At 60.4% G+C, this 115,343-nt stretch carries 91 protein-coding genes, 1 pseudogene and 2 riboswitches (2 of these 94 cut by a window edge); of the genes and pseudogenes, 52 read left to right on the top strand and 40 right to left on the bottom strand.

What is annotated here, in order from left to right; translation table 11 throughout:
• Both FH061_RS12970 and FH061_RS12965 read right to left on the bottom strand, forming a co-directional pair.
• Window positions 1–119, bottom strand: the 5' portion of a protein-coding gene (locus tag FH061_RS12970; RefSeq protein WP_151636242.1) for a cupin domain-containing protein. 340 nt of this gene lie to the left of the window's left edge; only the first 119 of its 459 coding nucleotides appear in the window; it begins with the start codon at window positions 117–119; its stop codon lies off the left edge, out of view.
• On the bottom strand, window positions 109–705 hold the full coding sequence (locus FH061_RS12965; protein ID WP_151636241.1) for an RNA polymerase sigma factor: 597 nt from the start codon (window positions 703–705) through the stop codon (window positions 109–111). Before FH061_RS12965 ends, FH061_RS12970 begins: the two co-directional genes overlap by 11 nt.
• A gap of 386 nt (window positions 706–1,091) precedes the next feature.
• Between FH061_RS12965 and FH061_RS12960 the strand changes: the two genes are divergently transcribed.
• Entirely contained in the window at window positions 1,092–2,600 is a 1,509-nt protein-coding gene (locus FH061_RS12960) for a DUF4331 domain-containing protein (RefSeq protein ID WP_225984641.1), read from the top strand.
• 480 nt (window positions 2,601–3,080) lie between these two features.
• On the opposite strand, the gene FH061_RS12955 is transcribed toward FH061_RS12960, so the two are convergent.
• The 3 genes from FH061_RS12955 to FH061_RS12945 all read right to left on the bottom strand — a co-directional run bounded on the left by FH061_RS12955 (window position 3,081) and on the right by FH061_RS12945 (window position 7,843).
• Complete coding sequence (locus FH061_RS12955; RefSeq protein WP_192805051.1) at window positions 3,081–3,584, bottom strand: DUF2062 domain-containing protein; 504 nt, start codon at window positions 3,582–3,584, stop codon at window positions 3,081–3,083.
• Window positions 3,585–3,610: 26 nt separating this feature from the next.
• Entirely contained in the window at window positions 3,611–3,967 is a 357-nt protein-coding gene (locus FH061_RS12950) for an HPF/RaiA family ribosome-associated protein (protein WP_192805050.1), read from the bottom strand.
• A 252-nt stretch (window positions 3,968–4,219) separates the two neighbouring features.
• A complete protein-coding gene (locus tag FH061_RS12945) occupies window positions 4,220–7,843 on the bottom strand; it encodes an indolepyruvate ferredoxin oxidoreductase family protein (RefSeq protein ID WP_151636238.1) in 3,624 nt (1,207 codons plus the stop codon).
• A 100-nt stretch (window positions 7,844–7,943) separates the two neighbouring features.
• Between FH061_RS12945 and FH061_RS12940 the strand changes: the two genes are divergently transcribed.
• The 3 genes from FH061_RS12940 (at window position 7,944) to FH061_RS12930 (ending at window position 12,417) form a co-directional block, all read left to right on the top strand.
• Window positions 7,944–8,849, top strand: a complete 906-nt coding sequence (locus tag FH061_RS12940) for a LysR substrate-binding domain-containing protein (RefSeq protein ID WP_151636237.1) — start codon at window positions 7,944–7,946, stop codon at window positions 8,847–8,849.
• A 260-nt stretch (window positions 8,850–9,109) separates the two neighbouring features.
• The gene (locus FH061_RS12935; protein ID WP_192805049.1) at window positions 9,110–9,448 is read left to right on the top strand and encodes a four-helix bundle copper-binding protein; all 339 of its coding nucleotides are present in this window, start codon (window positions 9,110–9,112) and stop codon (window positions 9,446–9,448) included.
• Between the two features lie 173 nt (window positions 9,449–9,621).
• Window positions 9,622–12,417, top strand: a complete 2,796-nt coding sequence (locus FH061_RS12930) for a bifunctional diguanylate cyclase/phosphodiesterase (RefSeq protein WP_225984640.1) — start codon at window positions 9,622–9,624, stop codon at window positions 12,415–12,417.
• Window positions 12,418–12,574: 157 nt separating this feature from the next.
• Here FH061_RS12930 and FH061_RS12925 read toward each other — a convergent pair whose 3' ends face one another.
• Window positions 12,575–13,279, bottom strand: coding sequence for a GntR family transcriptional regulator (locus FH061_RS12925; protein ID WP_151636236.1), 705 nt, complete (start codon window positions 13,277–13,279; stop codon window positions 12,575–12,577).
• Window positions 13,280–13,552: 273 nt separating this feature from the next.
• Here FH061_RS12925 and FH061_RS12920 point away from each other — a divergent pair, with 273 nt between their 5' ends.
• The 7 genes from FH061_RS12920 to FH061_RS12895 all read left to right on the top strand — a co-directional run bounded on the left by FH061_RS12920 (window position 13,553) and on the right by FH061_RS12895 (window position 19,993).
• On the top strand, window positions 13,553–14,797 hold the full coding sequence (locus FH061_RS12920; RefSeq protein WP_151636235.1) for an allantoate amidohydrolase: 1,245 nt from the start codon (window positions 13,553–13,555) through the stop codon (window positions 14,795–14,797).
• Window positions 14,798–14,922: 125 nt separating this feature from the next.
• Window positions 14,923–16,548, top strand: coding sequence for an HAL/PAL/TAL family ammonia-lyase (locus tag FH061_RS12915; RefSeq protein WP_151636234.1), 1,626 nt, complete (start codon window positions 14,923–14,925; stop codon window positions 16,546–16,548).
• 271 nt (window positions 16,549–16,819) lie between these two features.
• Complete coding sequence (locus tag FH061_RS12910) at window positions 16,820–17,542, top strand: Crp/Fnr family transcriptional regulator (protein ID WP_151636233.1); 723 nt, start codon at window positions 16,820–16,822, stop codon at window positions 17,540–17,542.
• Between the two features lie 25 nt (window positions 17,543–17,567).
• Complete coding sequence (locus FH061_RS12905; RefSeq protein WP_151636232.1) at window positions 17,568–18,005, top strand: AAA family ATPase; 438 nt, start codon at window positions 17,568–17,570, stop codon at window positions 18,003–18,005.
• 119 nt (window positions 18,006–18,124) lie between these two features.
• Entirely contained in the window at window positions 18,125–18,283 is a 159-nt protein-coding gene (locus FH061_RS30455) for a hypothetical protein (protein ID WP_192805048.1), read from the top strand.
• 73 nt (window positions 18,284–18,356) lie between these two features.
• Window positions 18,357–19,280, top strand: a complete 924-nt coding sequence (locus FH061_RS12900) for an alpha/beta fold hydrolase (RefSeq protein WP_151636231.1) — start codon at window positions 18,357–18,359, stop codon at window positions 19,278–19,280.
• A 14-nt stretch (window positions 19,281–19,294) separates the two neighbouring features.
• A complete protein-coding gene (locus tag FH061_RS12895; RefSeq protein ID WP_151636230.1) occupies window positions 19,295–19,993 on the top strand; it encodes a methyltransferase family protein in 699 nt (232 codons plus the stop codon).
• Here FH061_RS12895 and FH061_RS12890 read toward each other — a convergent pair.
• From FH061_RS12890 to FH061_RS12840, 11 genes are all read right to left on the bottom strand, one after another.
• Window positions 19,943–20,749: a hypothetical protein gene (locus FH061_RS12890; protein ID WP_225984639.1), complete on the bottom strand. Its 807-nt coding sequence runs from the start codon at window positions 20,747–20,749 to the stop codon at window positions 19,943–19,945. The two genes, FH061_RS12895 and FH061_RS12890, sit on opposite strands and share 51 nt — an antisense overlap.
• A 150-nt stretch (window positions 20,750–20,899) precedes the next feature.
• Window positions 20,900–21,559 carry a hypothetical protein gene (locus FH061_RS12885; RefSeq protein ID WP_151636229.1) on the bottom strand — a complete coding sequence of 220 codons (660 nt, stop codon included), beginning with the start codon at window positions 21,557–21,559 and terminating at the stop codon, window positions 20,900–20,902.
• Complete coding sequence (locus FH061_RS12880) at window positions 21,556–22,752, bottom strand: sialidase family protein (RefSeq protein ID WP_225984638.1); 1,197 nt, start codon at window positions 22,750–22,752, stop codon at window positions 21,556–21,558. Before FH061_RS12880 ends, FH061_RS12885 begins: the two co-directional genes overlap by 4 nt.
• A gap of 173 nt (window positions 22,753–22,925) precedes the next feature.
• A complete protein-coding gene (locus FH061_RS12875) occupies window positions 22,926–23,678 on the bottom strand; it encodes a DUF2894 domain-containing protein (protein ID WP_151636228.1) in 753 nt (250 codons plus the stop codon).
• Window positions 23,675–24,373, bottom strand: coding sequence for an OmpA family protein (locus FH061_RS12870; RefSeq protein ID WP_151636227.1), 699 nt, complete (start codon window positions 24,371–24,373; stop codon window positions 23,675–23,677). The genes FH061_RS12875 and FH061_RS12870 overlap by 4 nt, the downstream gene beginning before the upstream one ends.
• Complete coding sequence (locus FH061_RS12865; RefSeq protein ID WP_151636226.1) at window positions 24,373–26,550, bottom strand: DUF802 domain-containing protein; 2,178 nt, start codon at window positions 26,548–26,550, stop codon at window positions 24,373–24,375. Before FH061_RS12865 ends, FH061_RS12870 begins: the two co-directional genes overlap by 1 nt.
• The gene (locus FH061_RS12860; RefSeq protein ID WP_192805047.1) at window positions 26,547–27,311 is read right to left on the bottom strand and encodes a DUF3348 domain-containing protein; all 765 of its coding nucleotides are present in this window, start codon (window positions 27,309–27,311) and stop codon (window positions 26,547–26,549) included. Before FH061_RS12860 ends, FH061_RS12865 begins: the two co-directional genes overlap by 4 nt.
• Window positions 27,312–27,778: 467 nt before the next feature.
• Window positions 27,779–29,467: a YbaL family putative K(+) efflux transporter gene (ybaL, locus tag FH061_RS12855; RefSeq protein ID WP_151636224.1), complete on the bottom strand. Its 1,689-nt coding sequence runs from the start codon at window positions 29,465–29,467 to the stop codon at window positions 27,779–27,781.
• 130 nt (window positions 29,468–29,597) lie between these two features.
• Window positions 29,598–30,035, bottom strand: a complete 438-nt coding sequence (locus tag FH061_RS12850) for a universal stress protein (RefSeq protein WP_151636223.1) — start codon at window positions 30,033–30,035, stop codon at window positions 29,598–29,600.
• A 165-nt stretch (window positions 30,036–30,200) separates the two neighbouring features.
• The gene (locus FH061_RS12845) at window positions 30,201–30,530 is read right to left on the bottom strand and encodes a hypothetical protein (protein WP_151636222.1); all 330 of its coding nucleotides are present in this window, start codon (window positions 30,528–30,530) and stop codon (window positions 30,201–30,203) included.
• A 299-nt stretch (window positions 30,531–30,829) separates the two neighbouring features.
• Entirely contained in the window at window positions 30,830–32,392 is a 1,563-nt protein-coding gene (locus FH061_RS12840; RefSeq protein ID WP_151636221.1) for a methyl-accepting chemotaxis protein, read from the bottom strand.
• A gap of 167 nt (window positions 32,393–32,559) precedes the next feature.
• On the opposite strand from FH061_RS12840, the gene FH061_RS12835 reads away from it, so the two are divergent.
• Both FH061_RS12835 and FH061_RS12830 read left to right on the top strand, forming a co-directional pair.
• The gene (locus FH061_RS12835; RefSeq protein WP_192805046.1) at window positions 32,560–34,059 is read left to right on the top strand and encodes a sensor histidine kinase; all 1,500 of its coding nucleotides are present in this window, start codon (window positions 32,560–32,562) and stop codon (window positions 34,057–34,059) included.
• Window positions 34,056–34,670, top strand: a complete 615-nt coding sequence (locus FH061_RS12830) for a response regulator transcription factor (RefSeq protein ID WP_151636219.1) — start codon at window positions 34,056–34,058, stop codon at window positions 34,668–34,670. The genes FH061_RS12835 and FH061_RS12830 overlap by 4 nt, the downstream gene beginning before the upstream one ends.
• A gap of 123 nt (window positions 34,671–34,793) precedes the next feature.
• Here the strand turns inward: FH061_RS12830 and FH061_RS30450 are convergent, their stop codons facing one another.
• Window positions 34,794–34,937 (bottom strand): hypothetical protein, encoded by a 144-nt coding sequence (locus tag FH061_RS30450; protein ID WP_192805045.1) that lies wholly within the window; start codon window positions 34,935–34,937, stop codon window positions 34,794–34,796.
• Window positions 34,938–35,150: 213 nt separating this feature from the next.
• Between FH061_RS30450 and FH061_RS12825 the strand changes: the two genes are divergently transcribed.
• The 3 genes from FH061_RS12825 (at window position 35,151) to FH061_RS12815 (ending at window position 38,212) form a co-directional block, all read left to right on the top strand.
• A complete protein-coding gene (locus tag FH061_RS12825) occupies window positions 35,151–36,437 on the top strand; it encodes an extracellular solute-binding protein (protein ID WP_225984637.1) in 1,287 nt (428 codons plus the stop codon).
• Window positions 36,438–36,500: 63 nt separating this feature from the next.
• Window positions 36,501–37,379: a carbohydrate ABC transporter permease gene (locus tag FH061_RS12820; protein WP_151636218.1), complete on the top strand. Its 879-nt coding sequence runs from the start codon at window positions 36,501–36,503 to the stop codon at window positions 37,377–37,379.
• Window positions 37,379–38,212 (top strand): carbohydrate ABC transporter permease, encoded by an 834-nt coding sequence (locus tag FH061_RS12815; RefSeq protein WP_151636217.1) that lies wholly within the window; start codon window positions 37,379–37,381, stop codon window positions 38,210–38,212. Before FH061_RS12820 ends, FH061_RS12815 begins: the two co-directional genes overlap by 1 nt.
• Before the next feature lie 230 nt (window positions 38,213–38,442).
• Here the strand turns inward: FH061_RS12815 and FH061_RS12810 are convergent, their stop codons facing one another.
• Both FH061_RS12810 and FH061_RS31615 read right to left on the bottom strand, forming a co-directional pair.
• Window positions 38,443–39,237, bottom strand: a complete 795-nt coding sequence (locus FH061_RS12810) for a hypothetical protein (RefSeq protein ID WP_151636216.1) — start codon at window positions 39,235–39,237, stop codon at window positions 38,443–38,445.
• Between the two features lie 258 nt (window positions 39,238–39,495).
• Window positions 39,496–41,217: a methyl-accepting chemotaxis protein gene (locus tag FH061_RS31615; RefSeq protein WP_151636215.1), complete on the bottom strand. Its 1,722-nt coding sequence runs from the start codon at window positions 41,215–41,217 to the stop codon at window positions 39,496–39,498.
• Window positions 41,218–41,889: 672 nt separating this feature from the next.
• Here FH061_RS31615 and FH061_RS12800 point away from each other — a divergent pair.
• Window positions 41,890–42,381 (top strand): GlcG/HbpS family heme-binding protein, encoded by a 492-nt coding sequence (locus FH061_RS12800; protein ID WP_151636214.1) that lies wholly within the window; start codon window positions 41,890–41,892, stop codon window positions 42,379–42,381.
• A 74-nt stretch (window positions 42,382–42,455) separates the two neighbouring features.
• On the opposite strand, the gene FH061_RS12795 is transcribed toward FH061_RS12800, so the two are convergent.
• Complete coding sequence (locus FH061_RS12795; RefSeq protein WP_151636213.1) at window positions 42,456–43,547, bottom strand: porin; 1,092 nt, start codon at window positions 43,545–43,547, stop codon at window positions 42,456–42,458.
• 22 nt (window positions 43,548–43,569) lie between these two features.
• On the opposite strand from FH061_RS12795, the gene FH061_RS30445 reads away from it, so the two are divergent.
• Window positions 43,570–43,722 carry a hypothetical protein gene (locus FH061_RS30445; RefSeq protein ID WP_192805044.1) on the top strand — a complete coding sequence of 51 codons (153 nt, stop codon included), beginning with the start codon at window positions 43,570–43,572 and terminating at the stop codon, window positions 43,720–43,722.
• 144 nt (window positions 43,723–43,866) lie between these two features.
• Here FH061_RS30445 and uraD read toward each other — a convergent pair whose 3' ends face one another.
• The 4 genes from uraD to FH061_RS12775 all read right to left on the bottom strand — a co-directional run bounded on the left by uraD (window position 43,867) and on the right by FH061_RS12775 (window position 47,737).
• On the bottom strand, window positions 43,867–44,388 hold the full coding sequence (gene uraD, locus FH061_RS12790) for a 2-oxo-4-hydroxy-4-carboxy-5-ureidoimidazoline decarboxylase (protein ID WP_151636212.1): 522 nt from the start codon (window positions 44,386–44,388) through the stop codon (window positions 43,867–43,869).
• Complete coding sequence (gene puuE / locus FH061_RS12785; protein ID WP_151636211.1) at window positions 44,385–45,329, bottom strand: allantoinase PuuE; 945 nt, start codon at window positions 45,327–45,329, stop codon at window positions 44,385–44,387. The genes uraD and puuE overlap by 4 nt, the downstream gene beginning before the upstream one ends.
• A gap of 21 nt (window positions 45,330–45,350) precedes the next feature.
• Entirely contained in the window at window positions 45,351–46,868 is a 1,518-nt protein-coding gene (locus FH061_RS12780; RefSeq protein ID WP_151636210.1) for a nucleobase:cation symporter-2 family protein, read from the bottom strand.
• 137 nt (window positions 46,869–47,005) lie between these two features.
• Window positions 47,006–47,737 carry a GntR family transcriptional regulator gene (locus FH061_RS12775; RefSeq protein ID WP_151636209.1) on the bottom strand — a complete coding sequence of 244 codons (732 nt, stop codon included), beginning with the start codon at window positions 47,735–47,737 and terminating at the stop codon, window positions 47,006–47,008.
• Between the two features lie 329 nt (window positions 47,738–48,066).
• On the opposite strand from FH061_RS12775, the gene uraH reads away from it, so the two are divergent.
• The 3 genes from uraH (at window position 48,067) to FH061_RS12760 (ending at window position 50,709) form a co-directional block, all read left to right on the top strand.
• Window positions 48,067–48,420 (top strand): hydroxyisourate hydrolase, encoded by a 354-nt coding sequence (gene uraH / locus FH061_RS12770; RefSeq protein WP_151636208.1) that lies wholly within the window; start codon window positions 48,067–48,069, stop codon window positions 48,418–48,420.
• 66 nt (window positions 48,421–48,486) lie between these two features.
• Entirely contained in the window at window positions 48,487–49,719 is a 1,233-nt protein-coding gene (locus FH061_RS12765) for a urate hydroxylase PuuD (RefSeq protein ID WP_151636207.1), read from the top strand.
• Between the two features lie 170 nt (window positions 49,720–49,889).
• Window positions 49,890–50,053: riboswitch (FMN riboswitch) on the top strand.
• Between the two features lie 152 nt (window positions 50,054–50,205).
• Complete coding sequence (locus FH061_RS12760; protein ID WP_151636206.1) at window positions 50,206–50,709, top strand: 6,7-dimethyl-8-ribityllumazine synthase; 504 nt, start codon at window positions 50,206–50,208, stop codon at window positions 50,707–50,709.
• Window positions 50,710–50,723: 14 nt separating this feature from the next.
• Here the strand turns inward: FH061_RS12760 and FH061_RS12755 are convergent, their stop codons facing one another.
• Window positions 50,724–50,942, bottom strand: coding sequence for a DUF3565 domain-containing protein (locus FH061_RS12755; RefSeq protein WP_151636205.1), 219 nt, complete (start codon window positions 50,940–50,942; stop codon window positions 50,724–50,726).
• Between the two features lie 151 nt (window positions 50,943–51,093).
• Here FH061_RS12755 and FH061_RS12750 point away from each other — a divergent pair, with 151 nt between their 5' ends.
• The 3 genes from FH061_RS12750 (at window position 51,094) to FH061_RS12740 (ending at window position 53,877) form a co-directional block, all read left to right on the top strand.
• Window positions 51,094–51,903, top strand: a complete 810-nt coding sequence (locus FH061_RS12750; protein ID WP_151636204.1) for a M48 family metallopeptidase — start codon at window positions 51,094–51,096, stop codon at window positions 51,901–51,903.
• Window positions 51,904–52,221: 318 nt separating this feature from the next.
• Window positions 52,222–53,280 (top strand): AI-2E family transporter, encoded by a 1,059-nt coding sequence (locus FH061_RS12745; protein WP_151636203.1) that lies wholly within the window; start codon window positions 52,222–52,224, stop codon window positions 53,278–53,280.
• A gap of 144 nt (window positions 53,281–53,424) precedes the next feature.
• On the top strand, window positions 53,425–53,877 hold the full coding sequence (locus FH061_RS12740) for an Hsp20 family protein (RefSeq protein WP_151636202.1): 453 nt from the start codon (window positions 53,425–53,427) through the stop codon (window positions 53,875–53,877).
• A gap of 159 nt (window positions 53,878–54,036) precedes the next feature.
• Here the strand turns inward: FH061_RS12740 and FH061_RS12735 are convergent, their stop codons facing one another.
• The 4 genes from FH061_RS12735 to FH061_RS12720 form a co-directional block, all read right to left on the bottom strand.
• Window positions 54,037–54,462, bottom strand: coding sequence for an OsmC family protein (locus tag FH061_RS12735; protein WP_151636201.1), 426 nt, complete (start codon window positions 54,460–54,462; stop codon window positions 54,037–54,039).
• 83 nt (window positions 54,463–54,545) lie between these two features.
• Window positions 54,546–54,728, bottom strand: a complete 183-nt coding sequence (locus tag FH061_RS12730; RefSeq protein WP_318841006.1) for a hypothetical protein — start codon at window positions 54,726–54,728, stop codon at window positions 54,546–54,548.
• A gap of 154 nt (window positions 54,729–54,882) precedes the next feature.
• On the bottom strand, window positions 54,883–55,692 hold the full coding sequence (locus tag FH061_RS12725; RefSeq protein WP_151636199.1) for an alpha/beta hydrolase family protein: 810 nt from the start codon (window positions 55,690–55,692) through the stop codon (window positions 54,883–54,885).
• The gene (locus FH061_RS12720; RefSeq protein ID WP_151636198.1) at window positions 55,679–56,845 is read right to left on the bottom strand and encodes a DUF3182 family protein; all 1,167 of its coding nucleotides are present in this window, start codon (window positions 56,843–56,845) and stop codon (window positions 55,679–55,681) included. Before FH061_RS12720 ends, FH061_RS12725 begins: the two co-directional genes overlap by 14 nt.
• 262 nt (window positions 56,846–57,107) lie before the next feature.
• Between FH061_RS12720 and FH061_RS12715 the strand changes: the two genes are divergently transcribed.
• The 4 genes from FH061_RS12715 to FH061_RS12705 all read left to right on the top strand — a co-directional run bounded on the left by FH061_RS12715 (window position 57,108) and on the right by FH061_RS12705 (window position 60,863).
• Window positions 57,108–57,773 carry a biliverdin-producing heme oxygenase gene (locus tag FH061_RS12715; protein ID WP_151636197.1) on the top strand — a complete coding sequence of 222 codons (666 nt, stop codon included), beginning with the start codon at window positions 57,108–57,110 and terminating at the stop codon, window positions 57,771–57,773.
• Complete coding sequence (locus tag FH061_RS30440; RefSeq protein WP_192805043.1) at window positions 57,770–57,937, top strand: hypothetical protein; 168 nt, start codon at window positions 57,770–57,772, stop codon at window positions 57,935–57,937. Before FH061_RS12715 ends, FH061_RS30440 begins: the two co-directional genes overlap by 4 nt.
• Before the next feature lie 16 nt (window positions 57,938–57,953).
• A complete protein-coding gene (locus FH061_RS12710) occupies window positions 57,954–60,206 on the top strand; it encodes an ATP-binding protein (RefSeq protein WP_151636196.1) in 2,253 nt (750 codons plus the stop codon).
• A 201-nt stretch (window positions 60,207–60,407) separates the two neighbouring features.
• Window positions 60,408–60,863 (top strand): response regulator, encoded by a 456-nt coding sequence (locus tag FH061_RS12705; protein ID WP_151636195.1) that lies wholly within the window; start codon window positions 60,408–60,410, stop codon window positions 60,861–60,863.
• Between the two features lie 117 nt (window positions 60,864–60,980).
• Here FH061_RS12705 and FH061_RS12700 read toward each other — a convergent pair whose 3' ends face one another.
• The gene (locus tag FH061_RS12700; protein ID WP_225984636.1) at window positions 60,981–62,636 is read right to left on the bottom strand and encodes a response regulator; all 1,656 of its coding nucleotides are present in this window, start codon (window positions 62,634–62,636) and stop codon (window positions 60,981–60,983) included.
• A gap of 74 nt (window positions 62,637–62,710) precedes the next feature.
• Window positions 62,711–63,145 (bottom strand): response regulator, encoded by a 435-nt coding sequence (locus FH061_RS12695; RefSeq protein ID WP_151636194.1) that lies wholly within the window; start codon window positions 63,143–63,145, stop codon window positions 62,711–62,713.
• A gap of 359 nt (window positions 63,146–63,504) precedes the next feature.
• On the opposite strand from FH061_RS12695, the gene FH061_RS31485 reads away from it, so the two are divergent.
• Window positions 63,505–63,627 (top strand): hypothetical protein, encoded by a 123-nt coding sequence (locus FH061_RS31485; RefSeq protein ID WP_264158740.1) that lies wholly within the window; start codon window positions 63,505–63,507, stop codon window positions 63,625–63,627.
• A gap of 711 nt (window positions 63,628–64,338) precedes the next feature.
• On the opposite strand, the gene FH061_RS12685 is transcribed toward FH061_RS31485, so the two are convergent.
• Window positions 64,339–67,047, bottom strand: a complete 2,709-nt coding sequence (locus FH061_RS12685) for a hybrid sensor histidine kinase/response regulator (protein ID WP_192805042.1) — start codon at window positions 67,045–67,047, stop codon at window positions 64,339–64,341.
• 298 nt (window positions 67,048–67,345) lie between these two features.
• Between FH061_RS12685 and pnuC the strand changes: the two genes are divergently transcribed.
• Both pnuC and FH061_RS12675 read left to right on the top strand, forming a co-directional pair.
• Window positions 67,346–67,972, top strand: coding sequence for a nicotinamide riboside transporter PnuC (gene pnuC, locus FH061_RS12680; protein ID WP_151636277.1), 627 nt, complete (start codon window positions 67,346–67,348; stop codon window positions 67,970–67,972).
• Window positions 67,962–68,492: an AAA family ATPase gene (locus FH061_RS12675; RefSeq protein ID WP_151636192.1), complete on the top strand. Its 531-nt coding sequence runs from the start codon at window positions 67,962–67,964 to the stop codon at window positions 68,490–68,492. Before pnuC ends, FH061_RS12675 begins: the two co-directional genes overlap by 11 nt.
• Window positions 68,493–68,604: 112 nt before the next feature.
• On the opposite strand, the gene FH061_RS12670 is transcribed toward FH061_RS12675, so the two are convergent.
• Window positions 68,605–70,773: a TonB-dependent siderophore receptor gene (locus tag FH061_RS12670; RefSeq protein WP_151636191.1), complete on the bottom strand. Its 2,169-nt coding sequence runs from the start codon at window positions 70,771–70,773 to the stop codon at window positions 68,605–68,607.
• A gap of 53 nt (window positions 70,774–70,826) precedes the next feature.
• A riboswitch (TPP riboswitch) is annotated at window positions 70,827–70,930 on the bottom strand.
• Between the two features lie 384 nt (window positions 70,931–71,314).
• Here FH061_RS12670 and FH061_RS12665 point away from each other — a divergent pair.
• A complete protein-coding gene (locus FH061_RS12665; protein WP_151636190.1) occupies window positions 71,315–71,809 on the top strand; it encodes a hypothetical protein in 495 nt (164 codons plus the stop codon).
• Window positions 71,810–71,821: 12 nt separating this feature from the next.
• Here the strand turns inward: FH061_RS12665 and FH061_RS12660 are convergent, their stop codons facing one another.
• Entirely contained in the window at window positions 71,822–73,225 is a 1,404-nt protein-coding gene (locus FH061_RS12660) for a replication initiation protein (RefSeq protein WP_151636189.1), read from the bottom strand.
• Window positions 73,226–73,759: 534 nt separating this feature from the next.
• Between FH061_RS12660 and FH061_RS12655 the strand changes: the two genes are divergently transcribed.
• The 4 genes from FH061_RS12655 to FH061_RS12640 all read left to right on the top strand — a co-directional run bounded on the left by FH061_RS12655 (window position 73,760) and on the right by FH061_RS12640 (window position 84,374).
• On the top strand, window positions 73,760–74,941 hold the full coding sequence (locus FH061_RS12655) for an AAA family ATPase (RefSeq protein WP_151636188.1): 1,182 nt from the start codon (window positions 73,760–73,762) through the stop codon (window positions 74,939–74,941).
• Between the two features lie 8 nt (window positions 74,942–74,949).
• Window positions 74,950–75,927, top strand: coding sequence for a ParB/RepB/Spo0J family partition protein (locus FH061_RS12650; protein WP_192805041.1), 978 nt, complete (start codon window positions 74,950–74,952; stop codon window positions 75,925–75,927).
• 3,313 nt (window positions 75,928–79,240) lie between these two features.
• A complete protein-coding gene (locus FH061_RS12645; RefSeq protein ID WP_151636186.1) occupies window positions 79,241–81,121 on the top strand; it encodes a phage integrase family protein in 1,881 nt (626 codons plus the stop codon).
• 391 nt (window positions 81,122–81,512) lie between these two features.
• The gene (locus FH061_RS12640) at window positions 81,513–84,374 is read left to right on the top strand and encodes an insulinase family protein (RefSeq protein ID WP_151636185.1); all 2,862 of its coding nucleotides are present in this window, start codon (window positions 81,513–81,515) and stop codon (window positions 84,372–84,374) included.
• A 247-nt stretch (window positions 84,375–84,621) separates the two neighbouring features.
• Here FH061_RS12640 and gloA read toward each other — a convergent pair whose 3' ends face one another.
• Window positions 84,622–85,158: a lactoylglutathione lyase gene (gene gloA / locus FH061_RS12635; RefSeq protein WP_151636184.1), complete on the bottom strand. Its 537-nt coding sequence runs from the start codon at window positions 85,156–85,158 to the stop codon at window positions 84,622–84,624.
• Between the two features lie 180 nt (window positions 85,159–85,338).
• On the opposite strand from gloA, the gene FH061_RS12630 reads away from it, so the two are divergent.
• Window positions 85,339–87,387, top strand: a complete 2,049-nt coding sequence (locus FH061_RS12630; protein WP_404822460.1) for a helicase-related protein — start codon at window positions 85,339–85,341, stop codon at window positions 87,385–87,387.
• A gap of 237 nt (window positions 87,388–87,624) precedes the next feature.
• Here the strand turns inward: FH061_RS12630 and FH061_RS12625 are convergent, their stop codons facing one another.
• Window positions 87,625–87,993: a hypothetical protein gene (locus FH061_RS12625; RefSeq protein WP_192805040.1), complete on the bottom strand. Its 369-nt coding sequence runs from the start codon at window positions 87,991–87,993 to the stop codon at window positions 87,625–87,627.
• A 208-nt stretch (window positions 87,994–88,201) separates the two neighbouring features.
• Between FH061_RS12625 and FH061_RS12620 the strand changes: the two genes are divergently transcribed.
• Both FH061_RS12620 and FH061_RS12615 read left to right on the top strand, forming a co-directional pair.
• Window positions 88,202–89,125 (top strand): transglutaminase-like domain-containing protein, encoded by a 924-nt coding sequence (locus FH061_RS12620; RefSeq protein WP_151636183.1) that lies wholly within the window; start codon window positions 88,202–88,204, stop codon window positions 89,123–89,125.
• 577 nt (window positions 89,126–89,702) lie between these two features.
• Window positions 89,703–90,488, top strand: a complete 786-nt coding sequence (locus FH061_RS12615; RefSeq protein ID WP_225984635.1) for a hypothetical protein — start codon at window positions 89,703–89,705, stop codon at window positions 90,486–90,488.
• Window positions 90,489–90,597: 109 nt separating this feature from the next.
• On the opposite strand, the gene FH061_RS12610 is transcribed toward FH061_RS12615, so the two are convergent.
• Both FH061_RS12610 and FH061_RS12605 read right to left on the bottom strand, forming a co-directional pair.
• Entirely contained in the window at window positions 90,598–90,963 is a 366-nt protein-coding gene (locus FH061_RS12610; protein ID WP_151636181.1) for a translation initiation factor Sui1, read from the bottom strand.
• A 210-nt stretch (window positions 90,964–91,173) separates the two neighbouring features.
• The gene (locus FH061_RS12605) at window positions 91,174–92,250 is read right to left on the bottom strand and encodes a zinc-binding metallopeptidase family protein (RefSeq protein ID WP_151636180.1); all 1,077 of its coding nucleotides are present in this window, start codon (window positions 92,248–92,250) and stop codon (window positions 91,174–91,176) included.
• A 360-nt stretch (window positions 92,251–92,610) separates the two neighbouring features.
• Between FH061_RS12605 and FH061_RS12600 the strand changes: the two genes are divergently transcribed.
• The 13 genes and pseudogenes from FH061_RS12600 (at window position 92,611) to FH061_RS12540 (ending at window position 114,441) form a co-directional block, all read left to right on the top strand.
• Window positions 92,611–94,392 (top strand): N-acetylglutaminylglutamine amidotransferase, encoded by a 1,782-nt coding sequence (locus FH061_RS12600; RefSeq protein ID WP_151636179.1) that lies wholly within the window; start codon window positions 92,611–92,613, stop codon window positions 94,390–94,392.
• Between the two features lie 91 nt (window positions 94,393–94,483).
• The gene (ngg, locus tag FH061_RS12595; protein ID WP_151636178.1) at window positions 94,484–96,244 is read left to right on the top strand and encodes an N-acetylglutaminylglutamine synthetase; all 1,761 of its coding nucleotides are present in this window, start codon (window positions 94,484–94,486) and stop codon (window positions 96,242–96,244) included.
• A 5-nt stretch (window positions 96,245–96,249) separates the two neighbouring features.
• A complete protein-coding gene (locus FH061_RS12590; RefSeq protein WP_151636177.1) occupies window positions 96,250–97,467 on the top strand; it encodes an osmoprotectant NAGGN system M42 family peptidase in 1,218 nt (405 codons plus the stop codon).
• A 137-nt stretch (window positions 97,468–97,604) separates the two neighbouring features.
• Window positions 97,605–98,111 (top strand): hypothetical protein, encoded by a 507-nt coding sequence (locus FH061_RS12585; protein ID WP_151636176.1) that lies wholly within the window; start codon window positions 97,605–97,607, stop codon window positions 98,109–98,111.
• 903 nt (window positions 98,112–99,014) lie between these two features.
• Window positions 99,015–101,474 (top strand): NEL-type E3 ubiquitin ligase domain-containing protein, encoded by a 2,460-nt coding sequence (locus FH061_RS12580; protein WP_192805039.1) that lies wholly within the window; start codon window positions 99,015–99,017, stop codon window positions 101,472–101,474.
• A 675-nt stretch (window positions 101,475–102,149) separates the two neighbouring features.
• Window positions 102,150–104,195, top strand: coding sequence for an NEL-type E3 ubiquitin ligase domain-containing protein (locus FH061_RS12575; protein WP_151636174.1), 2,046 nt, complete (start codon window positions 102,150–102,152; stop codon window positions 104,193–104,195).
• A gap of 1,267 nt (window positions 104,196–105,462) precedes the next feature.
• On the top strand, window positions 105,463–107,868 hold the full coding sequence (locus tag FH061_RS12570) for a leucine-rich repeat domain-containing protein (RefSeq protein WP_151636173.1): 2,406 nt from the start codon (window positions 105,463–105,465) through the stop codon (window positions 107,866–107,868).
• 750 nt (window positions 107,869–108,618) lie between these two features.
• Window positions 108,619–108,771 (top strand): annotated as a pseudogene (locus FH061_RS12565) (transposase); the annotation flags it as partial.
• 260 nt (window positions 108,772–109,031) lie between these two features.
• Window positions 109,032–109,370 (top strand): hypothetical protein, encoded by a 339-nt coding sequence (locus FH061_RS12560; protein WP_151636172.1) that lies wholly within the window; start codon window positions 109,032–109,034, stop codon window positions 109,368–109,370.
• 1,214 nt (window positions 109,371–110,584) lie between these two features.
• Window positions 110,585–111,478 carry a TauD/TfdA dioxygenase family protein gene (locus FH061_RS12555; protein ID WP_151636171.1) on the top strand — a complete coding sequence of 298 codons (894 nt, stop codon included), beginning with the start codon at window positions 110,585–110,587 and terminating at the stop codon, window positions 111,476–111,478.
• A gap of 89 nt (window positions 111,479–111,567) precedes the next feature.
• Entirely contained in the window at window positions 111,568–112,605 is a 1,038-nt protein-coding gene (locus FH061_RS12550; protein ID WP_151636170.1) for an ABC transporter substrate-binding protein, read from the top strand.
• Between the two features lie 45 nt (window positions 112,606–112,650).
• On the top strand, window positions 112,651–113,568 hold the full coding sequence (locus tag FH061_RS12545; protein ID WP_151636169.1) for an ABC transporter ATP-binding protein: 918 nt from the start codon (window positions 112,651–112,653) through the stop codon (window positions 113,566–113,568).
• A 3-nt stretch (window positions 113,569–113,571) separates the two neighbouring features.
• Window positions 113,572–114,441: an ABC transporter permease gene (locus tag FH061_RS12540; protein ID WP_151636168.1), complete on the top strand. Its 870-nt coding sequence runs from the start codon at window positions 113,572–113,574 to the stop codon at window positions 114,439–114,441.
• A gap of 246 nt (window positions 114,442–114,687) precedes the next feature.
• On the opposite strand, the gene FH061_RS12535 is transcribed toward FH061_RS12540, so the two are convergent.
• A protein-coding gene (locus FH061_RS12535; protein WP_151636167.1) for a class I SAM-dependent methyltransferase crosses the window boundary here: on the bottom strand, window positions 114,688–115,343 show its end. It continues 892 nt past the right edge of the window; the window shows 656 of its 1,548 coding nt (coding positions 893–1,548); its start codon lies off the right edge, out of view; its stop codon occupies window positions 114,688–114,690.

The following is a 115,343-nucleotide window of genomic DNA, read 5'->3' as shown; positions in this document are numbered from 1 at the left end:
CCAAGCATTCGAACATGAGCAGCGTCGCTCAGTGGTACAGGCTTGAGTTCGGAAAACATCGATGCCTGGATGTCGTCGTCTATAGGCACTTCGCCGGATATCTTCTTTTCATCGGACATTGCTGCACCTCAGCGTTTTGAGCTTCTCGCGCAAGAAGACCATCGTATACCGCATTTTGGTTTTTACCGTGCCAAGCGGCATGTCTAACTGCGAACTGATTTCCGAATAGGTGAGACCACGAAAGAACGCCAGCGTCAGGATTTGCCTGCTATCGGCGTCCAAGGCTTTGAGCGCGGCATGCAATGCGCTTTTTTCCTCTATCGCGCATAGAAGAAGTTGCGGGTCCGCCTCGGCTTCAGCCTCGTCGGCATAGGAATCATCATCCGTATAGACCACAGTGTTGGTGTCACGGGAACGAAGTAGCATCAGTGCCTGGCTTCGGCATATCACCATCATCCATTTAATCGGTGTGCCTCGCAGGACATTAAATTTCTGAGCGTTTTGCCATACATAAAAATAGGCATTCTCGACGGCTTCCTCGGCCATCTCATTTGACCGGGTAATGCGATATGCGAGGCCGTACAACAGGTTGACTGTCGCCGCGTAAAGCAATGAGAAAGCGCTCTCGTCACCTTTCGTTGTTGCCCATATCCATCGGGAAAGTTGAAGGTCGGCCTCTGCCTGTGAATATTCTTGCTTTTGCATGTTCAGGTTCGGCTGCCCATTTTTGTATAGCAGACAGTACTTCTGTCAATGATCGCCGTACTTGATATGCGCCAATCGATGCGCGTGGAAGCCACCGGTTTTAGCGACGGTTCTTGCGCAGGCGAAAAATTCCATTTACGTAACCGTGAGATTTATCAAACCAGACGCTAATCCTTTATGAAAATGGAATCCAAAAAACAAAAGCGAACATACAAGGATTGTTAGATCGCCGTTGCCTGCGTCAGCAGTGCAAGTTCTTTAAGAGATGCAAAGCTGCAGCGTTGCGTAAATCTATACCGGGTGCATGGGCAGAACGTCAAAGGATCGACTTCCTGCAAACCACCAGAACATTTTGTTCTACCTTCTCACATCGTTTGGAGACAAGCATGCCTGCAGTCAATTTTAAAATCCGATCGGCGATAGCACTTTCCATTGGAGCCATGAGTGCAGTGAGCTCTCCAGGCTTCGCTTCCAGCCACCGCGAAGCCCCCTTTATCTCCCAGAACCCAAGCGTCGATGCAACAGACTTCTACATGTTTCGCAGCTATGAGCCAGGGCGCGAAAACTACACCACCATGGTCGCAGACTATATTCCCCTGCAAGACCCGCCCGGCGGCCCGATTTTTTTCCCGATGAACCAGAACGGGCTCTATGAAATTCATGTCGACAACAACGGGGATGGCAAGGAAGACCTGACCTTCCAGTTTCAGTTCAAGAATGAATTGAAAGATATCGCACTGCCGGTTGGGGACAAGCAGGTCTCTATTCCTGTCATCAATGGCAGCAGGATCGAATCACCAAAGTCTCCCAATCTGCAGATGCAGGAGACCTATACGGTGAACATCGTCAGGGGCGACCGTCGCTCCGGCCAACGACAAGCTGTTACGAACGCCGCTGGAGGCGGTACGACATTTGACAAGCCGGTCGATAACATCGGCAAGAAAAGCATTCCCGATTATGCCGCTTATGCAGGACAACACCTATATAACGTCAACATTCCCGGATGCGACTCGCCTGGACGCATGTTCGTCGGCCAGCGCAAGGACCCGTTTGTCGTGAACGTGGGTGAAGCGCTCGACCTCCTCAACATCAAAACACCGGCCGTCGAACTCAATCCGGATGCGGAGCGTTCCGCCCGGGACGACCTCGCGCGCAAAAATGTGACTGCCATTGCGATCGAGGTGCCGACATCTTGCCTGCGTACCGCAAATGAACCGGTAATCGGGGCATGGACAACAGCAAGTCTTCGTCAGGGCCGGGTGATCAATCCAGCGCCTGACAGCGGACTATTCACCACCACCAAGGAGGGTGGCGCCTGGGCACAGGTATCACGCCTGGCTATGCCGCTGGTGAATGAAGTGGTCATTGGCCTGAAGGACAAGGATAAATTCAACGCCAGCAAGCCTAGCGGCGATGCGCAATTCCTGACGTATATCACCAACCCCACCCTGGCGGCCGTTATCGAGTCGCAGTTCTCAAGTGCCGGCGTGAAGGCTCCCACAAAGCTGCCACGGAATGATCTCGTGACTGCTTTCCTGACAGGTGTCCCGGGTCTTAACAAACCAGCCAACGTAGTGCCTTCTGAAATGATGCGCCTGAATACCGAGATCGCCCCGAAAGCCAAGGGTGCTCAGAATCGACTGGGGGTGATTGGCGGTGATACCGCAGGCTTTCCGAATGGTCGCCGCCCCGGCGATGATGTCGTCGATGTGGAGTTGCGGGTATTGATGGGCAAGCTGTGCACCCTTAACGACCCGGCCACCTTTGGATGCGCACCCGCTGATGCACCGTCGGGCACGCTGCAGTTCACGGATGGAGCTTATACCGACGACAGTAACTACGATGCCGCCTTCCCCTATTTGAGGACACCTCTGGCAGGCTCGCCGCAAGAGTAATCGAGGCCGCCACGTAGATCTCTCACTCATATCCGGAGCAACCTATGAAATATCTCTTGGCAATCGTATTCGCAACGGTGGCGCTTGCCGCATGTGGCGGAGGCAGCAGCAATAGTCCCGCAGTGGCGAACAACACCGGGAATAGCGGTAATGCGAGTCAACCCGGCTCCCCTGCGGGAGGAAGCGGAGCGAACACCGGCAACGCTTTCCTCGCGCTGGTCATGAGCATCATATCGAACAACTCGGACACCGCGGAACCAGTTGCCGTGGACGCCGGTCCTGTGTCTTCGCCTGACAACGAGGAGGCAGCACCCGTTAGTTGAAGGGTTGGTTGAAGGGCTTGATGCCCTTCATGTGGCCCGATGAATACGGCTGACCCAGAATATCGTTGGGTCGGCCGTCATTCTTCGCCGGGAAATCGACTATCAGCAAAGCCGGCTTTTTACGCAACTGGGATATTGCTCCATCACCGCCGTACTTTCATCCTCCGCTGATTGACGCATCCGTCCGCCGCCTTCGCCACCGATACAAGACCGCCCCCCTCCACCCTGCAATCGCAATGCCGAAGGCCAGCAAGCCCGACAGGATCGCCAGCAAGGGAACGCCAAGCAGCAGCGGCAATCCCGCGTCTTGCACGAGACCGTTCCAGTCCATGTTGACGGAAAACGTCGCCGTCTCCGGCCAGGCCAGCGGCTGACCGAGGCAGAATGCGCCCAGCATCCAGGCTGCGCCAAGTATGGGCAGCATGGTGAACGGATTGCCGATGAAGGTCAGCACCACCGCAGTCGGCAAATGGGCATTGAAGCGAATGGCGGCGAATGCGGCCAGCAGCGCCTGCGCCGGGATGGGCAGCACGCTGATCGCCGCGCCGATGGCGGCACCAAGGGCCACAGAACGCCGCCGGGGTATCCACAACAGCGGCTTGCCGCTGCCGAGCAGGCGGCCGATCTGCGGATGATTCTTCAACAGCTCTGATGCGTTCATCCATGAACGCCGCGTCTTCGGCATGCTTATTCCTTATGCACCGCGGCGGGATCGTGCGGCAAGGCTTCACGCCCGGGCTTCTTGCGCATCGTCATCGTCATCCGTTTCGTGCGATGCGCAGCGCGGCGCACTGCATAGTCGATCGCGGTGTACATGTTCTCCTGCACCTCATGCACCACCACGGTCGGCCGGTCGGGCAGCGTGACGCTCACTTCGCAGCGGTTTTCCCGCCCGCCGCGCGCGGCGCTGACTTCGCGCAGTTGCACGGCGACCTGCCTCACATAGTCATGCGTATGGGTGAAGGCGGAACGCACGCTGCGCTCCAGGTATTCCTGCAGGAAGGGAGTGAAGCAGTATTCACGGGCAACTATCTGCACGTCCATCGGCGCCTCCATTGACGGGTTCGGTAAATGAGATCGATGGAGCACAGTGTTGCCGATTATCCCGGCTTGAAAAACCTAAGAAACAGGGAGACAGTCTTCCTAAAACCAGAATTGTTTTTTAGAAATTGATGAAACGATCCGTGCAGGCACGGAGGCCTGCACGGCCGGTCGTGCGCGACTTGATGATCAACCCGAACGGCGGGACGCAAAGCCCGTGCAAACCTGCCCGTGCGCCCGCCGCCGATTGATCAATTACGCCGCGTGCGCGGTCGTCGTTCCCTTTGCCGCCGGCGCGTCGAACTCCTTCAGCAGCGCCGCTTCCTTTTCCCGCGCCGCCTTCAGATGCCTTTCCTTCACATGGCCGAAGCCGCGAATGGCGTCCGGAATGCTGGCGATCGCGGTTGCCGTCGCCAGGTTGTCCGGCGTCAGTTTCGGCAGCAATGCCGCGACCGTCTGCCTGTACTGGCCGATCAGCGCACGCTCGGTCTTGCGTTCCTCGGTATAGCCGAACACATCGAGCGCCGTGCCGCGCAAGACCTTCATCTTCGCAAGCATGCCGAAGGCCTTCAGCATCCACGGGCCGTATTCCTTCTTGATCAGGTGGCCTTCGGCGTCGCGCTTGGCCAGCAGGGGCGGGGCGAGATGGAACTTGATCTTGTAATCGCCTTCGAACATGCCGTCGATCTTGGCCTTGAATGCGGTGTCGGCATGCAGGCGCGCGACTTCGTACTCGTCCTTGTAGGCCATCAGCTTGTACAGGTAATGGGCGACCGCGCTGGTCAGCTTGTGCGACTTGTCGCCGGCGGCATTGCGCTCCGCCGTCCGCACCTGCTCGACGAACTCCCGATACTGCTGGGCGTAGGCGGCATTCTGGTACTTGGTCAGGTAATCGACGCGCGCGGCGATCACATCGTCGAGCGAAGGCGAACGCTTGAATTCGATCACCTGCGCCGCCGTGTCGTCGACCTTGGCAAGACGCGCGACCGCGGCCCAATCATGCGCCGCATTGCGGCCCCAGATGAAGGCTTGCTTGTTGAAGTCCACCGAGACGCCGTTGAGTTCGATCGCCCTGATCACGGCGGCTTCGGACAGCGGCACCCAACCCTTCTGCCAGACATAGCCGAGCATGAACATGTTGGTGGCGATGCTGTCGCCCATCAGTGCGGTGGCCACCTTGCCGGCATCGACGAAATCGACGTTGTCGCTGCCGCAGGCATTGCGGATGTCGGCTTCGACCGCCTGCCCCGGGAATTTCCAGTCGGGGTTCTTGACGAAGGCGGCGGTCGGGCTGCCGGTACCGTTGACCGCGGCATGGGTGCGTCCTTCGCCCATGCGCGACAAGGCATCGCGGCTGCCGGTGACGATCATGTCGCAGCCGATCACGAGGTCGGCCGCGCCGGTGCCGACGCGGGTCGAATGGATCTTGTCCGGACTGTCGGCCAGGCGCACATGCGACATCACCGGGCCGCCCTTCTGCGCCAGGCCGCTCATGTCGAGCACCGAGCAGCCCTTGCCTTCGACGTGCGCCGCCATCGCCAGGATCTGGCCGACGGTGACGACGCCGGTGCCGCCGATGCCGGTGACGAGAATGCCGAACGGCTCGGCCGTGGTCGGCAGCGCTGGATACGGCAGGTTGCTGCCGTCGAGGATCGGCAGCTTCTTCGCGCCGGCATCCTGGGCAACGGCGGCTTTCTTCGGCTTCTTCAGCTGGCCGCCTTCGACGGTGACGAAGCTCGGGCAAAAACCCTTGACGCAGGAAAAATCCTTGTTGCAGGACGACTGGTTGATCTGGCGCTTGCGGCCGAACTCGGTTTCCAGCGGCTCGATCGACAGGCAGTTCGACTGCACGCTGCAGTCGCCGCAGCCTTCGCACACGGCTTCATTGATGACGGCGCGCTTGGCCGGATCGGGATAGCCGGGCTTGCCGTCCTTGCCGATTTTTTTCCGGCGGCGGCGTTTCTCCGAAGCGCAGGTCTGGTCGTAGATCATGGCGGATACGCCCTTGACCTCGCGCAGTTCCTTCTGCACCGCATCGAGTTCGTCGCGATGGCGGATGGTCACGCCCGGCGCCCAGTTGACGCCGGCCGGATACTTCTCCGGCTCGTCGGTGACGACGATGATGGGATGCACGCCTTCGGCCGCGATCTGGCGCGAGATGGTGGCCGGATCGAGCGGGCCGTCGAAGGTTTGGCCGCCGGTCATGGCGACCGCGTCGTTGAACAGGATCTTGTAGGTCATGTTGACCTTGGCCGAGACCGCGGCGCGGATCGCCAGCAGGCCGGAATGGAAATAGGTGCCGTCGCCGAGGTTGGCGAAGACATGCTTTTCGCTGGTGAACGGCGCATGGCCGACCCAGGTCACGCCTTCGGCGCCCATGTGGGTGAAGGTGGAAGTCTGGCGGTCCATCCACAGCACCATGTAATGGCAGCCGATGCCGGCCAGCGCGCGGCTGCCTTCCGGCACCTTGGTCGATGTGTTGTGCGGGCAACCCGAGCAGAAATGCGGGATGCGGTCCTTGTTCGGATCGGGCTTGCCGCTGCCGACCTTGAGCACTGCCTCTTTCGCTTCGAGGTAGGCGATGCGCTCCTTGACGCGCTGCTCGATCGGATGGCCGGAGAAATATTTCGAGATGCGCGCCGCGATGGCGCGCGCGATCTGCGCCGGGTTCAGTTCATAGGTCGCCGGCAGCAGCCAGTTGCCATGGCCTTCGCGGTGGTTGCCGCTCCATTCGCCGGTGTCGTCGAACTTGCCGACCACGCGCGGGCGCACGTCGTCGCGCCAGTTGTAGAGCTCTTCCTTGAGCTGGTATTCCAGGATCTGCCGCTTTTCCTCGACCACCAGGATTTCCTCCAGGCCCTGCGCGAAGTGGCGTACGCCTTCGGCTTCGAGCGGCCAAGTCATGCCGATCTTGTAGAGGCGGATGCCGATCTCGCGGGCGACGCCTTCATCAATGCCGAGGTCGTCGAGCGCCTGGCGGGTGTCGAGATAGGACTTGCCGGCGGTAACGATGCCGATGCGGGCGCGCGGGCTGTCCCAGATGATCTGGTTGAGCTTGTTGGCGCGCACATAGGCCAGCGCCGCATACCACTTGTAATTGTTCATCCGCGCTTCCTGGTCGAGCACGGCATCCGGATAGCGGATGTTGAGCCCGCCGGGAGGCAGTTCGAAGTCTTCGGGAATGACGATGTTGACGCGCTCCGGCGCGAGGTCGACCGAGGCGCCGGATTCGACGATGTCGGTCACGCATTTCATCGAGACCCACAGGCCGGTATAGCGCGACAGCGCCCAGCCGTGCAGGCCGTAATCGAGATATTCCTGCACGGAAGACGGATAGAGCACCGGGATGCCGCAAGCCTTGAGTATGTGCTCGCTCTGGTGGGCGGTGGTGGAGGATTTGGCCGCATGGTCGTCGCCGGCCAGCACCAGCACGCCGCCATGCTTGTCGGTGCCCGCCATGTTGGCATGCTTGAAGACGTCGCCGCAGCGGTCCACGCCGGGGCCCTTGCCGTACCACATGGAGAATACGCCGTCGTACTTGGCGTCGGGGAAGAGATTGACCTGCTGCGTGCCCCAGACCGCCGTGGCCGCGAGATCCTCGTTCATTCCCGGATGAAACTGCACATGATGCTGCTCAAGATACTTCTTCGCCTTCATGGCGGTCATGTCGACGTTGCCGAGCGGCGAACCGCGGTAGCCGGTGATATAGCCGGCGGTGTTCAGGCCGGCCGCCACGTCGCGCTGGCGCTGCATCATCGGCAGGCGGATCAGCGCCTGCGTGCCGGTGATGAAGGCGCGTCCGCGCTCCAGCGTGAATTTGTCGTCCAGGGAAATGTTGTCGAGCAGCTTGCGCTGATCCGATGTCAGGGGTGCGTTCATCGCTAATGTCTCCATCCTTTTTGGGGCTGTAAGTTCAGTATAGTAATCCCGCAAGCTATCGTAAAATCACAAATACACAACTCTGGTATTCGAAATTCACATGGCGGAAAATGTCACTCTCAGGCAGCTGCGTTATTTCGTCGCCGCGGCGCGCACCGGGCAGTTCTCGATGGCGGCAAGCAATGAACATGTCTCCCAGTCAGCCATCACCAATGCCGTCCTCGCGCTGGAACAGCAGCTCGGCGTGCGCCTGTTCGACCGGCTGCCGCAGGGCGTCGCGCTGACCGCCGACGGCGAGGATTTCTTCCATCACGCGCGCCATATCCTTGATTCGGTGCGTGATGCAATGCACAAGCCGCGCTTCCGCGCCAACAACCTGCGCGGCACGGTCCGCGTCGCCGCGTCGTACACGGTGCTCGGCTATTTCCTGCCGGAGCTGCTGGCGCGCTTTCGAGCCAGTTATCCCGATGTGGAAATCGATCTGCGCGACATGGACAGGCCGGGCATCGAGGAGGCGGTGAGCAAGGGCGAAGTGGAGCTGGGCGTGGCGATCCTGTCCAACGTGCAGAAACTCAACCGTTTCGGACATGCCATCCTGGTTCGTTCGAGACGCCAGTTGTGGATGGCGCCGGAACATCCGCTCGCGCAACTCGCCTCTCCTTCGCTCAAGGATATCGCGCAGCACCCTTACATCCTGGTGACTGCCGACGAAGCCGAGGCCTCCACCTTCGCCTACTGGAAATCCAAGCGCCTGAAACCGAACATCGTGTTCCGCACCAGTTCCATCGAGGCGGTGCGCGGACTTGTGGCCCACGGTTTCGGCGTAACGGTATTGTCGGACATGGTATTCCGCCCCTGGTCGCTGGAAGGCAAGCGCATCGAGGCGCGGCCGATTTTCGACGTGGTGCCGCACATGGAAGCCGGCGTCCTGTGGCGGCAAGGCGTCGCGCTGAGTGCGCCGGCCGAAGCGCTGCAGCAATTCTTGCTGCATGCCTACGGCTCCTGAAGCCGGAATGCTGTCTTCACCGGTTCGCGATTGCCGATGACGATTGCGAAATGCACATTGCGAAGTGCATGCGGAGGGTCTCGCAGCAATGCGGCGGTGCAAACAATTTTGAAGTGAGCGCAGCCGTGAAGCTGGCCGTGAACCTTTTACGGTGAAAAGTACCTATCAACTTGTTAACTCTTTCATGCCGCGGCCTTGCAGACATTTGCGAAGCATGTGTACTGCCCGGCCGGCATTGTCACGTGATAAGGAGAATGAGCATGGCCCAAGCAATGAGTCCCGAAATGAAGCAGTGCCTTGACAACTGTCTGGCATGTCACCGCCTCTGCACCGAAACCGCGGCCCATGTCCTGCATGGCGGCCATGTGCACAGCGAGGCAAAGCATCTGGTGGCGCTGCTTGACTGCGCGCAAATCTGCCTGGTGCATGCCGACTTCATGACGCGCCGCTCGCCGCATCACATGCACCTTGCCAAGGAATGCGCGGAAATCTGCAATGCCTGCGCCGCCCTTTGCGAAGAGCATGCCGATCCCGATGGCGAGATGGCCCGTTGCGCGGAAGCCTGCCGAACCTGTGCCGCCAGCTGCTCGGCAATGTGACATCTTTGCAACCGTTTCCTTTCGCTCAAGCAATTTCGCAGAAGAAAGCGCAAGGCTTGTTGCGCAAACTCCATGCCATGGCGCGCAAGTGCGCCAACATCGAAGCGCATCCAGTATGATGGCAAAAAAACAAGCACCGCTTCAGGGAGCATTGCAAGGGATACGCAGCATTCATGTCGCATCAAAACCGCATGCGCTCGCCTGGTCTGGCCGCGGCAGCCACCTTCATCCTCGGCCTCATCACGACAATCGCGCTATTTGTCTTTACCTTCGAACTCGAGAGCGACAAGGCGAATCTGGATTTCCGCAGGCGAGCGGAAAGTTATATTGCCGACGTGCAGCAAGGAGTCGGCGATGCCATTGCCAGCCTGCAGGCAGTCAACCAACTGTTTGCGGCGGTAGGCGAAGTCACGCGCGAAGAATTCCAGACCTTCACCCTTCCGCTACTCGAGCGGCAGCCCTATATTGAAGGCTTCACCTATCACCGCTTTGTAACGGCAGCGGAACGCAGGCGTTTCGAATCCTCGATGCGCCGCGTCTTTCCGGGATATCAGATCACCGAATTCAAGGATCGCGGTTTCGTCCCGGCCGGCACGCGCGACATCTACCTGCCGACCGTCTATATCGCACCGCAGGAAAACAATGACATCCGCATCGGCAACGATGCACTGTTCAACCCGCAGCGCGCCGCCGCTACCTGGCGCGCTGTGGAAAGCGGCAAGCCGTCGGCCACGGGCATCGTGCAGCTGCTCATGGCGGATTCCCGCGAACCCACATTTTTCGTGATCATGCCGCTGTATCGCAGGGACATGCCGCTAGGCTCGGCGGAGGACCGCCGGCGCGCCATGTTCGGCGTGACGCAGGCGGTCTTCAATTCGAAGAGCCTGGTGGGCAAGATTCTCGGCAAGGAAGCGCTGTCGATGCCGGGGATAGACATCAGCATCTCGGCGGCAGTATCGCCGCAGGACAAGCATCTCGCCTTCCAGCATCATGCTGCCGAGGAAGGGCCGGATGAACCGCAGGCGGGCCTCCTGCGCAGGGTGCTGGAGCCGCCGATGCTGGTCAGCGAATCCTTCGACGTGGGCGGCACGGCCTGGCATGTGCAGGTGTCGGGCAACTCGTCGACCTTCATCTACAGCCATCGCGGTTCGCTGCTGGTGCTGCTGTTCGGCATGCTGATAACCCTGTTCGCGGCGAACAATCGCCGGGCCGCGGCCAACCGGGAACGGAAAATCGAACGCCTCGTGGAGCAGCGCACCGCGGAGCTGCGGCTCGCAAGCGAGGACCTGCAGCTGCGCCAGAGCGCGATCGAAGCCAGTGCCAATGCGATCATCATCGTTTCGGCGCGCCGCCCGCATTTTTCAATCGAGTATGTCAATCCTGCGTTTGAACGGATCTCCGGCTACGACGCCGATGATGTCGTCGGCAAACCGTTCGCGCTATTGGCCCGCACGGGCGAGGACCAGCCCGGCCTCGCCGACCTGCGTGCCGCGCTGCATGCGGGCACGCAGTCCCATGCCATCGTGTCGCAGCACCGGCGCGACGGCTCGCAATTCTGGAGCGACGTGTATGTGGCACCGGTAGCCATCGATAACGGCAGCGTCAGCCACTTCGTGATCACGCAGTACGACATCACCGAGATGCGGCGTTATCAGGATGAGCTGGAGTTCCAGGCCAATTACGACCTGCTGACCGGCATCGCCAACCGCAACCTGCTGCGCGACCGGGTCACGCAGGCGCTGACGATGGCGGCGCGCCATGGCGAACTGGTGTGCGTGGCCTTCATGGATATCGACCGCTTCAAGTTCGTCAACGACAGCATGGGCCACCGCGCCGGCGACCTGGTGCTCAAGACCATCGCCTCCCGCCTCAAGCGCGCGGTGCGCGATACCGATACCGTGGCACGCTACGGCGGCGACGAGTTCGTGCTGGTGCTGCCCGAGTCCGAAGACGTGGCCGAATCGGCCAAGGTGGTGCAGCGGGTGATGCAGGCGCTGGCCCGTCCGGTGCCGGTGGACGGCAAGGATTTCTTCCCGACCTGCAGCGTCGGCATTGCGGTGTATCCAACCGACGGCGAGGATTTCGAAACCCTGCTCACGCACGCCGACATCGCGATGTACAGCGCCAAGGAAAAGGGACGCAACAATTTCCAGTTCTACGCGCCGCGCATGCATGAACGCGCCGCCAAGCGCCTGCGGCTGGAAGGCGACCTGCGGCGCGCGCTGGAGCGGCAGGAACTGCTGCTGTACTACCAGCCTCAGGTGGACGTCAACACCGGGCGCGTGGTCGGCGCCGAGACGCTGATCCGCTGGCAGCATCCGGAACTCGGCCTGATTCCGCCATCCGACTTCGTGGCGCTGGCCGAGGAAACCGGACTGATCGGCGCCATCGGCGAGTGGGTGTTGCGCACCGCCTGCAGCCAGGCAAGGAAATGGGAGCAGGCCGGACTGGGACAACTGCGCATCGCGATCAATCTGTCGGCGCGCCAGTTCAGCCAGCCTAACCTGGTACGCACGATCCAGAACACGCTGGCCGAAAGCGGGCTCGATCCGAGCAACCTGGAACTGGAAATTACCGAAAGCACGGTGATGGTGGATGTGCAGCACACCATCCGCACATTGCACGAGCTGAAGAACATCGATGTCCACCTGTCGATCGACGATTTCGGCACGGGCTTTTCCAGCCTGTCGTATCTGAAGCAGTTCCCCATAGACGTGCTCAAGGTCGACCAGTCCTTCGTGCGGGATCTCACCACCGACCCGGACAATGCGATGATCGTGATGTCAGTCATCTCGCTTGCGCACAACCTGCGCCTGCAAGTCATCGCGGAAGGCGTGGAAACCGTGGAACAGCTCAACTACCTGAAGGAAAACAAGTGCGACCAGGTGCAGGGCTATTACTTCAGCAAGCCGCTGCCGGCCGACAAGTTCGAACGCTTCCTGCAGCAGGATCTGCCCGCGGAGGCATGAAGAGACCGGCTTGCGGGCTGACTATCGGCGCGATGTTCACGCGACGTCCGCGAATGGCAGGGCACTTTCTCTCGACAGCATCACTGCCCACTGCCTGAATTCAATTCTGTAAAGCGCGGTGGCGTATGGCCGTGATTTCGCGCAGGCTTGGCAGATCTCAGGCCAGCAGCACCGAGACCAGATCCTTCCTGCTGTCTTCCACGCTCTTGTCGAAATGCAGGGCGGACTCGACATGATCGAGATGTTCAAGGATCAGCTTGACGGCGCGGTCCACCTTTCCGGCCTTGGCCGCCTCGAGGAATTCCATGTGTTCGTCCGATGAGCAGACCGCGTCGAGATCGGACTGGTAGAGCATGGTGATGAGCGAACTGCGCGCCACCAGTTCCTTGAGAATTTCGGTCAGGACCTGGTTGCCGACCACTTCGGCCAGCAGCACATGGAAGTCGCCCAGCAGCTGCGAGCGGGCTTTCGAATCCCTGCCGCTGATGGCGGCGCGTTCCGCCTTGAGATGCTTTTCCAGCATCCGGTAATCGGCCGGCTTCGCCTTGGCGATGAATTCCCTGGCCATCGCCGCCTCAAGAATGCGGCGTGTGGCGAAGATCTCGCGCGCCTCGGTCTCGGTAGGCTGGCTGACGAAGGCGCCACGGTCGGGAATGATGTTGATCAGCTTGTCCTTGGACAAGGTCAGGAGCGCTGCCCGAATCTTGGTGCGGCTGACGGAATACAGGCGCGACAGCGCTTCCTCGCGCAGCTTGGTGCCGGGCGGCAGCTGGCGCGCGGCGATGGCGGCGGCGATGTCTTCGGCGATTTCATTGGCGCTTTTCGCTGCGGCCGGTTCTTCTTCTGTACGTGGCTTAACCATAAAGGGACGAAAACAAGTCAATCAGGCGACGCGAGCTTAACATGAAAGCAACATTGCGCCGCTTCAGGCAACCCGCCGCATACCCTGGATGCACTGTATTAGAGCATTACCCGGGCGACCGGCAATATGCCGTCGCTTATAGATAATATAGCAGTCGGCAGTCCAGGCACACCGATTTTGCGCAAAGTTTTTGTATACAATGTTTGAATACGATATTATACTTTTCAACAGTTGGAGACGGGGCATGTACCCGGCAGCGCACAAGGAGAAACCATGAATCATGCAGGCAGTACCGGAGCAATCATCATGCGCTGGGCCGACGAGCTGGCGGGCCATAGCGAGGCGGAAGGCATGCTCACCCGCACCTACCTTACCGCCGCCCATGCCGGGGCCGCCGAACAGCTGTCGCAGTGGATGCGCGAGGCCGGCATGAGCGTGCGGCGCGATGCCGCCGGCAATGTGATCGGCCGCTACGAGGGCACGGCTCCCGGAGCGCCGGCATTGCTGACCGGTTCCCACTTCGATACGGTGCGCGACGCCGGCAAATACGACGGCAATCTCGGCATCCTGCTGCCGATCGCGTGCATCGCGGAATGGAACAAGGCCGGCAGGCGCTTTCCGTTTGCGATCGAGGTGATCGGCTTCGCCGAGGAAGAAGGCGTGCGCTTCAAGGCGACCCTGCTGGGCAGCCGCGCGATCGCCGGCAGCTTCGACTACGGCGTGCTCGACAAGCGCGACGGCAACGACCAGACCATGCGCCAGGTGATGCATGCGGCCGGCTTTAATCCCGACGAGCTTCCGCGCGCCGCCTACCAGCGCGAGAAGGTGCTCGGCTTCATGGAAGTGCATATCGAACAGGGGCCGGTGCTGCTCGACGAAAACCTCCCGGTCGGCGTGGTGACCGCGATTTCCGGCGCCAGCCGCTTCCTGGTGCAGGCCACCGGCCTTGCCGGGCATGCCGGCACGGTGCCGATGAGCCTGCGCCGCGACGCGGCGATGACGGCCGCTGAAATCGGCTTGTATATCGAGAAGCGCTGCTCCGGCATTGCGGGCCTGGTCGGCACCGTCGGCCAGCTGGAAGTGCCGAACGGCGCCGCCAACGTGGTGCCGGGCAAGGCCGTGTTCACCATAGATATCCGCGCCGAGACCGACGCGGTGCGCGAGGCGGCGGTGAGCGATGTGATCAATGAAATGCAGGCCATCGGCGCGCGCCGCAAGGTCAGCCTGGACATCAACCGCACCCATGAGGCGAAGAGCGTGCCCTGCGCCGGCTGGCTGCAGGAACAATTGGGCGCCGCGATTACCCAGGCCGGCCTGCCGGTGCGCCACCTGCCTTCCGGCGCCGGCCATGATGCAATGGCCATCGCCAGCCTGACCGATGTGGCGATGCTGTTCGTCCGCTGCGGCAATGGCGGCATCAGCCACCATCCGGATGAAATCATGACGGCCGAAGATGCGGACATCGCGGCCCGGGTATTCGCCGGCTTCGTCGAAAACTTCAAGGTTCGCAACCGCTAGAGCGTTCTCGCCCTGACCGGCCTGGCTGAGCCGAAGGCTGAGGCGGAAGCAGGCCAGGGTGAAACCGTTCTCATCCAATTCCGGCGCAATGCGCCTCACAAACCCAACGTTACACGGTGACCATCATGACAACAATTCTTATCGACGGTTTCAATCTCACAGCGGAACAGGTGGTTGCCATTGCACGCGATCCGAGCGTGAAGGTCGATCTCGCCCAGTCTTCCCGCGCCGCGCTCAAGGAGAGCCGCGACTATATCGAAGCGACCTGGATGCACGATGAAGCGCCGATGATGTACAGCTTCAACACCGGCGTCGGCCTGCTCAAGGACACCCGCATCAAGGTCGAGCACATCGAACTGTTCCAGACCCAGCTGATCAAGGCGCATGCCGCCGGCATGGGCGAGCCCTTCTCCGAGGAAGTCAGCCGCGCCACCATGCTGCTGCGCGCCAACGCCTTCGCCAGCAACTATTCGGCGCCGCGCGTGGAAGTGGTGGACCGCCTGCTGGCCTTCATCAATGCCGGCATCCATCCGCTGATGCCGCAGAAGGGCTCGGTCGGCGCCTCCGGCGACCTGGCGCCGCTGGCCTATCTCGGCGCCGCCATTGCCGGCTTCGAGGAAGCGGAAGTCATGTACAAGGGCAAGCGCATGAGCGCGCCGCAGGCGATTACCGAGTCCGGCGTCGGTCCGGTCAAGTTCGACCTCAAGGCCAAGGATGCATCGGCGCTGATCAACGGCTGCACGGTATCGCTCGCCGTCGCCGTGCTGGCCGCGCATGATTCGCGCAACCTGCTGTCGGATGCCTGCCTGTCGCTCGGCCTGACGCTGGAAGCGATGCGCGCCGAAATGTCGGCCTTCGACGACCGCATCCACCAGGCCCGCCCGCATGTCGGCCAGATCAAGACCGCGGCCATCATGCGCAACCTGCTCAAGGGCTCCACCCGTACCACGCATGAAGCGCGCGCCGTGCAGTTCCCGGAAGAGCTGCGCCGCACCGACATTCCCTACACGCCGCGCATCCAGGATGTGTACTCGCTGCGCTGCGCGCCGCAGGTCTACGGCCCGGTCTTCGATGCGCTCGACTATATCGACACCATCGTATCGCGCGAGATCAATTCCGCGACCGACAATCCGCTGATCTTCTCGAAGGACGGCGGCGGCTTCGAGATCATTTCCGGCGGCAACTTCCACGGCCAGTATCTGGCGCAGGCCATGGACCTGCTGGCGATGGCCGTCACCGATCTCGGCAGCATCGTCGAGCGCCGCGTCAACCGCCTGATCGATCCGACCCTGTCGTGGGGCCTGCCGCGCAACCTGATGACCGGCATTCGCGGCGTCAATACCGGCTATCCGGTGGTGCAGTGCTCGATGAGCGCGCTGGTGATGGAGAACCGCACGCTGTGCATGCCGGGCAGCGTCGACAGCATCCCGGCCAAGGGAAACAGCGAAGACCATATCTCCAATTCGACCTGGTGCGCACGCAAGGCGGCGACCGTGATCGAGAACACCCAGTACATCGTCGGCGTAGAGATGCTGTTTGCGGCGCAGGGCCTGACCATGACCGAGCCGCTGCTGCCCGGCTTCGTGCTCGGCCAGGGCACGCAGGCCGCGTATGACGAGATTCGCCGCCAGATCCCGGCCTGCCTGGAAGGCGACCGCTGGTTCCACAACGATATCCAGATCGCGCGCTCCTTCATTACCACCGGTTCGGTACGGGCTGCGGTCGAGAAGAAGCTGGGCAAGTTCGTCTGAGCCTGTCAGATTCAGACAGTCAGGGAAACAGTCAAGGCGTAAAGAGTACCTGCGTTTGACGGGCGGGCCGCAAGGTTCGCCCTTTTTTATTTGGCGTCGTTCTTCATCCTACCTGTCGGCAAGACAGGCATGTCATGCATGGCCATATGCTTTGCCTTGCCTTGGCCCAACTTCATCCGTTCCACTCCGGCAGCCTGGCAAACTTTGCGGCGGTTGACTTGTCGTAGCCAGTGAAACCTTGTCAACCTTTCACTTTTGCCCGGAGGCTTTCATGACGCATGTTCCGCAGTCGAGGCAGGAGTGCCGGAATTCATTGCTGGCCATGCTGCCCGACGAAGCGTATCAGCAGCTTGTCGCCGACCTCGAATACATACCAACCCCCTTGCATTTCAGGCTGTTCGAACGGGACGGCCCTATCCGGCATGCCTATTTCCCGCTGACCGGCGAGCACTCCATCCTGACCACCATGGCCAACGGCTCCACGATTGAAGTCGGCACCGTCGGCCACGAGGGGTTTTCCTCCATTGACCTGCTTGCAGGCAACGGCACCGCCGTCACCTCTACCGTCTGCCAGATTCCGGGAGAGGCCCTGCGCATGAGCTCGGAACGATTTCTCGCATTGACGGCGGGCGACACGCCCTTGCGCAGGCTGTGCCTGCGTTACCTGCAAGCCTATCTTGCGCAAGTCTCGCAATCGGTGGCTTGCAACGCGTTGCATTCGGTCGAACAGCGGTTTGCGCGCTGGGTACTGATGAGCCATGACCGCATGCACCATGCCTCTTTCCAGCTCACGCATGAATATCTCGCTTCCATGCTCGGCGTTCACCGTCCCAGCGTCACGCTGGTTGCCGGCAAGTTGCAGGACCAGGGATTGATCGAATACAAGCGCGGCGTCATCACCGTGCTCGACCGGCCCGGGCTTGAACAGGCAAGCTGCGAATGCTACGACATCGTCAGGCAACAATTCCTGCGCCTGCTCGGCGAGGCGAAATGAAGTCATCTGCAGCGGCACGGCATCCATGGAAATGCTCCTGTTCATCGGCATCCAGGCCAGCGGCAAGAGCACGTTTTACCGGCAGCATTTCTTCGATACGCATGTGCGCATCAGCCTCGATCTGCTGAAGACCCGGCACCGCGAGGCACTGTTCCTGCAAGCCTGCCTGTCCAGCCGGCAGCGCTTCGTCGTCGACAATACCAATCCCGCACGCGAAGACAGGACCCGTTATATCGAAGCGGCAAGGAAAGCCCGCTTTCGCGTGATCGGCTACTTCTTCGAACCCGATCCCGCCGCCTCCGAGAAGCGCAATGCGCAGCGGGATGGAAAGCATGTCGTTCCCCCGGCGGGCCTGTTCGGCACGCTCAAGCGCCTGCAGCGGCCGATGATGGATGAAGGCTTCGACGAGCTTTACCTGGTGCGCATGCTGGAGGGGAGCTTCGAGGTCGAGCGGCAGGCGTAGCGGAACTCGCCCGCCTTCCGATTGCCTACTGAATGCACTTGCGCTCGCCGGGCGGACCTTGATGACCTGCCTTGCGGAATGCTGCGCGATTGCAACCATTGAATCAGGAGGATGCCGACATGAAAATGAGAAAGCGCAAACGCATGATTTACATGCGACTGTTCATCGGACTGCAAGTCGCGGCCCTGATCGCGGAACTGGAAAACATGGCCGAAGACTTGCGCGACGCCCTGAAGGAAAGCGATCCGCACTATACAAAGGCGGAAGTCGAGGTATGAGGCTGCGCGCTCCGGGCAAGCTGCGTGGCGAACCGCGGCGGCGCGCGGCTTTTCCTGCAAGGCATCGCCGGTGATGCGAACCCCGATCCGCCACGAACGCATAGACTGCGCTGGCGTTTTCCTGCACGCGGAGGTGAGCGGAGACGGTCCGCCGGTCATCCTGCTGCACGGCTTTCCGGAAAACCGCCATGTCTGGCGATTCCAGATCGAGCCCCTGGTCGCCGCCGGCTTTTCGGTCTGGGCGCCCAACCTGCGCGGCTATCCGCCTTCCGACGTCCCGCCCCGGCGCGAGGACTATCATCTGCGTTTTCTGGCGCAAGATGTCGCCTGCATCGTCAAGGCTACCGGCCATCCGCGTGCCGTGGTGGCGGGACACGACTGGGGCGGCGTCATTGCCTGGGCTTTCGCCGGCGCCTATCCCGAGCTGCTCGACCGGCTGATCATCCTGAACGCACCCCACATGCAGATCTATGCGGAAAAAGCCTGGCGGACATCGCAAGCGGTGCGCAGCCTGTACGCCGCCTTCTTTCAATTGCCATTCCTGCCGGAGCGCCTGCTGGCCGCGCGCGACTTTCTGGCGGTGAGGCGCATGTTCAAGACCATGCCTTACCGCAAGCCTGCCTTCGATGACGACGAGATCGACGGCTTCGTGCACACGCTGTCGCAGCCGGGGGCATTGAAGGCGGCACTGGATTACTACCGGATCAATGCCCGCCCCGGAGCGATGGCGCTCGCCAGGCATGCGCGCACCGATGCGCCGGTGCTGGTCATCTGGGGCGAGAAGGATCCGTCGCTGGGCGCTTTCCTGCTCGAAGGCTTGCAGCGTTTCGCGCCGCGGGTTCGCATCCATCGGCTGCGCGATGCGGGCCACTGGGCGCCGAACGAAGCGCCGGACGAGGTCAACCGGGCACTGCTCAAGTTCCTGAGCGAAGCCCGGCGCGGCACCGCTCCGGTTTTGGCGCCTTCACCGTCTTCACCGCCCTCGCCAGCCGGATGACGGGAGAGCTTGCCATGCGTACCGTTACCCGGATGGGACTAGCCGCTCTTGCCTTTGCCGCCGTGCACAGCATGCTCGCCACCCGCAGCGCAAAGCGGATCGCCGCCCGATGGCTGGGCGAGCAACGGCGCGATGCGACTTACCGGGTATTCTTCGTCGTCCAGTCGCTCGCCGGCTTCGGCGCACTGCTGGCCTATGGCTCGCGCCTGCCGTCGGATACGCTGTATCGGGTGGAAGGGCCGGGCGCGCTGGCGCTGCGCATCGGCCAGGCGGCGGGCGTGGCCTATCTTCTGGTGGGATTGAAGGAGGTCGGCGTCGCGCAATGGTCAGGCTATGCCAACCTGCAGGCGTGGCGGCAGGGCTTGCCGATACCCCCGGGCCCCGCCGCACAGGGCCCGGAACTGAAGCAGGATGGCGAACTCGGCATCGGCGGCCCTTTCCTGCATAGCCGGCATCCATTGAATTTCGCCGGCATTCCCATCTTCTGGCTGACGCCCCGCATGACAACGCGGCGGCTGGCATTCAACTTGGTCGGCACGCTGTACCTCGTGCTCGGATCGAAGCATGAGGAACTACGGCTGCGGGAGGCTTATGGCGAACCGTACCGGCGCTACATCGAACGGGATGTGCCGTTCTTCTGGCCGGCGATCGATTCGCCCGGCTCAGCCCTGGCCCGGCGCATAGGCCGCGCCCAGCAGCCAGGATACGAATAGCAGGAACACCATCAGCATCGCAAACAGGATGGATACGCGCCGGCCGTCCGCCTTGTTCTCCAGGACCGCGGGGCTGCCGTAGCCCATGCCGATGAGATAGGCCGCGAAGACCGTGGACAGATAATGCACGGCGCCGAACATCTCGCCCAGTTCGCCCTTGCGCGGATGCTCGATCAGCAGATGCGAGAGCAGGACAAGCAGGAGGTAGGCGAACGCCGCCGACAGCGGCGGGAGATACAGGCCGAACGATTCCACCCAGCGCTTGAGGGCCGGCCTGGAACGGGCGAGCAGCGGCAAGATGACGTTATGGGTGATCCCGACAAGGAAGATGAGCTTCACCAGGATGGTTTTGTGAAGGCTGGCACTGCCCAGTGCCAGGTTATGCAGGTTCGTTTCGAACTGCCGGTTGTTCTGGCGGAAGAATTCGGGCGACTCGATCCCCAGCACGCGCTGGAACCAGCTGATTTCCTCCAGCGCGGCCAGTGCGACCAGCAGGCTCAATCCTGCTATGCCGATCACTTCCAGGCGCATCCAGGATGAGCGGGCGGCGCGGTCCACCGCAACGAATCCGAGCAGCAGCGCCAGCACGGAGAAGCACAGGAACTGCATCCACTCGACGAGGCCATCCTCTCCCAGCAGGCGCCACAATGGCGCGGGGTCGGAGCCGGATCCGAGCAGCGCCAGCGCCAGCACCCCGCTATTGATAACGATGGCTGTCGCAATTACCGGATGAAGATAAGGACTAGAACGTTCCACAACACTGCTCCCTTTGAACTTGATTGATATATTGATTGATCCTGAACCCGCTCACTCCAATCCCGGGTCATACCGTACAGAACGGGATCGATATCTTGCGCCTGGCAAGGCGGAAAAGGCGCTCTCTCATGGCATGGCTTGGGATTGGCATCAGGTCTTCGCCTGCGGCGCCGGGACTTCCGCTTCCGCGAGGCTGCGTAATTTCCGCGCCTGCCAATTCCGGCATTGGCGGAGCAGCGCCAGGATGGCCCAGCCCCACAGGATCGGGTCGAGCAGGGCATCCCAAAGATTACCGGTGGGCAGGCGCAAGACCGAGAAAGTCACCAATGCGAAAAGCAGCGCGAGCGCCTGCGGCCGCGCACGGCCACGGATCGCGGCCACCGCACAGGCAAAGCCGAAGAACAGGGCAAGCGCGGGCGCGCCGTTCGGACCGAAGCCCCAGAAATAGAAGCCCTGGGAAATCCAGCCGATGGCGTCGATGTAAAGGGCGGCGCCCGCAAGCGCCAGCACCCAGGCCAGGCCGGAGGTCATGGCCGCGCCGGTCCGGCCTTGCCATGCGAAGTGCAGCTTGACCAGGCAAAGCCCCACCAGCGCCGCGCTCGGCCACTGAAAGGCCAGGCCCAGCCAGTAAGCCGGCGAGGCGTCATCCGGCAGCGCCTTCAGCGCGGCGGCGCCGGCCAGGATGATCAATATGCCGATGCGCGAAAGTTTCCATGCGCGCGGCCAGAGGGAGACGGCCAATGCCGCGGTAACGATGGCCCAGGCGCATCTGCCATAGATGATCTGCCACTCAAGCTCGGGTAGGGTCATTGCGGTTCCTCGTCATACGCGATCCGGTAGACATGATGCGCGATCGCCGTGCGCTGCGATGTATAGGTCACATGCAGTTCATCGCCGACCTGCTGCAGGGTGGGATAGGAGAATTCCTCGCCCGCGTCCCCGTGCGCCACGTCGAAGAGGTACTCCCAGGACCGGGCATCCCGCGAATACGACAGACGCAGCATGTTGCGGGAAGACCCGCCCTCCATGACATGGTTGTGCAACAGCACAAAGCCTCCCCCGGCGAGCCGCAGGGCCGCCACGGACGTACTGTGGTTGGGCAGGTCCAGCGCGGGAAGGTCTTCCCAGCTGACTCCGCCGTCGCGGCTGATGGCCTGTTGCAGACGCTGCTCGTCGCTGGCGTCCCGCATCCAGGCATATGCTTCGAAATCCGATATCGGCACGATGGCCGGCTGCAGGGTGGTGGTGCGTTTGCCGATGCGTGCAATCCACTCGGGGCTGCCGTCGTCGTCGAAGGCCATGATCATCGGATACTTGATGCCAAGCTCGAAGTAGGCTGGCAGCCACCAGCCCCCGTCAGCCATGCCGACGGGCGTGGTCCGGACCAGCACGCTGGTGTTGAACAGGGGCGACATCGGGAGCATCCTGTCGACCTTGAAATCTTCTCCATGATTGTCTGACACAAGATGCACGATGCGGGATGCGGCCCAGCCGCCCAGTCCCGTGGCCACGACGAAAAGATGGATCGTGCCGTCGCGGGCCGCCCATGCGACCGGGTTGCCGATGCGGCGGATGCCGAATCCAAGTTCCTCGCCCAATGATTCCCGGCTGGCGACTTCGCGCGGCGCGCCCCAGCTGCCGCCCTGCCAGCGTGATGAATAAATTTTCACATCGGGGCCGCTCTCGCGGCTGCCTGCCCACCAGAAGGCAAGCATTTCATCGCCTACCGCGGGCGCCAGGGAACTGGCATGCGCCGATGGCACACCCTGCGGCATGGGGATGAGCGAATCGGACAGCTTGGCAATCCGGACTTGCCGATGCCCGGCCGCTTCGGTCAGGTGAAGTGCGTTGCTCTCTTCCGAATTGTCGGACCAGCGCCTGATTTCCGCCGCCAGGGCGGCCAGAACGGCAGCACAGCACAACAATGCCATGAGCACGGCGGACCATCGCGGGCCATGTCGCCGGCCGGGGAGGGGAAGCCCGGCATTGCCATTCCTTGTCATTTCGGCGCCTCCTTTCCCGCTCGATGGGTTTTCGTCGTTCCGCATAGCTAGCATGAAACCTGCATTCCTTTCGTTTTCAACAAGACCGGCCTGATTGCAGCCTGGCAGATTGTCCCTGAATTCGCGTGACTTTGCCTTCTCCGCCGGCTCAGCCGAATCGGCTTGGGGCTTTGCTATTTCTTCGCTGTCTTCGCCGCCTGGGACTTTTTGGCTGGAGCCAGCCTGTCCTTCTCGCCCTGGTCCAGGCAGAGCAAGGTATCCGCGTAGGAAATGAAGCGGTTGAGATAGTCCGGGGAAATATCGCGCATCAGGGCCAGCGAGCGCAGCACCAGCATGTGGGAATTGATTGGTCCGGCATTCTTCGGCGCCTGCTCGATCGCCTGGGCCACCTGCTTGTGCACGCTCAGTCTTGCCAGGGTTTTCTGGAAGCTCCGTATGGTCTTCAGTTCGGGACGCATTGCCGCATGTTTTCGCACGCCGCCTTCGGCATCATCGGGGGAATGCTGTTCCAGCCGGCGCACCAGCGTTCCCAGGGAAGCGGTCGGCTGCGGCGTTTTCAGGTCGAGAACAAGCTTGCGCATGCCTTTGAAATCACCGGCGGCATGCAGCCGCTTCAGCTCTCCCGCCGCCTGCGGATATTGCTGCAGGCTTTGTTCCAGCATGTCGACGGCATCGGCCTGCGCAAGGGCGAAGCGTTCCCTGAACGTCGCCAGCGCCTGCGCCAGCCTGGCGTCAAGCAGGCGCCTGACGCTTCCCTCCTGGGCCGATGCGCGCCGGGCAAGCGCTTCGAGATAGTGCAGTCCAATAGGGTCGAAGCGGTCGGCGCCGGCCGCGCGCAGGGAAGCGATCGACGCATTGAAATCCGGGATGGCGTTCAGGGAGGCCGCCGGCGCATCCCCGCTGTGTCGCTGGTCGGGCGCACTCATGGAACGGGATTGCCGGTGCTGGTAGTGCTGGCGGTGCTGGTAGTGCTGGCGGTGCTGGCGGTGCTGGCGGTGCTGGCGGTGCTGGCGGTTTTGGGCACCGGCGCCATTTCCACCCGCCGGTTCTGCGCGCGCGCGGCGGCATCGGTATTGGGCACCACCGGCTGCTCGGCGCCGAAGGCCGCCGCGAACACCATCGAGGACGGCATGCCCTCGTCGATCAGGGTGCGCGTCACCGTCAGCGCGCGCTGGGCCGACAATTCCCAGTTGTCGGCAAAACGACCGCCGCGTATGGATTTGTCATCGGTGAATCCGCTCACCATCAGCATCTCGCTGCGCGCTCCGAGATAAGCCGAGAGCGGCGTCACCAGGCTCTTCAGCAATTGCCGGCCTTCGGGCTGCAGCTGATCGGAATTGACTTCGAACAGCACCTGCCCGCTGATGCCGATGCGGCCGTTGTTGAGGGTGATGCGTCCGCTGGCCAGCGGAATTGCCAGCGCCTTTTCCAGGCTCATGCGGCGCTGCTCCTCGACCTGGCGCTTCTTCACCTCGTCCTGCAGGTGCGATGTCAGTTCCATCTGCACGGCGACCACGCCCACCAGCACCAGCACGAATGCGCCCAGCAGGCTGGCCATCAGGTCGCCGAAGGCGGCCCAGACCGGTGCGCCATGATCGACGCTTGCGTCAGTCTCGTCCATTACCGGACCTCTTCGGCAGCCATGGCCTGTTTAGCCGGCAACTGGCGCAGTTCTTCAAAAATCTCCTTCTGCGACATCATGCTCAGATCAATGATTTCACGCGCCTGTGCGACGTAATAGGCAAGCTGCTCATCGCTTCGCGACATGGACTTGTCCATCGCGCTTTCAATGCGCTGCAGGCTGGCGATCAGCTTTTCATTGGCGTCATTGAAGGTGTTGACGGCAAAGCCCAGGGTTTCGCCGAGGCTCGACACGTCGACGGCGCTGCTGGTGACATGCGCGGAAATGTCGGCGAGCTTGGCCGTTTCGGCGGTGACCTTATCCGAGAACGCGCCGGCGGTTGCATTGAGCGCCGCCGCGGAAGACGCCACCAGGGAATCGATCACGCCGCGCTGTTCAAGGGATGCATGATTGATCGCTTCCAGCAATCCGTTCAGTGTTTCCAGGATGCGGCTGCGCTCCTCGAGCAGCTCGTTGTCGCGAGCGACGCTGCCCGAAATCTGTTGGCGCAGTTGCGCAATCACTTCCGCCGCGGCGCGCGGTGCTTCCGAGGCCGTGTGAATCAGGCGCGTGATCGGGTCTTCGAGTGCGGTGCCCAGCGTGGTCAGATGCGCCGTCACCGCTGTCTGCAGCTGCCCCAGCCTTTCCACCGCCGCATCGCTGCGGGCGGCTTCCTCGTTCCTGAGCGCGCCAAGTTCGTCGCGCAGCAGGCTCGCCAGCTGCTCCATGCGCTCGCGGTGCTGTTCCATCCATTGCGCTTCGGAGGCAATGCGGGAGCGCATCAATTCTTCGGCGCCGGCAAGCAGGCGCGTCGTTTCGGCCAGCGTACCGGCGGCGCCTGCCTGCACCTGTCCGGCCACGTCCCCGGCCATCCGGGCCAAGGTGTCGCAGACAGCCTGCTGCTGGGCCAGGGTTTGCGCGCCCGTTTGCCGCAATTCCCCGGCGAGCGCCGCCGCCGTGGCTTCCAGCGATTGCGTCCATGCCTGCTGCCGCTGCGCGTCGCGCTCCGCCTGGCCGGCCTGCAGGCTGGTATAGGACTGCCCCACCGTGGCGACGAGGGCAGCCGCGCGCTGTTCGAAAGTGTCGTTGAACGCCTGCAGCGAGCGGCCCACATCGGCAACGACGGCTGCGCTCGCCTGCTCTTGGTTCCTGAGCGCCTCGGTCCAGGTGTGGGCGACGGTGGCGGCGGTATCGCTGAAGCGTGCGGAAAGTCCGTCGAGCTGCATCTGCACCGTACCGGCCATGCGTTCATGCATCGCCTTCGCTTCGCGTGCGACGCCGCTCATCGCGATTTCCACCACCGGCTTGATGCTTTCGCCGGCGGCATGCGCACTCTGGCTCAGGCTGTCGCGCAGGGATTTATCCACTGCGCGCGCCAGATCGGTATAGACATCCTTGACGTTGCGGTGGAACTCTTCCTGGTTGCTGAGCAGCCGCTGGTTCAGCTGCTGGCTCATGCTGTCCATCTGCGTCATCATCGCCTGCAGCTTGCCGACCACCTGGGGCAGCGCCTCGGACTGCAGCTGCAGCGCCTTGAAGGTTTCCTGGCGCTGATGCGTCAGGGAAAAACGGCGCAGTACGGTGGCGATCCTGGTGTCCAGCACTTGCGCCGCCTGCATTCTTTCGCGCCGGCTGAGCGCCGACATCAGGCCCAGCATCGCGGAGGCGGCAACGCCGGCCACCGAGGTGCCGAAGGCCAGTCCGAGTCCGGAGACCGGCACCGACAGCGCGGAGCGGATGGCCTCGAGATCGGTCGTTTTCTCGAGCGCGAAGACGGCGCCCTTGAGCGTGACGACCATGCCGAGGAAGGTGCCGAGCATGCCCAGCATCACCAGCAGTCCTACCAGGTAGGGGGCAAGGGCAGGACCGGGCAAGGCGACGCGTTCGCCTTCAATGCGCAGGCGGACCGCATTCTGCAGGGAAGCGGGAACGCTCGCCAGCCAGGCATCAAGGTCGGAAAGCGTGTCGGGAATCGCCGCCAGCGCAGCCGACAATGCGGTTGTCGCCTGGCGGAACCGGTGCAGTTCGAGCGCACCATACGCGTAGACCGCGCCGATGACGGCCGTCATCAGCAGCGCCAGGAAACTGGAGCCGAAGAACCCCGCGCCAACCCACACGACCGCAGCCGCGCCGAGGATGAAGACGACCGTGAATAAATGTTGTTTCAGTCTTTTCATTGCGTATCTTGTTTGAATGCTTCAATGAGTCCCATTGCCGGCTGCAGGCGGAATTCCAGTTCGGCCAGCAGCAGCACCTGCATGTCGTTGCAGAAGCGCGCCAGCCAGCTTCCCGGCTGCATCCAGGCGGCGGGATCGTCCGCCTGCCCTGTTTCAGCAAGCTTCTGCTGGTGTTCCTTGAATAATTGCTCGAAACGCTTCTTGAGCAATACCGGCACTTTCGAGAGCAGTTTCGTCTCGCGATCGCGCAATATCTTTTCCAGCGTCGCATCCAGCTCGGCAAGCTTCCTGAGCGCTGGCGAAGCCTTGGCGACGGCATTGCGGACATTGACCCTCAGGGGCTGGATGTTCGATTCCATGTCGCGCTGATGCGCTTCGTAGAAGCGGCGGTACGGCGGGTAGGCCGTCGCGGGATTGAGCGGCAGTTCGGTTTCCGGTTCGGGCAGGCTGATGAAGGCCTTTCCCTGGCCGGGCGAGCAGCTCCTTGTGATCGAATTGATCAGGAATGTCTGGATGCGCTCGAATTCGGCAGCGGCGGCGTCGCGAACGGTGGAATGCGCGGCATGCGCACCGGAGTGCGCTTTTGGCAAGGCCGCGATGCCCTCGCCGTGCACGGCGGACAGGGTGATCGCGTCGGCAAAGTGAATCCACTGGCCCAGCTTTTCCGCGAACGCCGTCCCGGGATCGACCGCATCGACCAGGGTCAGATCGGCGAGGCAGCGAATGAGCTCGGAACTGTGGAAGTTGGTACGCGTTGGCATTCGCGTCATAGGCAGGTACCGTCAAAATCGAAAAAGCGGGAACTGTGCTTGCCTGACAAGCGTCACGGGCGTTTCGGTATCGCCCGTTCACGCCGCCATCTGCATGAACACTCGTTTCGGTCCTGCTTTAGCGAATCTGAGCCACTTTCGGCGACCATTCCGTGACATACAAGGAGCCGGGATTATATCGCGGCAAGGGAGGGAACTCAAACGAGTAAGAAATACATGTCTCATTGCCAGCGGCTTGCAATCAGGCCTTGTCCTCCATGCTGCGATGACAACAAGCCCTGGCAGACCGCGCCAAACCGGTGGTCAACCGATGATCAAGCGATGAGCGACGCAAGCGCATGCGGTTTGTCGGAACCTGCCTGCGTTGGCAAAAAGCCACGTGCCTTGCCCGATTCCGGGCTGATGGATACGGCCCGAACACAGGTGGGGCTGGAGTTCCCCGCATGATGAGCGCAGGATCAGTTTTTCGACAGCCGCTCGAGGATATAGTGCGTCATGCCCTTGGCAAGCTCCTGCTCGCCTATGAAGACACGGCATGCGCTTTCCCGGCGCAGCAGCCTCGCCTCCTCATCGTTATGGCTGCGCACGATAGTCTCGATCGAGGGATTCAGCGCGAGCGCGATTTCCATCATCGTGCGCACATGGAAGGTATCCGGCGTGGCGATGACCAGCACGCTGGCCCTTGCAATATGGGCTTGTATCAGCACCGCCGGTTCGGCGGCATTGCCTGCGACCGCGGGAATGTCCTTCTCGCGCAGCGATTGCACGATCTCGCGGTTTTCCTCGACCACGACATAGTTCACGTCTCTTGCGGCCAGTGCGGCGCCGATGCGCCGTCCGACACGCCCGTAGCCGACCAGCACCACCTGCCCGCTCAGTTTTTCCTGCGGCACCGCCATCGGCAGTTCCGCCAGCGGGTCCACCCGCCGGTCGAACTTCCTGGCCAGGTCGGAATTCGACCTGAGCCATCGCTGCACCGGCTCGATGGCCTTGAAGGTGAAAGGATTGAGTGCGATGGACAGGATGGCGCCGGCCAGTACCAGGCTCTGCGCTTCCGGCGGCAGGAGTTCCAGCGAAAGACCAAGGGCGACGAGAATGAAGGAAAACTCGCCGATCTGGGCCAGGCTGGCAGACACCGTCAGCGCCGTGTTCAGCGGGTAGCGCAATGCCAGCACCAGCAGGAAGGCGGCAGCCGATTTCCCCAGCACGATGATCAGCACCACCACAAGCACCTGCAGCGGCTGCTGGATGATGACCTGCGGATCGAACAGCATGCCGACCGAGACGAAGAACAGCACGGAAAACGCTTCCTGAAGCGGCAGCGATTCTTCGGCGGCCCGATGGCTGAGCTCGGATTCCCGCAAGACCATGCCGGCGAAGAAGGCGCCCAGCGCGAACGACACGCCGAACAGCTTCGCCGAACCATAGGCGATGCCGACGGCCGCGGCAATGACGCACAAGGTGAACAGCTCGCGCGAATTGGTGCGCGCCACCTGCCAGAGCAGCCAGGGAAACAGCTTTCTTCCGACAGCCAGCATGAACACGATGAAAATGGCGACCTGGCCCAGCGTGAATACCAGCGTGGTCCAGAGAGAATCGGCTGGCTGGGGCGTCTTCCCTCCCAGCCAGCCGGACAGGGCCGGCAACAGCACCAGTACCAGCACCATGACCAGGTCCTCGACGACCAGCCATCCCACCGCGATGCGCCCATTGACGGAGTCGAGGATGCCGCGCTCCTCGAGCGCGCGCAACAGGACCACGGTGCTCGCCACCGACAGGCACAGTCCGAATACCACGCCGGCGCCGATGCTCCAGCCCATGACCATGGCCAGTCCCACGCCGAGCATGGTGGCGACCGCGATCTGAAGGACGGCGCCGGGCAGCGCGATCTTCTTCACCTCCATCAAGTCGTCGAGGGAAAAATGCAGGCCGACGCCGAACATGAGAAGCATGACCCCGATTTCGGCAAGCTGGGTAGCAAGGTCGACATCGGCAATGAAACCGGGCGTATGCGGGCCGATGAGGATGCCCGCGAGAAGATATCCCACCAGGGCGGGCAGTTTCAGCTTCACGGCGATGAAGCCGATGACGAGGGCGAGGCCCAGAGCGGCCGCAATGGTGGCGATCAGGCTGACGTTATGATGCATGAAGAATTTTTCCCAAGACTTGAAGAAGGGCGGGCCGCGCCGCCCCGCATGGCGCCCATGATGCCGTAGAGGCGGTCGGGGCGGTAGGGGCGGTAGGGGCGGTAGGGGCGGCTAATGTTGAATGCGGCGCCTATGGAAAGACTAGCACCGGAATCGAGGATTTCCTCAGCAATTCCTGCGTTGTGCTTTCACCGAAGAGCGTATCGATCACTCCCATTTTTCCTCGGGTGGCGATCGCGATTGCATCGCACTGCAGGCGGTCGGCCGTGTCGAGGATTTCGTCGCATGGCAGGCGCGACAGGGCAACCACCGCTTCGCAAGGCACATTGGCGCTCCTGGCCGATGCCAGTGCCCTGCCTATGTTTTGCTGAGCGGTGTGAAGATTGGCGGTTTCGACTGCTTCGCCGGTGCGTACGGCATCGGCATCCGATGCGTTGAAGAGCCGAGGCTCCGCAATCGACAGGAAAACGAGCTTGGCCTTCAGTTGTACTGCGAGAGTGATGACAGCGGGAAGAGGCTTGAAGGAAAGCGACGAGCCATCGATGGGCATGAGTATGGATTTGAACACGGTCTTGCTCCCGGCGATCCGCGAACACCGGCACGCCCCCGCCGAATCAGGCAGCAGTGGCGGCGGCGTGCGAAGTAATGGAAATCTGCAGCATGCGACGAGGCTCGCGAGGCCCGAGGCCCGAGGCCCTGGTCCTGTGCTGCAGGCATGACAGGAAGAGCGTTCTCAGACTCTGGGAGGCGGCAATGCGCGGGGAAGATCGATGGAAGAGAGTACGAGTGCAATCACCGGCGGGCTGAGCACGGGTTCGCGCGGCTGCTTCAGCGCCATATCCGGAGGAACATAATCGGACATTTCCTCGATGGAGGACGATACCTGCAGATCGTCCAGATCATTCAGAGCAACATCCGGGCCGACGTTGTCTGATGACATTGTCGATAGCGTTTGCTCCATGCCGAGCCAGTCCCCTGCAACGGCACATCCGCCGCCCGATGCCACGACGGCACCCTGGGCGGAGAAAATGAAAAGCAGCAGGATGACCAGAACCTTTTTCATCAGGACGACGACGCCATGCTTTGTATAGATGTCACGACTATAACAGACAGGGGCTGATTCGATCCAGATCGAAGCGGCCGGGGGCGGCGCTTGGCGTCGTCATCGACCGCCGGCGGCGTACGCGGCGGCGATGGCCATTCACTGCGGCAATCATCTTCCTGCATCGGGCGTCGAACGCAACAAGGAACATGCTGATTGTGCAACGCCGGCGGATGCGCCTTCAGCACGGCTCCCCGAAGATTTTCCAGTATTCAAGAAACATGGTGCGCCGCACCGGCGTCATCCGCACCCTGCCCGTACTACGTCCGCAGCATGGCCGACGGCAGACGGAATTGCGCCACCGCATCATTAAGCAGGCGCGCCTGCTCTTCCAGCGCCTCCGCGGCGGCGGCGGCTTCCTCCACCAGTGCCGCATTCTGCTGGGTTACCGTATCCATCTGCGAAACCGCGATGCTGACCTGGTCGATGCCGCTGCTCTGCTCGACCGAGGCGTGGCTGATTTCAGTCATGATGCTCTCCACGCGTCCCACCGCGCCGACGATCTTTTCCATGGTCTTGCCCGCCCGGTCGACCATCACCGCGCCTTCACTGACCTGGCGCGCCGAGTTGTCGATGAGTGCCTTGATTTCCTTCGCCGCCGCGGCCGAACGCTGCGCCAGGTTGCGCACTTCGCTCGCCACCACCGCGAAGCCGCGCCCTTCCTCGCCGGCGCGCGCCGCTTCCACCGCGGCATTGAGCGCGAGAATGTTGGTCTGGAAGGCGATGCCTTCGATGACGCCGATGATGTCGACGATGCGCGCGGAAGAGGCGCTGATGCCGCTCATCGTGACGACCACATGACTGACGACTTCGCCGCCTTCCTGCGCGATCTGCAGCGCATCGCCCGACAGGCCGCTGGCCTGCTTCGCATTGTTGGCGTTGCGCTTGACGGTATCGGCCAGGTTTTCCATGCTGCTTGCCGTCTCCTGCAGCGAGGCCGCCTGCTCCTCGGTGCGCTGCGATAGGTCGGCATTGCCCGAGGCGATTTCCTGGCTGGCGGTGGCGATGAGTTCGGCACCGGCGCGCAGCTTGCCGACCATGGCCGACAGGCTTGACTGCATGCGGACCAGGCCATCCATCAGGCGCCCGATCTCGTTGCGGCCGCAGGACTCGATGCGCGCACTCAGGTCGCCGGCCGCGATCCGGTCGAACTGTTCCATCATTTCGCCCAGCGGCCGCACGATGGATCTGCGGATCAGCCATGCAACCCAGGCGCCCAACAGCACGCCGAACACGATGACCGCGAGCGCGATGCGCGTAAAGAGCCTGAATTCCTGCTGGCCCTGCTCATACTCGCTTCGTGCGCTTTCCAGCTGCTGCCGCGCCAGTTCCGTGCCGCGGGCATTGAGCTCCCGATCCAGCGCCGGCAGCACTTCCATCACGTTGCGCAGGATCGCGTCGCGGTCGAGCGCCTGCAGCGACTTGATCAGCGGTGTGACGCCATTGCTGAAGAAAGCTTCGCGCCTGGCGGCCACATCGGCCGCGAGCGCCTGTTCCCCGGCATTGCGCGGCAGCGCGGAATACGCGGCCCACGCCTCCTGCGATTTCTGCCGGAAGGCCTCGGCTCCCGCGACGCGCTTGGCAGCATCGGGGGACTCGGGCGCGAACGCCGCCTGATCCAGCAACACCCGCACCAGCATCTGGTTGGATCGCGCATCGGCGAGATGGATGCTGGCCGCCAGCTGGTTCTCATACAGATGGCGGGTGGCCTCGTTGCTCTTGTAAAGCGATGCCAGCGCCGCGGCGCCGGAAAGAATCAGCAGCAGGCTGTTGAATGCGATCAGCCAGACAAGGCGCATTCCGACACTGGTATTACGAAACATGCAAGCCCCCTACGGCAAGAACAAGGAATTCGGCGTCGGCGCGAAGCCAGCCGTACATGCCGCGAAGCTTAGCTTACGATACAATTTTTGTATACAATATATGCGCCACGGATAGCCGGTGTTGTGTCGACGCCATGCATCTCGGGCCTTATCAGGAAGCCATGCCGATGACAATGCGTCAGCTGTTCACCAACCGGACCCGACTCCTTGCCTGGCTGGCGGGGTGGCTGCTCTTCCTGGCCGGCGGCGTCGGCCTGATCTGCCGTTTCGAATTCGATCAGCAGCGCCGCCTGTTCGAAACCGACAGCCGGATTGCGCACCGGCTGCTGACGCAGCGCACCGTGCAGCACGACACCATTCTTGCCACGCTCTCAGCAGGCGGGCCCAACGATGCCGGTTGCGCGCCATCGGTCCGGACGCAGGTCATGCGCATCTACCCTCAGCTCGTCGCGGTGCTGTGCAGCCGGATGGAGGGCCTGTGGGACGACAGCCTGCGCAAGGCGGAAGCGGCTTCCCGGCGCAGCGGCCATGCCGAAGTCGCCGGCGCGGAATTTTCCCGTGGCCGCTACTGGCTGGTGCAGGCCGGAGAACACGGCGGCTGGGCCTTGCAGATCGACATGCGGCAGATGATTCCACGCGCCGAATGGCCGGGCGCTCCGCTGCAGGTGCAGCTTCGCCACGAAAGCGATGCGGCCGCTGCGGATGGCCTGATGCTGCTGCAGCCCGGCCCGCTGGCGGATGCGGCGTGGCAGCTGGATTTCAGCAAGCATCTGTCTTCCGACAGCCAGCCGTTCAGTCTGATCATCCGCCGCGGCTTTGCATGGTCGGATCTGCCTTTGGCGGCAATGGCTTCCTGGGCAGTGATATCGGGACTGATCATGACGGCGGCTTACATGCTGCGGCGGCAGCTGGTGGAACGCCGGCGCGCGGAAAGCCTGCTGCGCCTGCGCCGCGTTGAGCGGCTCAACACCCTTGGTGAGCTGTCCGCCGGCGTGGCGCATGAATTGAACCAGCCTCTGACCGCGATACTCGCCAATTGCCAGGCGGCGCGGCGACTGCTCGGGAAGGAACGCTCGGATGCGCAGGCGGCCGCACTCGACCAGGCGCTCGGCCACGCGATTGCCCAGGCCAAGCGGGCCAGCGCCGTCATCAGCCGCCTGCGCAGCCTGGTGGAACAGCGGCAGCAGGAACAGGCCGTGCAAACGGTGGCGCTGGGCGATGCGGTGCGGCGCGCGCTGCATCTGCTGGAACCGGAGCTGCAGCGGCGGCACACGGCCCCGGTGCAGGTGGACGAAGCCAGGCCGGTGAGCGTGCCGGCCGACCCGGTGGCGCTGGACCAGATCCTGCACAACCTGCTGCTCAATGCCCTGCAGGCCATGGACGGCATGCCGGTGGCAGCGCGCCGCCTGCGCATTCATATCGAAAGCGGACCGCGGGACGACGTGCTGCGCATTGCCGACAACGGTCCCGGGATTCCGGCGCAGGCGCTGCCACGCCTGTTCGAACCGTTTTACACCACCAGGGAAAACGGGCTGGGCCTGGGACTGACGCTGTGCGAAACCCTCGCCGGCAACATGAACTGTGCCATCAGCGCCGCCAACGGCGCGACGGGCGGCGCGGAGTTTTCTCTGCGCTTTACAAGAACGGAGCAGGAGATCGCAACATGAATTCGGTATTGCCGGTGATTTATCTGATTGACGATGATGATGCGGTGCGCCAGAGCCTGGCGCTGCTGCTGTCGACCGTAGGCATGCAGGTGCAGGCGCATGCGAGCGCCGAGGCCTTCCTGCTGCGCTTCGATCCGGAACAGCCGGGCGCCATCCTGCTCGACGTGCGCATGCCGGGCGGCAGCGGCATGAGCCTGCTCGACCGACTGATGGCGATGAACGTGACGCAGCCGGTCATCATCCTCACCGGGCACGCGACGGTGGATCTGTGCCGGCGCGCATTCAAGTCCGGCGCGGCGGAATTTCTGGAAAAGCCGGTGGATGATGAATTGCTGATCGATACGCTGCAGAAAGCGCTCAGGACGCACCTGCTGCAGAAAAGCCGCAAGCAAGCCGAGCGTGTCGCACGGCAGCGCTTTGCCCGCCTGTCCGCGCGCGAACGCGAGGTGCTCGAATTGCTGGTTGCCGGCCTGACCAACCGCGAGATCGGCCGCGCCCTGGATCTTTCGCCGCGCACGGTGGAAGTGCATCGCGCGCATCTCGCGGAAAAACTGGAGGCCGAGACGCTGGCGCAGCTGGTGAGGCAGTATGCGCCGCTGGTGGAGCAATGACGTCGCGGCGCCGATGGCTTCATCCGTTTGCCGAGCTTCTTTGGCGTCAGGGTTCCGTTACTGTAGGCACGTTGAACAACCCGATCGATAGATGCAGATTGGTGCAAACTCCGTCAGGCTGCGTCAGATAAGCTGCTGCGCGGCCCGCGCCGGGCAGCGAGACTGCATCATGTCGAGAAAGTTTTTCGCGTGCAATGATTTTGCCGCAGCGGCATCCAGCGCTGCTTCGAGCGAACTGCGGGTACCATCGACGGCCAACACTGCCATGCGCCGAGGCCAGCCCGGGGCGTCCGTACGCGGATTCGCAATCCGCTTCATTCTTTGGCAATGCGTCAAATGCCCGCGTCGAATTGACGCTGCGCCTTCCTATACACTCATGCAAGGATCGCGCTAGGGCATGCTCCCATGCGCTGGAGCAAGACAAACATCGATCGGAATGGCCGCGACATTTCCCGGAGACGACATGCAAAGGACATGGCAATGCGACTGATCAAGATGCTCGCCATCCTGATGCTGGCTGCGGCCGGCAACGCCCCGGCGTTCGCACAGACCGAAGTGAGGCTCTGGACCCTGCTCGGGGGCGGAGACGGCGCGCGCATGCGCAGCATGATCAAGGATTTCAACGCCAGCCAGCGGGAGGTGAAGGTGGTCGAAACCGTCCTCAAGTGGGGCGAACCCTTCTATACCAAGCTCATTACGGCTTCGGTGGTCGGCGCCGGACCCGACCTCGCCACGATTCATCTGTCGCGCATCGGCAATCTGGCCGGCGGGGGCGTGCTGCGTCCCATCAGCGATGAGGAGCTGAAAGGCGCCGGCCTGAAGCAGGAGGATTTTTATCCGCGCCAGTGGAGCGGCGCACAGTACCGGAACCAGACTTATGCGGTGCCGCTCGATCTTCACATGCTGGTGCTGTATTACAACAAGACGCTCGCGCGCCGTGCCCGCCTGCTCGATGAAGAAGGCCGGCTCAGACCGATCGAAGACATCGGCGCACTGACGCAAGCCTTCAGGGCGGTCAGGCAACATACCGGCGAGCATGGCATGACCATGGAGAGCGGCCCCAATTCATTCGCGGTCTGGCGGCTCTGGCTCTCCATGCTGGCGCAGAGGAATGCCACCCTGATCAACGGCAGCGGTTTTGCCTACGGCAAGGCGGGGGAAGAATCGCTGGCCGTCATCAGCGACTGGTTCGCACAAGGGTATGCAAGCCGCGGCCTGGATTATCCGGCATCGACCAGCCAGTTCACGAGCGGCAAGGCGGGATTCATGATCAATGGGGTATGGGAAGTGCCCGAGCTCGTCGCCGCGCGGAAAGCGGGCATTCTGGGCTTCGATTTCGGCATCGTCCCGTTTCCCCGCCTGTACGGCAATCGCAGCGTCTGGGGAGATTCGCATGGCTTTGCGATTCCCGCCAATGCCGGCCGCCCCTTGTCCGGCGAAAAGGTGCGGGCAGTGCTGAGCTTTGTTGCCTATGTCAGCAGGCATTCGCTGGAGTGGGCGCAGGGCGGCCATGTGCCCGCCTACCGGCCGGTGGCCGAATCGGCGGCGGCCCGCGCGCTCATGCCCAATGCGATGTATGCGGGCAGCGTCGAACATGTCATCGACGAAGCGGCGGGCTGGTATGCGGGCGCGGCCGGCCCCCTGCAGTCGATTGCTTCCAAATATCTGCCGGCGGCCCTGTCGGGACAGCTGACCGCGCCGCAGGCGCTGCACAGGTTCGAGACCGAATCCGCCCGCCTGCTCAGGAAACCGCCGCCGCAATACTGATACCCATTCCCGCGCCCACCCCGCCACCGCATGCAACCCTCATCCGACCAAGGCCTTGCGTTGATGTCCGACCCACCTGACAGCGGCACGCCCTCCCGCAGCGGGGCCGGCTACCTGATGCTTGCGCCCTTCCTCTTCGTATTCCTGCTGTTCTTTCTTATCCCGGCGCTGCAGACCTTTTACATCAGCCTCACCGAGAGCAGCCTGACGCGCACCAGCGCCTTTGTCGGCACCGCCAATTATGCGGCGCTCCTGCAAGACCCCGCCTTCCTCGATTCCTTGCGCCATACGCTCTATTTCGCGGCGCTGACGGTCGTGCCGCTTGCAACGCTGGGCTTGCTGATGGCGCTGCTGGTCGAGCGCGCCGGGCGCGCAAGCGGTCTGCTGCAGGCGGCATTTTTCCTGCCGTATGTCCTGCCGATCTCGGTGATGACGCTGATCGCCGGCTGGATCCTGCATCCCACGCTGGGTCTCGTCAACCGCCTTGCCGGCGGCGAGCGCGCCTGGCTGGCGGATCTCGACTGGGCCATGCCCGCCGTGGCCATCGGCACCATCTGGTGGACGGTGGGCTTCAACATGCTGTTGTTCGTGGCGGCCCTGAGGAATATCCCGCGGGAATTGTATGAAGCCGCCGCGCTCGACGGCGCGGGCGGCTTTCATGCGTTTCGCGACATCACCTGGCCGGAGCTGCGGCCGACCTTTGCGATGGCGATGATCCTGCAGCTGATCGCCTCGTTCAAGATTTTCGGGCAAACCTATATCCTCACCGCAGGCGGACCATTCAACACCACTCGCGTAACCCTGCACTACATGTACGAAACTGCGTTCGTCCAGAGCGATGCCGGCTATGCCGCCGCGATTGCGATCGCCTTCGTCGTCATCGTCGCCGTGCTGTCGCTGCTGCAGGCCGGCTTCATCCGCTGGCTGGGAAGGAGAGGGTAATGGTGCGCAAGCCTTCGCTGTTCTGGGGACTGGCCGCGGTCGCGGCTTCCGCGGCGCTCGCCCTGCTGTGGAGCGCGCCGTTGCTGTGGGCGTTGAGCACCGCGCTGCGGCCGGAGCATGAGACGGTCTCGGCAAGCCTGCACTGGTTGCCGCAGACCTGGACCGCCGCCGCCTTCGCCAAGGTGCTTGCAGCCGGCAGCCTGCCGCGCTGGCTGTTCAACAGCGCGCTGGTTGCCGTGCTGGTGACGATACTGACCATGGCCATCAGCATCGCGGCGGCCTACGCGTTTTCGCAGCTGAAGTTTCGCGGGAGGGGAGTGCTGTTCGCCATGACGATGCTGGCCTTCATGCTGCCGTTCGAAGCGCTGATCGTGCCGCTGTTCCGGCTGATGAACCAGCTGCGACTGGTCGATACCTATGCCGGCGTCATTCTTCCGCAGCTGGTGTCGCCGATGGCCATTTATGTGTTCAAGCAGTTCTTCGATGCCGTTCCGTCCGACTTCCGCGATGCGGCCGCCATCGACGGCGCATCGCACTGGCAGGTGCTGCGGCATGTCTATCTTCCGGTGAGCGCCAATATCGTCTGGGCCATGGCCATCATCGCCTTCATCGGCGCCTGGAACAATTTCCTGTGGCCGTTCATCATCATCACCTCTTCCGACATGATGACGATTCCGCTCGGCCTGACGCAAACCCAGGACGCCTTCGGCGTCCGCTATGCGCAAGCCATGGCGGCCGCGCTGCTGGGCGGGCTGCCGGTGGCCGTGGCGTATCTCGTTTTCCAACGGCGCGTGACCGCCGGACTGCTGGCCGCCACCGGGCTCAAGGGCTAGGCTGTGTTTGATAAGCGTTGCGAGCGGTTCGGATTGACGCCAGCGGACGATGGCAACCCAGTCCGAAGTCATCACGCGCCAACGGAGTTCGCGGGATGTTTTCGACTGGGACTGGCGGGGCCGAGGCGGCAGATCGGGAATCCATGGCGGGGCCATGACCAATGGATGGCAAGCGCAACGCGGGCACGCGGAAAAACACGCGGCCTCATCCCATGGAACGGCTTGGAATATCAGACGTCCAGCAGTTTGTTGAGCTCTTTCTGTGACAGGGTTCCGACGCTGTTTCCCTCGCCAATCTGCATTTTGCTCCAATTATCGTGAACAACGCCCGCGGCCCGGATGACCTCCGGATCGTCGATCATGACGAATTCACGCCCATTCTTGGTATTGAGATACATTCCGTGTGAATCTCCGATGAGCCTCAGATCTTTTTCCTTCACTGTCCAGCCGTTGCCCACCTTTTCAGTCAGGTAGTCATCGAGCACTTCTGCGGCCTGGGCGGGCGGCATGTCCTCGTTTCGGTTCCGCCAATACCCTTGCGCGGAATGCTGTGTCGTTCCATGCAGTCTGCCGTTCTTGATTGCAGCGTCGATATCCCATTCACCCATTTGAAAATCATGCGTACCGTTTTCACCCGAGTCCAGCCTGCGGAACAATGTTGCGCCGTCTTCATTGAATTTTCGGAACGCCGCTTTTTCCTGCTCGGTGAAGTTATATGTCTTTCCATCCACGGTATGGGCGCCCGAACCGAGCTTGTCCAGCTTCGCCAGCTGCGAGAGCATTCCTCCGTTGATCATCCCTCCCGGCATATTGGCATGCATCCAGTTGCGAACCGTTATCGCGGCCTGATAGTCGGTAAGCTGGTATTCGCCGTTCTTTTTCTTGTATTCCGGTGTGACGTAATTCGTGGGGTCGAAGTTATACTTTTTTTGTTGGTTGGATACGCCAGTCATTGCAGCCTCGTCAGCAGTAGGGTTAGAGACAACGTCTTCGTTGTCAACATTCACGGCGTCCGAATTTTTCATCCGGACTGCCCGCTATTACCGGTATGTGGCGAAACGGTGTCATGCGGTTCCCCGGCATGACATGCTTGACTGCTGGTGCTGGTGCTGGTGCTGTCCCTGCGCCGGAAACCGGCGGGGAGCTGCGAGTTGCAGGCATGGCGTGCCGGCATGGACGCCATCGCCCGGCTCAACGATTAGCTGGCGTAGAAGCGGGTGCTGACTCGCCCGTCACCAGGGAAGGATTGAATCAGCAGACTGCCAACGCGCCACTGGCGCTGCTTAGAACTCTTCCCACTCCCCGCCCGCATGCGCCGCCGGTTCCTGGCGTTTCCGAGTCAGGGCGACGGCCGTTTGCCGAGTCTGCGGCCTGGCCGCGACACGGCGCGTCGCGGGCTGCGCATGAACAGGGGCTGCGGCGGCCGTCGCTGCCGTGCCTTGCCTTGCATCGACCTTGAACACGCTGACCAGCTGCGACAGGCGCGCCGCCTGATCGCGCATTGCATCCGAGGCGGCGGCGGCTTCTTCCACCAGCGCGGCGTTCTGCTGCGTGACTTCATCCATCTGCGCCACGGCTTGATTGATCTGCTCGATTCCGGTGGTCTGTTCCTGGCTGGCGGAAGTGATCTCGCCCATGATGTCGGTGACGCGCCGGACGCTGTCGACGATCTCCTTCATGGTGGTGCCGGCTTCGTTGACGAGCGTGCTGCCTGCCTCGACCCGCTCCACCGAGTTGTCGATCAGCGACTTGATCTCCTTCGCCGCCGCCGCGCTGCGCTGCGCCAGCGTGCGCACTTCGGCGGCAACCACGGCAAAGCCCCTGCCCTGCTCGCCGGCGCGGGCCGCTTCCACCGCCGCGTTGAGCGCGAGGATGTTGGTCTGGAAGGCGATGCCGTCGATGACGCCGATGATGTCGACGATCTTGCGCGAGGAATCGGTGATGTCGCCCATTGTCGCGACCACTTGTCCGATCACCTCGCCGCCGCGCACGGCGATGTTCGATGCGGTGTCTGCCAGCGTGTTGGCCTGGCGCGCATTGTCGGCATTCTGCTTGACCGTGGAAGTGATTTCTTCCATTGAGGATGCGGTCTCCTCGAGGGTGCTGGCCTGCTGTTCGGTGCGGGAAGACAGGTCCTGGCTGCCGGCGGCGACTTGCGACGAGGCGGTGGCGATGGTTTCCGTGCCGGTGCGCACATCGCTGACGATGGATGCAAGACTGTCGCGCATCTGGCGCAGGCCGAACATCATGCTGCTGCGGTCGTCCGGGCGGATAGGGATGGCGACGGTGAGATCGCCGGCGGCGATGCGTGCCGCCACCTCGGTCGCCTCGGCGGGTTCGCCGCCCAGCTGGCGGGTCAATCCGCGGGTGATGAGGATGCCGAGAGCAAGACCGGCCAGGGCGCTGCACAAGATCAGGGCGATCATGAAGTTGCGGCTATTGGCGTACACTGCCGCGGCTTCGTCCGCCGACGCCTTGGCGCGGGCCTCCTTCTGCTCGGCGAGATCGGTCAGCAACTGGTCGAGCGTATTGGCATGCTTGCGGGTTTCCGTGAGCACCGCCGCCAGCTCCGGGCTGCGCTGCGCCAGCGCTTCCTGCTGCGCCAGGGACAGCGACTTGGCTGTTGTCTCGGCATACAGGGCGGCTACGCGGTCGTATTCGGTGAACATTTCGCGAGCCTTGTCCGTGACGAACAGGGACCGCGCCTTGTTGATGTGCTCGCGCAATTCATTGCTGTACTTGCGGATGTTCTCGATGTTGGCGCGGCGCTCTTCTTCCGTGGTGGATAGCAGCACGTTGCCGCGCGCGCGCCCGATGTAAATGAGATTGATGTTGGCTTCCTTGATATGGGAAAGGCCTTCCAGCTCGTTCTCGTACATGCGCTCGGCAAGGGTATTGATACGGCTCATGTTGAAGATGCCGATGGCGGCCACGATCGCACCCAGCACGGCGATGGACAGGAAACCTGCCAGCAGGCGGGTGCCGAGTTTCAGATTCTTGAACATGTATTTTTCCTTTCATGCGGATGCGTTGATCCGCTGGCGGCACAAACACATGACAGGCGCGCCGTCCGCGACATAAGGGCGCACGAACGCACCGGCCAAGTGCCTGGCCGTTGATTTCAATGGTTTTATTAATGCTGCAGGAACTGATTACCGCGGGGTTTGGGCGGAGGAGTCATACCAGTCTCAAGCCATAACGTGGCATGGGATCCAAGGAATTTTTTCGACCGGCGAGGCGTGGTGGCGGATCAGAAATCCATAGCGGGGGCCATGGATCAAGAGCGCAACGCGGGCGGTCGGAAAAAGACGCAATCTCATGGCATGGAATGGCCTGAAATTCATTCAGGGTACGGCAAAAGACATGGGCTTATTCTCAGAATAATGTTGCCCATTGTCAACTAAATGGCGGCTTTATTTGTCAGGTGCAGTACATATCGGCATGAAAGCAACAGGTGGTTACACACAAAGTTAATACTTAGGCACCAGGTTCATGACGGTTGAAAGAGGGCAAGGCATTGAATTGGACTGGCTTGGCAGATTCTCGCCGGAAGCTCTTACGGCTACGTAAGCTTACTTATTCCCGCACGTGACTTTGCGGATTTTTCGCACGCCGACCATTGCTAATCTGCCTCCATGGTCATCAAGGCCAACAACCAACCATTCCAAGGAGCTCAAATGCATTTCGCCTTCAAGACACTGTCCGCCACACTGATCGCACTCGCCATGTCGGCCTCGCATGCGCAAGTGCGCACCGAGCGCAACATCGGCCTGGAACTCGCCAGCCAGATTGCCGCCGCCGGCGTCGCGGCATGTGCCGAGAAAGGCTATGCCGTGGCGGTCACCGTCGTTGATCGCGCCGGCACGGTGAAGGCGGTGCAGCGCGCGGACGCCGCCGGTCCGCATACGCTCGGTTCGAGCCAGCAGAAGGCCTACACCTCGGCTTCGGCAAAGGCCTCGACATTGATGATGATGGAGAATGCGCAGAAGAATGCCGGCGCCGCGAACCTGGTGTACCTGCCGGGCTTCCTGCTGCTCGGCGGCGGCTTGCCGATCAAGGCGGGCAACGATGTGATCGGCGGCATCGGCATCGGCGGCGCGCCGGGCGGCCACCTCGACGATCAGTGCGCGCAGGCGGCACTGGAGAAGGTCAAGGAACAGCTGAAGTAAGCATCGCAAGCCTCGTAAGGCTCGCAAGCATCACGGCAGTGCAGGCCCGCGGCCCGCACTGCCGTTTTCCTTCGTCAGAAGCGGTGGCGCACGCCGACACCGAAACTGCCTTCCCTGCTGGCGCCGGTGATCTTGTCCGACATGTAGATCGCATAGACATCGGTGCGCTTCGACAGCAGATAGTCATAACCCACCGACATGGTATCGCGCTCGAGATCGGATGCGAGCAGGCTGCCGTCCCGCTTGGTCCTGGCATAGCTGGCCAGCACCGAGCCCGGCCCCGCCGGCACGCTGGCGCCGAGGCTGAAGGTCTTGTCCTTCATGCCGGCTGCGGTCGCGGTGTCGTCATCGTTGATCTGGTAAGTGGCGAACAGCTTGGCGACCTGGAAGTTGTAGCTGCCGCCGAGGAAGTACGCCCTCTGCTTGTTGATGGCGCGGTAGTTGACCGGCGCCGCGGTGGCGTCGATCAGCGCGGCGCCGCCGTTGGGATTGCTGGCCTGTGCATTGTGATAGAAGGCCGCCAGGCCGAGCGGGCCCTTGAAGTACAGCAGGTTGATGCCGACGTTGTTGATGCCGTTGCTGCCGGCGGCCTCGCCGAACTGGTAATGCAGGTTGGCCCGCAAGCCGTTGAAGTCGGGTGTGGAATAGATGATCTGGTTGCTCCAGCCGCTGTCGGACGCATTCGATGCGATCCAGCTGCGCGCGCCGAAGGCGCCCGACGGCACATAGGCATGAACGACCAGCGGCGCGAAGTTGAAGGAATCGCCGAAGGGATTAAACAGCACGGTGGGCAGGAAGCTCGGCGCCAGTCCGCGGCCGAACTGGATCTTGCCGAAACCGCCGGCGATGCCGACATTGGCATCGCGCGAAAACAGATTGTCGCCGCCAAAGCGGCCCGAGGTGCCGGTGTCGCCCTGGAAGAAGCCGTTGAGCGCGAACTCGGCGCGCAGGCCGCTGCCCAGGTCTTCGCTGCCCTTGAAGCCGAAATACGATGTGGTCATGCCGCCGCTGTTGACGACCGAACGGCGGGCGGCGTCGCCGCTGTTTTTCAGCGAACCGGCGAACAGGTCGACCGTGCCCTGCACGGTGACATTGGTTTGCGCGTATGCCGACGCGGCCTGCAGGCAGGCGGCGGCGACCAGCAGGGATGTGGTCTTGTATTGCATGGGGTCTCCTCCGGAATATGTGATGGCGATGATGTACCTGCATCGCTTTGGTGCTGCGTTTGCCGTTGCGTTTGCCGTTGCGTTTGCGTTTGCTGCGGCCGCATCGGGCGCGAGCATGTCCCGTCTTCCCTGTCTTGCGCCGGAAGACGGATGGCTCGTTCTGCTTATTGGTTAGTGCGTGATAGATCCGGCCTGAAAACAGGTTGGGCCGGGTCTCCTCACCCCGGCCCTCTCCCGAAGTAGGGGGCGAGATGATCTGCTGCAGGCATGTGCAGGGCTGCGTTCCCGCGCATGCCCCTTCAGGCAAGCTCAGGCAAGCTCAGGCCTGCACGCTGTCGGCAAGACGGAATCCGCCGATGCGGATGATCTGCTCGATGCATTCCTTCGCTTCCGCATCGCGCTGGTTTTCCAGGCGGCGCGCAAAGTTGTCGAGAATGCTGTGGCGGTCATGGCCCTTGACGGCGATGACGAAGGGGAAGCCGAACTTCTCGTTGTAGCGCTGGTTCAGGTCCTGCATGCGCGCGAATTCCTCCGGGCTGCACTGGTCCAGTCCCGCCCCCTTCTGCTCGCGCGTCGATTCCTCGGTCAGCTCGCCGCGCACCGCCGCCTTGCCGGCCAGCTCCGGGTGGGCGCGGATGAGCGCGATGCGTTCCTCTTCGGTGGCGCCGCGCACCGCATCGGCCATTGCCTCATGCAGCTGCTGCACGCTGGCGAAAGGACGCCTTGCCGCGGCGCGTTCCGCGACCCAGGGCGAATGTTCGAAGATGGCGCCGAGCGTGGCGGTGAAATCGGCAACGCTCATCGCGTTGAGCGTATCGAGGGAAGTGGTCTTGGTCGTCATTTCGCTTGGTAGGGGTAGGTGTTGATCCAGTGGTTGGCGATGTCGATGCGGCGGCAGATCCAGACCTTGTCATGCGACTGCACATGGTCGAGGAAGCGCTGCAATGCGCGGAAGCGGCCCGGCCGCCCGAGCAGGCGGCAATGCATGCCGATCGACAGCATCTTCGGCCGGTCCTGGCCCTGCGGGTCACCTTCGGCATAGAGCACGTCGAAGCTGTCCTTCAGATACTGGTAGAACTGCTCGCCGGTGTTGAAGCCCTGCGCGGTGGCGAAGCGCATGTCGTTGCTGTCGAGCGTGTACGGCACCACCAGGTGCGGCTTGACCTGGCCGGAAGAAGTCTTCACCTCGGTCCAGAACGGCAGGTCGTCGCCGTAGTAATCGGAGTCGTAAGTGAAGCCGCCCTGCTCGACCACCAGCCGGCGGGTATTGGGTGAATCGCGGCCGGTGTACCAGCCGAGCGGCGCGTTGCCCGTCAGTTCGCGCTGGATGTCGATCGCGGTGCGCATGTGCTCGCGCTCGGTCGCTTCATCCATGTTCTGGTAATGAATCCAGCGCCAGCCGTGGCAGGCGATTTCATGGCCGAGGTCGACGAAGGCCTGTGTGACGTCGCGATGGCGCTGCAGTGCCATCGCGACGCCGAACACGGTGAGCGGCAGCTTGCGCTGCTCGAACTCGCGCAGGATGCGCCATACGCCGGCGCGCGAACCATATTCATAAATGGATTCCATCGACATGTGCCGCGCCTCATAGGCGGCCGCGCCGATGATCTCCGACAGGAACTGCTCGGAAGCCTTGTCGCCGTGCAGAACGCTGTTTTCGCCGCCCTCTTCGTAATTGAGTACGAATTGCACGGCGACGCGGGCCTGGCCGGGCCAGCGTGCGTGAGGCAGGTTGCGGCCGTAGCCGATCAGGTCGCGTGGATAACTGTTTGAGTTCTGCATGGCGATAAGTTGAGGTTGGGGTTATTCGCTTCCGTGGGAGTTGGCCTTGGCTGCCGCTTCAGCCTCTTCCTGCGATGCGATGCCGTTGAAGAAAATGTTGAGAAGCACGGCGACGATGGCTGCCAGCAGGATACCGCTGTGCAGCAGGGGCGACAGTGCCTTGGGCATATGCTGCGCATAACGCTCGGCCACCAGCGGCAGCATGCCGAAGCCGATCGAGATCGCAACGATGAACAGGTTGTGGCGGTTGGTCTTGTAGTCGACCGAGGACAGGATGCGGATGCCGGTCGCGGCCACCATGCCAAACATGACCAGGCCGGCGCCGCCGAGCACGAACTGCGGCACGGCTTCGGCGGCCTGCGCGATCTTGGGAATCACGCCCATGATGATCAGGATGACGCCTGCCGCCACGCACACCCAGCGGCTCTTGACGCCGGTAACCCCGACCAGCCCGACGTTCTGCGAGAACGAGGTGTACGGAAAGGTGTTGAAGATGCCGCCGATGATGGTGCCCAGGCCGTCGACGCGCAGGCCGCGGGTGATGTCTTCCTTGCTGATCCGCTTGCCGGTCAGTTCGCCGAGCGCGAGGAACATGCCGGTCGATTCGATCATCACGACCAGCATCACCAGCGTCATGGTCAGGATGGCCACGACGTCGAAGGTCGGCATGCCGAACTGGAAGGGCGTGACGATGGCGAAGGTTTTCGCCGTGGCGACCTTGTCGAAGTCGACCTTGCCGAGGAAATAGGACAGCGTGGTGCCGGCGACGATGCCGGTGAGCACCGCGATATTGGACAGGAAGCCCTTGCCGTACTTGGCGACGAGAAGGATCACCACCAGCACGAACAGCGCGATGCCGAGGTTGTCGAGTGCCGCATAGGCGGGATTGGGAACCATCGGCGCCGGGCCGGCCGGCAGCGCGGTGCCGGCTTCCTTGGCGGCGGCGACCATCTGCGCGAAGCCGGGGTCGGGAATGGTGGCCATGTTAGGCGTGCCGCCCATGGCCCAGTTGACGCCGACGCGCATGAGCGAAATGCCGATCACCGCGATGATGGTGCCGGTGACGACCGGCGGAAACAGCGTCAGCACGCGGCCGACGAAGGGCGCGATCAACAGCGAGATGACGCCCGCGCCGATCACAGCGCCGAAGATGCCGGTGACGCCGAGCGTCGGATCGGCGCCCATGGCCAGCATCGGGCTGACCGAGGCGAAGGTCACGCCCATCATGACCGGCAGGCGGATGCCGAACAGCTTGCCGATGCCGAGCGACTGGATCAGCGTGACCACGCCGCAGCAGAACAGGTCGGCGCTGATCAGCGCCGCCACCTGCTCCGGCGACAGCTTGAGGGCGCGGCCGATGATCAGCGGCACCGCGATCGCGCCGGCGTACATGACGAGCACATGCTGCAGGCCGAGCATGGTGAGCTTGCCGGCCGGCAGGCGTTCGTCAACGGCGTTGACTGCGTTTGACTGCAGGCTTTCGGATGATTCCGATGAGGAAGGCACCGCAGGCGCGGGCGCTGTCCGGGATGTATTCATGTCGTCTCCAATTCTGGAAATGGGGTGTGAGTTGATTTTTTATTATGGGATGCTGTCTCTGCAGCTTATGTACGCCGTACCTGCGGGTATTCGGTCGGTGCTTGCCGGTCATCGGCCATCGGTCATCGGCTATGTTTCTAGGCGTCGTTTCTGCCGAGGGCGGCGCGCAGATCAAAACGCTTTTCCGGGCGCCTGAGCATCCGGCATGCGCATTGTTCGAGGTGGTGCGCCATTTCATGCTGCGCGCCTTGTTCATCCTTCTTCTGGAGAGCGTCGATCACCAGGAGATGTTCATCGAACGAGCACGGCTGCTGGCCGGTGGTTTCGGTGGTGGAAATCAGCAGGGTGGTGCGCGACACCAGCCGGCGCAGCATGTCGACCAGCAGCATGTTGCCGGTGAGCTTGGCCAGTTCGATATGAAAGTCGGCCGACAGGCGGATCCACAGCGGACGGTTGCCCTGCATGTAGGCATCGCGCTCGCGCTCGATCATCTGGCGCAGCTTGTCGAAATCGGCCGCCGTGGCTTTCTGCGCCACCTTCTGCATTACCATCTGCTCCAGCGTCTGGCGCAGTTCGAACATGTCGTGCGCTTCCTGCTCGGAGGGGCTGGCGATATAGGCGCCGCGGTTCGGCTCCAGGTCCACCAGGCCGTCGGCGGCGAGCTTGCCAAGCACCTTGCGCACATTGTGGCGCGCCAGGTCATAGATTTCGCCGAGCGTCTGCTCGGTCAGCTTGGTGCCGGCCGGCAGGCGATGTTCCATGATGGCATCGTAGATTTCGATGTACATCCGCTCTTCCGGCGGCAGGCGTGGTTCTTGCGATACTTGCTGTACAGCAGCGGCGGTCACCAGTTTGGGGCGTGCGGCCATGGTTCTTTCCAAGTCAGTAGGCGGTGGACGGTTAGCGGTGGGCATCGGATATTACGCGGCGCATTGCCAGCCGGGAAAGCCGGGACAGGAACTGCCGCCTGGCACCGGCTATCGGCTATCGGCTATCGGCAGTATCTGTCGATGCGCAATAAATCGTTTCTTCGAATGTTGACGAGGATGCCAACGGCCCATAGAATTGTCAACAATTTGTTCATCCTTTTGTTCAATCTCTTGAGCAGCTGCAGTCACCCTTCGCGGCGGCACCTCATGCTCAGCGCTCCGGCCATTCAGGCTGCGGGCTATGTTTCCCATTCATTTCTGGAGTAATGATGAGTCGTCTGACTACACACGTCCTGGATACTGCGCATGGCAGGCCGGGACAAGGAATCGAAGTGGTTCTCTACAAGATTGTCGACAATCAGAGAACACGTTTGTTATCCAAAACCACCAACGCCGATGGCCGCTGCGATGGACCGCTGCTCGAAGGCGATGCCTTCCAGTCCGGCGTCTATGAACTGGACTTCCATATCGGCGGCTATTTCACGCGCATGGGCGTGCAGTTGCCGCAACCCGCCTTCCTCGATGTGGTGACCCTGCGTTTCGGCGTGGCCGACGCTTCCCAGCACTATCATGTGCCCTTGGTCGCCAGCCCCTGGAGCTATTCGACGTATCGCGGCAGCTGAGCCGCCTACGCCACGCAAATACGCAACATAAGCAACATACGCAAGATCAAGAAGGAGACATTTCAAATGGAAGGTTATTTGCTCGACTGGGCCAACCTGCTGCTGCGCTGGCTGCACGTCATCGTCGCGATCGCCTGGATCGGTTCCTCGTTTTACTTCGTCTGGCTGGACAACAGCCTGAAGCCGCCGACAGACAAGACCCTGAAAGACCAGGGCGTCGGCGGCGAACTGTGGGCGGTGCACGGCGGCGGCTTCTACAATCCGCAAAAATATCTCGGCGCGCCGCGCCACCTGCCGGAAGACCTGCACTGGTTCTACTGGGAGTCGTACAGCACCTGGCTGTCGGGCTTCGCGCTGTTCTCGGTGCTGTACCTGTTCAATCCCAAGGTGTTCCTGATCGACCCCAACGTCGCCAACCTGACGCCGACCGTCGCGGTGCTGCTGGCCATCGGCTTCCTCGTCGTCGGCTGGCTGTTCTACGACACCCTGTGCCGCATGCTGCAGAAGAATGAAAAGCTGCTGGCGGTACTGGTGGTGGCTTTTGTCGTGATCGCTTCCTACGCCGCCTGCCACCTGTTCTCCGGCCGTGCGGCGTTCCTGATCATCGGCGCGATGATCGCCACCATCATGAGCGCCAACGTGTTCTTCTGGATCATTCCGGGGCAGCGCAAGGTGGTCGCGGCGATGAAGGCCGGCCAGCCGGTGGACCCAATCCACGGCCAGCGAGGCAAGCAGCGCAGCGTGCACAACACCTACTTCACGCTGCCGGTGTTGTTTACGATGCTGTCGAACCACTACAACATGACCTACAGCCATCCGCACAACTGGCTGGTGCTGGTGATGATCATGCTGGCCGGCGTGCTGATCCGCCAGTTCTTCATCCTGCGCCACAAGGGCGTGGTCAATCCGGTCTATCCCATCGTCGCCGTGGCGCTGCTGGCCGGCACCGCGGCCTGGATCGCGCCGAGCAAGCCGGCCGCCGCTCCCGCATCGGCGCCGTCCACGGCGCCGGCCGGAAGCACGCCGGGCGCACCCGGCGAGGCGGCCGCCGCCGACCTCACCCAGGTGCAGGCGCTGATGCAGAAGCACTGCATCCAGTGCCATGCCGCCGCGCCGACGATGATGCCGACCGCGGCCAAGGGCCTGATGTTCGACCAGCCGGAGAAGACCAAGGCGCATGCTCAGCAGATCTATCAGCAGGTCGTTCTGCAGAAGGCCATGCCGCTGGGGAATATCACGAAGATGACCGATGAGGAACGCGCCATCATCGGCAAGTGGTACGAAGGCGGCGCGAAGTAAGCCTGTTCCTGCGCGCTTCCGATACCAACCCGTATCGCGGCATCAGCCCGATACGGGTTTTTTGTTTTCGGGCTTTCGCAGGTTTTTCTGCATAGCGTTGAATCCGGCGGCATCGAGGCTGCGCCGGAATTGCGTGCATGCTATATTCGGCGCTGGCCATCGCATGGCCAGCACGTTCTCAGGGCGGGGTGAAAGTCCCCACCGGCGGTAGTGGCGCGCAGCGCCTAGCCCGCGAGCGCCTGCGTTGTCACCGGCTTCCGGTGGCGGTGCAGGGTCAGCAGACCCGGTGTGATTCCGGGGCCGACGGTCATAGTCCGGATGAAAGAGGACGGGATTGTCATCCGTTTCGAAACGGCATCGGGAGCATTGCGCCTGCCGGCATGCGTAGTCGTGCCTGCTGGCGCGTGAGCCTCTGATGCCCGTGTCTGCCGGCATCTGCCATCCCGTGCGCCCTATTTATTATTTTTCATAAATAGGAGCTTCAGAATGTCTACTTCCACACCCCGGGCCGCAGGCCGCATCGCCTTCATCCAGGCTTGCTGGCATCGCGACATCGTCGACCGCTGCCGCGACTCGTTTACTTCCGAAATCGGGAAGCTTGGCGTTGCGGCCGATGCGATTGATTTCTTCGAAGTGCCCGGCGCCTATGAAATTCCGCTGCATGCCAAGGTCCTCGCGCAAAGCGGCAAGTACGACGGCATCGTGGCCGCAGGCCTGGTCGTCGACGGCGGCATCTATCGCCATGAGTTCGTCGCGCAGGCCGTCATTTCAGGCTTGATGCAGGTGCAGCTGGAAACCCAGGTGCCGGTGTTCTCGGCGGTGCTCACGCCGCATCATTTCCATGCGGGCGAGGAACATCAGCAGTTCTTCCATAACCACTTCGTGGTCAAGGGCGCGGAAGCCGCGCATGCCTGCGCAACCACCGTAGGCAAGCTGCGCGCCCTGCGCGGCGGCGAACAGCAGCAGGCGGCGCTGGCGGCAGCGGCCTGATACCTAGGGCCTGTTTACACTTGCGGGCGCGCGTCGGGCGGCGCGCCTGTGTCGCATTTCTTGCAGTCCAGGGTACGCCCCAGGGTTTGTGTCCTGCCCTCCTCCGTCACTACCCATGGACGGCTGAACCATGGCGGGTCATGGCGCACATGCTGGTTGTGTCCGCATTCGAGCTGGGCGACCCAGTGGTTTTCCTCATCCTGATGAAAACCGGTGATGCGCTGCCTTGTCATGTCCTTCCTCCGAAACGCCAAGCGTTGGTGCGCAAATATTGCAGAACCGTTGTTGCAATATTTTCCATCTTTTATCCTATCCTATCTTTCCTCGGGGGCAATATAATTCGCGTCTTCATTGTCAAATGAATAACACCAGGACGACCACACCATGACTTCACGAATTTTCCTTGCCCCATTAGCCGCCGCCATCCTGCTGAGCGGTTGCGCATCCACCACCAAGCCCGGCGCGGTGGGCGTCACGCGCCAGCAGGTGATGCTGGTCTCTTCCGCCACGGTCGAGCGCATGGCCCTGACCAGCTACGCCCAGCAGGCACAGCAGGCAAAGGCGCAGGACAGGCTCATCACTTCCGGGCCGGAGTATGACCGCCTGCTGCGCATCGCCGACCGCCTCAAGGGGCAGGTCGGGGTCTTCCGGGAAGACACCAGGCAGTGGAAATGGCAGTTGATGCTGATCGACTCACCACTGCTCAACGCCACTTGCGCTCCGGGCGGCAAAGTGACTTTCTATACCGGCATCGTGCGTCGTCTCAAGCTGACCGACGATGAAATCGCCGCCATCATGGGTCATGAATTCGCCCATGCGCTGCGCGAACATGGCCGTGAGCGGGTTTCCCAGGCCGTCGCGCAGCAAGCCATCACCGCCGGCGCGCTGGCGGCCACCCAGAACAGCCAGGCGCAGGTCGCCCTGGCCAACCAGTTCGCGCAATACCTGTTCGTGCTGCCCAACTCGCGCCAGAATGAAAGCGAAGCCGACAGCATCGGTCTCGAACTCGCCGCCCGCGCCGGCTATGATCCGCGCGCTGCGATTTCACTCTGGCAAAAAATGGCGGCCGCCGCCGACGGCAAGAGCCCGCCGGAATTCTTTTCCACGCATCCGGCCAGCGCCACCCGCATCAGCGAAATTTCGGCCATGTTGCCCACGGTCCTGCCGCTGTACGAGGCCGCATCCCGACACTAGAGCGGTTTCCCCCTCACCTGCCTGCCGATCCCGGACGGATTGCCGCCGGCACTACGTTGTGACTCCCTGCCACGGCTCGGTCATGCCGCGTCCTCAAGCCTTGTTCCGGCGGCAATCTGCCTCGGCTTCGACCAAGCCGGTCAGGGCGAAAACGCTTCAGAAATTGCTGATAGGCAGAGTGCATGATTCCTGCTTTAACGATGCATGACGCCGATCTGCCCTGCTTGCGAAGTAAGCAGGGGTGGAAAGGCGTTTCGCTTGATTCGGTTAACATTGCAAAACTTGCATTTCATCCGCATAACAATTTCTGGAATAACAATGAATAACCCACAGTTGCAGCAGAAAACCTTTTACATCTTGCTGATTGCCGTTTCCATTGCATTTGTGTGGATTCTGATTCCCTTCTACGGTGCCGTGTTCTGGGCGGCCGTATTGTCCATTCTGTTCGCGCCGTTCTACCGGCGCCTGCTGTATGCAATGAAGCAGCGCAGGAACCTGGCGGCGCTGGCCACGCTCGCGCTGAGCCTGGTGATCGTGTTCCTGCCCCTGACGCTGATTACCGCCTCGTTCGTGCGCGAAGGCAGCATCATCTATGAGCGCATACGTTCCGGCCAGCTGGACTTCGGCGCCTATTTCCAGCAGGCGATCAATGCGATGCCGTCATGGATGGTCGGCTGGCTCGACCGCTTCGGCCTGGGCGACATCAGCTCCCTGTTCGAACGCCTGTCCGCCGCCGTCGCACAAGGCAGCCAGGTGATCGCCACGCAAGCGCTCAGCATCGGACAGAACACCTTCGATTTCCTGGTGAGCTTCGGCGTGATGCTCTATCTCCTGTTCTTCCTGCTGCGCGACGGCGCCCTGCTGTCGGCCCGCATCAAGCAGGCCATTCCGCTGAGCGCGGAACACAAGCGCAGCCTGCTCGGCAAGTTCACGACGGTGATCCGCGCAACGGTCAAGGGCAACATCGCCGTCGCGGCAACCCAGGGCGCGCTCGGCGGCCTCATGTTCTGGTTCCTTGGCATTCAGGGCCCGATCCTGTGGGGCACGCTCATGGCATTCCTGTCCCTGCTGCCGGCCGTCGGCGCGGCCTTGATCTGGGCGCCGGTGGCCATATTCTTCCTGCTGACCGGCGCCATCTGGCAGGGGGTCACGCTGATCGTGTTCGGCGTGGTGGTGATCGGGCTGGTCGACAATATCCTGCGCCCGCTCCTGGTGGGCAAGGATACGCAGATGCCCGACTATGTGGTGCTGGTGTCCACCCTGGGCGGCATGGGCCTGTTCGGACTCAACGGCTTCGTGATCGGGCCGGTGATCGCGGCGATGTTCATTGCGGTCTGGGACCTGTTCTCCTCGGCCAAGGAAGAGCACGCCAATTGATGCGGGCGAAAACCGTCGAAACAGGCCTGAAAAAATTCGTGACAGAAATCTCTTGAAACGCAGTCGGGCGATCCCTATATCGGAATCAGCGGATGCTCAACGGAGGTCCGCCAAACCATATCGCTTACTAATGAGGATATAGACATGCGTACATACGATTTCACCCCCCTTTATCGCTCGGCCATCGGCTTTGACCGTCTCGCACACCTGTTTGACGAGGCAGCACGCGCGGATGCGCAACCGAGCTACCCGCCGTACAACATCGAACTCGTCGGCGAAGACAAATACCGCATCACCATGGCTGTCGCAGGCTTCGAGCGTTCCGAACTCGAAATCGAAACCGAGCGCGACCAGCTGAAGATCGTCGGTCGCAAGCAGAAGGATGAGAACAAGCGCACCTTCCTGCATCGCGGCATCGCTTCGCGTGATTTCGAACACCGCTTCCAGCTGGCCGACCATGTGAAGGTCGTCGGCGCCAAGCTCGACAACGGCCTGCTCAATATCGAACTGGTGCGCGTGATTCCCGAATCGCTGAAGCCGCGCAAGATCGAGATCGGCGGCGACAATGTGCAACTGCTGCAGAGTGAAGCTGCCTGATTGAAAGGCGCGACACCTCATGCCAGGCGCTCGGCGCGCCAGCCGAGCGAGCGCGACACAAATGAAAACGCCGGAAGCCTCATTGGCTTCCGGCGTTTTCTTATCCCGATTCCCGTGCATGCCATGCTTCGGCCTGCCGGAAAGCCCGCACGGCGGTAATCAAGCCTCCAGCTTTGCGTTCATCGTGATGGTCGCATTCAGCACCTTCGATACCGGGCAGCCGGCCTTGGCCTTGTTGGCCGCCTCATCGAATGCCTTCTGGTCGGCGCCGGGAATCTTCGCCACCAGGTCGAGATGAATGGCCGTGATGGCAAATCCGCCTTCCACCTTGTCCAGGGTCACGGCAGCCGTCGTGGCAAGGTTCTCCGCCGTCATGCCGGCTTCTCCGAGCTGCGCCGACAGCGCCATCGTAAAGCAGCCCGCATGCGCGGCAGCGATGAGTTCTTCCGGGTTGGTGCCGGGACCGTTTTCAAACCGGGTGTTGAATCCGTATTGCGTGTTCGAGAGGATGCCGCTCTGGGTCGAGATGGTGCCCTTGCCGTCTTTCAGGCCGCCAGTCCATGAAGCTGATGCGGTACGTTTCATTGTGTGTTCTCCTTTGATGAATGAGCACGGCGCGGCGCGCCGGCCCGGTTTGCGAAAGCTGCGGCCAACCATCACTGCGGCAGTCAGCTGCGCTTCTTTTTCTTCCGCTTCGCTGCGGCCGGCGCCACCGATGCCAGCCACCATTCGCCCATCTGCTTCGTCGCCTTCGCCGCCGCAGTCGACGCCTGGCGTTTCGCCTGCGCGCTTGCCCTGCCGCGTGCCGGGCCGACGAGCGCATTGGCACCGCTCAGCCACATGCTGAGCAAAGGGTTTTTCCTGGTCCAGGGATTCTTCACCGCGATGCCATCCTGAAAAACGTGCCGGGCACACAATGCCTTTGGATGACTGCAGCGCGCAAGGTTGCCGGCGCCTGCGGTAAAACAGGCGTGCGCTTGCGCGGCATCAAATATCAGGGGGACGTCACCCCGGCGTGGGGGGCGCTTCCGGCAGGGTGCTGCCCGGCATGACCGTGGATTGACTGGCCTCCTCGCCTTCCCGCGCGCCAAAGACCATTTCCGTCATCCAGCTCACCAGCAATGCGGTGTAAGCACGCTGCGAATTCTGTTCGGACAAGCCATGATCGGCGCCCTTGATGACGCGGTAGGTCAGCGAGCGGGGTTCCGCGCAGGCATCGAGATAGCTCGAAATCACGGCATGGGGGATGATGCGGTCGAGCTCGGATTCGACGATCAGCACGTCGCCGCGGAAATCGGCGCAGGCGCGCAGCGCGCGATTTTCTTCCGCGGGCACCAGCGTCTGGCGATAGGTGCCGAGGTCCTGGCCCTTGTGCAGTTCGCGCTTGGGCATTTCCCAGTTGCTGTCTCGATACAGCGCGGGCACGCGCAACGCCAGCCACTTGACTGGGCGCATCGAGGTAAGAATCGCCGCCAGGTATCCCCCGTAGCTGCTGCCCACCACCGCGATCGCATCCGGGTCGACATCGCGCTGACTGGCCAGCACATCATAGGCGGCCAGCACATCATGCAGACTGTTCTCGCGCGACACCGTGTCCTGCAAGGGCTGTGTGCCGGCATGTCCGCGCAGGTCGAAGGTCAGGCAGATGCAGCCCAGGGCCGCGATTTCGCGCGCCCGCGCAAGATACTGTTCCTGGCTGCCGCCCCAGCCATGGACAAACAGCACGCCGGGAATCTTGGTGCTCGGCGCCACGATGGTGCCGTCGATGCTTTCGCCGTCGACGGGAATGCGTATCGTATGGTCATGAATGCTCATAGGCCTCCAGTCTGGCGAATTTCGTGATCATGCCGACGCGTTCGTCGTTGCCCCGAAAATACAGGACGGCGTCGGCCGGGAGTTCGGCCTGATCTCCGTACCGCTCGAAGGTTGATGCCTTTACCACCTGCAGCAGGGGATCGGCGTGAAAGGCTTCCAGGGCCGCAATTTCGGCGCCGCTTGCACCGCCCACCCGCCAGGACTGCTCGAGCACGCCGGAACGCCACTTGCCTTCCTCATCGACGCCCTGCGCAATGTCATAGTTGCTGCGCGATGCGAATATTCTCGGGAAGCAGTTCATGGCGGCCGCATGGTAGGTGCATGCCTGCGATACGGCGGTACGCACGTCCGGCTCCAGTGCCAATGCAAGCAGTTCCTCGAAGCCGCCGCGCACTACGGTCAGGTCCGAGCCTCCGTACACTTCTTCGCCGCGATTGTTGCGCGTCAGCCGCTGTTCTCCATAGTACGTCGCCACTTGCGGTCCGACCTTGACCTGTCCCACGCTCAGGGTCACGACTTGTGCAAGATTGCATTCCAGAACCACGCCGTCGCGTTCGATGTCGCCGGCATTGACGGAATGCAGCAGATCGTCGAGTTCGTGGACGGTGCGCACCACCCATTGCCCCAGGCCGCCGACGCCGCTGGCCTTCTTGAGGCGCACCGCCCCGCGTTCGAGCAGGCGCGAACCGGCGTCGCGCGCGTCATGCAGATTGAAGGCCGAATATCCGGGCAGCACCACTTCCTGCACCCGGCTTCCGAAGCCCTGCGACCAGCCTTCCGGCGCCGGGGAGAGCGGACCGGGCAGCATGTGCGTAATGGTCTTGGTGGCAACAAAAGCATGCGGCACGACACCGCCGAACAGGTCTTGTTCGCACTGTATGCCCACACCCCTGATCCGCTCGCCATCGACCAGCGTGTCGCTGGGCAAAAAATACACCGGGGCGCCATAGTTGCACTGGGCGTCGAACTCGCCGGCAAAGTCGCATCCCTTGAGGGCTGCAATGCGCCGCGCCACTTCCGCATGGGTGGCGACTTCATGGCCGGCTGCGGCGCCATCGGCCTTTTCCGGCAGCGTCACCACCACCTTGTGCAAGGCTGCCGGCCAGCCCTGCCCGGGTTTTCCTGTGTCCGTCTCCGGATGCAATATGTTCATGTTTCGCCCTTGCTTGCCTGCACGCTGCATGGCAGCGACACGGCGCGTTTGAAATGAATCAGGCAAGCGGCGTACCGCCGGCTTGCCGGTATCGATAAGCAAAAAGCCTGCCGCGGTCGCAGATCATCGAATCATCATGGCATCGAGTGCAGGCTTGCTGCTGTGATGAGGGCGTGGGGATAGTACAATGTGGGCTCGTTGGCGGATGGTTCAGTCCGGCAAATGAATGTGCCGCATTGCGCCATCCACAACATTGAATTGCATGAGTAACAAGCCTATTGCCCTTGAAGCATTGCGAGCCGCGACCCGGGATGCGCATCAGCGTCTGGAAGACGATCTGCGAGTCGCCCGCCCGGATGCGAACCGCGACGACTACCTGCATTACCTGCAGGATCTGCGCGGCTGGATGCTGCCGTTTGACGCCGACCTGTGGCGCGCCGCGTGGCCGGCGGAAATCGAGCCGCATGCCCGCGCCGGCAAGATCGAATGGATCGACTGCGACTTGAGGGCGTCAGGCATGTCGCAGGATGCAATTCATGCCCTGCCTCTCGCAGGATTTACACCGGACCTGGCTACGCTGCCTGCCAGATTCGGTATTGCGTACGTCATCGAAGGTGCCCAGCTGGGCACCAAGGTGCTGGCCAGGGCGCTTGCGCCCAGGCTTGCCCCATGGTCGCCGCGCTGGCTGGCGGGCTATGGCGATGGCAACGCGAAACAGTGGCGAACCTTTGTCAAATGCGTGGAAAGCAGTCTGACGACAGCCGACATGCAGCGGATCGCGGCTATGGCAGCAGCGGATGCGTTCGCGTCACTGGCGGACTGGTTCGCCCTGCGCCGCCAGGCGCGCCTCGACGGCGGCCTGACGGATGAAGGGCGCGCAAGTCTGCCCGCGGCCTCCGCCAACGATCATTCCCAAGCCGTGACATGAGCAATGACATCAATGACTTTTTCAGCTGGCAAGGCACTGCGGCAATCCACCGCGGGGCGATTAACCTGCAGGCGGGTGCGGCCCGGCCAGCCGGAAAAAGACAGGATGTCATCGCATGTGAGGGCATGGAAAAGATACTGATCCCAACCATCGTCAGCGTTTGACCGGCAAAGCAAGCACATGGATACAGCAAACACCGATTTCCCCCAGGTTGACCTGTCGCTATGCGACCGGGAAGCCATCCGCATTCCAGGAAGCATCCAGCCGCACGGCTTTCTCATCGCGATGGAGGAGATCGGCGGCCGGATCGTGCAGGTCAGCGACAATATCTCGGAACTGACCGGCAGGAATCCCGCGGATGTCATCGGCCTGTCGCTCGCCGAGACGCTCGGGGCGCAATGCGAGGCTCAGATCCGCTCCAGCCTAAAGGAACAGCCGCTGTCCACCCGGCCGGCCTACCTCGGCACGCTAGAACCGGTCAGCGAATTTCATGTCGACGTGCTCGCGCATGCGCATGACGGGCTCATCATTCTCGAATTCGAAAAGGCGGGCCGCAAGACGCAGGCCGACTTCCGGCTGCTGTATTCGCTGATCGGCAGCTTCCTGTCGAAGCTCGGCGATACCGCCTCGGTGGCGGAAATGAGCGTGCTCGCCGCGAACCATATCAAGCGGGTAACCGGCTTCGGACGGGTCCTGGTCTACCGTTTCGATGATGACGGCCATGGCCATGTACTGGCCGAAGCGCTGGATCCCGGATATCACTCCTACATGAACCAGCGCTTTCCGGCATCGGACGTGCCGCGCCAGGCGCGGGAACTGTATCTGGCCAGCCGCATACGCCTGATTTCCGACGCCGATTACCTGCCCGCACGGCTGCATCCGGCGGTCAATCCGACTTCAGGCCGGCCGACCGACCTCAGCTTCGCCGCCCTGCGCAGCGTATCGCCCGTACACCTGCAATACATGCGCAACATGGGCACGCTGGCATCGATGTCCATGTCCATCGTGGTCAAGGACCGGCTGTGGGGACTGATTTCCTGCCATAACGCCGATCCCTGCTTCGTGCCGTTCGAGGTTCGCGCGGCCTGCGAACAGCTGGCCCAGATCCTCGCGCTGCGGGTCGAGTCGCGGGAAGACGGCGATGAATACAATGCGCGGCTGGACCTGCGCAGCCTGGTCGTCTCCATGCTGGCCGGCCTGACGCAGGGCCCCGACCTGGGCGACAACATGAAGGGCATCACGCCGCAGCTGCTGCGCTTTGCCAGGGCAACGGGGGCGGCATTGTCATTCGAGAACCGGCTGGTCTGCATGGGCGATACGCCGCCGGAAGCGAAAATCCGGGAACTCATCGAATGGCTGAGCGCGAATGCGCATGACGACCTCTACCACACCAGCGCATTATGCACGGTGTTTCCGGGCGGCGCGGACATCAAGCGCAATGCCAGCGGCATTCTGGCGCTGCCGATCTCTCGCATTCACAATCATTACCTGATCTGGTTCCGGCCGGAAGTCATCCATACCGTCGACTGGGCCGGCAACCCCCATCTCAAGCACGACAACAGTGCGCCGGCTCAGCAGCTGACGCCGCGCAGGAGTTTCGAGATCTGGCGCGAAACGGTTCACGGCACCAGCGTCGCCTGGCGCTCCAGCGAAATCGAGATCGCGATGGAATTCCGTTCGGCGCTGCTGGGCATCGTCCTGGAACGTGCCGAGCAGATGGCCGAGCTGGCCGAAGAGCTGGGCAGGGCCAACAAGGAACTCGAAGCGTTTTCCTATTCGGTGTCGCATGACCTGCGTGCGCCGCTGCGGCATATCGTGGGCTTCAGCGACCTGCTGCTCGAATTCGAAGGGCCGGATGCGCCCGAGCGCCGCACCCGCTTCCTGAAGAACATCAAGGAATCGGCCCGCTTCGCCGGCAAGCTCGTTGACGATTTGCTCAGCTTTTCGCAGATGGGCAGGGCATCGCTGCGTCCATGCGAAATCAGCATGACCGACATGTTCAACGCCGCCCGCGAGAAGCTTCAGCTGGAGACCGGCGGCCGGCAGATCGAATGGCGCATTGAAGCGCTGCCGGTGGTGGAAGCCGATCCGAATTTCCTGCAGCTCGCCGTGTACAACCTTTTGTCCAATGCGGTAAAGTACACAAACCCGCGCGACAAAGCCGTGATCGAAATCACCGCCTCCAGCAACGACATCGAGCATGTGTTCCATGTCCGCGATAACGGCGTGGGTTTCAACATGGAATACGTGCACAAGCTGTTTGGCGTATTCCAGCGCCTGCACCGGATGGAAGATTTTCAGGGCACGGGCATCGGCCTTGCCAATGTGCGCCGCATCGTCGAGCGACATGGCGGACGCGTCTGGGCCGAGAGCGCAGTCGACCAGGGGGCGACATTTTCCTTCGCGCTTCCCCGGAAGATCGTACTTGAGTAAACAAGAACAGGAAGCGGCAACGCCGGTTTTCACCGGCGCATCGCGTTTCCATCGGAATGGATTCCGGCACGCGGATTTGACGCGCGGTGTCCATCCTGATGAAAACCCGCAGGAACAAGCCGGAACGTACCCGACCCGCCGCCCGGCGGTAGACTGGTCCGGATCCGTTCGCCTTGCCTATTGATGAAATGAGTATTCCCTATGTTAAAGCCGATTCTTCTGGTCGAAGATAACCCGAACGATCTGGAACTGACGCTGATTGCGCTTGAAAAAAGCCAGCTGGCCAATGAAGTGATCGTCGTGCGGGACGGCGCCGAAGCATTGGATTACCTGAACTGCCAGGGCAGCTTCAGCAATCGTCCCGCAGGCAATCCCGCAGTCATCCTGCTCGACCTGAAGCTGCCCAAGGTGGATGGGCTTGAAGTGCTGCGCCATATCCGCGCCACGCCCAGCCTCAAGAGCGCGCCGGTGGTGATGCTGACATCGTCGCGGGAAGAGCAGGACCTGTTGCGCAGTTATGAGCTGGGCGTCAATGCCTATGTCGTCAAGCCGGTCGATTTCCAGGAATTCGTACGCGCCATCTCCGACCTGGGTATTTTCTGGGCGGTGCTCAATGAGCCGCCGCCGGGATCGGCCCGCTATATCCGGCGCAAGTAACATTCAAGCTGCAGAACGCGGCACCCTGTCGACCTTCATCAACCCCATCGGCGCGGCCTTGCCTGGCTGGAGCCGGCAAGGCGCCGGCTTTAGGAAGCGGGACGGCGGGACGGCTGATCATCGCTGCACCTCGGCCGGCCGGGATTCTTCCCTGCCCCGCAGCAGCGTCCGGATTTTCTGAGTCAGCGCCTCCGCCGTATAGGGCTTGCGCAACAAGCTGACACTGGGATCGACACGGCCGCCATGCGCCAGTATGCCTTCCGAATATCCCGAGGTGAACAATACCTGCAGACCCGGCAGCATGTGACGGGCCTTCTGGGCGAATTCGGCGCTGCGCAGCGGCCCAGGCATCACGACATCGGTGAATACCAGATCCACATGCGTACCGCTCTCGAGGATGCGCAATGCCGAATTGGCATCTTCCGCCTTCAGCGTGAGGTAGCCGAGATTGGTCAGCAGCTGCGCGGTGGTTTCCCTGACATCGGCCTCATCCTCGACCACCAGGATGGTTTCGATGCCGCCGAATACCGGTTCGGCAGCCGCTTTCTTCCCCCAGGCAGCATGGTCGTCTGTGCATGGCAGGAACACCTTCACGGTAGTTCCCTTGCCTACCTCGCTCTCCATGCGGATATGGCCGCCGCTCTGCTTGACGAAGCCGTACGCCATGCTCAGTCCAAGGCCGGTGCCCTGTCCCGCCGGCTTGGTGGTGAAAAAGGGCTCGAACACCCGCTCCAGCACTTCCGGCGGCATGCCGGTGCCCGTATCGGCAACTTCGATCAGTACATAACGGCCGCCGTCGCGGTCCGGACATTCGGCGATATGTCCGCCAACACCCGCATTGCGGGCATGGATCCTCACGGTGCCGGAGCCGGACATGGCATCGCGGGCATTGATGGCCAGATTGAGGATGACGTTTTCGAGTTGGCTCGGATCAGCGGTGGTATTCCAGAGACCGTCGGCAATGACTGTCTCCACGGTGGTCAGGTCGCCGAGCGAATGCCGCAGCAATTCATCCATGCCCTGCAACAGTTCGCCGGCATTGATCACGACCGCCTGCAGCGGCTGGCGCCGTGCGAAGGCTAGCAGATGGGATGCCAGCCTGGCGCCGCGGTCGACTCCCACTACGGCGGCGGCAATGCGGTTCTGCGCGGCCTGGTTGCCTTCGGTCAGCAGCTTGAGCAATTCGAGATTGCCGTTGATGACCTGCAGCACATTGTTGAAATCGTGCGCGACGCCGCCGGTGAGCTGGCCGACGGCTTCCATTTTCTGCGCCTGGTGCAGTGCCGCCTGGCTTTGCGCCAGCTCCTGCGTGCGCAGCAGCAGCTCTTCCTTGCTCTGGCGCAGGGACACGAAAGCATCATCGAGCTGCTTGTGCGCGAGATAGGCGCTGGAGTGGTAACAGATGCGCGCTACCAGCTCCCGCTTGTCGGGCCACTTGACCAGGTAATCGTTGGCGCCGTCGGCGAAGGCCTGAGCCTTGATCTCGGCATCGTCTTCCGAGGACAGCAGCACGACCGGGATCCGCCGCGTCTCGGCATGGCTGCGCAGACTGCGCGTAACGCCCAGGCCGTCGACGGTCGGCATGCGCAGGTCGACCAGGACGACGGTTGGCCGCAAGGCCAGCGCCATGTTCAATGCTTCTGCGGCGTCGGGTGAGTAATGCAGCCTGATATCCGGCCGGTCACGCAGCATGTGCCGGATCAGATCTTCCGCCATGCTCTGGTCGTCGATCAGAAGCACGCTCGGTGCAGTTTGGTCCGCTTTGATCATCATGAGACAAAATTCCGATGGCCCGCTGCCGCCGGCGCCCGTACGGGATGCGCCTGCGAAAGCGGCTGGCCGCCAATCTAGCTGGCCGGCTTGGTATCTGCCGCATCGGAGGAGCCGACACGTCCCTGCTGGCGTACATCTTCAAGCACGGCCTGAATCTGCGCGAATTTCACCGGCTTCGGAAAGATCCGGTCGAAGCCGGCTTCCTTGGCGCGAGCATGGGTTTCGGGGGTGTCATAACCGGTAACCGCGATCAGCCAGGTATCCTTGAGCTTGGAATTGGCGCGAATTTCCCGGGCGACGTCGAAGCCATTTTTTTCGCCAGGCATGGTCAGGTCGCAGAACACCAGGTCCGGCAGGCGCTCGAAGGCGACCCTCAGGCCGGCGTTGGCATTCCACTCGATGTTGACCGTGCAGCCAAGTACTTCAAGCAGATCGCCGAAAAGCCGTGCCAGATCGGAATTATCTTCAACAATCAATGCGTGGAGCGGAGGACGAGTATCTTGTGCCATAAGTAGCAGCTGACCGGACCTACCCGACACAGCCGTCGCAAAAGTTTCAAAACGGTGGTGAAACCGGTAAAGGCCGCGTATCGGCAACTTTACAGAATTGATCTATATTAAACCTTTTTTTGCCGCCGCTCTTTGCTGTAAATTAAGTTTGATTTCCGATTCCGGAATGAAATACATGCCCAAAGTAGTATTTCCCATCCTTCGAAACGTTAGCCTACGCCGTAGCGAATGAAGCAGTCGACCTTCCGGCGAGGCCGGATCGAGCTTGCGGCGCAAGTTCCTGACATGCGTATCGACGGTGCGGTCGGGATGCGAATGCAGCGTCTTGGAGACGGCCGCGACGCGGAACACAATCGACGATGCGGCTTGGCTCGGTCGCCGCGATCTCGCTGCTGGGGGGCGGCATCGGCGCAGGCATCCGGCATGAATATGGCGTTCAGGCGGCGCATCTGGACCCGGTCATGGTCCTGGCATCGGAATAAAGGACTCGCGGTGGCCGGCATCTTCCTTTTCGGTGCCTGCGCACCTGAAACAGGAACTGCGGCCAGCGCAAATTGCGCCGGCCGTGCTGCTGGGCAGGCCGCTGCGGAGGTTCTGCGATTGAAGGCGGTTCATCGGCATCGCTGCAAGCGGGGCATGCCGATATCGGTACGGCGCGAGCCGCGCTGTACCCCGGCATCCGCTTGCTGGCCACCACGGTTGCGGGTGGCACGCTGACCGGATTGAAGGAAGTGCAGGACAGGCTCGATACGGCGGCAACGAGCGAAACCCGCGGCGGCTTGCTGGCACGCCGCTGCGGAGTCGCAGAAGGCTTATCGCATTGCAAATGTACGGTACAAGTCCGACCCGCAGGATCTGCTCACTCTGCTCGACAGCCAGCGCACCCGCCTGTCGGCGGAGGACAGCTCTGTGCAGGCCGACCTCGCGCGTTTTTCGGCGGCCGTCAGCGTTTGTAAGGCGCTTGGCGGCGGCTGGGCCGGCAATACGGGTTGATCGGACTCTTGCCCTTGTGTCTCTGCAAGCCGGCTTGGCAAGGAGTCACAACGCAGTGCCGACGGCAATCTGTCCGGGATCGGCGGGCAGGTCAGGGGGAAACCGCTCTAGCAAAGGCGGCCAGCCTTTCCATCGCCATGCGCCACCGGCAACACGCGTCATGGTGCGAACGCATCTCCCGAATGTAGTGTGAACAGGCCCTAGCGCCCTGCGAGGCTCTCAACGGCTGAAATAACAGCCGCAAGGGCGAGTGGTTTGGAGAGGTGCATCTGGAATCCGGCATCGAGGGCGCGCCGCATATCTTCCGGCCGAGCGAAAGCTGTCAGCGCGGCCGCGGGCAGCTGCGGCAAGCCCTGCTCCCGTTCCATTGCCCGCAAGCGCGCGATGAACGCATAGCCATCCTCATTCGGCATGCCGATGTCGCTGAGCACCAGGTCCGGCCGTTCGATGGAGATCTGCTCCAGGGCCATGGAGACGGACGAGGCGACGCGGACGATCGCGCCGGCATCGCCAAGCACGTTGCTCAACAGTTCGCGCGTGTCCGGCTCATCATCGATGACCAGCACCCGGATGCCTCTCAATGCCGCGGGACGATCCGCCGCCGCTGTCCATGGTTCGGCTGCGCCAATGGCTTTTCCTTGCGCGGCTGCCGTACCGTCCATCACCACCGGCAATTCGATGGTGAAGCGGGCGCCCCTGTCGATTCCGTCGCTCGCTGCCTCGACTCTTCCGCCGTGCAGTTCCACCAGGCTCTTGACGATGGCAAGACCAAGTCCCAGGCCGCCAAACTGGCGCGAAATCGAACCGTCGGCCTGGCGGAAACGCTCGAAGACATACGGCAAAAACGCCGGATCGATGCCTCGGCCGCGATCGGCAACCACGATCCGGACATGCGTCGCATCGGATTCGAGCACGATCCGCACGACACCTCCCTTCATCGAGAACTTGATGGCGTTGGTCAGCAGGTTGGACAATGCCTGCTGCAGGCGCGCGGCGTCACCGTAAACGATTGCGCTTCCATCGATGGAAAGCTCGATGCGTATCTGTTTCGCGTCGGCCTCCACCCGCAGGCTTTCCACCGTCTCGTACACCAGCTGCGCCGTTTCAATATGCTTGTTGTCGAGCAGCAGATTGCCGCTAATGATGCGGCTGATGTCGAGCAGATCGTCGATGATGCGGGCCTGCGCCCGGGCATTGCGGTCGATCACCGTCAGGGCCTTTTGCAGGTCGGCGTCGCCCGCACGCTGCATGCGCAGCAGTTCGGACCAGCCGGCGATCGCATTGAGCGGCGTGCGCAATTCATGCGACAGCACCGACAGGAATTCTTCCTTCAGCCGGCTCTCGCGTTCCGCATTCGCCCTCGCCTCGCGTTCGGCCTTGAGCAGCGTTTGCGTTTCCCGGTACAGGCGGGAATTGATGATGCCGATGGCGGCCTGCACCGAAATGCCGTGCAGCAGCCGTTCATGTGCGGCGGTGAAGCGGCCGGGCTGGGCGTGGCCGAGAAAGATGCCGCCGAAGACCTGCCCGTCGCGGCTTTTCACCGGTGCCGCAAGATAGCTTCTCACAGGCAGGTGCCCCGGCGGCATGCCTTCATACGGCGCACTCTTTCCATAATCCGGATCGCGCGTGATGTCGTCACTGCGCTTGATGTTGGCGCCGCCGAAGGTGGGCGCGAAAATCGAGGTATTGCGCGGCATGGGAAAGCCGGAAAAACTTTCGCGGGGAACACCGGAAATGGTGTAGAGCATGTAGGACTCCCCCTGCTCGTCGACCACGTTATGAAAGAAGGCGCCGAATTCCGCTCCGGTGATCTTGACAGCGGCATCCGTCACCTTCTGCAGCAAAGGTTCCAGAAGCAGTTCCGAATGCACGGATTCGCTGACCCGGTTGAGCTGCTCGAGAGCGGTGACGCTTTCCTGCAGCGCCGTTTCCGCCCTTGCCTGCTCGATCACCAGCCATGTGTATTCGGCGGCATCCTTGATCAGGTCGACTTCGTGCGACAGCCATGAACGCGGCTGCCCGTGTTCGGCGAACAGCAGCGCTCGCAATTCGTGATTCCGAATGATCGGCACAATGACGAATGATCGTACATCTCCCGCCCATCGCCGGGCAAACCTGTCGCGGCCTTCATTTCCGATCCAGGCGTTGCGTCCCCTGTCCTGCAAATCATCAATGACCAAGGCACTGCCATTGCGCAGCAACGACAGCATTTCCTCGCCCAGATCGGCGATAGACCGCACATCGATGCCGCCGATGCCTTCGCTGCCGTCGGACGGACGTCCGTTGAGGCGGATTGTGCCGCCGGCTTCATCCACTTCCCCCAGCACGACGTCACTGACGCCTAGCTGCCGCGCCAGCAGGCGGCTTGCCTCATGCGCGATGACATGCAGATTGGACAAACCGCGCAAGCGCTCCGCGATGGCAAGTTGAAAACTCTGCCGTTGCTCGACACGCGCCTGCCGGGTGGTTTCCATGCAAGTGCACAGCACGCCCTGGATGGTGCCGTGCTCGTTCATCAGCGGGGAATAGGAAAAGGTGAACCAGGCCTGATCGGGATAGCCGGTTCGATCAAGCAGAACCGGCATGTTTTCAAAGAAGATCGACTCCCCGGCCATTGTGCGCGCAATGATCGGAGCGATCGTGGTTTCCACTTCCGGCCAGATATCGAAGAAAGGCGTGGCAAACGACGCCGGATGCAAGCCGTCGAGAATGCCGACATAGGCGTCGTTATAAAGGCAATGGAGACGTTCCCCCCACAAGACGAACATCGGAAAGGCTGAATGCAAGATCAGGTTGACGGTATTGCGCAATACCGGCGGCCATGCATCAGGAATACCCAGTGGAGAGGTTTTCCAGTCATATCCCAGGTATTGACGTGCGATCTCCCCACGCGAGGAAAAGATGGGCACTGCACCGACTGTTGGGATATTCGCTGAGTTCATCAATATAAGTGGAAGCCCGCTTGATGGCGGAAGTAAGACAGACATCCTACACAAATTCCCCAATCGAAAACGGTTAAGGTGCGGTAAATTGTTTGCGAGAATAATTCAGTCTCTGACGGGACGCGCGGCTCTGTACAAACACGGAATTTCCAGCGGCTCTGATCGGGCAAGCCGGTAAACGAGCAATGTCGGCAGGATGGCCATGCTGAAAATGCTCTACTATACGAGCCGCCTGTCGTCTTTCCCATTACCGCAGTCCGCACCGATGAATGATCCGCTTCCCCTGTTCGGGTTGACCACCACGCCGCTTGAACTGATCTCCTTTGTCCTTTCAGTCGCGACCGTGGCGCTCGATATCCGGCAAGTGCATTGGGCATGGCTGTTTGCCATCGTATCTTCCGCGACCTATGCCGTGGTGTTCTTCCATTCCCGACTGTATGGCGACATGGGGCTGCAGTTCGTCTTCATCGGGACGGCGGTCTGGGGATGGCATCAGTGGCTGCGCGGCGGCAAAATGCATCACGGGCTGAGCGTTTCCACACTGTCATCCTCGGGCCGCATCGGCTGCCTGGTCGCCTGGCTTGCCGGTTTCCTGCTCCTGTCCTTTTTTCTGCGCACCTACACCGACACCGACGTTCCCTATATCGATGCCTTTCTGACAGCGGGCAGCCTGGTCGGCCAGATACTGCTGGCCCGGAAAAAGGTCGAGAACTGGCATGTCTGGATCGTGGTGGATGCGCTCTATGTGGGGCTGTATCTGTACAAGCAACTGACGCTGACCGCCATTCTCTACGCCCTGTTCATCCTGCTGGCATGGATAGGCCTGCGGACATGGCGGCGTGCGCTTGAAGCCGACATGGCGGCACCTCCGGGAACCATCAATGCCAGCTGACGCCAGGATACGACGCATTGCCATTCTGGGTGCGGAATCCAGCGGAAAGTCTACCCTGGCCGCGGCTCTGGCTGCGCGCTACGGCACGCTATGGGTTCCCGAATATCTGAGGGAGTTTGTCGAGACGCATGGCCGCACGCCTTGTGAACACGAACAGCACGATATCGCACGCATTCAGGTACAGCGTGAAGACGCCTGTGCGCTGCATGCAACACGCTTCCTCTTTTGCGACACGACGCCGGTCATGACTGCGCTTTACAGTCGGTTCTACTGGAATCGCGTGGACCAGCGGCTTGCGGCGCTGGCCGGCGAACGCCGTTATGACATGACGCTGGTAACCTTGCCCGATATGCCCTGGATCGCGGATGGAATGCAGCGGGAGTCCGACGAAGTGAGGCACACGATTCATGCAATGCTGCTGGCGACGCTGGAAGAACAGGGCATTCGCTATGAACTCGTCTGCGGCAGCGAAGCGAAGCGGCTGGCAACCGCCGCCTCGCTGCTGGAACGCCTGCTCTGACTGGCCGACATACCGATTTTCCTGCAATACGGTAATGCGGCAATCCATTGATGCGGCAACCTGCCGGCGCATGTGCCGGCATGAATGCTGAACGCGCTGCTGCCTACCCTGATCAGAAGTCGAATTGCGCCGACACCCGGAAGGTACGCGGCGCTCCCGGGAAAAGATAACCGCCGAGCGACTGCGTCACATCCCTCCAGTAGAACTTGTCGGCGACGTTATCAATACTCGCACGCAGCGTGGTTGCCATGCCGCCGACACGTGTGGAATAGCGTGCGCCGATATTGAACAGATGATATCCGGGCACCGTCACGCTGTTGTCGGGACTGAAGGCCTTGCTGCCCGCATACTGCCAGCTGCCGTTCAGGGCAAGTCCGGTCAGCTGCGGCACCGCGTAATCGAGATGGACGATCGACTTGAACCTGGGGACGTTGGTCGTGCGCTTGCCGTCGAAGCTGGCCACACCTGTATTCTCCTGGCGTGTGTCCAGGGCCATCAGGCTGACGCCGACCGAAAGATTGCGTGTCGCCCGGCCCTGCGCTGACAACTCCAGGCCGCGATGCTCGGCGTCGCCATTGCGCACATAGGCGAAATCGGCATCGGTATACTCGAGCGGCTTGCGGATCTGGAACAATGCCGCAGCCAGCTGCCATTGGTCGGCGACGGCCATCTTGATGCCGAGTTCAATCTGTCTTGACTTGCTCGGGTCGAGCGCCTGGTTGGCGTTGGCGGCAAACAGCGGCGCCACGCCTCCATGTTCCAGGCCCTGGGCATAGGAGGCATACGCCGTCCAATCCGTGCGCGGCGAGTAGGCCAGCGCCACATTCGGCAGGAAGTAGCCCTGGTCGTGCCGGCTCACGCGTGCTCCGGCCGGGTCGTACTGATCACGTTCGATATGTGTATAACGCACGCCGGCATGCAGTTTCACGGCTTCGGACAGGCTGATGATGTCATTGGCGAACAGTGAATGTTCATCACCGCTGCGGCGCAGACGCACCGTACCCGTCCTGATGGCCGATGGCGCTACCGCCACCGGAGCATAGAGATTGCTGGTGCCGTTCGATGCCGACCCGAGGCAATCAGCCGTTCCGTATACGCAGTCGCCGAAATCATCGCGCCGGCGCAGCGTTGAAACGCCGACGGTTGCCGCATGCGCCAGGGCACCTGTGGCGAAACGGCCTTGCAGCATCGCCTGGGTGGCGAGCAGCGACTTGGCTTCATCTTCGCTCTGGTAATCGTAGACATCATAATCGCCGTTCGCACAGAAGCCAAAGAACAAGCCTCCCGCGGCGCAGCCGAAGGGAAAGGCGGCGAAGTCATCGCGGCGGAAGGAATGCCGGTTGACCGCGACCGATCCATTCCAGTCCGCATTGAACTGGTAATCCAGGCGCAGTCCGACGTTGGCGCTGTCGGTCTTCACCGGCCGGCTCCATGGCTGGTTGTTGAGGTTGGTGCGCGGCGAAACGCCGGTGGGAAGATCGGTGCCGTTGATCAGCTGGAAGCCCGGCACCGAGAGTTGGGACTTGTGCTGATAGTCGAGATCGAGTTGCAGCAGCGCTTGCGGCGTCAGGCGCCAGTCGAAGGCGCCAGAAACGAATTGGCGTTCGCCATCGGCACCGCGCACGTAGGAGCGAAGTTTCTCCGCGGCGGCATTGATGCGATATCCAAAGCGCCGGTCGTCGAAGCGTCCGCCGAGATCGATTGCGCCATACAGCGTGCCCCGCTCCCGCGCTTCAAGCGTGACAGTCCGCAGCGTCTCCGCGGTTGGCCGCTTGGTGACATAGTTGGCGATGCCGCCGGGCGTGGCGATGCCGGCCTGCAAGCCGGCCAGCCCCTTCAACACTTCGATGCGTTCCTTGTTTTCCAGGGGAATGGAAGCATCGGCGGCAATTTCCATTCCATCCTTGCGGTAACTCGAGGCGTTATCCAGGTTGAAACCGCGGATGGAAAACTGCTCGGCATAGCCTATCGCGTTATAGGCTTCGTTCAGGCTGGCATCGAGCCTCAGGAGATCGGTCGTCTGGCGAATGCCACGTTCCTGCATCTCTTGCCGGGTGATGACGCTTACGGCCGCAGGTGTCGCTTGAAGAGGCACTTGGCCGAAGCTGCCGATGCCGGCGGAATCGGCAGCTTCGCCGGACATCCTCGAAGCGGAAACGGAAACGGGAGGCAGCACCTGCTCGGCATTGCCGGGCTGCTGGTTCTGGGCAAGTGCGGAACCTGCAAGCGCCTGCATTGCGGTGAGAAGTACGATCGCGTGGGGGGTATGCGAAATGGTCATTGTTTGCTCGGTGAAGATGATGGCCGATCCGGTCCGGCGCAGGAGCAAACAAGAGCATCAGCTTTGCGCTTCCCTACGCTGGCATTATCCAGATCAGGTACGGAGGGTTTATCTCACCCGAAGAATGTTCATTCCTTCAGGACCCCTAGCGTGGGCTGAATGCTATCACGAGCGCGTATCTTTAGTCTGCCCTTGCAGCAATACCTGGTGACCGACTTTCACTCGGAACAACCTTCAGCTGTATGTTCCAAGAAGATTTGGTGCCTGGCTGACTATATGTATCGGTTTTAATCGCCTCGATTTCGATGAGCGCTGGCTCACATGTTCACGCATTCGATCAATTTCTTTTAATAAATAGCAAAATTAGTTAAGACTTATCTTGTGTTTTAAAGTACCTTATTAAAAGTTTTGTTAAAGTTAATGTATTCGCCTGAGCAGGCTTTGCAACGCAGCCCGAATGCGCAAAAATAGCCATCTCGCAGTGCTCGGGGCAGTTGAACTCATGCGAAGACGGCCATGAACATCCTAGGAGGAGTAGAAAATGTCAAATCTCAAGTCTGCCGAACAGGCAATACAAGCCGAACTCGATCACGCCAGGCAAGGCCTTGCCTATTACCAGTCGAAGGTAGAGGCTCTTGAGGATGCGCTTGCCAAGGTGCATAGCGTGCAAACCGTATTGAACGAAGACGGCAATGCTCCCGTCGCCACCAAGACCAGGCGGTCATCCGCCGCGGCACCGAAAAGCCAGGGCAAGCGCCGCACTCAGCCGGCAAGCGCAGGCGGTGCCGACAAGCTGCCGTCCACGGGCAAGGATTTCTGGCCCAGCCTGCTTACCGACGACCCGCAGTCTCCCGCTGAAATTCTCTCGGCGGCCATCAAGGCGCTTGGCATTTCCCCTTCTGCGGACCAGACCAAGAAGCTTTCGCAGCGTCAGGCAAATGCATTGAGCGTAATGGCCAAAAGCGGCGATATCAGCACCGTCGGTGATGGCCGGTCCCGCCGCTATTTCAGGAAAGACAGCAGCCGCGCAGCATAAAACCGGACATGGCTATTTGAGCACTCCGAGCTCCACCCTGCCCTTGCTGTTGTAACGCTGATCGGCCAACGCCTGCTGCTCATTCTTGATACGGATGGCAAGGTCGGTCAGTTCATAATCCGATGGCTTTTCCCAGCCGTCCTCCCAAATCGCGTTGCCCAGAAATTTAAGAAACACGGGTCTGACGATCTGGCTGGCGATGCCTTTGGTCTGGAACGCCTTGCGAATGGCGCCGCTTGCCGGAAGACTTTCCTGCTCGAACCTGGAAATCCACTGCGCCTGATCTGTCTCGGGCATTTCCTGAAACATCTCGTTGAGCTGGGCACGTTTCATCGCCATGAACTGCTCTATCAGTTTCAAGCGCTCCGCCTTGGTATCGTAGACCTTGCGTGCCGGAGCAGCGGCCGGCTTTTCGGCGCCAAACTGGCCGGACTGTAAAATCGCAGTGAGATATTTTTCGGGTGTACGGACAGGCTCCATGTCGGAGCGGCGATGACGTCCGTTCATGACTTCAATCGCATCGTCGATCGGCTTCGCGCCATAGCGCAGCAAGAGTTTTTCCGCCCTGTCTTGCGGAATGCCGGCACGAATCATGTTGCCGATGGTTTTTAGATCCACCGGCTCGATCGGACGTTCCGCCGGGGCCAGTTGCGGATGCTTGCGCTTGACCCGGAACTGCAGATCCTGTACCGAACGACCGCTCTTGTGTTCAATGAGCTCGATTTCGAGATCGGTTACTTCATTGACCTTCTTCACTGCTTTTTTCACCACGTCGCGGTTGAATATCTTGTATTCCTGATAGGCGCTGGCCGGACTGTCCGGAGTACCGGTCAGAACCGGCCGCCACCAGGACCATGCCTGCCGCGCCGTCAAGCCTCCCGGATTGTCAGCGTAACGGCAGCAGATTTCGTAAAGCACCAGTGAAGCCATGGTGTTGAGCGCTGCCAACACCTGGAGCGACATCTTGGCAAAGCGCTGGGGATCCAGCAGTTCCTGCTTGATGTTGGGGGCGTAACTCCATTCCAGTGTCAATTCGTTGCCGCGCTGTATCAGGTCGGCGTGTGCAATCAGTGCGGAAATACTCCAGCGCGCACCCTCCCCGGTGGTTGGGGATTGCCATTCCACGCCTGTGGTCGCCATTTGCCGGAAGTACTGTTTGATGACTTCCGTGTTGTTGGAGTTGAAATCGATCCCGATGGCGATTTCGGACAGGCGTGCACGGTAACGCTCCTTCTCCACCCCTTGCCGCTGCGCATACTGCAGCATCACGTTATAGATCTTGCGTGCGGTTACCGTGATCTTTTCGGATTTTGGAACGATGGCGAGGGTATTGACCGGCTTGCGCAAAAGGTAATCGTGTTCGCCAGTCTTTTTGGCGTTGCGCGTGCGCCGGGTTGTCGTTGCGTTGTCGGCCATCGTCGTGAGGGAAATGGAAACTCTGCAAGAGTCTATAGTGAGCCTAAAGGAAAAGCAAACTCACCTTTCTGCGCGCGGTTAAATTTTATTAAAAAATGAGGTGAGTCGACGCTTTTCTACGACTCCCAAAAATTCTCACCTTTCCATCCGTCCGCCAGCGCGAAGACTTTGCCCCGCAGAATTTGCATTCGTCCCCATATCCACTCACTCATTGCCCCAAAAGCTCTCACCATGATTCCTATTTGTTTTCACCTCAGCTCCCAAATTCACTCACCTCACCCCCCAAAAGCTCTCACCGAAACTGATATAAGCCATTGATATATAAAGACTTTTACGACCCTATAGATGTTAAAGAGATGTTAGGATTTTTATTATTTTTAGCGCCATGAACGGATATAGCATTCAATTCATCACACATTACTCATGATTTTTACGATTTTCGGGAATTTTTTAAAAAATCGAATAATGTCTTGTTAGTGGAAAATAAGTCTTTGTCGTAAAATGTAGTTTTCTTGGCGAACCAACAGGGATTCTATGATTTCACCGAACGTAAATAGTCCGCAGAAAATACATATCAGCGATATTGTGGAACAGGCAGAGCGAGCAGCGCAGATGGTGAACCAGATCCGGTCGCGCATGCTCGCTCCGAATACGATCAAGAATCCGCCTGTATTTTCGCTGACGCAGTTGGCCAGCTTGTGCGGAATTGATAAAGGGCAGGTCGCTTATCGTATCAGCAAAGGGGATCTACCCGCCGGCCAGCTCAATGATAAAGGTTCTCGCCGGGAGTTTTCCTTGCTCGAAGCTCGTGTTTGGGTCCAGCAATACCGGGCGGCCTACCTACGGCCTGAAGGTGCGCGTGCGATCACGCTTGCCATCGGTAATTTCAAGGGCGGTGTCAGCAAGACGACCACGGCAATGGTGATGGCACAAGGCCTGAGCTTGCGTGGACACAAAGTACTTGTCGTGGATGCTGATCCGCAGGGTTCCCTCACTACTCTCTTCGGGATCATGCCGGACACCGAAGTCAATGAAAACCAGACCATTGCTCCGCTGGTGTATGGCGATACAACGTCGATCCGGCCTTCCATTCAGTCGACGTATTGGGACGGCATCGATCTGGTGGCGGCATCTTCCAGTCTCTTTTCGGCGGAATTCGTTCTGCCTTCCCGACAGATGAAAGATCCCGAATTCCAGTTCTGGGACGTACTGAATCTGGGACTGGAAGATGTACGTGACGACTATGATGTCATCATCATCGATACCCCGCCTTCCCTGTCCTACGTCACGATCAACGCATTCATGGCAGCAGACGGACTGATGGTTCCGCTTCCCCCCAATGCACTCGACTTTGCGAGCTCTGCCCAGTTCTGGAGCCTGTTCAGCGATTTGGCATCGAATCTGGTTGAGAGTGCGGGTATCAGCAAGACCTTCGATTTTATTCACGTATTACTGGCACGCGTCGACTCTGCGGATGTCGCCAGCGACGTGGTTCGTTCCTGGATATCGGCCACGTATGCGGAGAAGGTGCTGCCGGTGGAGATTCCAAAAACAGCGGTGACTTCTTCCAGTTCAGCGGAATTTGGCACTGTTTATGACATCAGTCGATACGATGGCAGTATGAAAACGTACAGTAGGGCGCGGGACGCATATGACCGCGTGAATGACTTGGTCGAGGTTTCGATCAGGAACTCATGGATGGCACAGTTGGATTAAGGAGAGGCATGATGTCAATCAAGGACCGGCTTGCAAAGAAAACAGAAGGTCTTCTTGTTCCTAATAAGAGCGAGGCTGCGCCGGGTACTGCGCCGTTGCGTACCGGCCCGGGCCAGATGCTGATGGTGAACTCTCTCATGAAAGAGAGTAATGAGAAGTTGGCGGTACTTGAAGCTCGCCTGAAGGAATATGAAGGTACCCTCCCAGTGCGCCTTATTGAAGCGGATAAAATCCAGGCTTCGCGTTGGGCCAATCGAGATCTGCGCAGCTATGAACACGCCGACTTCTCTGCGTTGAAGGAAGAAATTCGTAGTGCGGGCGGCAATGTGCAGCCTATCAAGGTACGCCCTCTTGCGGATAGTCCTGACCGTTATGAAATTGTATTTGGTCATCGCAGGCATCAGGCCTGTCTGGAACTGGGGCTTCCGGTATTGGCGTTTGTAGAAGCGGTCAGTGATCAGGAGTTGTTCAAGGAGATGGAGCGCGAGAACCGTACTCGTGCTGATCTTTCTCCATGGGAGCAAGGGGTGATGTATCGGCGCGCCCTTAACGACCAACTATTCTCCTCGCAGGAACAGTTGGCGAGAGAAATTGGTGTCGATCCTGGCAATCTTAGCAAGGCGCTTCGTCTTGCAGACTTGCCCGAAGTCGTCGTTCAAGCATTTGCTTCTCCGCTCGACTTGCAATTCCGTTGGGCCAAGACCCTAAATGATGCTTTGCAAAGAGATCCGGACGGAGTTTTGGAGCGAGCAAGTGAGCTCGCAGCCAATAGGTCAGTCGCTCAGACGGCGAAAGAAGTGTTCGAAGTCCTTTCCGGTCAGTTTTCGAATTCGCCGAAAGAAGAGCTCATTGAAATGGACGGTGGCGCAGTGGCGAAGATTGTCACTAATCGGGGGCAGGTCTCGATCCATTTCAACAAAGGTGTTCTGAATAGCGCCCAGACAAAGCGGCTCGGTGAACTGATTAAAGGTTTTTTAGGCGCCTAGAAACTGTGCCAGTATTATCTGCATAGTTCCAAAGGGGTTGTACCGTACAACCCCTTTTTCTTTTCCATCGTGTCCCTCTTGCCTTGTACCGTACAATCCAGCTTCCAGGCGTTGGATATATCTTGAAGTTACGCTTCTGTTTGGGCAGACATTCCCTTCTTCATAATTCTCCACAACGGTTTTCGAACTTCTGTCTTCAAGCGAACTATTCCGCGTACTCAAAGACCATCATATCGCGCGTGGTGCGTGCTACTTGGGGCGAAACAGTGTTTAAGCGAAGCCGTGTTCACTAACCTTTCTTTTACAAAAGGTGGCGACAGGAGAAACGCATAATGGCCATCTGGAAATACAGTCGAGACGCTCCCAAATCTTCTCACCTGAAAAATCGCACGACAATTTCCTATCCATACATCACCTGACGAAACCTATCCAAACACACGTACCTGTGCCCATTTCACCCCCGATGTCTCGTTTTAAGTACTTTTCAACGCTTGATTGGTACGTTGGTTCCATAGGCAACGCATACAAAGATGCTTAGTTGGAGCTAGGTGGGCTCGTTGCGAGAGCGCTTTCGTCCTCACCGGTCTAGCCGAGGCGGATTACTGCTCAAGTAAGGCGCGACATCACGACATGGCCCAGCCATGGCAAGGAGTTGCAGCACAGGCCGGTGGAATTTGTCCGGGGTCATAGGTGGGTCAGGGTGAGGCCAATCTATCATTGTCCATCATGTATCGAGTTTCCCGCTCGCATCAACCAAAGCGATTTTGAGCTTCCCAGACAGGACCTATTCCCTAAACATACTGATGCTGCCAGAAATCTTCTGGCACTCCTGCGCTAGATCGATATAGGGCGTGATGCATGATATTCCCGAAATGCGCCAGGCTCGCCATTTCGCCATGTCGCATCTAGTACCGCCTAGCAGTGACATGTCCTCCGGATCAGCCACGCCAGACCGCCTAGCGCTGAGCATTGTCTTGGCAACCGCAAAGTTCAGTCTAGTCCATCAAACCATCATTCAGATGTCTAGCTTTCCTATTCTCTTGACTTCGCAAACGAAAGATCCTTTCCTGCGGCGGAGCCTACTAAAAGGGATTGCGATGTTCAACGCGATGCTTGGAAAGAATATCCGGAGGGTGTTAATCGAGCCAAATGGACCCATGCTCCGAATATATCTTGCAAAAAAGAAGACTCAAGAAAGCTCCCAAAACTTCTCACCTTTGTTGCACAAGTGCTAGACAGTCATTTATTGCTGCCTTACCAATCGACTTTCCTGAGTATGCCAACGAATTTCCGGTGAACAAAAAGGCCGTCTGGAATGCCTCGCATCAAAAGCAAGGCTGATGCTGTTGCCTGTGCCATAACTGCGGCATACCGATCTAGCTGTTCCCTCGTCTAAATGAGATGGCATCCATTGGAAGGTGTTGCTTACCTTTAATAATTACTTCGTGGAAGGCACCCAGACAGTTAGCACACCGTTCATCACAAACGCGATCCAGACCATACAACAGGTTATCTCAGATGGCTTGGCGTATTTTCGTCGTAATCGGATGAAGGATCTTGAAAGGTTTGCCTCCGGTACTGCGAGTAGGAATGGTCACTTCTCTTAGGCATACCAGTGTGCCGCGCTTGCGCTTGCTCTTAACACGCGTTGTTTCTCGGACAAAGTCGGCTTCGTTTAATGCAGTCAAGGCATAAATGCATTGCGAAGGTGAGAGTTTGCTGTAGACCCTGGTGTTACAACGAGTATCAGGCGTTGAACTAGATCATGCCGCGTGTCCCCGTTCGCAATGTTGTAGTAGAGCCCGCACAATTAACACAAGCAAGCTTTTTATCAGATCAGTCAAAACCAGATGTGTCGAGGTGAGCTAGTGGTGTGAGTTGGAAATTTGTTGAAAGCAAATGTGGCGAAATCATGTTGAGACAAGGAAAAAGCACAGCTGGGCCGCGCCTTATCATTCGTTGCGCGCATTGTTGACGCCGTATCGGCATGATTCTCGTCCACCATTTGATCAACAAATTTTCAACTCGCACCACTAGTCTGAGGACTCAAATCGCCTATCCGTACTGCTTCTCGTTTTGGTGTGAAATCTCAAGGCGCGGGTAAACTCAATGTGACTCACCACCATCGTCGCAGTGCTTGCTGTGAAGATGTAAGTAGAAATTTTCAGCCTAGGACATTTGATAGGCTGCGTGACGTTCTGCTGCCATGCTATGCAGCTGGCCTTAGCGAGCATCGACCGGTGGACAAGGTGAATGCCTTCCCCTAATTGCAACGACATACGGGCAGCATTCCCCGACGATGGAGTTTAAGGCTTGTGAGGGTTAATACAGCTTGCCTTCTCGATTGTTCTGCTGCAGACGGGTATATGAAAGTGTTTTCTCCATGCTGAATTCACATTTTCGGAACGCAGCTACTTGTACCGTACAACCTTCCTTACTGAACGGGATTGTCTTTCACATACTCCACACCCTTTTCAACCTCCCAAAACTTCTCACCTTAGTTCATGCATGGGAATTAAAACGTCACGTACAGGTTACGATGCTGTCTGAAACATCTATCGGAAAAGCGCTGCTGAGAGGTGAGCGCCTTGGCGCCGAGAGTGCTGGAGCGCTTTCGCCCTGACTGTGCTGGGGTGCAAGGATGTTTTACCCGCAGCACGGCGTTATACCAGCTTGCCATGGTAAGGAGGCACTGAGCTAGTCATGTCGCGTTACCACATCTTGTTCTGCACGCAGAATCCGACCGCTTCGCCTAAACGAGTCAGGCAGAAAGCACTCTAGGCCGACATTCCATAAATTTGATCCGATGTCACGGATTTACATCCAAAATCTGGTCGACAACCGCAAATCTGCAAGCAGTGGCATCCTGAATGCAATGAATCATTGCATCCAGTATTTGTTGTTCTCCATTTTTTCGGCAAACGAACCATTACGGCAAACGCGCTTTGGTCCAGGCTGTGTTTGCGTAGCTCAAGTGTTCCAGCCCTATCTACGTTCCTCTATGGACTGTCTGCGTGTGCGCCCCTCCGCCTTACGGTGCAACTGCGAACCGTGATGCCTGGCAAATGCAGCGTGCGTAGGCTGACTCCGCTGAGAGTAATGGCGCCTGCCGCATATGCCACACACCCTGCCAAGCAAGTGGATCGTAGCTAGAAGCAGCGGAAAGATGGGGTACTGAACGAAATCCTGAAGGTAAATACTTGAAAACAAAGGAAAAGCACTAAACATAGTCAAGAAAGCTGTCCGGTTGCAACAATTTTCACGATCAATGATAATGACCGTCGCCGGTATGGCACTCAAGATTTAACCTATCATGGCAATTCAAGATGCGGCACCCGCTGCGGTGCCGGTGAAGACAGCACACTCCCTCGCGGCCCTTGTTCAGGGAGCGACAGCACGCCGTCTGCATATCGGCCATTTTGCGTTCATGCGCGCTGTCGTGCAGGGCCTGGATACGCGGGAGAGCTGGAACCGTTATTTAAGGGTGGAAGGAGAACATGACGACATCCGTAATGTGAACCGTACCATCCAGTGGATCAGGGATGAGTTTGCAGCTGCTGCACGGCGAAGCGAACGGCATGGACTGGCGCGCCTGATTCGGATCGATCCCAACCGCATCGAAGATAAAACGGAAAGACTTCCGACCCTCGAGGAACATGCCCTCGAATACGGATTGGAAGATTTTTCACAAGCAGAGCAGATAGAGCACTACCAGAGCCAATATGGCAAACTGCGGGCACCCCAGTCACGTCGCAGGCGACTGATCAGCAAGCAGCTTGAAGCCCTACACTGGCTCGAGGCCCTTGCCGTACAGCCTCCGCTTGCCAATGATCCCGTCTCAGCATGGTTCAACCCCGACCTGGCGCGTCGGCTGGATGCCGCCGGACTTTCCACCTTGCGCTTGCTGATCGAGCGAATCAATGGCGTGGGATTCCGTTGGTGGGTGACCGTGAAAGCGATCGGGAAAGGCAAGGCCGATCGTATCGTTGCGTGGCTGCGGGCGCATGAACACAGCATCGGCATGGCGCCCGGAGACCATGTCGACACGCCGCGCGCGGCACTGAGCCGACATCAGCTTGCCCAGGTCGTTCCTGCCGCAACGGCTGTTGTCCCTATCGAAAAACTGATCATTCCAGGCCATCTTGACGGTTCTTCCGGGACGCATCGTCTTCCGCAGGAGCAGTGTGCCATCGCTGCGGTGAACGATGTCGAAGCCATCTTTTGCTGGATACATGCCAAGGGAGGTTCCAAAGGGCCGACACGGACCCAAGCGAAAAAGCTTACGCATACCCAGCGTTCCTATCTGAGGGAAGCAGAACGTTTTCTGCTCTGGGCCATCATGCAGCGACGGATCGCGCTCTCCTCCATGGAGCGGCGAGACTGTCAAAGCTACCTCGAATTCATCGCAGATCCCGTACCGGCCGAGATATGGTGCGGAAAGCGCGGGCGGGAAAAGTGGAGTCCGTTATGGCGTCCATTTGAAGGCCCCCTCTCTCCTGCGGCACGTCGCCATGCGTCCACGGTACTCAAGAGTCTCTACGCTTACCTGGTCGAACAGCGCTATCTCGATGCCAATCCCTGGCTTGGGGTGTCCGCTGCATCACGGGAAACCGTCACGGCAACTGCCAAGCCAGCAGAAAAGTCCTTGACGCCGGAACAGTGGAACTACCTGTGGCGGGAGGCGGCAAGCCTGCCGGACAGCTCGGCCAACCGGCGCCTGCGGCTTGCATTGAAACTGATTGAACTGACCGGTTTGCGACTTGCCGATGTCGTGACCTGCCGCGTCGATACATTATGTCGACCGGCAGCCGAAGGTGAACCTGGCACCGCCGGCTGGCAACTTGTGTTCGACAAGTCTGGCATCCGGCAAAGATTCGATATGGATGACGTTTTCATGCAGTTGGTGTCGGATTACCTCGCATCCCGCGGACTTCATCCGGACCCCATGGAGCCGTCAAATCATGGGGTATTCCTGATCGGTACGGCAACCGATATATCGGAGCGGGCGCCTTGGAGTCCTTTACGCCTGCAAAGGCTCGATCCAAGGGCGGGTATCTCGCCGGGCACCCTGTATGGGCAGCTGAAATCATTCTTCGAACGGTGCGCTGCCACTCATGACGGGAACGGGCCAAACGTATTTGTTGCAGCAAGTACTGAATGGCTCCGTCATATCAGACCCGATTCCTTGTCTTAACAGGATGGCACAGATCCCATTGATTCCGTCGCTCGATCCTTCAAAAAGGAAAATCAGCAGGGCATCCCTGCAATAATTGCGGTTAGTTCACTTGTTTAAAACTGATTTGTATTCTCGATAAGACCAGACCGCAGCCGGTTTTCCGTTGTATGAACCGCAGCAATGCCTTCCCGTGCACATTCCACGACAACAAGCGCAACCGCAGCCCGACAAGGAAGTCCAAGCCAGATCAGGCAATGGCTTGCAGATCAGGGTACAGTTGAAGTTTCCGAAGTCGTCTGCACATGCAACTGAACATAATGGCGCACGTCAGCCGGAACTGGGCTGTATTACCGTTCACTCATTCCTATCGATCCGGAATTTATCTCCCCCATCTCAAGCCGCATTTACGATGACATTTCAAAAACTCCGCACCCGTCACATTCCTGCCATGCAAGCCGAGGTTCAGGAATATGAAGATACTGATACCGGCGCACGACACATTCACCTCGCCACAGACGATGCGGAAATGGTGTTCCTGGTGGGTTTTCCCACCGTCCCGGACGTCAGCGACGGGCGCGCGCACATTCTCGAGCATCTCGCCTTGTGCGGCAGCGACCGGTATCCGGTACGCGATCCCTTCTTTGCCATGTCGCGCCGCTCGATTGCGCATTTCATGAATGCGATGACCTATCCGGACAAGACGGTATATCCCTTTGCCAGTACCGACAGGACCGATTTCTTCAACCTGCTTGATGTCTACCTCGACGCGGCCTTCTTTCCGCGGCTTGACTATCTCGACTTCCTGCAGGAGGGATGGCGTCTCTCGCTCGAGGGAGACAAGCTGTCTTACCAGGGTATCGTGTTCAACGAAATGAAAGGCGCCTTCGCCGATCCGATACGGGCGCTCGACAGCGGCATCAGTGCGCAGCTCATGCGCAATACGACTTATGCCGTCGAATCGGGAGGCGATCCTCTTGTCATTCCGGAGCTGACCCATGCGGCGCTCAAGGAATTTCATGCCTCGCACTACCATCCGTCGCAAGCGGTCTTCATGACTGCGGGCAGCGTGGATCCGCTGGAAGTGCAAGCACAGATCCAGGAACGCGTGCTGTCGCGCCTGTCGGGCCGCAGCCCTCGCCTGCAGCCCGAACGTGCCGTCACCTGGAGCGCACCCGAGCAGACGCGCATCGAGATACCGGCCCGCGAGCATGGCGTGCAAGTCGCCTGGCTGCTTGGCGATGCAGTAGACCCGCTGAGCTACTACCGCGCCGAATTGCTCGAGGCCGGCCTGCTCGGCAATTCCGCCTCGCCGCTGACGCGGGCGATGGAGTCCGCCGGATACGGCCGGCCGTCCGCGCTGAACGGCACCGATGCGGGCGGCCGGCAGATGGTTTTCCATCTCGGCATGGAAGGATTGACCGCGGCGCAGGTCGGCAAGGCACGCGACCGCATCTGGAGCGCGCTTGAAGAGGCGGCCAGCGAAGGCGTTCCGCAGGCGATTCTCGACGCCACCCTGCGCGACATCCGGTTCCGCCAGCGGGAAATCACCGGCGGTTCGACACCTCACCTGCTCAGGCAACTGCTGCGCGCCATGCCGCATGAAATGTACGGCGGCGACATCATGAATGCGTTTGACAGCGAAGCAGTGCTGGAGCAACTGCAGAAGGATATCGCCGACCCGGCTTTCTTCAAGGGCCTGGTGCGTGAACTCATTGACAATCCGACACGTCTGGACGCACAGATCGTACCCGACCCGGAGTACTTCCAGAAGCGCAAGCGCATCGAAGACGAGCGCCTGTCGGCGCTGCAGTCCGGCATGTCCGAGTCGGAAAAGGAGCGCATCCGCGCGGAATCCGCAGCCCTGCTTGAACGCCAGCGCCAGCCGGTCAACAACGACCTGCTGCCCCGCATCCGACCGCAGGACGTCAATCCGCAGCCGCATCCGATGCTGGCCCTGCCTGCCCCGGATGGCGGCATCGTCGTGACACCGATTGCATCCAATGGCATCGCCTATGCGCGCGTGCTGGCCGATGTATCGGGCATGCCCGAGGACACATGGCCGTGGCTGCAGTTGTACATCGAAGTGGTGCCCGAACTCGGCGTGGGCAGTATGTCTTACGAGGAGGCCGATGCGTGGCGCCATGCGCGGGTGCCCTTCTTCGACATCAACCTGCATGTGACCCAGTCGCAGCGCGCCGACCGCAGTCTGAACATGCATGTCGACTTCTACGCGAAGGGCCTGGCCGAGGAGCAGCAGGCAATTGCTGAGATCATTTCCGAATCCTTGCGCGCTCCCCGCTTCGACGAACTTGACCGCATTGCCTTCCTTGTCGACAGCAAGGTGCAGAACATGCGCGACAGCCTGGCCGATGAAGGCGATGACTATGCGCGCTATGCTTCATCCGCGCCTTTGTCCGCGCTGCGCCGCTTCGAGGATAGTGCCAAGGGCGTCGCCTCGCTCTCCTTCTTCCGCACGCTGCATGCGCAGCTGCAATCCGAGCAAGGACTGAAGGCCATCGCCAGCCGTCTGGCACAACTGCATCAGCAGATTCTCGGCGCGCCCCTGACCATCATGGCAGCCGGCGCGGCCGGGCAGAGCAGCGAGCTTGCACGTCAGATCCGCCTTCCGGAGGCGGCCCCGGCGCATCCTTCGAAAACGTCGGCATCGGCAACGCAGCCGGATGCGGCGATCAGCAATGCCGCCCTGCATGCGGATGCGCAGGTCAATCACTGCTTTGCAGTCTGGCAGGCGCCGACCCTGGCCGATCCCGATGCGGCCGCACTTGCCGTACTTGGCGAGTTGATGACCAATGTCGTGCTGCACCAGGCCTTGCGGGAGGAAGGGGGCGCCTATGGCGGAAATGCCTACTATTCCCCGGCGACCGGCACCTTTGCCATGACGTCTTATCGGGATCCCCGCCTGACGGCGACTTACCAGGATTTCGAAAGAGCGATCGCCTGGGTGATCGAGGCGGAGCTGAAGCGCGAAAACATCGAGGAAGCCATCATCTGCGTCATCCAGGGCCTCGACCGGCCTCGGTCACCTTACGGCGCCGTGATGTGGGCGTGGGAGCAGGCACAGCAGCGCATCGACCAAGATATGCGACAACGCTATCGCGAGGCCGTGCTGCAATGCAGCGAGGCAACACTCAAACAAGCCGCTGCGAAATGGTTGCATGGGCAACCCTACAGCCGGGCCGCATTTGTAGGCAATAAGGCACAGGATCTTGCCGGCCTTGAACTGGTTGAGCTGGCTGCCCTTGCGGAATAACAGCGAGCGGAAAGTAATATCATCAGATATAGGAGATGGTGATAACAGATATCACGAATGGAAAGCAGACATTTTTTGTGCACTGCACTAATCTTGGAACTGTCTCCTCCAACTCTCCTTGAATTGGATTCACCCGCAAGCCGAAAGGTCTGCGGGTTTTTTTTCGCCGTTAGCCTAGGTCGCTACGATCAAGCCGAAAGCTGGCCCGGCGCGGCCGCTGCCGCAATTCACGATTTTTCCAGCGAAGTCAGCGCCCCAACCCCGACAGCAGGGAGGCCTGGACAATTTCAATCCAGTACCCGTCCGGATCCTTGATGAAAGCGACATCCTTCATCTTCCCTTGCTCGGGACGTTTAACGAAAGCAACCTTGTTGTCGTCGAACCAGCGTACCGCCGCCGTCAGATCGGGGACGGAAAAGCAGATGTGCCCGAAACCCTGCGGCTGCGCATTGCCGTCGTGGTAGTGAAATTCGGGATCCTGTTCAGTACCCCAGTTATGCGTGAGTTCGAGAACGCCGCGCTGGCTGAACGTCCAGCTCGTACGTGCGCCCTCTTCTTCCGGGACCGCATCGGTGTCTTCGATACGCGCCAGGAAGTACAGTGAAAACTTCATTTCGGGAAAGTCCAGCTTGCGCAGAACACGCATGCCAAGCACGCGCGAATAGAAGTCCAGCGATACGGCCGGGTCTTTTACCCGCAGCATGCTATGGTTGAAAACGAAACCGCGCGTGGCGGCGGGCACTTCGGCGGCAACGCCGGGATGGTTTTCTGAATGGAAGCTCATGGTGGTCGGCAAGAAAAACAAATGAAAAGGGAAATATCGAAACGCAACAAGTTTCGCAGTCGGGTGCGCAGCTGTCCTGGATGAGCGGCGGCATATCGCGTCCTGTCCACGGCCCATCGCATGGTCGGCATTGAACCCGTGCGCAAGCCACGCATCCTAGCAAAAACACATGAAACACGAATGATGGCAAACAATTCCAGCAATAGCAGCAGCAACGATCATAACGACAGCGCCCAAGACGCGAACGCAAGCATCAAAGGCAACCACAATCCGGCCGGACACGACGATGCCGCAACCGTGCCGGCGCTCCATCCGCAGGCGGCCGATCGGCATGTGCAGGCGCTCGGCGCGGAAATCATGAAACTGGAAGGGCGCGTGATGGTGCGCTACGCCGGCACCGTCGATGCCGCCGGACTGCATGTTCCCTACGACCTCGTTCCCGGAGACGGCGTTCTCGCCAAGACCGGCAAGTGGCGCAACATGGGGCCGGATAAACAGTTGCAGCTGGTGCAGGAGCGGGTGACGCCCCTGGCCATCGAGAAATTGCACCGCACGGTCTGCCAGTTTGTTTCCCGTCTGGCAGAGGAAGCGCGCGATTACCGCCTTGATCCGATGACCTTCCTGCAGGCATTGGCGGTGAAGGAATCGTCGGTGCCATTCGACCAGGTCTTCGACCGCATCGAACAGCGCCTGGAGCATGCGATCGAACGGCAGCAGGAACAGATTCACGCCGAGCGCACCCGGGAAAGCATCAATCTCGCCGAATATCCAGCCTCCTTCGACATGGCGCGCCGCCTGCCGCGCCGTTTCATCGCGGTGCTCGGACCCACCAACAGCGGCAAGACGCATGAGGCGATGGAAGCGCTCGCCAGGGCAAAGACCGGCGTCTACCTGGCGCCGCTGCGTCTTCTCGCCCTGGAGAACTACGAGCGCCTTGCCGCGACCGAGCACAACGGCGAGCCGATCAAGGTCAGTCTCGTCACCGGTGAAGAACGGCGCCTGGTCGAAGGCGCGACCCATGTCGCCAGCACGGTGGAAATGCTCGATACCCAGACCCGTGTCGATGTCGCGGTAATCGATGAAATCCAGATGCTCGGCGACCGCGATCGCGGCGCGGCGTGGACCGCGGCAGTCTGCGGCGCGCCAGCCACCACCGTGTATCTGGTGGGTGCGCCGGAAGCGCGCAAAGCCATTGAAGCCCTGGCGCGGCGTCTCGACTGCCCCCTGGAAATCCGCTTGCTCAAGCGCAAGGCGCCGCTGGCCATGGAAGCCAATGCGGTGCGCAAGCTGCGCAACCTGCGGCGCGGCGATGCAGTGATTGCCTTCTCGAGGCGCGATGTGCTGATGTGGCGCGACCTCATTACCGAGACCGGGTTGTCGGTCGCCACCATCTACGGCAATCTGTCGCCGGAAGTGCGGCGCGCGCAGGCGGCCCGTTTTCGCGACGGCTCGGCCGATATCGTGGTCGGCACCGATGCCATCGCCATGGGGCTGAACCTGCCGATCCAGCGCGTGGTCATGACCACGTCAAGCAAGTACAACGGCTATGAAGAGGAAGAGCTGAGCGCCGCGCTTGCCAAGCAGATCGCCGGCAGGGCAGGGCGCTTCGGCGTGCATGAGGAAGGTTTTGTCGCCGGCTATGACGAGCAGACGCATTATGTGATGCGTTCATTGCTTCAGGAAAAGGTGCCACCGGTACCCGCCCTTGGCTTTTCGGTCGCGCCGACGCTGGAGCATCTCAACCGCATCGCCTCGGTGACCGGCGAGCAGGCCCTGTCCAAGCTGCTCAAGCGCTTCGAACACAATATCGATGTGCCGGACGGCTTCTTCACGCCGCGCATCACGGAGGAACAGTCGGAGCGTGCGCTGTGGCTCGATACCCTGCCGATGCCGCTGGCCGACAAGTTCACCTTGTCGCTGGTGCCGATCTCCTCGCGCATTCCGTTACTGCATGAAGCCTGGCAACAGTGGGCGCGTGCCGTGGCGCGCGGCAAGCCCAGCGCCCTGCCGTCGCAGCACATCACCGATCATCGACGCAACCTGCAGGAAGTCGAGGATGACTGCAAGCTGTATTCCGCCTATGCCTGGCTGAGCTATCGCAACCCGGAATTGTTTCCACACGGAGAAGAGGCGCAGCAGCGCGCCCGCGATGCCTCCGAGACGATCGACCGCATCCTGCAGTCCCAGAATGCGGCCATGCGCCGGCGTACACGCAACCGGGCAGCTTGAGCGGCGCCTGAGTGCGCCTGCACCATTGGGGCGCCCCGGATTCCTTCAAATTCGTGAGGTCACAGATAAGCCTGAAGGACTTTCTGCGGACAGGGCAAGTGTCGGCCTAAGAATCCGGCCTAAGAGTCCATAGCAGACAGGGCGATGAACTAGACCGGGAAACGACGCGCCCAGATTGAAAAGACGCGACTCACATGATGCACTGGCTGGCGATCGGCCTCAGGTCTACTAGGCCCGTTAGGCCCACTGCACGCAATTCGGCAGGCCGGCGTCATCCGCATCCATCAGCCGCCTGCGCATTCCCATCGCATTGGCCGGCGGCGTCGACCGCGCCGGCACGAAGTCGCCCATGCGGTATTCGCTGCGCCGGTCTCCCATCAGGCGGCGCAGTTCTCGCACGTTGATGCCGGACAGTTCATTGATGCGGATGAGCAGGGAAGGCGGGATCGGCGACTGCCCGCTGCGGATGCGCGCGATGACAAAAGGCGCGACATGCAGCTCTGCACAGAGCGCGTCGTCATTGGCCAATTCCAGCTTGCGCAGCAAGGTATCGAACATGCGGTTGGGGTCAAAGCGGAGAACAGGAGGGTGCGCGGTTGTTTTCATGGCTGGTGCGAATGGTGTGATTCAGTCAGATAGAGACCATCCCGGCGCATGAAAATTCCTGGATCTGCACCAGCAAGCAGCAGCTTTGCACAGTGATGGTGAAAGCCTTGCGCAGGCGCAGACCATACGCTAAACCATTTCGTCCGCCGCCTGTCATATAACGATAAGGCTGCCCATCCCGGGCGGCCTTCCTTCCTGTCACGCACCCATGCATGCTTCCGATCTTCCGCATCCGCCGCCCGGCATGATGACGCTGCGCGTCGGATGTATGCTGTCGTACATAGCGCAGGGCAATGTGCCGCTGCTGCTGCTCATACGCCCGCGCATCGGGGCGCAGCAGGTGCTGCTGCAGGAAGTCGAGACGCATTCACCCGCACGGGCCGTCGAGCATTTTGTCGACACGCATGGCAATACCCTTATCAGAACCGTGCTTGCGCCCGGCGCCAACGTGATCCGGCATGACATGCTGCTTCTCGTGCCCGATCATGAAGAGAACCAGGACTTGCCGACGGCTCTGGCGTCTCCCGCGACACTGCCGCCGGATGTCCTGCGTTATACCTTCGCGAGCCGCTACTGCGAATCCGATCGCCTGGCGCAGTTCGCGCACGAGCGCTTCGGCCATCTGCGCGGCGATCCGGCGCAGCTCATCGAGGCCGTCTGCAGCTGGACGCATGCGAACATCGAATACCGCTATGGCTCCGGCAGCTCCCTGCTGTCGGCCTGCGACATCCTGGCCCGCGGCTATGGCGTCTGCCGCGACTATGCGCATGTCATGGTGGCGCTCTGCCGCGCCATGGACATTCCGGCGCGCTACGCCGCCGGCTATCTGCCTTACCTGAACCAGCAGACGGCCGAAGGCGACATGGGCGTCGATTTCCATGCGTACTGCGAAGTCTATCTTGGAGGGCACTGGCACATCTACGATCCGCGGTACAACCGCACGCACAAGGGGCGCATCAAGATCGCCCATGGCATGGATGCGGTGGATTGCGCCTTCGCCACGCTGTATGGCGATGCCACGCTCAACGGCTTCCAGGTATGGGCATACGACACCGGCGGCCGCGACGAGCATGCGGGCGATCCGGTGGCGATGGTCAAGGGGACGGACGGAAGTGCGGTGCTGGCGGTTTGAGCGCTGACTTTCAAGGTGGCGTGCGACGAGGATGGACATCTGGGATCAAAGAGTGCTCTCCTCCCTTCACGGGGCGTGGCGGGTGTAGGGAGGACGTGCGGGCTTTACAAGGCATCCCATGCGCTTGCGGACTCGGGGTCGCTTGCCAGCGGCGACGTCGTGGGGGAAAGTAATTGCGGCTGTGCGTGGCTTTGGACCCATCATCTAAAACGCGCGTTTCGGATCGACGAGACTGGCAACATGCTGCAACGGTTCACCCCGCTGGACGCACTCCGCCCCACACAAGCCAAGGCCAAGCCGACCGCGCTACATCCGCGCTACATCCTTGCTCTACCGATACAAGAAGTCACATCGCCAATGGGCATTTCGGATCGACTGCAAACCAAGATTGCCAGACCCGAAGCAGCCGCTCGATACCGGCTTTCATGGTCGATAAATCTCTCGCGATTCATTTAACATCAGGGATACGTTTTGATCGGCCGCAGTCCAACTGCCTTACCTACCTGAAAACAAGCCATCGTGGCCATTTTCCGGACAAATGTCCTTTTAAAAGTTCATGCACAAGCCAGAAGCCCAGATGCTTTTTATCCTCGGAGCGCTTGACCCTGAAATGCGCGAAATAGAACGCGTACTGGGTGTGCATGGCTATCCCGTGGCATGGGCGGCGGTCGGCCGGCATAAGTGCACGTCGGCGACAGCCTATGATGCCGATTCGGCAATGCATATGGAGCGCGGCAGACGGCAGGCCCAGCTGATCCTGCCGCGTCAGCCGGTGGTGTTCGTCGAATGCGCGCTCAAACAGGTCATGCCAACCCTGCGTATTGACCACCACAATCCGGGCGATGCGGGATTCGATTGCGGTCCGCAGGATTATCTTCGCGGTTCGTCTCTTGGCCAGCTGCTGTCGCTACTGAATCTCGAACCCGATCCGACGCAGCGCCTGCTGGCTGCGGCCGATCATTGCCTGACGGCGGCATATCAAGGAGAGTGTCCCGGTGTCGATCCGGACGAACTGCTCTTCATGCGCGCATCCTGGCAAGCAAAGATGAGCTACCGATCCTTCGGACTGGTCATGTCGTCAATTCTTGAAGCAGCCAGATTGGTTCGGGAGCGGTACGATCCGCAGGTGGGTGCGGCATTATTCCTCGATCCCACGCTGACGGTACCGGACCTGCCCGAGGGGGCCGCGCGTGCGGGAATGCCGGTGCGCTACCGTAGCATGGAGCCGAGCGGGATCGTCAAGGAAATGCTCAAGGGCGCATCGCCGGATGCCATTTCTTCGTTCATGAAGGAAAATCACTTGCTCGGCAGACGGGTCTATGGCAATCCCTATCGGGGATACGCCGGCACCTATCTGGATTGAGCACTATCGATGAAGAGACCCTTGGTTTCGCCCGTTGCCGCCTAGCTCCAGTGCTTTGCACAAGCTCGCCCGAACCGGGTCGTATTGCGGGCGCTTGGAGTTTTCAGGCCTAGCCACCACTACGCTTGGGATGATGGCCGCGCTTTATCAGCTCCGACATGATCCGCTCGCAGTGGTCTCCCTGCACTTCGATCACGCCATCCTTCACTGTGCCGCCGGAGCCGCATGCCGCGCGCAACTGCTTGCCCAGCAGGGCCAGGTCGGCAGGATCGAGTGCCAGTCCCTTGACGAGCGTGACGCTCTTGCCGCCCCTGCCCTTGGTCTGGCGCGACACGCGCACCACGCCGTCGCCTATGCCGCCTGTGGGTACGGTCTTGAGCTTGCAGGCGCACTCCGGGACGGGCCGTCGGCATTCAGGACACATGCGCCCGCCATCAGTGGAATACACAAGGCCGCCGTTTGAACTGCTCTTCATGTCTTACCCAGCGATTGTTTAAATGCGAATCGCCCGAGTTTAGCACCGTGTGACGATCCGCAAATACGCCCGATCGGTCCCGATTTGACCGGACGGTACGAAGTCAGGTCAAGTCAGGTCGCGCAAAACAAAGTGATGCCGGCTATTCCCGGCTTGGAATTCCTCGGCCAAGCTGAAGTTGTCGGATTGATGAAACTGGCTCCGCCAGGATCAGCGCATCTTCTGCCGCTCAAGCACCACTTCATGCACGAAGCGCAGCTTGCTGATCACCGGCGTCGACAGCGTAAACGGATAAGGATCGGGCATGCCGACGCTGCGGTTGAGGCTGTTGAGCACATAGCTCAGCGCAAACCATTCGGCAATCACATCATCGAATGCCGTGCTGCGCGCCGGCCGTTCATCAATCTTCAGCTCCGGCTCGCCCGGCTTCTTCGGCTGCAGCACCATGCCGCAGGCATAGGCGGTATCGAGCGTGTCGACCATGTGCAGGTAATGCGCCCAGGTTTCGGCCCAGTCCTCCCAGGGATGGGAGCTGGCGTAGCTGCTGATGAAGCGCGTGTCCCAGTCGGCCGGCGGGCCCTCCTTGTAATGCCGCTGCAGGCATTCGCCATAGTCCTGCCGTTCGTCGCCGAACAGTTCGCGGAAGGGCTCGATCCATTTCGTATCCGCGATCAGGCGGTCGAAATAATAATGACCGCTCTCATGCCGGAAATGGCCGAGCAGGGTGCGGTAGGGTTCGCCCATCTGCTCGCGCGTCTTTTCCCGATAGGCGGGATCGGCTTCGGCGATGTTGAGCGTGATCAGGCCGTTCGCATGGCCGGTCATCACCTTTTTTTCCGGCGTGTCTTCCAGGAACTCGAACGCCAGGCCGGCATCCGGATCATTGATCTTCGGCGTCGGCTGCAGGCGCAGGTCCCACAGCGAATACAGCAGGCGGCGCTTGGCGGCTTCCAGCCGTTTCCAGTACAGGCGGTTCTTTTCCGAGGAGAGCGCCGGGATGATATGCGTCAGCTGGCAGGAGGCGCAGAATTCGCTCTCGGCATCGGCCGGCAGCATCCAGTTGCAGACGTCTTCGCGCGAATAGTTGATGCACTGCTTGTACAGCAGGCCTTCATTGGCCGGATTGAGGCTGCGCCATATGTTGTCTCCGGCGTTGTCTCCGGCCGGCTCGAAACTGCTGATCGCATGATGTTCCGGCTGGTAGCCGAGCATGCTGCCGCAGTTCTCGCAGCGGACATTCTCGAAAAACACCTGTTGTCTGCACTTGTCGCAGTGAAACGTCTTCATGCCTGGATGTATGCCTGTGGTGGAAAGTGAAAGGAAACAAAAGCGCCGACAGTGGAGCTTTTCTGCAATGGATCGTTCCCGTCTTTCGCCTGCGTCAATGTTGCCGGGTAATTGCAGGTGCACATACGCTGCAATGCGGCGAAAACAATGCCGCGTTGACAAATTGTCAGGAACAAACGGGCAGTTTATGCCTCTACATCTGCAGACGAGGTGCGGGTTCAACCGGTTCCAAGCTGTTCCAACCTTGCGGCACCTCAGGGCTACGCAATATTGCGTTCGGAAAAGCAACGCTGCCTTTCCGTGACGGGCCGTGAATCTCGCACCGCCTATCCAACTTCCCCCCAAGAGGAGTGTGATCCCATGTGCGGTATCGCCGGAGAAATACGTTTCGACCAACAATTTGCCGATGTGCGCACGGTTGTCGACATGACCGAAGCGCAGTCGCGCCGCGGACCTGACGGCGAAGGCATTTTCAGCCTCGGCCCGCGCTGCTTCGGCCATCGCCGCCTGAGCATCATGGACCTGAGCCATCGTGCCCACCAGCCCTTTGTCGACAATCAGCTCGGCATGGGCATCGTGTTCAACGGCGCCATCTACAACCACCATGAACTGCGCGAGGAACTCAAGGGCGCCGGCTATCAGTTCGCCTCCACCGGCGACACCGAAGTCATCATCAAGGCCTGGCATGCCTGGGGCCCGAAGGCGCTCGACCGCTTCTACGGCATGTTCGCCTTTGCGCTGTGGGAACGCGACAGCGGCGTCACCTATTTCGCGCGCGACCGCCTTGGCATCAAGCCGCTGTATTACTCGCTCGACACGCGCCGCCTGCGCTTCGCCTCCTCCCTGCCGGCCCTGCTGGTGGGCGGCGACATCGATACCTCGCTCGACATGGAGGCGCTGCATCATTACATGAGCTTCCACGCGGTCGTGCCCGCGCCGCATACCATCCTGCGCGGCGTGCGCAAGCTGCCCGCGGGCACCTACATGAAGGTCACGCCCGACGGCGACTGCAGCATCAAGGAATGGTGGAAGCTGGAATTCAAGCGCAACGAAGACGATGAAAAGCGCAGCTTCGAAGACTGGAAATCGGAAGTGCTCGGCGCCTTGCGCCTGTCGGTCAAGCGCCGTCTCGTCTCGGACGTGCCGGTCGGCGTGCTGCTGTCGGGCGGCCTCGATTCCAGCCTCATCACCGGATTGCTGGCCGACGCCGGCACCCGGGACCTGCGGACCTACTCGATCGGCTTCGAAGCGGTGGATGCGGAAGCCGGCGACGAATACTATTACTCCGACCTGATCGCGAAGCACTACGGCACCGTGCATGAAAAGCTGCACATTCCCGCCGATCATCTGCTGCGCTCGCTGCCCGACGCCATCGCCGCCATGTCCGAACCCATGGTCAGCCACGACTGCGTCGCGTTCTACCTGCTGTCGCAGGCGGTTTCGCGCCACAGCCGCGTGGTGCAGAGCGGGCAGGGCGCCGACGAGGTCTTCGGCGGCTACCACTGGTATCCGCCGCTCACCGACATCAGCGATCCGGCCAGGGGCGTGGATGCCTACCGCCGCGTCTTCTTCGACCGCAGCCATGAAGAACTCCTGGGCCTGCTCCATCCCGACGTCCGGCTGGGCGATGCCAGCAGCCACTTCGTCGAGCGCCATTTCGCCCAGCCGGGGGCCGACAGCGTCATCGACCGCGCCTTGCGCCTCGATACCACGGTGATGCTGGTCGACGATCCGGTCAAGCGGGTCGACAACATGACCATGGCCTTCGGCCTCGAAGCCCGGGTTCCCTTCCTCGACCATGAACTGGTCGAGCTCGCCGCGCGCATTCCCGCCCGCCACAAGGTGGCCGAGGGCGGCAAGTATGTGCTCAAGGAAGCCGCGCGCGCCGTCATCCCGGCCGAAGTCATCGACCGGCCCAAGGGCTATTTCCCGGTGCCGGCCCTCAAGTACCTGCGCGGCGATTTCCTGCAGTTCGTGCGCGACACGCTCGATTCACAGGCGGCACGTGAGCGCGGACTGTTCCGCCGCGAAGCCGTGGAGGCCATGCTGGTATCGCCCGACAGCCACATCACGCCGCTGCGCGGTTCCAAGGTATGGCAGATCGCCTTGCTGGAATCCTGGCTGCAGACCCGCGGCCTGTGAGCCGGGCCGTCAGCTTGTCAGCCAATCAGCCTGTCAATCCGTCAGCCGTGAGCGAGCGCCGAATTCATTCATATCAAACAGGGAGCACGACATGACCGCCCTTCATCACGATCCGTCCATCCATGGAAAGCGCAACCCCAATCCGCCCTTCTTCGCCGAAGGAAGCGACATCAGCAGCGACGCCAAGGAAAAAGGAGCCGCGGCCGACCATTCCAATGCGACGCTGGAATGCGGCTGGGGCCGGCTGCTGTACGGGCCTTCCTTCGAATCGCCGCAGGCGCTGGCGCGGGCGCTGCAGGAAGAGCAGCCGGGCAAGCGCGACATCGCCCTGCATGTGGAAGCGCCCCAGCTGGTGCTGGCCGAAGCGCCCTCGGCCCTGTTCCTCGATCCGTCGCTGCTGTTTCGCAAGCAGCTCGACGACACGCCGGCCGAGCCGCTGCCGCCGGGCATCGTGATCCGCCCGCTGACCACCCGCGCCGACATCGCCGCCATCAACCGCCTCTACAACATGCGCAACATGGTGCCGGTCGATCCGCGCATCGTCTGGCGCCAGCGCCACTCCGACGCGGTGGTCTTCCTGGTTGCCGAAGATGAACGCACCGGCGACATCATCGGCTCGGCCATGGGCGTCGACCACTATGAAGCCTTCGGCGACGAAGGCCAGGGCAGCAGCCTGTGGTGCCTCGCGGTCGATCCCCAGACCGGCCTCGTCGGCGCCGGCCGCGCGCTGGTCAATTTCCTCGCCGCGCATTACGCCACCCGCGGCCGCAAGTATCTCGAACTGTCGGTCCTGCACGGCAACGAGCCGGCCATCGCGCTGTATCAGAAGCTCGGCTTCGAACAGGTGCAGGGCTTCGTCGTCAAGAACAAGAACGCCATCAATGAAAAGCTGTTCGTCGAAACCACCGACTTCGGCGGCCTCAATCCGTATGCCCGCCTGATCGTCGACGAAGCGCGCCGGCGCGGCATCAGCGTCGAGGTCATCGATGCGGCCGCGGGCATCTTCAAGCTGCGCCACGCCGGCCATGAAATGCTGTGCCGCGAATCGCTCACCGAACTCACCGGCGGCGTCGCCATGACCTGGTGCCAGGACAAGGTGCTCACCTCGCGCCGGCTCGGCTCCATCGGCCTGCGCGTGCCGCGCCAGATCACCGCCGTCGACCCGGAGGCCAATGCCGCCTTCCTGCAGGAATGCGGTTCGGTGGTGGTCAAGCCGGCGCTCGGGGAGCAGGGCAAGGGCATCAGCGTGGATGTGCGCAGCGAAGATCATCTCGTGGAAGCCATCGAGCGCGCCGCCGCCCAGGGCGGGCATGTGATCATCGAGGAATTCTGCAGCGGCCAGGATCTGCGCATCGTGGTGATCGGCTACAAGGTGGTGGCCGCCGCCATCCGCCGCCCGGCCGAGATCGTCGGCGACGGCGAGTCCACCGTGCTGCAGCTGATCGAACGCCAGAGCGCGCGCCGCGCCGCCTCCACCGGCGGCGAGAGCCGCATCCCGGTCGACGGCGAAACCGAGCGCTGCCTCGCCGGCCAGGGCCTGAGCTACGACTCGGTGCTCGGCTCGGGCCAGGCGGTGAAGGTGCGCAAGACCGCCAACCTGCACACCGGCGGCACCATCCATGATGTCACCGCCGAGCTGCATCCCACGCTGCGCGACGTGGCCGAAACGGCGGCGCGCGCGCTGCGCATTCCGGTGGTCGGCCTCGACTTCCTGGTGCCCGAACCTTCCTCCGACGAATACGTGATCATCGAAGCCAATGAACGCCCCGGCCTGGCCAACCATGAGCCGCAACCGACCGCGCAGCGCTTCATCGATCTGCTTTTCCCGTTCACCATGACAGGAAACCCGTAACCGCCATGCAAAAGCTTCCTATTGATGCCGCCTTCCTGAAAACCACGCTGCTCGAACTGCTGCACATTCCGAGCCCGGCCGGCCTGACCGATGAAATCGTGCATTACACCGGCGCCAAGCTCGATGCCATCGGCGTGGCTTATGAACTGACGCGGCGCGGCACCATCCGCGCCGTGTTACGCCGCAACATGCCGGAGCGCCGCCGCTCCAGTCCGGCCTGCGCGATCGTGTCGCATCTCGACACGCTCGGCGCGATGGTGCGCGAGATCAAGCCCAATGGCCGCCTGCTGCTGTCGCCGATCGGCACCTGGTCCAGCCGCTGGGCCGAAGGAGGGCGCGTCACCCTCTTTACCGAGCATGGCCGCCATCGCGGTTCGGTACTGCCGCTGCTGGCTTCCGGGCATGTGTTCAATGAGGCCGTCGATACCCAACCGGTCAGCTGGGACCAGCTTGAACTGCGCCTCGATGAAGACGTGGAAAGCGACGGCGACGTGCGCGCGCTGCGCATACAGATCGGCGACTTCGTCGCCTTCGACGCCAACCCGGAACTGCTGGAAAACGGCTATATCGTGTCGCGCCATCTCGACGACAAGGCCGGCGTCGCCGCGGTGCTCGCCGCCGTCAAGGCGATCGTCGATTCCGGCGTGCCCATCCCGATGGATTGCCATGTCGTCTTCACCCTCACCGAGGAAGTCGGCTCCGGCGCGCGAGCCGTCATCCAGAGCGATGTCAGCGAAGTCATCGGCATCGACATCGGTCCGGTGGCGGCAGGGCAGGGCGCGAAGGAACGCGGCGTTACCATCCCGCTGATGGATTCGGCCGGGCCGCACGACTATCACCTGACCCGCCGCCTGCTCAAGCTGTGCGACGAACACGGCATCCATACCAACCGCGACGTGTTCCGCTTCTATCATTCCGACGCCGGCGCCGCCGTCAGCGCAGGCCACGACGTGCGCACCGCGCTGCTGTGCTTCGGCGCCGATGCCTCGCATGGCTATGAACGCACGCACATCTCGGTGCTGAGCGATCTCGCGCAGCTGATGACGCTGTATATCCAGAGCGGCCCCACGCTGGCGGAAGACCGGCATCACCGGCTCGATTCCGTCGATTCCTTCTCGCATCAGCTCGACGCCGGACAACTGGCGCCGGTCGAAACCAGCCAGCCCGACGTCACCGAACTGGTCCGCCTGAATGAACCGCGCGAGCCGCGTGAACCGGAGTAGCGTGCCGGAAAACATGACAGTGCCGTGACACAAGCTCTTTAGACGCATATCAAACATCGGGCAGAACTTATCGCCCCATCGATCGGCCTTACACGTCCGCATCCGCTCACGCGGATGCCGATCTGAAAGGAGAAACGATGATTCAATCCAACGATGTCAGTGCGCTGCTGCAACAATATGCGGCCGAGACCGGCGTGCGTTCCATGCAGAAGGTTGAACAGGATTTCGTCGACATTGCGCAGCAAGTGTCTTCCGAAGCCATGAGCGATGGCCTTGCCGAAGCCATCCATTCCGAACACACTCCGCCCTTCGAGCAGGTGGTGGGCACATCCTTCGAACGCGGCGATGCCAGGCAGCGCGCCGGCATGCTCAAGCCGCTGCTCGACGCCGCCGGCCCGGCCGCGGCAACACCCCTGCTCGATCACCATGTGCCGGCGCAGGATCCTTCCCTGCCGGTGGAATCCCGTCTTGCTCCTTATCTGCATCCGGAAGCGGTGGAACGGCTCGCCCGGCATGCGGCGCAGGTCGACCCCGCCGTGGTTGGCAGGATGAGCAGGCTGTATGCCGGCGATCCCGAGCTCGGCAGGACGCTCGGCGGCGCGACGCTCAGCGTAGCGCTGGGCAAGCTGGCTGAAATCCGGTAACCGCTAGAGCGGTTTCGCCTTGACCGGCCTAATTGAGGCCGAGGCAGATTGCTGCTGGAACAAGGCGTGACGACGCGACATGGCCAGCCATGGCAAGGAGTCACAACGCAGTGCCAGCAGCAATCTGGCCGGGATCGGCAGGCAGGTCAAGGCGAAACCGCTCTAGCCCTGTCTGGCTGCAGTAACTGCGAGCCTTCCGCAACGCATATCGTATATCCACATCACGTTTTCATTCTCGTGGTTCCGACCTGAGGCGCCGGAACCACCGTAGTTCCTCCCCAATCTTCCGGTGCCCGTGCAAGGCGGCATTGCGCGACCTCGTTCCGCAAAATGCTTCCTCACTGGCCCACGGAACCATTCGGCACCGTTGCGCCACCCAATCTCACTGAATAGCGGCTTGGCAAGACAAGGTTTCAGTCCTGCATGAGCGAACTTGGCCCCACGGCAACTTTTTGCGACACCATCATGAACAATCCATTTTCGTTCCGACTCTGGCCCCGATCGTCTGGAACAGCTCATAACGCGATTTCTCCGGATCAGCCAACGGGCCGCCGGAATGCCGAGCCCACGGGTCGGGAGCCTGCGCCGGCCGAACCGCGTTCCGCTCCGCGAAGAACGAAACCCAGCCACCTGCAGACGTTGCTGAACCAGGTAATGCGGAAAGCGAAAGCAGGCACCGGCTTTGGGCAACCCACGAAAAAGAGAAACCATCAGAATGCGCCCGAAACCGCGGTAAATTCTGGCCTTGACCTTACCCCTAACCCACCCGGACGGGGTAGGGCGGAGCGTCGCATCACGAGCAACCAACAGGTCGGTGGGACGAACCCGACATCCGATCCCTCGCCGACCGCCCGCCAGGCAGCGCCGGTTACGCAGGCCGCCCCAAGCGGCTCCGGTACGGTCATGAATGTGCAAGAGCATGTGCAAGCCGAGTTGTTGCAATGGGCGTACCGGGCCAACGATGACGATACCATCCGGGCACGTCTAGTCTGCTATCAACGTGCCGTGAATTTGCAGAACCAGCGGGCAGGCGATCAGGCAGAACCGGTTCCGCATGCCATCGCAAGCAATGTCTTCACGGCTTCTGGTACGGACAAGGCCTTGCAGGACGCATTGACCCTTTGGGTGCAAAGCGCGGGCGAGGCCGACGTGGGACCCAAGATCGAGATTCATGACGAGGTCATGGGCTTGCTGGGGCAGCCGACCGTCGAGTCAGCAGGGCAGGTTTCGCATGCCGCGACAGGCAATTTACCCGCCGTTCCCGATGCGGCTGGCGCGCCTGCATCTAGGCGCAGCGCAAGGCGGCAAGCCACGATGCCGACGCGCGCCGCCAAGGCAAGTGGCGACTCATTCGAGACGACAGAGTCAGACCGCGCGACTTCATCTTCCGCAGGAAAAGACCGGGGTGTTTCCGACAGCTCGCGCGCATCCCTTGCTTCATCCGGCACTTCAACCGCAGAGCGACTGAAGGCGCTGTACAAGATGGCCGGAAAAGCCTTCAACCCGACCTTGCTCAGGCCGTTGCCCGTGCCTCCCTTACCTGCGCAAGCCGTCTGGGACAACTGGATCGGGCTGCCGGGTCAGCATCGCGGCCAACGAAAGGAAGCGGTGGATAGAATAAAGGCATGGAGCCGCGACCCGCAAAATGCGGCCAATCATGAACCTCTCATCCTCTCGGGACTGGATCTGGACGAAATTCCGCCAAGGCTTCCCAAGAATCTGGCAAATCTTCAGTTCAAGAACAATCGACTCAACGAATTGCCGGCCCTGAGCTCGCTTCCTGAAGGCCTTCTGACCTTGAATCTCGAAGGCAACCCCGTTAGAAAGTTGTCGCCCGATTCTCTGGACGAGGCACGCAACAGGTTGATTATCACAATTGACAACACCTTCCTGCCAGACGACGTTAAAGAGCAACATTGCACAGATAAGGGGCCCATATACTCATTCCAGAACCACAACCATGCCTTGCTCAAGGCCGAATTGAAGCAGTGGGTCGATAGCAGTCCTGGCAACGAACGGGAAAAACGCAAGATAGCGGTCGGCAGGATAGAAAGCTATGTCACCAATCCGCCTTGGCTTGGGCGTACGCAACTCAGTCCGCTTGACCTGAGCGGACTGAGCCTGACCACTATTCCGCCGCTGCCCGCCTGGATAAGGGAACTCCACTTTCAGGACAACAGCTTGCGCGCGATACCTTCTCTAGACCAACTGCCTCCCGATATCCAGCTTCGCGCATTCGACAATCCGATAGCCGAACTGCCGCCGGAGTTCCTGACGACGCCGTCAGACATTCGCATCTGGTTGGACCCGGAGTCGCTTGTTGAAAAAACGCGCGAGGCGCTGGAAGAGGTATTCAATAAGAATACATACAAAGGTCCAAAGGTGTCTTACCCGAGCGGCGTTCCCAAAGACCAGGCTGCCACCAAGCTGTCGGCAGCCGTGAAGTTTTGGGCGGATGAAACGTCAGCGTCGCTGACAGACTGGGCGAATTTCCGGAAGGAGGACAATGCAAGCCGTTTTGCCGACTTCCTGACACGCCTGCGCGAGGTCGATCCGCACCGTGATCGAGACCCCAACGGAGATTTCGGCCGGCGCGTGGTTCAACTGTTGACCCGGCTTCAGGCCGATCCGGACCTGCGTCAGGTGTGCTTTGGCCTGGCGGAGAATGCCTTGGGCAATTGTGAAAACAGGATCGCACTGAGATTCATGGACATGGAAACGCTTTGCCTTGACAAGCAGTTTGAAGATGCCATCAAAAAAGAGCAGTACAACGACAAGCCTCAGGAGGTTATTGATTATTGCAAGAGCCAATACCGCAGGAAGCTCATAGCGGAGGCGGTGTATCGCAAGATCGAGGGTGTCAGGGAGCAGCAGCTGCATGTCGAAACTTATCTGATCTTCTTTAATCAATTCGCTGAAAAGTATCATCTGCCGGTACAGTCCAGCACCAAGCCGGGCAATCTCGTCAACGTCACCCCGCAGGAGTTCGAAGAGCTTGAGCGAAAGCTAGGCAACGACGGCCTGCCGGCGGCCAATGCTGATGCGAACGACCAGGCATTCCTGCGCTTCCTGACCACGTCATCGATGATGAACTTGCTGCTTGAAAAGGTGGAACCCGAACAAATGGATGGATTGAAACAGCGTATAGAGGAGGAAAAGGCCAAGCGGGCAGCCGAGCTCTATGCGGAGGAGGAGGCATTGAGTGAAGATCCGCAGGCTAGGGGGAATTCCCATTTATTTGAAGAGGCGATGAGACAGCTGGGAGTCAGATACCAGCGCCTTGATGATGATATTCAGGAGGAGATGAAAACAGACGTGCTTGTCAGCTTAGCGCACAGGCGCGGACTGACCTTGGGCTTGTGATGAAGCGGCAAGCAGACGCATTTCAATGATGTGACACGCATGTTGAACCGCGGTGCAGGCTGTCAGCTTGTGCCAATAAACACGCTGGGCCTGTTCACGCTGGAGTCTGGAGATGCGTTCGCACCATAACGCGCGTTGGCGGTGGCGCGTGGCGGCGCAAAGGCTGGCCGCCTTTGCCAGCCATGCAACGCCTGCGGCGCCTTCACACTCCCGAATCCATTGTGAACAGGCCCTGACGCACCGTGCAAGCCGTATCCCCTGCGCCGCAAGCCCATGGAACTATCCGGCGCCTGTCTGCCACCCAATCTCACCTGATTATCGCTTCGCAAGGCGCCCTGCATGTTTTGCATGATTGCGCGGCAACTTCACTCCTACTCTTGACTACACTCCATCATGGTTTCTCCGGTTTATTCTCGTCTGTTCTTTCCTTCTGGCCCTAAAAGAAGCGATAACGCCATTCCAAAGAACGAGCCGGGGAGCGAGCGGAATGGAGGTCCGTCGAAGCAGGCGGCAGAGAATGCGCCGCCGGAAGGGAGGCCTCGCGTCAATCCACCAACACCCCCAACGTCTCGACAAAAAACCTTGCTAAATGCGCTGAGGGCCATGGCTCCCCAGTCCGGTGGCAGGAAACTCAAGAAGAAGCAGCCTCCCGCAGGCCAAGCCAGCGCAAAGCCCATGGTTGAAACGCATGGGATAGCGCGGCCCTCTACGCAAAAGCTCTTGAAGCCGCTCCAGAGCCAACTGAAGGCTTGGGCGGAAACGCCGGGGCTTGATCCTGTTCAGCATGATGCCCGCAGTCTCGCGGCCAAGACAATTCAGCGTTGGGCCATTGCTAGAAAAGCAGATAAGCGTTGGGACGATGTCCTGGCACTTCCCGCATGTGGTCTGTCAAGCATCCCTCCTCTTCCAAAAGGGGTGCGGTACGTCGACCTGTCCGGCAACAAGATGACAGTGTTGACGGGACTGCAAGACTTACCCAAGTCGTTGATCACACTTGATCTTTCCGGAAATCCTTTTGAACAGGTGAAAATGCATAGCTTTATCCTCGAGAACTGGAAGACGCAGGTCATACTTGGGGCGACCAATCTTAAAGACGACATCAAGAAGCAAATCAGGTCCGCTGTCCCTGGAGTAGACTTCCGTCCTGTGCCATCGGTGTTGTTCGCAGCAAGCAATGCGCCGGTGGGTTTGGCAACGCAACTGACGGACGAGGTGTATGGTGCCAAGCACGATCTTGTCGGTACTCAAGGTGGCATCCGCAACGTCGAGCTTCCTTCGGAAAGTAATTCGCCAAGCCAGACACCCATCCGTGTATATCGGCGCCTCGCCGATGCCGCCGATACAAACGGCGCAGACAGGCCAGCTCGCCCGAGTTCCGCTCGTTCAGACACAGTCGCGTCTGATCAACACAGTGCAGGCGCGTCTATTGGTTCTTCGAGCGCCGGCGTCCATACTCGTGATTTGTCTCCCGTAACTCCGAGGACTACAACTTCAACCTTGGAAAGATGGAGGGCCAGCCAACCTTGGAATGCGTCCGACGCATCAACATTATTCCGCGGAGACACAACGGCATTCTTACCCGGGAATACGCCTCGGAATTCAATTTTCCGAAAAGCGCCGTTGGATAAGTGGGCGGCAGAGCAGAGTGCGAGGGGGGGCCGTGGGATGGATGCGGTGAGCCGGATAAAGCATTGGGTAAAGGCGTACAGCGCAGATTCAAGTCATGCAGATATCCCTCTTGATCTTTCGGAGCTAGGGCTCAATGAACTTCCGCCGGAGCTTCCGGAAGGATTAAAACATCTGAGATTCCATGGCAATAAGCTCATCAAGGTGCCGCCCCTGCATTCACTTCCCAAAGAGCTGAAGACATTGGATGTTGATGGAAATCCCATTCAAGAGTTCTCGGACGATTCCCTGAATAAGAACCGTGGCGGGTTGCTGATTACCATCGACCCGCATTTTCTGTTGGAAGGCGAGGATGCACATCTGCATTTTGATAATTCGAGAGAAATCGGGCCCAGATACTTCACTCCGGAAAATAATCTCCACGAGGCATTGGCAGCGTGGTGCAGTCGCGGTTCCGATGATGACGTGGTGAGCCGAATAGAAGTCTCCGACAGAATAAGAGATTACATCGCTATTTCCCCGAACCGGGAGAATGAGGTGCCGCTCGATTTAAGCGGATTCGGCTTGACAAGCATGCCACCGCTTCCCACGTGGATAAAGGCCGTCAATTTCGATAACAATCGCTTGCCCGAGATACCCTCGCTGCATGATTTGCCGCCCAAGGTGGATCTTTCCTTATTCGGCAACCCGATCACCAGCCTGCCGGAGAATTTCATGACAACGTACTCGGCGCACTCGGACGTCCATATCAGCATGCGTCCGGACCTGCTCCCCCGCGATACGCTCGCGGCGCTTCAAAGACACATCGCACAGGCCGATTATGCTGGTCCGAAAATAAGTTTCGCGACAGCGTACGATAGAAACGAAATGCCCGAGCCGGCCGGTGCGAAGAGCCCGGAGACTCAAGATCCACCCGCCAGACAACGCCCTCCCCACCGTCCCATGGGCCCCCGGCCTATGCCGCTTCACGGCGAGAAATTCAGCAAAGATCAGGCTTCCCTTGGAGACCTTATAGTGCAGTTTCCAAATCCGCCATCAAACGGTCGCGTCGAAGTTCGACATCCGAAATTTCCCAGACAGGGCAGGAACAGGTAGCGGAGCATGGAGGCCAGGTTCCGGTTCCACGACAAAGACAAGTCACACACTTTTCTCTAAGTCCGCAAGAACTGGAGCAGCACAGCGAGCGTTTGCAGCAATGGATTGGGAAGGCCGACAATGCAGACGTAGCCGAGGCTAGAGCAACTGCGAGTAAAAGGTTAATGACATTCTAGAAGTGAACAAGGCGCTCGAGTGGATTTAAGCGGACTTCCTATCAGGGGCGTTCCACCCGGAATACTTAAAGACGGCAACAAGCTCCCCGGGTATATTTTTACTCTCGATTTGAGAGATACGGGACTATCGGAGGCAAGAAAGGTTAGCTTAGGCGGAAAAGCCCAGATATCTTAGTGTTCAAAGACGACGAACTGTCCATGCCTTAAAACGTCGTTGCAGCGCAAGGAACTGTGGACTGCACTCCACGTTGCCAATACCGGGTCTTTCCTACTGGTGCAGAGCAGGTCAGGCACATTGACGTACGTCGCTATCGACTTTGTCGAGTAATACCAATCCCAGGTCATAACATGCCATGAGATCGATGGATTCTTTCGACTGGCGAGGCACGGGAGGAATTCATAGCGGGGCTATGGATGACGAGCGCAACGCAGCCGGGTGGGAAAAGATGCGATCTCATGGTGTGGAACGGCTTGGGATTGGTATAAGACTCCATGATGAGGCGCTGACCTGAAAATTTCCGGGCTTTTACTGCATAACTTTATTGACTCACCCTAAAATTTCAGCATTTGCTTTGCAACGCCCACTTTCTTTTATCGCCGGAAGACAAAGGGGCAAGCCGGGACAGGGAACAGGACTTCCCCGCCGAGAGCGTTTTCGGCTTGACCGGCCTGGTCAAGGTCGGGGCCGAGGAAGATTGCTGCTGGAACAAGGCGTGACGACGCGACATGGCCAGCCATGGCAAGGAGTCACAACGCGGTGCCGGCGGTAATCTGTCCGGGATCAGCAGGCAGGTCAGGGGGAAAACGCTCTAGCAGCGGCCCACATGAATTAGTCTCGCTATGCACTGCTGGTCTGCAACCTCGGCCTCCCTCCGTCGAAAACATCCATTGATCTCATGGCACGTCGCGACTTGGGATTGGTATAAAAAAGCATCCGGATATGGAACTCTAACGGACTTGATCGCCACTCAATCTGACACAAAAACTGCGTTCCTGTTATCAGTCGATAGGTAAGCAGACGACCCAATTGTCTTGGCTGAATCTCTTTCATTGCATTCCCACCTTGATGCGCCCCTCACATTTTAATCATCATGAAATTTCCATATACGTCTTTTGCTTTTCAACGCCCCGATTTTCTCTTGGACGACATGCAAAAAGCCAGGCGGCAGAATAGGGAGCAAACATTACCGTCTGATCAGCGGCCTAAGCGCTTAGGGATATTGAAGCTTAAAAAACCGCGCGTGCAACTGGAGATAGAAGCGGCTTTAGCACAGCGCCAAGCCGGTGCAAGACATCCTCAGACCCCAAGCCATCCCTTGGCTCGCACGAAAACCCCAGACACTCCTGTGAAAGTTGCGCCGGAAACAGATATGCCCGGGAAGGGCGAACCATTTTCAGCAGCACGAGCTATCGCAGCAAATTGGAGAGCAAAACAGGCTGCTGAACAACAGCGATCCAAACAAATAGGTTCAACTCTTCAAAAGGGAGCAGGTTCTTCGGACAAGGAGATGGCTGCCCCTCCCGTAAATACGACAGTGGAGCAGTATGAACTATGGAAAACGGTTGGTGAAAAGTTGACTCCATGGATTCAAAGAGATATCAATGACGACCAGGAGACCAAAAACAAACTGGAACAGATTGGAAGGTTATATGAGAGTGTGCGTAGCGGTACAAGCACTCTAGCTGTCTCCGAAACCGGTAATGTGCAGATAAATATAATCAGTGGTGATGCTCCTCCATTAGCATTCGTGAATCAATTAAATAGCGCAGGAATAGCAGTCGTTATGCCTGCTGTGGCTGACGCTCGCGATAAAGTGACTGCATTGAGTGCAGGCAACGTTAATACCGCAACCTACGAGGCCGGGCCCGGTCTGCATACTACCGACAAAGCTAAAACTGAAAATAGAGCTACGAATTCGCGCTTAAGAGGAACAGATTATCGTGATCAGTTATTGGGGTGGTTTAACGAAGGTTTTTCCACCGAATCTGCCGTCAGAGCAAAAGTTGTAGAAAAAATCAAAAGTGGACTTGCATCCAGGAAAGAATTCACCCTGAATTTAACTGAGATATTCGACCTCAGCTCTCCTCCACCGATGCCGCAGTTAGGAACAAAAGTAAAGGTGCGACAAAATCAGTTCCCGGTGGATGCGCTAGAAAGTCTACGAAATACAGGTGTGGAAGTCATTACAATTCCTTCTACCGGTGCGGAAGCTAAGGTTAAACCCCTTGCTTCCACTCCTCAGGCTTTACCGAAAGGTGAAAGCGTACCTGGAATCAAAGCAAAAGATTTTGCATCTCCAGATCCTACACAGTATGCACCTGCAACGAGCAGCTCCGCCCAGCAGGTTTCAGCAAAAAAGATTTCATTTCAAAGGAGATTAGAGATATGGACGTCTATGAACTCTGATGAAAAAGCAGCTCGGAAACTAGCCGCTGATAAAATTCTAACGTGGATGGGTAAGCATCATTCTAATATTTGGACTCCATCTGAAACTAAAAGGCAGAAACCTGTTCTGGTGCTGGATCTTTCCGCAGAATCGGATAACACCCTGAAATTTTCAAGCATGCCTCCCATTCCGCCCGACGTGCCGGAGTTGATTGTCAAGAACCAAAACATCAGGGAAGTCAATATAAGTACGCTTCCAGAAACACTGAAAGTTCTTCGTCTAAACGGAAATCCATTAACTGACATTCAAGATGAAAACCTTCCTGAATCATTTAAAAGTCTTACTGTGGAGTTGGGAGCAACAACACTTGCTCCACGCATCGTAAGAAAATTAACAACCGAGAACCGATGGCCAAGCTACATCGTCTTTGCACCTCCAGAGCTTCCTAGTGATAGTGCAGGACGCAAGGTGACGAAATATACCTATGAAGAAACGTGGCGCGCAATCATGCCTAATTATCAGGCTTACATTGACAACGGAGGCGAGGAAATGCCGGCTCGGAGAGAGGCAATTGAAAGGCTCGAAGAATGGGTGCACGGAGATAATGGTGAACACCGGGGTACGCCATTGGAACTCAAGAACTTGGGACTGTCAGAACTACCTCCGGTATGGCCGCATGGCGTAAAAATCACTTCAATTGACGCAAAAGGCAACAGGTTGAAGGAAATCCCGTTGACAACATTGCCGCCAAATCTCAAATTCCTGGACTTGAGTAAGAATTTAATCAGTGCAATGCCTCCCGAACTCACGACAAGCCAAATGAACGCTAGAGGCACCAAGAGGTTTGGAGGGATGGCGACGAGCCCGGCGGATCTGGCTTCCCAATTGAATGAGATGGGTATTAAGTTGAATGATCTCCGTGCCATCGATCCTCGAGAGCGAAACCATTTGATAATCATCCTGAACGGAAATCCTCTTCCTGAAGAAGTGGGTAAAGAATACGAAGCACGCGAATTTGGCCCTAGCTATATCTTTAGTGAACAAGCGCTCAATGACCTAAAAGAGGCGATGAAAAATGATCCTGAAGCAAGCTTTTTCCAAGGACATTGATCGTATCGGTTGTTCCAATGAGTTGAGGGCAGCGGCAGTGTCGCCCGATCCGTAGCGTTATAAAAGTGACGGCATCCTCGCCACAGGAGGGTGCCAGTCTCTTCGAATATGCGTGCATTGGATTTCGCTTAAGCATCCAGGCAGCGTGAAGCGGAATTGCACATATAAAGACTTTTGTACATGGCCGCTAAGCTGCATTCGTATGTATGACAGCTCACTATAGATTTTCTGTGAAATTCCTTCCCGGGTTGTATTGCTTTGCCACGCAAAAGCAGTCCATACTGAAATAAACCGCATTATCCGCTCACTGCCAGCACCGCTTGGGAAGGCAAGCTACGTATCCATCTACTGCGCCGGTTTCAGCTGTATGGTCAGACCGTGGGAGGGGCATGGCGGAGGGAGGTAGGCACGTCAGCTGCGATGTACCGACGGGGATGCCGTGTATGACGGCGCTCCGCCCTTGCATCATCCGATGCGGACTTGAAAGAGGGGGCGCCCTTGTGACCGGAGCGGCCAGCATGCCGCTTGATTGAAGAGCGGTGAATTTGCCGATACATCAGGCCCGCAAGAAGGGAAGGCGATTTGCCGTTCCGCAAAGCGTGATGCCCGACAAACGAAGCAAGGGCTAGGAAAGCCCTCTGCTTCGTTAGAACTCGTTTCATAAATGGCGTCGAAGCAGAATCATGACAAGTGAGAGATGAACAAGGGCGGTGTAATGTTCGACGCAGCGGTCCCAACCAGTACCGCGCACGTGCCAGACGCTGGGTCGTTGAGCACACCCATAGCTGGCTCAACCGCTTCCGTCGGCTACTGGTAAGGTGGGAAAAACGTGAAGACACCTACCTCGCCATGTTGCAGCTTGCCTGCGGAATCATCGCTTGGCGTTCAGCCCTAACGAAATAGGCAGTTAGGCGTGCGCTTCTCGTACCGGGCTCAAGCCGTTCGCTACATTTTTCAAACGGGCTCCAAGCCGCTTCTTTTGTGTCTGACAGCGTTGCATCGAATTACATCGCGGACTCAAATTCGCCCACAAAACGGGCAACAGGAGCACTTATGGGAACAGTACGGCCTCCATCTTCCACTCACCTAGGCGCGGACTCGAAGTATAAGGACCGTGCAGTCCGTACATAATAAATTAAGTTTAATTTAAGGAGCACTAAAACATGAGCATGACAGTCAGCGGCATAGGTATCGCCCCCACCCCCCCTAACGAAATGCATACCGAAGAAAGTCTCAAAAAGACCCTGCAAGATCCAAATATTTCATCGAAAGATGCATCGACCGCAATGTCGAATCTATCAAACCTATACCATATAAAAGATCAGCAAGGAAAGGCGACCGACGATGAAAAGCAGCAAATGAAGTTGATGGGCGACGCATTTATGGGTGAGCTTAATTCCTCAGATGCTGAAAAGCTTGCTTCCATGCTCGGCATGAGCAAGGAAAAGATCTCGGAAATTAATGAAAAATCTGCAAAGCCTGATCACAATTCTATTCGCTAATTTTTATCTTATTGGCATAGTATTGCACGAGCATGGAAAAGAGTTATTGGTGAAAGCAGTCCGCTATGCACCGATAGCTCTTTTCCGTGCTCGGTGTCAGAACCGCTGCACCACTTCTTCGACCGCGCGTTCGCGCTATCGACGGTAGCGTCAGTGCGAGCGCGCTGGCCGAACACACTCGTCGCGGTAAGATTGAGTTGTTCGTTGCCGGCATCCACTCGTTGCATGCCTTGCGCTGATGGTGAAGTAACGAGGCCTCCAGGCAGGCTTTTCCTGCATGAGAAACACGTTGAATCATTTGCCAATCTTTCTTAATTACCGAACTGATCGCGGTTCTGAAAATCTCAAAGTTTTCAGTATCTACAACGGCGAGAAACATCAGCTTTAACAAACTAAATTCTTCATGCACGGGAACCGCTTTCCTGCCGGCTCCGCACCTCAGGGTGCAGCATTAAATCGTTAACGCTTCACGATTTACATAAAAATTTACCCAAATTAAGGAACAGCCGGATATGAGAGTCTCAAGCAATAACTCGCCATCGGTTGATAATTCGAACTCCGTCAATTTTGAAAACTGTAGCGAGCGGCTTGAGCCTGGTACGAGAAGCGCACGCCTGCGTGAGGTATGTCGAGCACCGCAGTGCCGGAATCACGCCGCGCAGCAAGTTTTTAAACAGGTACTTAGATGAGTGGATCGGTGAAGCAGCAAGTTCCGGCAAAACCTTGAGACCTTGCTGGCAGACGGGCCCAGGTCACTCACGTCCTTTATGTCATGCGCATCAAAGCGGCTGCCTTGGGCGCATGGCGGCGTTAGTCGTCGCTGGTGTGGCCCGCCACACGGCGCTTCTCCCGCCTTGCCCTGCATCTCAGGGCAAACCGATTCTTCCTTACACCCGCCTGCAATCCGCTCTGGTGGTGTGAGTTGGAAATTTGTTGAAAGCCAATGTGGCGAAATCATGTCGAGACAAGGAAGTAAGCACAGCAAGGCCGCGCCTTTGTCATTCGCTACGCGCATTGTTGACGCAGTATCGGCATGATTCTCGTCCACCAGTTGATCAACAGATTGTTAACTCGTACCACTAGGAGTGCGAAGGCACTGTAGCCGCACCGGCGGCTCATATGCGAAAAGTCACTTTGCATAGCCGATAAGCTTCGTTTGCACGCATTACGGAGCGCCATAGAATTTGTTGTCAAATTCTTTCCGGGTTAACGCCATGTCCGTCATTGCTCCTGCAGCCGAAGCTGTCCGTACCGCAACCAGGTTTGCCATCCGCCCGCTGGCGCCGCCGCTGGGCGCGGAAGTGATCGGTCTCGATCTGTCGCAGCCCTTGAACGACGCCGATTTTTCCCGCCTGCATCGCGCGCATCTCGATCATCATGTACTGGTATTCCGCGACCAGCGCATCACGCCGCGGCAGCAGATCGATTTCAGTCGCCGCTTCGGACGGCTGCAGATCCATGTGCTGCATCAATTCCAGCTGCCCGGTCATCCCGAAATCCTGATCGTCTCCAACATCAAGGAGAACGGCCAGCCGATCGGCCTCGGCGATGCGGGCCATTACTGGCATTCCGACCTGTCCTACAAGGAGCTCCCCAGCCTGGGTTCGATGCTGCATGCGCAGGAATTGCCGGCCGAAGGAGGCGATACCCTGTTCGCCAACATGCACCTGGCCTACGACACCCTGCCCGGGCACCTGAAGCGCAAGGTGGAGGGCTTGAAGGCCGAGCACAGCTACCTGACCAAGTATGCGGAACTGCAGCGCCGCAGCCCGTGGCGGCCGAACCTGACCGAAGAACAGATCGCGCAGGTCAAGCCGGTGACGCATCCGGTGGTGCGCACGCATCCCGAGACCGGCCGCAAGGCATTGTTCGTGAGCGAACATTTCACGCCGCGCATCGTCGGCCTGCCCGAGGATGAAAGCCGCGACCTGCTCGACCAGCTGTTCGCCCACAGCGTCAAGCCGGAGCACGTCTACCGTCATCGCTGGCAGCCGCACGACATGGTGTTCTGGGATAACCGTTCGCTCATGCATCTCGCCGCCGGCTGTCCCGACGACCAGCGCCGCAAGCTGTATCGCACCACCATCGAAGGCGATGCGCCTTTCTGATCATCAGGCAGGGCTGTCATTGCACCCAGTGGTGCAATGCATAACGAATGCCGAATAACGAACAACGAATGACAATAGGGAGCTCCACCATGTCCGAACCGATTCACCGTTTCAGCGGCGCGCGCCGCCGTGTTCTCGCTCTGGCCGCAAGTCTGGGCCTCGTCTGCGGCACGCTGGCCCTGCCCGCTCATGCCGAGGGCCGCATCCGCATCGCCGAGCAGTTCGGCGTGGTCTACCTGCTCCTCAATGTGGCGCAGGACCAGAAGCTGATCGAAAAGCACGGCAAGCAGAAGGGCGTCGATATCCAGGTGGAATGGACCAAGCTGTCCGGCGGCGCCTCGACCAATGATGCGCTGCTGTCCGGGTCCATCGATATCGCCGGGGCCGGCGTCGGCCCGCTGCTCACGTTGTGGGACCGCACCCACGGCAAGCAGAACGTGAAAGGCGTGGCGTCGCTCGGCAATTTCCCGTATTACCTGGTCAGCACTAATCCGAAGGTGAAGACCATCGCCGACTTCACCGACAAGGACAGGATCGCGCTGCCGGCGGTGACGGTCTCGGTGCAGGCGCGCATCCTGCAGATGGCGGCGGCGAAACAGTGGGGCGACAAGGAATTCGCGCGGCTCGACAAGCTGACCCAGGCCCTGCCGCATCCCGACGCGGCGGCGGCCCTGATCGCCGGCAAGACCGAGATCAATGCGCATTTTGGCAATCCGCCATTCCAGGACCAGGAGCTGGCGCAGAATCCGAACGCGCATGTCGTGCTCAATTCCTATGACGTGCTGGGCGGACCGGGCTCGGCCACGGTGCTGTACGCCACCGAGAAATTCCGCAGCGAGAATCCGAAAACCTACGGCGCCTTCATCGCCGCGCTGACCGAGGCGGCGCAGTTCATCACGAGCAATCCGGATGCGGCGGTGGATGCCTACCTGCGGGTGAACAAGACCAATACCGACCGCAAGCTGCTGCTCGGCATCATCACCAATCCGCAGGTGCAGTTCAAGATAGCGCCGCAGAACACCTTTGCCTTCGCGCAGTTCCTGCATCGCATCGGCGCGATCAAGAACCAGCCGAAAAGCTGGCGCGATTATTTCTTCGATGATCCCGCCACTGCGCAGGGCAGCTGATTCATTACGGATTCATTACGGATTCACCCAACACAGGAGAATGGCATGAGCGTGCATCCGCTTGCGCTACCGATTTCGAGCGCGCCCCCGGCCGCCGGCCGCACCCGCCCGGCCACCGACATGCCGCTGTTGCAGGCGCAAGGCGTGACGCTGGAATACCGCACCGCCGCCCATGCGGTGCGCGCCACGCACCGGGTGAGCTTCGACGTGCACCGCGGCGACCGCTTCGTGCTGCTGGGACCGTCGGGTTGCGGCAAGTCCACGCTGCTCAAGGCCGTCGGCGGCTTCATCGCGCCGCGTGAAGGCGGCATCTGTCTTGACGGCCGGGTCGTGGCCGGGCCGGGGCCTGACCGCGTCGTGGTGTTCCAGGAATTCGACCAGCTGCCGCCGTGGAAAACCGTCAAGGAAAATGTCATGTTTCCGCTGCTCGCCAGCAGGCGCGCCGGCCGGCGGGAAGCCGAAGCGCGCGCCCTGCACTGGCTGCACAAGGTCGGTCTCGACCGCTTCGCCGATGCCTTTCCGCACACCTTGTCGGGCGGCATGAAGCAGCGGGTGGCGATTGCGCGTGCACTCGCCATGCAGCCGGAAGTGCTGCTGATGGACGAACCCTTCGCCGCGCTCGATGCGCTGACGCGCCGCAAGATGCAGGAGGAACTGCAGGCGCTGTGGGAAGAGGAGCGCTTCACGCTGCTGTTCGTGACGCACTCGATCGAGGAAGCCCTGGTCGTCGGCAACCGCATCCTGCTGCTGTCGCCGCATCCGGGGCGGGTGCGGGCCGAAATCAACAGCCATCAGTTCGGCCTGCACAGCCTCGGCGGCAGCGAATTCCAGTCCACCGCCAAGCGGATTCACCGCCTGCTCTTCGATGAGCCGGCGCCATCGCGACATGAAGCCGATGCCGATGCCGATGCCGATGAAAATGCCGGCGGAGTCGCGCACGCTGCGCGTGTCCAGGAGGCCTGATTCATGCATGCACTCGTTCCTCCGGTACGACCGGAATATGAACGCCCGCCCGAACCGCTGGGCGACATCGCCGCCGAACGCATCCTGCCGCTGCACCGGCGGCTCTGGCAATCCGGCACCCTGCGCAAGGCATTCATTCTCGGCCTGCTTGCGGTGGTCTGGGAGATGTTTGCGCGCTGGCAAGACAATGAACTGCTGCTGCCGACCTTCAGCGCCACGGCGCGCGCACTGGTCGAGGGACTCGGCAGCGGCGAGCTGATCGGCAACATCGCCGTGTCGCTCGGCGTGCTGCTGCAGGGCTATGCCCTCGGCGTGGCCGCCGCTTTCATGCTGACGGCGCTGGCGGTGTCGACCCGGATCGGACGCGACCTGCTGGAAACGCTGACCTCGATGTTCAACCCGCTGCCGGCCATTGCGCTGCTGCCGCTGGCGTTGCTGTGGTTCGGCCTGGGGCGCGGCAGCCTGATTTTCGTGCTGCTGCATTCGGTGCTGTGGCCGCTGGCGCTCAATACCTATGCCGGTTTCCAGGGCGTGCCGGAGACCCTGCGCATGGCGGGCCGCAATTACGGACTGCGCGGGTTGCGGCTGGTGGTGCAGATCCTGGTGCCGGCGGCCCTGCCGTCCATCGTCTCCGGCTTGAAGATCGCATGGGCCTTTGCCTGGCGCACGCTGATCGCCGCCGAACTGGTTTTCGGCGCGACTTCGGGCAAGGGCGGTCTGGGCTGGTACATTTTCCAGAACCGCAACGAGCTCTATACTGACAAGGTGTTCGCCGGCCTGGCCGCGGTCATCCTGATCGGCTTGCTGGTGGAAAACATCGTGTTCCATTCGCTGGAACGCGTCACGGTGCGGCGCTGGGGAATGCAGCGGTAGCCGGCCGACCGGGATGCATCGCAGCACGCATCAACAACGCGGGAGACCATCATGGATCTGCTTGATCTTGCCACTGCCGTTCTGGCGCTCATAGCCGCCGTCGCATCGCTGGTGTTTCCTCTACGGCGAAATGATCCTGCCGACAAGGAAAACTCCCGGTGACGGATGCTGCAGTCGATCCCGGAGCCCATCGCTCCCCGGTTGGCGGTTGACGGCGGCCGGTGTCAGTGCGCACTCATGGCGCACTCATGGCGCGCACTTGGCCACCGCGCCATGCTGCATCCAGATCGGCAGGCGCAGCTCCAGGATCGCGCGCACCGTACCGAGAATTTCCTCGTGCCGCATTTCGGGGGAATCTGCGGCCTGGCCGTCTTGCGCTGAAGGATTTTCCTGCGCTGCGATCACCGTTGCGACATGCCGTGAAATCAGCTCGACATCGACGTCTTTTCCGAGTTGCGCCGCGAACGGGTACACCAGGCGCTGAATCAGTCCCGCCTCGGTGCCGCTACCCAGCAGCGGCGACGCCAGCACTTGATGCTCGTCGCTTGTTTCGGACAGCCGGGCCAACTCCATGTTCAGCCGCTGCGCCGGTGCGGGGTCGATTGCCGCCGTCTGAACGAAATAGGGCGCGACCCTGCTATTCGTGATCAGCCTCGCCGCGACTTTCAGCAAGTCTGCCGCAGGTCGCTGCGCGTAGGGCGGCAGCAGGGCCAGTTCCGAAAGACGATGCGGCCTCTTCCTGAGTGCGTCCAGCAGCGGCGCATACAGCTCGTCAAAGTCAACCAGTGCTTCGAGCTTGGGGTCGCCGGAAACATTCGGACGGCTGAGCGCCAGCCCGGTCCTGCTCATCCACGTGGCAAGGCGCGCCGGCGACAGGCGGCGGGCGCCGCGTATGAAGACAT

Origin of the sequence: Noviherbaspirillum aerium (genome assembly GCF_008929045.1) — a bacterium.
GTDB classification, from domain to species: Bacteria; Pseudomonadota; Gammaproteobacteria; order Burkholderiales; family Burkholderiaceae_D; genus Noviherbaspirillum; species Noviherbaspirillum aerium.
This window is presented reverse-complemented; position numbering and strand designations above follow the sequence as displayed.

Bases quoted from the DNA above. Each gene is read 5' to 3' on its own strand.
- FH061_RS12650 (WP_192805041.1), top strand. From the start codon at position 74,950: ATGATGTCAATCAAGGACCGGCTTGCAAAGAAAACAGAAGGTCTTCTT.
- FH061_RS12575 (WP_151636174.1), top strand. From the start codon at position 102,150: ATGGTTGAAACGCATGGGATAGCGCGGCCCTCTACGCAAAAGCTCTTG.
- FH061_RS12900 (WP_151636231.1), top strand. From the start codon at position 18,357: ATGCGAACCCCGATCCGCCACGAACGCATAGACTGCGCTGGCGTTTTC.
- FH061_RS12835 (WP_192805046.1), top strand. From the start codon at position 32,560: ATGACAATGCGTCAGCTGTTCACCAACCGGACCCGACTCCTTGCCTGG.
- FH061_RS12815 (WP_151636217.1), top strand. From the start codon at position 37,379: ATGGTGCGCAAGCCTTCGCTGTTCTGGGGACTGGCCGCGGTCGCGGCT.
- FH061_RS12625 (WP_192805040.1), bottom strand. From the start codon at position 87,993: ATGAAAACAACCGCGCACCCTCCTGTTCTCCGCTTTGACCCCAACCGC.
- FH061_RS12640 (WP_151636185.1), top strand. From the start codon at position 81,513: ATGACATTTCAAAAACTCCGCACCCGTCACATTCCTGCCATGCAAGCC.
- FH061_RS12740 (WP_151636202.1), top strand. From the start codon at position 53,425: ATGCGTACATACGATTTCACCCCCCTTTATCGCTCGGCCATCGGCTTT.
- FH061_RS12905 (WP_151636232.1), top strand. From the start codon at position 17,568: ATGGAAATGCTCCTGTTCATCGGCATCCAGGCCAGCGGCAAGAGCACG.
- FH061_RS12705 (WP_151636195.1), top strand. From the start codon at position 60,408: ATGTTAAAGCCGATTCTTCTGGTCGAAGATAACCCGAACGATCTGGAA.
- FH061_RS12955 (WP_192805051.1), bottom strand. From the start codon at position 3,584: ATGAACGCATCAGAGCTGTTGAAGAATCATCCGCAGATCGGCCGCCTG.
- gloA (WP_151636184.1), bottom strand. From the start codon at position 85,158: ATGAGCTTCCATTCAGAAAACCATCCCGGCGTTGCCGCCGAAGTGCCC.
- FH061_RS12940 (WP_151636237.1), top strand. From the start codon at position 7,944: ATGGCGGAAAATGTCACTCTCAGGCAGCTGCGTTATTTCGTCGCCGCG.
- FH061_RS12755 (WP_151636205.1), bottom strand. From the start codon at position 50,942: ATGACAAGGCAGCGCATCACCGGTTTTCATCAGGATGAGGAAAACCAC.
- FH061_RS12930 (WP_225984640.1), top strand. From the start codon at position 9,622: ATGTCGCATCAAAACCGCATGCGCTCGCCTGGTCTGGCCGCGGCAGCC.
- FH061_RS12665 (WP_151636190.1), top strand. From the start codon at position 71,315: ATGTCAAATCTCAAGTCTGCCGAACAGGCAATACAAGCCGAACTCGAT.
- FH061_RS12710 (WP_151636196.1), top strand. From the start codon at position 57,954: ATGGATACAGCAAACACCGATTTCCCCCAGGTTGACCTGTCGCTATGC.
- FH061_RS12860 (WP_192805047.1), bottom strand. From the start codon at position 27,311: ATGCCAACGCGTACCAACTTCCACAGTTCCGAGCTCATTCGCTGCCTC.
- FH061_RS12645 (WP_151636186.1), top strand. From the start codon at position 79,241: ATGGCAATTCAAGATGCGGCACCCGCTGCGGTGCCGGTGAAGACAGCA.
- FH061_RS12540 (WP_151636168.1), top strand. From the start codon at position 113,572: ATGCATGCACTCGTTCCTCCGGTACGACCGGAATATGAACGCCCGCCC.
- FH061_RS12585 (WP_151636176.1), top strand. From the start codon at position 97,605: ATGATTCAATCCAACGATGTCAGTGCGCTGCTGCAACAATATGCGGCC.
- FH061_RS30440 (WP_192805043.1), top strand. From the start codon at position 57,770: ATGAGCAATGACATCAATGACTTTTTCAGCTGGCAAGGCACTGCGGCA.
- puuE (WP_151636211.1), bottom strand. From the start codon at position 45,329: ATGCAGAACTCAAACAGTTATCCACGCGACCTGATCGGCTACGGCCGC.
- FH061_RS12825 (WP_225984637.1), top strand. From the start codon at position 35,151: ATGCGACTGATCAAGATGCTCGCCATCCTGATGCTGGCTGCGGCCGGC.
- FH061_RS12550 (WP_151636170.1), top strand. From the start codon at position 111,568: ATGTCCGAACCGATTCACCGTTTCAGCGGCGCGCGCCGCCGTGTTCTC.
- FH061_RS12820 (WP_151636218.1), top strand. From the start codon at position 36,501: ATGTCCGACCCACCTGACAGCGGCACGCCCTCCCGCAGCGGGGCCGGC.
- FH061_RS12795 (WP_151636213.1), bottom strand. From the start codon at position 43,547: ATGCAATACAAGACCACATCCCTGCTGGTCGCCGCCGCCTGCCTGCAG.
- FH061_RS12915 (WP_151636234.1), top strand. From the start codon at position 14,923: ATGACAACAATTCTTATCGACGGTTTCAATCTCACAGCGGAACAGGTG.
- FH061_RS12870 (WP_151636227.1), bottom strand. From the start codon at position 24,373: ATGGACGAGACTGACGCAAGCGTCGATCATGGCGCACCGGTCTGGGCC.
- uraD (WP_151636212.1), bottom strand. From the start codon at position 44,388: ATGACGACCAAGACCACTTCCCTCGATACGCTCAACGCGATGAGCGTT.
- ngg (WP_151636178.1), top strand. From the start codon at position 94,484: ATGACCGCCCTTCATCACGATCCGTCCATCCATGGAAAGCGCAACCCC.
- pnuC (WP_151636277.1), top strand. From the start codon at position 67,346: ATGAATGATCCGCTTCCCCTGTTCGGGTTGACCACCACGCCGCTTGAA.
- FH061_RS12810 (WP_151636216.1), bottom strand. From the start codon at position 39,237: ATGAAAAATTCGGACGCCGTGAATGTTGACAACGAAGACGTTGTCTCT.
- FH061_RS12555 (WP_151636171.1), top strand. From the start codon at position 110,585: ATGTCCGTCATTGCTCCTGCAGCCGAAGCTGTCCGTACCGCAACCAGG.
- FH061_RS12660 (WP_151636189.1), bottom strand. From the start codon at position 73,225: ATGGCCGACAACGCAACGACAACCCGGCGCACGCGCAACGCCAAAAAG.
- FH061_RS12700 (WP_225984636.1), bottom strand. From the start codon at position 62,636: ATGATGATCAAAGCGGACCAAACTGCACCGAGCGTGCTTCTGATCGAC.
- FH061_RS30445 (WP_192805044.1), top strand. From the start codon at position 43,570: ATGGCGATGATGTACCTGCATCGCTTTGGTGCTGCGTTTGCCGTTGCG.
- FH061_RS12720 (WP_151636198.1), bottom strand. From the start codon at position 56,845: ATGAACATATTGCATCCGGAGACGGACACAGGAAAACCCGGGCAGGGC.
- FH061_RS12945 (WP_151636238.1), bottom strand. From the start codon at position 7,843: ATGAACGCACCCCTGACATCGGATCAGCGCAAGCTGCTCGACAACATT.
- FH061_RS12580 (WP_192805039.1), top strand. From the start codon at position 99,015: ATGAATGTGCAAGAGCATGTGCAAGCCGAGTTGTTGCAATGGGCGTAC.
- FH061_RS12830 (WP_151636219.1), top strand. From the start codon at position 34,056: ATGAATTCGGTATTGCCGGTGATTTATCTGATTGACGATGATGATGCG.
- FH061_RS12910 (WP_151636233.1), top strand. From the start codon at position 16,820: ATGACGCATGTTCCGCAGTCGAGGCAGGAGTGCCGGAATTCATTGCTG.
- FH061_RS12800 (WP_151636214.1), top strand. From the start codon at position 41,890: ATGCATTTCGCCTTCAAGACACTGTCCGCCACACTGATCGCACTCGCC.
- FH061_RS12865 (WP_151636226.1), bottom strand. From the start codon at position 26,550: ATGAAAAGACTGAAACAACATTTATTCACGGTCGTCTTCATCCTCGGC.
- FH061_RS12895 (WP_151636230.1), top strand. From the start codon at position 19,295: ATGCGTACCGTTACCCGGATGGGACTAGCCGCTCTTGCCTTTGCCGCC.
- FH061_RS12845 (WP_151636222.1), bottom strand. From the start codon at position 30,530: ATGAAAAAGGTTCTGGTCATCCTGCTGCTTTTCATTTTCTCCGCCCAG.
- FH061_RS12735 (WP_151636201.1), bottom strand. From the start codon at position 54,462: ATGAAACGTACCGCATCAGCTTCATGGACTGGCGGCCTGAAAGACGGC.
- uraH (WP_151636208.1), top strand. From the start codon at position 48,067: ATGAGTCGTCTGACTACACACGTCCTGGATACTGCGCATGGCAGGCCG.
- FH061_RS12725 (WP_151636199.1), bottom strand. From the start codon at position 55,692: ATGAGCATTCATGACCATACGATACGCATTCCCGTCGACGGCGAAAGC.
- FH061_RS12545 (WP_151636169.1), top strand. From the start codon at position 112,651: ATGAGCGTGCATCCGCTTGCGCTACCGATTTCGAGCGCGCCCCCGGCC.
- FH061_RS12885 (WP_151636229.1), bottom strand. From the start codon at position 21,559: ATGACCCTACCCGAGCTTGAGTGGCAGATCATCTATGGCAGATGCGCC.
- FH061_RS12615 (WP_225984635.1), top strand. From the start codon at position 89,703: ATGCTTTTTATCCTCGGAGCGCTTGACCCTGAAATGCGCGAAATAGAA.
- FH061_RS12670 (WP_151636191.1), bottom strand. From the start codon at position 70,773: ATGACCATTTCGCATACCCCCCACGCGATCGTACTTCTCACCGCAATG.
- FH061_RS12590 (WP_151636177.1), top strand. From the start codon at position 96,250: ATGCAAAAGCTTCCTATTGATGCCGCCTTCCTGAAAACCACGCTGCTC.
- FH061_RS12775 (WP_151636209.1), bottom strand. From the start codon at position 47,737: ATGGCCGCACGCCCCAAACTGGTGACCGCCGCTGCTGTACAGCAAGTA.
- FH061_RS12750 (WP_151636204.1), top strand. From the start codon at position 51,094: ATGACTTCACGAATTTTCCTTGCCCCATTAGCCGCCGCCATCCTGCTG.
- FH061_RS12655 (WP_151636188.1), top strand. From the start codon at position 73,760: ATGATTTCACCGAACGTAAATAGTCCGCAGAAAATACATATCAGCGAT.
- FH061_RS12760 (WP_151636206.1), top strand. From the start codon at position 50,206: ATGTCTACTTCCACACCCCGGGCCGCAGGCCGCATCGCCTTCATCCAG.
- FH061_RS31485 (WP_264158740.1), top strand. From the start codon at position 63,505: ATGCGGCTTGGCTCGGTCGCCGCGATCTCGCTGCTGGGGGGCGGCATC.
- FH061_RS12620 (WP_151636183.1), top strand. From the start codon at position 88,202: ATGCATGCTTCCGATCTTCCGCATCCGCCGCCCGGCATGATGACGCTG.
- FH061_RS12560 (WP_151636172.1), top strand. From the start codon at position 109,032: ATGAGCATGACAGTCAGCGGCATAGGTATCGCCCCCACCCCCCCTAAC.
- FH061_RS12570 (WP_151636173.1), top strand. From the start codon at position 105,463: ATGAAATTTCCATATACGTCTTTTGCTTTTCAACGCCCCGATTTTCTC.
- FH061_RS12780 (WP_151636210.1), bottom strand. From the start codon at position 46,868: ATGAATACATCCCGGACAGCGCCCGCGCCTGCGGTGCCTTCCTCATCG.
- ybaL (WP_151636224.1), bottom strand. From the start codon at position 29,467: ATGCATCATAACGTCAGCCTGATCGCCACCATTGCGGCCGCTCTGGGC.
- FH061_RS12880 (WP_225984638.1), bottom strand. From the start codon at position 22,752: ATGACAAGGAATGGCAATGCCGGGCTTCCCCTCCCCGGCCGGCGACAT.
- FH061_RS12610 (WP_151636181.1), bottom strand. From the start codon at position 90,963: ATGAAGAGCAGTTCAAACGGCGGCCTTGTGTATTCCACTGATGGCGGG.
- FH061_RS12960 (WP_225984641.1), top strand. From the start codon at position 1,092: ATGCCTGCAGTCAATTTTAAAATCCGATCGGCGATAGCACTTTCCATT.
- FH061_RS12715 (WP_151636197.1), top strand. From the start codon at position 57,108: ATGAGTAACAAGCCTATTGCCCTTGAAGCATTGCGAGCCGCGACCCGG.
- FH061_RS12950 (WP_192805050.1), bottom strand. From the start codon at position 3,967: ATGGACGTGCAGATAGTTGCCCGTGAATACTGCTTCACTCCCTTCCTG.
- FH061_RS12605 (WP_151636180.1), bottom strand. From the start codon at position 92,250: ATGAAGACGTTTCACTGCGACAAGTGCAGACAACAGGTGTTTTTCGAG.
- FH061_RS12965 (WP_151636241.1), bottom strand. From the start codon at position 705: ATGCAAAAGCAAGAATATTCACAGGCAGAGGCCGACCTTCAACTTTCC.
- FH061_RS30455 (WP_192805048.1), top strand. From the start codon at position 18,125: ATGAAAATGAGAAAGCGCAAACGCATGATTTACATGCGACTGTTCATC.
- FH061_RS12765 (WP_151636207.1), top strand. From the start codon at position 48,487: ATGGAAGGTTATTTGCTCGACTGGGCCAACCTGCTGCTGCGCTGGCTG.
- FH061_RS12695 (WP_151636194.1), bottom strand. From the start codon at position 63,145: ATGGCACAAGATACTCGTCCTCCGCTCCACGCATTGATTGTTGAAGAT.
- FH061_RS12745 (WP_151636203.1), top strand. From the start codon at position 52,222: ATGAATAACCCACAGTTGCAGCAGAAAACCTTTTACATCTTGCTGATT.
- FH061_RS31615 (WP_151636215.1), bottom strand. From the start codon at position 41,217: ATGTTCAAGAATCTGAAACTCGGCACCCGCCTGCTGGCAGGTTTCCTG.
- FH061_RS12840 (WP_151636221.1), bottom strand. From the start codon at position 32,392: ATGTTTCGTAATACCAGTGTCGGAATGCGCCTTGTCTGGCTGATCGCA.
- FH061_RS12675 (WP_151636192.1), top strand. From the start codon at position 67,962: ATGCCAGCTGACGCCAGGATACGACGCATTGCCATTCTGGGTGCGGAA.
- FH061_RS12920 (WP_151636235.1), top strand. From the start codon at position 13,553: ATGAATCATGCAGGCAGTACCGGAGCAATCATCATGCGCTGGGCCGAC.
- FH061_RS12925 (WP_151636236.1), bottom strand. From the start codon at position 13,279: ATGGTTAAGCCACGTACAGAAGAAGAACCGGCCGCAGCGAAAAGCGCC.
- FH061_RS12630 (WP_404822460.1), top strand. From the start codon at position 85,339: ATGATGGCAAACAATTCCAGCAATAGCAGCAGCAACGATCATAACGAC.
- FH061_RS30450 (WP_192805045.1), bottom strand. From the start codon at position 34,937: ATGGCAGTGTTGGCCGTCGATGGTACCCGCAGTTCGCTCGAAGCAGCG.
- FH061_RS12935 (WP_192805049.1), top strand. From the start codon at position 9,110: ATGGCCCAAGCAATGAGTCCCGAAATGAAGCAGTGCCTTGACAACTGT.
- FH061_RS12875 (WP_151636228.1), bottom strand. From the start codon at position 23,678: ATGAGTGCGCCCGACCAGCGACACAGCGGGGATGCGCCGGCGGCCTCC.
- FH061_RS12600 (WP_151636179.1), top strand. From the start codon at position 92,611: ATGTGCGGTATCGCCGGAGAAATACGTTTCGACCAACAATTTGCCGAT.